Below are 115,343 nucleotides of genomic sequence, written 5' to 3'. Positions count from 1 at the left end.
CTTTGGTGTAATGATGGTAAAAAGCGGTATACAGCCGTATATGATACAAATGGGAGTAGTAGCAGATACTGCTGCTGTAAGATCCGATTACAAGACAAAAATAGAGAAAGAGAATGACGCTGTGAAGAAAGATAAATTAGGGAAAGAACTAGCCTTTAAATTAGACTCTTTGAACAAGTCGAATCTTAAAAATATGGATGAATTTCTTGCCGGATTCAATCAGGCCATGAATCAGAATAAAGACGAGAATGCTTTCGATATTGGGGTGGCTCTGGGCAGTCAGTTTGCTTCTATGTCTGAGAATATAACAAAGGAAATGCTCAGCGGTAACGATGAATTCAATAAACAGGCTTTTGTTGCTGCTTTTACCAGTAGTTTAAAAGACGAAAAGTTATTGATCGAAGACTCTGAAGAGATTGTACAAGCAGCTTCGGAAAAAGCGCGTGAAGCCGCAGAACTGAAAAAAAATGAAGGGTTAAAAGAAGAGTATTCTGAGCAAATAGCAGCAGGTGAAGCTTTTCTTACTGAAAATAAAACGAAAGATGGTGTTGTCACCCTTCCTAGCGGATTGCAATATAAGATAGTGAAAGCAGGAACAGGCGCCGTGCCAAAAGAGAGCGACCGGGTTAAAGTTGACTATGTAGGAACTTTGCTTGATGGAGAGCAATTCGATAGCAGTATCGAGCGTGGCGAACCCGCTGTATTTGGCGTGACACAAGTGATTAAGGGATGGACAGAGGCTTTGTTGCTTATGCCTGTCGGTTCGAAATGGATCATTTATGTGCCTTCGGATTTGGCATACGGAAGCCGTGATACAGGTGCGATCAAACCATATTCAACTTTGATATTCGAAATAGAATTACTAGGGATAGAAGAATAGTTGATAATGATATAAAAATGCAAAAGGATTGGTATTGCACCATACAAAGCAGGAATATATCTGCATAAAGAAATCAAAGCAATCAGAATGCTTAAGACAAAAAGAGGCTGAAAATGAATGAAGAACCGGATTTTTAGTCTATATAATAAAATATTCGTTAGAAATTTAAACAGTTACTTAGAGAACATTTACTAAATTTCATTTGTTATAGATAGTAGTTGCTAATTAAATTTTTATCTATATGTTATTATTGGGTATTTTTATTCTTATAACCATAGTTGTGTTATATATAGCTAGCGTAGTTAAAGTATACAAAACTAGCAAGTCAGGGAATAGAGTAAGTGGATTGTATCTTTTTCTGTTTTTTGTACCTATTATTGGACAAGTCATTATATTACTCTCAGATATAACGGAGAGAAAAACAAAATTCCAAGAAAGGGTTATGTCAAAGTTAGAGATGAAAATGTAAAATCGAGAAAGAGGGCATTTTATACGAGAGGCCGGAAGAAAAATCTTCCGGCCTCTCGTGCTAATATGGGCAAACTTGGTTCGTAAATATAATGCAGGAGGAGTTTAACCAACGATGCCGTAACCGGTAAAGGAGGCTGTGTCAAAAGATAGAACTCCCGTCTTTGCGAGTCGGAACCCAATTTTTTGGGCACAATGTGTATATGACAGAATGCTAAATCGCTACATTTTTGATATGTTGAATATATTTTCATTTCACTCATTATCAACAATATATAAAAATCTGTCATTGGTAGGAGGTGTTAGCCGACGAAGCAATCCAGTAATTTTAATGTAAGCAATAGTTTCAATATTATGAAAATAAACAGCAATGTAACCAGGGCAAACGCATCTAATTAAAAATTAGATGCGTTTGCCCTGCATAAATTCTTTGTTTTTATATAAAATCCGGTACATTTTTCTATAAGAGTTTATTTAATGCAAATCAGCAGTTAATTCCCATCGCTGGTACGGATATTCATCCGAGCCATCAGGGGTGAGTGGTGGCATTTTAACGCCGTAGCATTAAATGAAGCTAGAAGATCGTACAACGTAATAAAGTAACATTTCTATTCTTCGGTATTTTCCCCATAATGTTCGTAATAAGAACAATGCCGGAGGGATGGTACTATCAGTTTGAATGATTTTTCTAATATTCTTACGCCTGCACGGAAATCATCTATATTGAAATCTATAATTAGTCGTCCCTTAAAAAGTATGAATACTTTTTAAGGGACGACTAATTAGTTTTAATAAATAGATTAATAAAAAAATATGAGTGCTTCCTAGTGAGAATGTTTTTCAGAAGCAAAGATATATAAAAAAAAGTAAACGATATCGCAATTATGATGAACTCTTTGTGTCATTTATGTAACGATTTGGCTCTTTTTGTTTAAAATGTCCTCACCGGATACATATTGCCTTTGTAGCTTTTCAAAATAGCACGGGTAGAACCTATATTTAATTTTGAGTCCAGACGTACAGGCAATCGATTGTTATCGTTTGTGATATAGACCTTCATCGCCTCTTTTTTATCACTAAAGGCATCGTCCATAATGCTTAATGTGAGTTTGATGCAGCTGTATTTTTTATCGTCGTTGGCTTCAACGGTTTCTATTCCTCCATATTCAATAATCATGCTTACTTTTTTTCTACCCGAAATGAAATCAGCTTTGGATGTATCGCCCTTTTTCATTCCTGTATAGTTCAATGCACGTGCATAGAAAACGACACTCATCATATCGTATATGCATGTATTTGACTTGATTGTTTCTTCAAATCGGAACTCCCCGTTCTTTACCCTTCTTGTATTTAAAGAAATGCCTTGACTGCCATATGTGTATATCACTCTTTCTATTGTATGGCTTTTCCCTTCCCGTGCATTCTTGAGATATGCCAAGGGTACAATATCTTTGGTTGTATAACAGGTCAGCGTGTCGTTCAGGCTGAATAGTTTACGTGCAGCTCCCGAAGATTCCGCCAATAATGTCATTTTATATGCATCGGTATTATTAAATTTTTCAGCTACTGTTTTCAGTGACGAAGTGCCGGCTTTGGTATTTATCAATCCGTATTTATAGTAAAGGTCATATGTCAACACTTCTCCTGCCTGGAAGTAGGTATTGTTTATTTTACATTGAGCTCCGGCATTCAGGCTGAAGAGGACTGAAACTATAAACGCAATCCATGTATATTTTTTCATCATCAGTTCTGTTTAATAAACAACAAGTTAGTACTGAGGCTGACTTCCCACATTGCTGTTTAAGTTATTATTATTTATGTTGTTTTGATTACTACTCCTCTCTCTATCTTGGTTGTTTTTAGCCTCTCTTTCTTCAAGTTGCTTTCTTCGGGCTTCCTTATCCTTTGGCTTTTGTTTTGTTATATCCAACGGCTTCTGATTTGCTAAAGTCGATATATCCACTTTCCAGGGCGGGCTGTTTTCTTCGTGTTCGAAGTTGGCCTTTATTTCCAGCGCTTTTGGTAGATAACATACCATCTCAGGTTGCAGGTCTTTACTAAAGTCTCCGGTATCCCACACCCCGTTATTATTTGCATCTAATATAATCCGCGCATAATAAGTGCCCGGATTTACATCTCTGAAAACAGCGACATTATCTATGACCCGTGCTTTTCGAATAGGTTTATCCGATTTATCTAAAAGTTCTATAAAAGAATGGATACTATCTACTCCCTCTACCCAGATAGCTTGTTGTCCATACTCATCTTCATTTTTTACCTTGAACTTCTGATCCAGCTTATTATTCCAAAGCGCGTATATGCTGTGAACCGAGGCGGAATCTATTTTTATCCTGTATTCGGTACCGTATTTCCATTTATGTTTTATAGAAAACCTACGTGGATTGACTGAATCTGTCAGTAGTTCGAATGGAATATCCGTAGACAGGCTGTCTTTTATCTGTTGGAGAAGAATCTTGCTTTTCAGAGAGTCTTCGATTGGTTCTGCAAACTCCAATTCTATATTTTTATATGTGTCCCACGAAGAGGATAGATTTTGTTTAATTTCGAGGAATGTAATAGCGGGTTCTTCGCCCTCCTTCTTTTTTTTCTTTTCTTCTTTTTCTTCTTTTTCTTCTTTCTTTGTATCTTTTCGACGCATTCTGTCTACAAACTTGAGAGTGTCTGTGACAGGTATATCTTGGTTCAGAGAGTCTGTTTTCAGATATGTGACCTGCAAAGCGATGGTATCCATCGCATTTATATCCTTGTCTTTTATCCAATAAATGAGCGTGTCGTTTTTCGGATACTTTTCAAGGATAGTCCAGTCTTTATCTTTTTCAAAATTCAGAGGTTCTATTTTGGGCATTGGGGTTGGGGCACCAAAGAATACAAATAATTGGTTGCCTTTACGTTCATGACTTTGTAAGAATTTTCGTTGAAACGAGGATTTGAACGATCTTAACACAATATTATCGGGTAAAAAACGGGTATACTGTATTGTCTTGACCGTATCTATTATTCTGGGCGCATCGGCAGGTTCGTTTCCTTTCTTTATCTGAAAAACAGTATCGTTGCGGGTAGCGGCTTCTGACGTTGGTTCGATGATGGCATCCATGAAAGCGACAGGACGAGTCGGATCAATATACATATAGTCCCTGTTAGGATCGTCCAAAGCATATATTTTGTATCTGCCGGGCGCTACACCTCTGATGGTGAAAAATCCACCCTCATTCGTCCGGGAAATACGTTCGAACCGGATTTTTGTAAAGGCTGTATCGCTCATGTTTGAGTGTAAACCTACATATATACCTTTAATAGGTTCCAGATTGTGAGCTGCAAGTACTTTCCCCGATATAGCAAGCGAATCGACAACATCGCCTGTGGAAAACGAATAAGAGAAATTTTCCAATGGATTCCCTTCGTTGTTGTCAACTACTGCATCTGTAAAATCGATGGTGTAAGTCGTATTAGCCATCAATGTGTCTTTCAGTTTTACCGTTATTTTTCGATTGATAGCCTGTATGATGGGGAACGCTTTCTGCGGAGGAGTAATAATTACATTCTCTGAAGGATCTTTTATAGTTACGTTCTCATCAAATTCAATAACTATTTCTCCTTTGGTCACTTTTATGGAGTTTAACCCCGGAGAGCTTCTTACCACTTTAGGCGGATCCAGATCAACATCCCCGCCTGTGGGCGTTGCCATGTTGGCGCAGGCTGCAACCAATAATGCAACAGATACTGTGACTAAAGACAGGATAATATGTTTCCTTGCAAACTGTAGCATCTTCTTGTTTTAAGAATTTATCGCAAAAATACGATGTTTTATATATAAATTCATTGAGAAGTATATAAAATACTTTAATATACGGTTATCTTCTGATAGAATCCTTTAATACGATGAGGCTTTCATTGCCCATATTGAAGAGCAAGTCGATAATACTCATATTTTCTATAAAGCCGAATTTCTGATCAAAAACCTGATAATATGGACCGGGGCAAAAGTCCGGATCTGTTTTCCAATCTTTTTTAGGGTGGATGGCTTCGCGCATATCTACCTCCCCATCAGAGAAATTAGCTTTATAATTATCTGTAAAAATTATATCGGAAGCATCTATATTTAAAAGGTTGAGAACCAAAGAGTGTAACCCGGCATTGAAATCAAATAGAAAGTTTGTCTTTTTATGAAAAAACGGACGGAAATCATCTTCATAAAATTCAAAAAACGGACTTGAATTGTAGGCTGAAACAATCGCATTCCAGTGCATATGCTGCCAATTACCATGTTCCGCGATGCGGATATCCCTTGTCATCGTTTTTTCAGATGACGAATGTACTACGGGTATGGATAATGATATAGGCCCATTTGCCGAAACAATGGAGCAACGGTTCCGGTAGGTTTGCTTTACATAATTGTCATTTTGCTCGATGACTACCTTCCGGTCTGATATAAATTTAGTATAATATTGTACAGGAGCCAGATAGGCCGATGTAAGATATATTGCCATAGTCTTATTTGATTGTTGAAAAGCTTCGGCCTTTAGCAGGACTATACCAGATAAAATGAGCTTTGCCAATAATATTTTTAAATGGTATAAAACCTAATGAGCGTGAATCGGAAGAGTTCAATGTGTTATCGGACAACATCCAGTAGTAGTTGTCTGTAAATGTATAATGTTTCTGTTCCTCACCGGATATATACAGCTTATTGTCCATTATCTTAGCCTTCGAGCCCTTTTCCATCAATATAATCTGTTTGTATATTGCGATGGTTTCAGTATTCAGATTTATTATTTTGCCTTTGGCCGGAATCAGGAATTTATAATTACTTACAGTATCGATTAGCGTTGCTATCTGCATTGAGTCCGGCAAGCTTTTATTCAAGATGAACGCATCCAGCTTGTTTAGACATAAAAATACGGTATCTGCTTGCACTCTTGGTGAGGATATGGATATCTCCGGTTCTTTTATTATCTCAGTCAGGTTCTTTCTATCCGGTGTTTTAATGAAATATTCGCTTGTCACATCAGGAGAGCAGACGTAATCTCTTTCGTTTATCCTGAATATTCCATCTTTTACATGGATACTATCTCCGGGTAACGCGACACACCGGCTTAGCAATAATTCTCGCTTGTCGAGAGGTTTTAATGTGTCTAATGGATTATTGAATAAGACAATATCGTTGCGTTTTACGCTGCTTTCAAATATTCGTTTGTACGGCAATTCTATAACACCGGAATATTTATCGAAAGTGAAAGGAACCGTAAGTATTGTTATTGGCATACGGATACCATAAGCCGTTTTGTCGATCAGTATTCTTTCCCCGCTGACAAGGGCTGTTTCCATTTGCGCCGATGAAACGGTATAAGGCTCAATAAAAAAAGTGCGTATACAAAAGATAATGAGCAAAGTGATTAATATCACCTTGCCCAAAAAAAGATATATGTTTTTTTTCTTTGAAGACATGTTTCAATCCCCAAAATAATTAGGTTATTTTTTATTCCCCGAAGTGAAAAGCCGTCCCCAACGTATTTTTCCGCTAAACCATCCTTTGTCTTTATCCAAAGACAACCAGATAAATAGAGGCTTACCCACAATGTGATCTTCAGGAACGAAGCCCCATGCACGAGAGTCGGCAGAATTGTCGCGATTGTCGCCCATCATAAAGTAATAGTCGAACTTGAATGTATACGCATCGGCTTGCTGCCCATTGATGTATACTTTTCCGCCTTTATATTCAAAACTGTTATGTTCGTAGTTCTTTATACAACGGCTATAGGCAGCTACTTTATAGTCTACATTCGTATCGAATTTGATAGTTGAACCTTTGGCCGGAATCCATAGGGCTGGAAAGTCACCAGCATAAGATGGTTGATCGTAAGTGATAGGGTATTGCTCTCGTTGAATAGGGATCTTATTCTGGAATATAGCCCAATTTTTCAAATATTCATTTTGTTTTATAATTTTCAGCACAAATGACTTTTTCTTCAATATTTCTACTTTATCCTTGGTTAAAAATACGTATTCATATAAAATACTAGGATTGCCATTCGTTGGCGCTAATCCTATTGCGCTTAACTGAGCAGAGTCCATCTGGCTAATCTCTTGCGATCCTCTTGAAGCCATATCTTCCGAGCTAATTTTCAATTCGTCTATCCATACATTATCCGAAATGAAGGTTCCATTCGTTTGTACCACATAGGCCAACTGTTCATTTTCAGGATTTGCTATAGCTTTACCATCGATAAAGACAGTGTCGTTCCTCATCGAAACAGTTTCTCCCGGAAGGCCGACGCAACGTTTTACGTAATTCTCGCGCCTGTCTACCGGACGATAAACAATCTCTCCATAGATATCTTTCCTCGACCAAACATAGCTTCTTCCACCTTCCGACTGTGCTTCTTTACATAGTGCATAATAGTCCCGGTTTTGAATATTGGTAGCAACTGTATCTCCCGAAGGATAATTGAATACAACTATATCGTTACGAGTGATTACACCTGTTCCTTTGAAGCGTTTATATTCCAGTTGAGGATTTTCCAGATAAGATTTGATGTTCAATCCCGGAAATGTATGCTGCATCAGTGGTAAAGAGAACGGAGTCATAGGGGAACGCGCCCCATAGCTAACCTTGCTTACACAAAGGAAATCTCCTACCAGTAATGATTTTTCGAGAGAGGATGATGGTATCTGATAGTTTTGGAAAAAGAACGTATTGATAAACCATACTCCTATCAAAGCAAAGAGAATAGCGTCGACCCAATCCAGAATACTTCTCACTTTAGGATTTTTGGCTTCACGCCAAGCTCCCCAACGGATGAATTTTGTGATATAAATATCTATGAATACCGGGATAAGTATCAATACACCCCAATATCCTGTCCAGAGAACAAACCAGATGCAGAAAGCACAAATCAGGACGGCGTATATCCATTGTCTGATTCCCGGCTTCTTTTTTTCACTTTTGTTGTTATCTTGTTTTGCTGTATTTTTTTCCATATTGCGATTTAAAATTTAAGCAAGTCATTCATTCCCAAAAATCCTTTTTTACCTTTTGTAAATTCGGCGGCTATCACAGCTCCTAAGGCAAGGCCTTTCCGGTTTTTGGCATCATGTTTTATACTGATTATATCGGCCTCCGATTCATATACAATCTCGTGAATACCGGGAACTTCTCCTTCGCGTACAGAATGAATAACCAGATCGGTATTCTTTTCTTCTTTTTCCGGATTCCAGTGATTTTTCCTATCTATATTCTCAATAATGCCTTCTGCTAAAGTGATAGCTGTACCACTCGGTGCATCCAGTTTATGAATATGATGGATCTCTTCTATATTTACATTATAGTCCGGATAATCATTCATCATACGGGCAAGATATTTATTCAGGACAAAGAATATATTTACCCCCAGACTGTAATTGGATGCATAGAAGAAGGTTTGATTGTTTTCCTCACAGGCCTTTTTTACTTCATCCATATGCTCCAGCCACCCTGTTGTTCCGGCTACTACAGGAACGTTGGCCGCAAAGCATCGTCTGTAGTTGCTTAATGCACTGACAGGAATAGAAAACTCAATGGCGACATCCGCGCTTTTAAATGCGGGAGAATCAAACTCATCCGTGTTACTTACATCTATGATTGCTACAATATTATGGCCTCTTTCTTTGGCAATCTTTTCTATTTCATGCCCCATTTTACCGTATCCGATAAGTGCTATATTCATATCTGGCGTTCGTTTCTAAGTGATTAAAGCCTACAAATATATAAAAAAACTATTTTGAGAAGCCTTCTTTCCAGATTATAAGTTTAAAGAATAGCTATAAAATCACGAAAGTGAGTTTGTTTTAGAATTATTTTAGATTTGAATATCATTAAGAACCTGTTTAAAATTTACATCATTCATTTTTATCGGTTAATTAAACTTATATATTGCCAAACAACACATTTAATTTAGCTTAAAATGCTTTGAATTTCAATTATTTTTTCCTAATATTGAAGAGAATTGGTCATGGGGTTCATGGTCAATAGTTTTTTATTCAAATCTAATATAAAAACATATAGAAATATTACTAACCTTTTAAAAATCTTTACAGTATGAGTGAAAAGTCTGTTTATGTCTTTGGCGGTAACGCTACCGAGGGAAACGCAAAAATGAAGGAATTGTTAGGAGGAAAAGGCGCTAATCTGGCCGAAATGAGCTTGATGGGAATACCTGTACCTCCGGGTTTTACAATTACAACTGAAGTTTGTAACATGTTCTATAAAGAAGGAAAAGAAAATGTTATTAAACTTCTTACACAGGATGTGAAAAATGCAATACGGCATATCGAACAGACTGTAGACGGCCCTAAGTTCGGAGACAAAAATTACCCTCTTTTAGTTTCGGTCCGCTCGGGAGCAAGAGCCTCGATGCCCGGAATGATGGACACTATATTAAATCTGGGAATGAATGACGAAGCCGTAGAAGCTATGGCTCGCAAATCAAACGCCCCTCGCTTTGCTTGGGATTCTTACCGGCGTTTTATACAGATGTATGGAGACGTGGTTATGGGATTGAAACCTCAGGAAAAAGACGACGCGGACGTTTTTGAAGAAATAATAGAAGATCTGAAAGAAGAAAAGGGTATCCATCTGGACTCTGAATTTACTACTGAATGTTTACAAGAGTTAGTAAAAAGATTTAAAGCTATCATTAAAGATAAGACCGGAAAAGATTTCCCTACAGATCCGTGGGAACAACTTTGGAATGCCATCATGGCTGTATTTGAAAGCTGGATGAACGACCGGGCTATATTCTACCGCAAATTGAACAACATTCCTGCCGAATGGGGAACTGCTGTCAATGTACAGGCAATGGTATTCGGCAATATGAATGATAATTCGGGATCAGGTGTAGCCTTCACCCGTAACTCGGCAACAGGAGAAAACTGCTTCAATGGAGAATTTCTCATCAATGCACAGGGTGAGGATGTTGTAGCCGGAACACGCACTCCTCAACAGATCACACTAAAAGGATCTAAAGAGTGGGCTGAACAACAAGGTTTGACAGAGGAAGATAGAAAAGTAAAAGGACTTTCTTTGGAAGAAGTTATGCCGGAAACATACAAACAACTGAATGAAATCCAGAAAAAACTGGAATCACACTATAAAGATATGCAAGATCTTGAATTCACTATTCAAGACGGCAAATTATGGCTGTTACAAACCCGTAGTGGAAAACGCACAGGCGCTGCGGCCGTAAAAATTGCTATCGATTTGTTGAATGAAGGTGCGATACCGGAAGAAGAAGCTATACTACGGGTAGAACCTCAGAAAATAGATGAATTGCTACACCCTGTTTTTGAAACAAAAGCATTAAAACAGGCAACAGTTATAGCAAAAGGCCTGCCGGCTTCACCGGGTGCTGCCACAGGACAAATCGTATTCTTTGCCGATGACGCGGAATGGCAAACAAGCCACAGCAAAGGGAAAAAATTAATCCTTGTCCGTATTGAAACATCAGCCGAAGACCTGAAAGGAATGGCGGTAGCAGAAGGTATTCTTACAGCCCGGGGCGGTATGACATCGCATGCGGCGGTAGTTGCACGCGGTATGGGCAAATGCTGCGTATCGGGAGTATCCGACCTCCGTATCAATTACAAAATGCGGGCACTTGAAGTGAACGGAATGGCATATCGTGAAGGCGACTGGATTTCTATCAACGGCACCACCGGAGAAGTTTACGACGGAAAAGTTGCAACACAAGAGCCTGAAATGAGCGAAGACTTTGCAACCTTAATGAAACTTACAGACAAATACACCCGCCTGAAAGTAAGGGCAAACGCCGACACTCCACACGATGCGGAGGTGGCACGCAACTTTGGCGCTATAGGCATAGGCCTTTGCCGTACTGAGCATATGTTCTTTGAAGGAGATAAGATCATTGCCATGCGCGAAATGATCCTTGCAGATACGACAGAAGAACGCAAAGAAGCTTTGAAAAAATTGCTTCCTTTACAGCAGAAAGACTTTGAAGGTATATTTACCGCCATGCAAGGACTTCCTGTTACAGTTCGTTTCCTTGACCCGCCATTGCATGAGTTCCTGCCTCAGGACATCAAGGGTATCGAAGAAATGACCGAAGCAATGCATATTTCGGAAAGTAAGGTTAAACAAAAGATCAACTCCCTGCACGAAATGAACCCGATGCTCGGACACCGTGGTTGCCGTTTAGCCAATACATATCCCGAAATTTCAGAAATGCAGACCCGTGCCATCCTACAAGCTGCATTGGCACTGAAGAAGAAAGGTATCGAAGCACATCCTGAAATCATGGTTCCGCTGACTACCAGTTTGAGTGAAATGAAATATCAGGAAAACATCATTCGCGAAACGGCTGAACAAGTATTTGCCGAAATGGGCGATCGCATTAAATACGAAGTGGGCACCATGGTGGAAACACCTCGCGCAACTATTACTGCGGACAAGCTGGCCGAATCTGCTGAATTCTTCTCATTGGGAACAAACGACCTTACTCAGATGACATTTGGATTCTCCCGCGACGACGTTGGTAAATTCCTTCCTGTCTATCTGGAAAAAGGCATCCTAAAAGACGACCCATTCCAAACGATAGACCGCGAGGGTGTGGGCGAATTGGTGAAATCTGCCGTAACCAAAGGCCGTCAAACACGTCCGAATATGAAAGTCGGTATCTGCGGAGAGCATGGAGGTGAACCCGCTTCAATCGAGTTCTGCCATTGCGTAGGACTGAACTATGTAAGCTGTTCGCCTTACCGTGTGCCTATCGCACGCCTATCGGCAGCGCAAGCGGCAATCAGATTTAAATAATCCTAAATAAATAAACGGCTGTAATGAAGAAAACATTGCAGCCGTTTTTGTTATATAACATTCTGAATCTACTCTGATTCCTTCACCCAATCAAACTTCAGGTAAGGAATCACTGTTTGCGATATTTTTGTAATATACGGGTAAGTATATGAATTTTCGCGTATATCTTCTTTTATATAGACTTTATTTTGATCGAATTCCACGAGAAGATTCAACAAAATACTAAATATTACAATCCATTTAGCACAACAAAAGACAGCTCCTCCCAAGCGATTTAAAAAGCCAATCTGTAAAGCCTCCACAAATGATTCGATAAGTTTTCCCGCAAAAAACAATCCCACAAGGATAGCTACAAAAGCGATAATATAGGATAACGGTCCAATAATATGAGGCGAGGCATCGGTAAATTGAATAAGTCTGGGTGCGATCAACGCTGAAAGCTGTCCCGCAAAAATAGCTCCCAGCACTATACCGGCAAGGGATGCGATTTGCATCACAAGCCCCGAAAAAAAACCCTTACCCAGAGTTACGAGAACAAGTATTATAACAACCAAATCGAACCAATTCATAAGAAATAAACTATCTATAAACAACAAAAGTAAGAATTAAAATTAATTCCTACTCTTTGTCGTATACTTAAATCTGCTTATTCCAAACTATTATTTAGGATATTCGTCAGAAACACTAAGTTTTGCACGTCCTTTAGCCCTGCGGGATGCTAATACTCTGCGACCATTTGCAGTAGCCATTCTTGAGCGAAAACCATGTTTATTTTTCCTCTTTCTGTTGGATGGTTGAAAAGTTCTTTTCATCGCTATATATATTATCTGTTATTATTTCTCTCTACGGATTCGGGATGCAAAAATAGAATGTTTATTTTATATAAGCAAGGATATTAACGTTTTATTTTATCGAAAGTTATAAAACTGTACCCATACTTATGCTTTTCATCCGGTTGATGATCTTCTCTCGACACCAGTGTCCATTGAGTCTGATCTATGGAAGGAAAGAAGGTGTCTGCATCTTCAAATTTATGATGAATACGGGTTAAATAAAGACGGTCTGCCATATCAATCGCCTCATGATAAACACTTCCTCCTCCGATAATAAACAATTGCTCTTCGTTCTTACACAAATCTATAGCCTCACTTATTGACGAAATCATCTCGCAACGGTCAAATTGCAACTCTTTATTACGGGTGATAACAATATTGCGTCGATTAGGCAAAGCTCCTTTCGGTAGCGATTCGAAAGTCTTTCGTCCCATAATTACCGGATACCCTTGAGTAACAGACTTGAAATATTTCAGGTCATTCGGCAAATGGCAAAGGAGATTATTCCCCTTTCCTATCGCATTGTTTTCGTCAACAGCTACGATGATCGATTTTATAGTCATTTTTATTCTTTTATTTATTCTTAGGTTCAAGCCCTATCTTTTTTGCTTTGTCTAATAAGTATGCATAAGCAGCGTCATATTCGTTAGGTATTACTCCGTCCAATATAGCATCTTTGATAGAAGATTTCAACCGTCCTACTTCGGGACCGGGAGTCAGTCCGAATATTTCCATAATCTCCGCGCCGTCTATCGGTGGTTGGAAGTTTCGGACATGATCTTTTTCTTCTATCTCTTTCAGTTTTCCCCGTACAATCTCAAAGTTACGAAGATTTCTCCTTACTTTTTCGGGATTTTTAGAGGTTATATCGGCTTCACACAAGGTCATCAAATCCTCTATATCGTCCCCTGCTTCAAACAAAAGCCTGCGAACAGCCGAATCGGAAGTGCTGTCGTCTACCAGCGATTGTGGACGCATATGCAAAGTTACCATTTTTTGAACATACTTCATCTTCTCGTTGAGAGGCAGTTTCATCCGGCGGAAAATACCGGGAATCATCCGTTCTCCGATGAAATTATGATTATGAAATGTCCAGCCTTGTTTGCCATCCCATCTTTTGGTAGCAGGTTTCGCTATATCGTGCAGGATAGCCGACCAACGGAGCCAAAGATTATCTGTCTTTTTCGCAATATTATCGAGAACAACCAATGTATGATAAAAATTATCCTTATGCCCTACCCCTTCTTTTGTTTCCGCGCCTTTCAGGGCCACCAGTTCAGGAAAGATAATAGACAGTAGCCCTGTTTGATCGAGTTGTAAAAAACCGATCGATGGCTTCGGCGACAGGACTATTTTATTCAGCTCGTCAACAATCCGCTCTTTGGATATAATTTCTATCCTATCTTTATTGCGGGAAATGGCATCGAATGTTTCCGCTTCAATATCAAACCCTAGTTGAGATGAAAACCGGATAGCCCGCAACATACGCAAAGGATCGTCGCTGAACGTAATATCGGGATCGAGAGGTGTCCGGATAATCAGATTTTCCATATCTTCCAGTCCGCCAAAGGGATCAAGCAGTTCTCCAAAGCGGTCTTTATTCAGGCAAACAGCCAAAGCATTGATTGTAAAATCGCGGCGATTCTGATCATCTTCCAAAGTACCATCTTCGACTATCGGCTTGCGGGAATCCCGCTGATAAGATTCGCGCCGGGCGCCGACAAATTCCACCTCCGTATCTTTATATTTGATTTGGGCTGTTCCGAAGTTTTTAAATACAGAGAGACGGGCATTTCTTCCGAGCTTTTTAGCTACAGCTTGTGCAAGTTCTATACCTTTACCAACCGTGACAACATCAATATCTTTGGATGGACGATGTAAGAATATATCCCTTACATAGCCCCCGATGGCATAGCATTCGAGATGCATTTCATCCGACACCTGAGATATCGTCTCAAATATCTTTCCTGAAAACTTCCCTTTTAGTATATCTTGAAATTCAGCCCCTAAATTATTCAGCATTTCTTATTTTTGAAAGAATGTTATTCGAACTGCAAAGATAATAATATCCCTGCAAATTATAGGGAGCCTCAAAAATCACTTTTTGGTATCACCCTCAGGCATATGTTTATATCTGAAAAAGATGGCAAATAATACAGCTACAACTAAAGTCTGCGCGAACGGGGAGTATCGTCTCCTTTGACAATATTTAAGTCTCTAAGTAAGTATCTATTTTATAAACCTTATTTGCAAATTCAAGTTAAATAAGAGTTCTCCATTTTGTTTATAAATAGAACCAAACCCGTGTCTTGTACTACTTGCAGTTTCTAGTTTAGTGTTATTCAGCAAATAATCTTCAAATTCGTTTCTGTTGTAAATGTGATAGCATAAAATATCGCCATCCTCTTTTACAATCAAATATCCGCCTGTCGCATCTAACTCCCCAGTCCAAACCTTGGAGGGCATCATGCCTAGTGCAATATCTGTCAAAAAACGTTTTATTTTATATGAGTAGAAAGGGTGTTTAGTTGAAGTATCAAACTTTAACAGATTAAATTTTGTAGTTTGCTCTACCAAGTCTTTTACAGTAGTATGTTTTGTCGTGTAGTATAAAAGTAAAATATCACTTAATATAGAAGGTAAAGCACTATCAATCAAGGTCAAGTTATTTCCAAAGATAGCACTTTCAAGCTGTTGAAATTCTAAAATACCATTTTTACTTTTAATGGCATTTATTCTATCCATGATTTTACTTTTTGTTGAAATAGCATTAATAGCAAGAATATCGCTGTCCGAAAGGGTTGAGTTTGATATTTTATAGACAAAATTTGTTGTTCTACTTGCATTTAACAGAGTAGAAGCTCCACCCAGTTGAGATTTAATACTAAACCCCAATAAAGGATTAACACCAGTCCTCAAGTCATGAATAACTACTTGTATATCACTTTTCACAGATGAACTGGCTTTGAGAGAATGACAATCAAAAGAATCTATAAACTTCTCCGTTTCTTTATGGGAGAACGACGAACCTGTTGCAATCTTTAGGTGTGATAATAAATTTGATGCTTGTTTATGAAAATCAGAAATTGGAATTTTATACTCTGTTAATCCATTTTTTATCAGAACTAAAGTGCTGTCATAAGAAAACTCATATGTTCCATTTGATTCTGTACGTAAAACTTTAACGATGGGGAATACAAGTCCTTCTATTTTATTTAAGTCCTTATCTCCTGCATAAAGTTTTTCATCTGCAATAATTTTGAGAAGAGTATATACTTCACTCCATTCTCCTTTATTTCCTGTCAACATCTATCCCTAAGTTTAATAAGATTTCTCTGGCTGTAGCTTGAATTGCAGGAACAGCTACAGAATTACCAAATTGTTTGTATGCAGAAGCATCTGCTACCGGAATGAGAAAATTATCGGGAAACCCTTGTAATCTAGCCCACTCTCTAGGTGTCATCTTCCGGATTCCCTCCCGATTAACCTCCCCTTTTATCTTTGTAGTTGGAATAAAGTCGGTTATTCTATCATCAATAACCAAATTCCGTTCCCTACCCATTCCTCCTACAACAATAGCATTTGCAATTCCATCATCCGGAATAATTCCATAACCAAAACCATTACCTTTATCTTCATGTCTTGCCTTATGGGCTTTCAATGTTTGTAAATATTGAGTTGATAAATAAAATTTTGTAGGAACGACCTTTCCTTCTTTTATATCAGCAAAAGTTTTGGTATCATCTGTTGGGATTGGATATGAAAAGTCATTTATATTTAAGTCAGGATGAAATCCAACAATATAAATACGTTCTCTATTTTGAGGTACTCCAAAATTTTTCGCATTTACAATTTGTGGTTCAGGAACATAGTAACCTAAATCTTCACGCAAAACATTAAGTATTGTTTCCAAAGTCTTTCCTTTATCATGGTTGCGAAGTCCTTTCACATTTTCCAAGAAAAAGGCTTTAGGTTGCCTTGTTTTTATTATTTCAGCAACATCAAAGAAGAGTGTACCTCTCGTATCTTCAAATCCGCCTCTTTTTCCTGCTATTGAAAAAGCTTGGCAAGGAAAACCGGCACACAGTATATCGAATTTATCCGGAATATATGCTTTAATTTCAGCTTTAGTTATATCACCAAATGGTACTTCTCCAAAATTAGCTCTATATGTTCGTTGAGCATCTTTATCCCATTCACTGGTAAATACACATTTCCCTCCCAAATTTTGAAGAGCTAACCGAAAGCCTCCTATTCCAGCAAATAAATCTATAAATTTAAACTTAGGCTTTTCATCCGGTAAAAATGGCACATTAAAGGTATTGAATATACCATATTGTAATGCGTCTTCGGCAACCTTACTCGTGATAGTTTCCTTCGGATATTTTGCTGCCAATATATTTTTAGTTGTTTCAATAGCTTCTTTTTTATAGAACTTAGAGACACCATTAGTGCTATTATGGATATAGTGAGTTAATACCGCTTCCTCATTAGATTCAGGCTCTATTAAGCGGATTCTTACATTTTTTCCGTTTATTTCTTCCAGCGATATTCTTTCTGTAAAATTCATTTTTGAATAATTTATAGCTTCTTCTATTTCTAGAATACAAAATAACAAATTTTTATTGATGTCTCTACCCCAAAATCGAAGAACTTTCCATCCTTGTTCTGTTAATTCGAGATTGACTTCTTTATCTCGCTCTATATTACGTTCTATTTTTTTATACCAAAACTCTTGATTTGATTTATGATCATTTTTACGAATAGTCCAATCTTTTCCATGCCAAAATTCACTATCTACAAAGATTGCAATTTTATATTTTTTGAATGTCAAATCAGGTTTTCCGAATACAGATTTATCATTTTTACGATAACGATAACCACGAGCAAATAATGCTCTAGCTAAGGCAGTCTCAATTTTAGAGCCGGTAGCCTTTACAGCTTGCATATTCTTACGTCTTTGTTCTTTGGTTAACTTATCCATAACATCTGTTTTTAGAAAGGCAACATTATTGCCAATGAAAAGACGTTTTATTTTCTCATATCCTTATTAGAAGCATCTTCGATATATCCCCCTGCTTGCGCAGATTCACAATGACGAATAGTATGGGTTTTATCCGTCATTGCGAGAGCTTTGCTCGAAGCAATCCAAATGAAATGAATTTTGTGCGGTTGCCTCAAAAATCACTTTTTGGTATCACCCTCAGGCGTATGTTTATATCTGAAAAAGATGGCAAATAATACAGCTACAACTAAAGCGTATGCCGCAAAGCAAAGCCAGATTGAATGCCAGTCTTTAGCGCCACCGGCATCAGTAAAGAATTTACCGATAAGCATACCGCTAGTCCAGCTCCCTAATACAGCACCGAAACCGTTTGTCATCATCATAAACAATCCTTGAGCCGATGAACGTATTTTGGAATCGGTAGACCTGTCGACGAATAAAGAACCCGAAATATTGAAAAAATCGAACGCCATGCCGTAAACGATACATGAAAGAACGATCATCCACAGACCTCCGGCAGGATCACCGTAGGCAAACAATCCAAAGCGAAGAACCCATGCGAACATACTAATCAGCATCACCTTCTTTATTCCGAATTTTCTAAGGAAGAAAGGAATTGCCAAGATGAATAACGTTTCAGATACCTGCGATATAGACAAAATAATAGTAGAGTACCTTACCACAAAAGAGTCGGCATATTCAGGGATATTTTTAAAGTCGTCGAGGAAAGTATCTCCATAAGCATTCGTTAATTGCAAAGCTGCTCCTAAAAGCATACTAAACAAGAAAAATAATGCCATCTTGTAGTCTTTGAACAATTTGAAGGCATCTAACCCCAACATCTCTGTCAAAGATTTATTCTTACTGGCAGATTTCTGCGGAAGGCATTTTGGTAGAGAGAAAGCATACAAACCTAAAATCAACGCTGTAATTCCTGCTATATAAAACTGATTTTCCGATGCTTTATTCTCCGTAAGGTTTGTCAGCCACATAGCAGCGATAAACCCGACTGTACCCCACACCCGAATAGGAGGAAAATGCTTTACGGTATCTAATCCATTTTTATTTAAAACCGTATATGCAACCGAATTTGACAGGGCCAAAGTCGGCATATAGAAAATCATAGCGAGCAATATAACCCAAAAGAATGTATTAGGATCGTTTACCAACGGCAACGAAAGAAAAGTAGCTCCGCATAATATATGCAAAATTCCGTATAATCTTTCAGCATTGATCCAGCGATCGGCAATAATACCACACAGGGTCGGCATAAAAATGGATGCAATCCCCATAGTTGAAAAAATAATTCCAAAATCTTCACTTTGCCAGTGTTTTGTACTAAACCAATAATTGCCAATAGTGATCATCCATGCTCCCCATATAAAGAACTGAAGGAAGTTCATGAAAATTAAACGGATTTTTATGCTCATCATAGTATTCTGGTTATTTATATTACTTTATTGCTTTTTCTAATTCGACTTCAATTTTACCAAGATTGACACCGTATCGTCCGGTCTGATAAACCATTACATCTTTCCCAAAAAGATTTTTACGCATATCCGGCTCTTTCATAAATGTATGCGAATGTCCTCCGATGATTATATCCAGATATTCGGATTTTTCAGCTATTACCTGGTCTGTTCCGTATCCCGCGTGCGAAACACAAATAATAAGGTCACACTTTTCTTGTTTTTTTAATAGTTCAGCATATCGATTCACTGATTCTATTATCGGGCTAAAAGTCATTCCTGTATATTTATCCTTTTGAACCAAACCTTCGGGATCGACTCCAACACCTATAATGCCTATTTTTAAGCCAAATCTATTCAATATAACATATGGTTTTACCATATCTTTAAGAACAGTTCGCGAAAAATCGTAATTACAGCACAGAATAGGAAAATCGAGCCTTTCGAAGATCATTTTCATTGTATCCAATCCATAATCGAACTCATGGTTGCCAATAACCGTCACGTCATATTTCATCAGGTTCATGGCATCGACTTCCGCCCGCCCTTTAAACATATTAAAATAGGGTGTGCCCTGCACAAAGTCTCCGGCATCGATCAGCAAGACGTTCTCTTCTACACTACGGATACTGTCGATAATAGCTTTTCTATTAACCACTCCTCCCTGACCGGGATTGTATTTATCAGATGCCGGCAAAGGCTCCAAGTGACTGTGCGTATCATTCGTATGAAGGATAACAAGCTTCTTCTGAGCCGGGGCGCTAAGAGATAAACAAAGTATAACAAGCGCGTATATATATTTCTGTTTCATTTCCGTTCTAAATTATTCAATTACAATACGGCCGTCTATCTTGGACGATATCTTTTCGCCGTTCTTTGCCTTTGCTTTTATATAATCCATCATATAATCGCGCAATGTCAGGCCCGTATTCGTAACGGATTCGGCTTTTTTCAACGCTTTCATGCCATCATTCCCCTCCGCCAGATAATCTAAGGTAACGATAGTATAAATCTTGTTCCGGTCTAAAGGAAACCCGTTAACTTTCGCACTCTGTAGTTGCTTATCTTTTATTACAAGCTTTACGTTCCCGGATATGCCTGCGCCTCCTATACCGGCATAACCATCGAAGACCTCTTTCAGATTGGAGCCTTTGATGCGAACAACTACCAATTCATTCTCGAAAGAATATGTACTGAATACATCACCTACTGTTATATCCCCTTCCGGAACAGGCGACCGGTGTCCATGCACATTCATCATCGTCAGATCTACAGGCTGTCCGTCTGTATATTTAGTGTCGAGCCCCAGCATAACATCTGAGGTAAAATTCGTCAGTAAGCTTTCAGGTTTCCCGACAGCCATATATTGAGCAGAGCTCCCAATCACCTGATCCATAACATTCTGCATCCGATGCTTATAGTAAGCCACCGTATCGGCCATTTCTTTATCAGGACGATTAGTACCGGTAACAGGAATGTACTCTCCTTTCATCGAAGTCACAACATATTGCTGAGCATAGCAAGGGAGGAATAATATGATCAACAAAGAGACAAATAGTATCTTTTTCATAAATGAAATTTTAACCCTCAAATATAAAACAATTATAGCTAAGAGCCTGTTTAAATTTTACCAAAACATTTTATTATAGCTCTTTTTTCGTTCATTTTCAGTCTCTTTTTATCTGATTTTTCCCTTTCTTCAGCTTGAATAGCCCGCTATTCGCGCTTCAGAAAAGAAAAAATCATTCTGAAAATAGTTCTGAAAATCGGAACGAATAAAATTTAAACAGGTTCTAAAAAAAGCCACGAAGAAGGGATATATATCACAACCAAAAAACAAAAAAACTGCGGAAATAAATCCGCAGCTTTTATTATTTTATTTATCTCATATTATTGAGCAACCTCAGATCTGCCGTCGTTAGATTCACGGCTGACGAATTTCCAATCTTTGTCACCAACGCACTGGAATGTGTAAGACCAATAACCATTATTATTTGGTAAAACAATACCGGGCTCGCTGAAAATTGTCAGATTTCTGATTTCAGCAAATTGCTCTACACCACTAACCATCGGCTGCGCATCAGGATACTTCAATGTAAGGAATAGAATCAAACCATCTTTAGTTCGCTGATTCATAAAAGCAGTTTTATCTGCGTCCGTAGCATCAGCAGGATAAGTTTTATCCAATTTGCGGTCTCTATCCCTATATGTAATATTCCTATAATTTGCACTAAAACCATAATAGTATTCAGAATCTTTATATGTTGCATTTATCAAGTCCGGATTTTGGGCCGACACCAAATTATTTTGCACATAAGTAACCACCATCATATAGTCTTCTTTGGTCAATGTAAGTATATGTGTTGGATCAAAAACCCATTTACTCTTTTTAGCAGTACTGTCCCAGCCACGAACAAATTGTGAAGTCTGATCCGACAGTGTAGTATTCAACACCCAAGATCCACTTGTGAACGTATATTTCTCAGCATAGAATTCCCCTGCTTTTGTCCTATATACAAGCACTTTTTCCGTACCTTCTACTCCTATCGCGTTTCTTACCAGATATTGAGGGAGAAGATCTTTTGCCTGAGCAGCGGTCATGGTATTTGTAGTTATTTCTAATTCAGTATAATCAGCCGGCTGAAGTGTAATGATATTGGAACCAACCTTTTTCCATGCCCCTCCGGAATATGTATAAGATGCATATTGAGGCACTTTGTTAGGGACATCTATACCAACTGTCGCTTCGCAAACCTTAACTTTGTCAACCTGGAAGGTCGTAGTCTTAACAGGAGTAGTTGTATCATCTCCATCGTACTTAAATGCTATATATACTTTCTTACCCTTATAGGCACCTAGGTCACCCATGCCCGCAGTAGCCAATGTGCCATAACCTGATGCCGGAGCTTTAGGTAAAGTAAATTTATTCGTAATATCTGTCCATGTTGCAGTACCAATACCAGCTTCTGTGCCATCAAAGTTCGTAGATATTTTTATAGACAAACAATCGGCGTTATAATAACCGGCTGTTACAAAAAATGTAAGATATGGTGTTATTGCCGCTTCAAGGTCCACTTGCGGAGTTATCAACCAAGAGGTATTTTTCTCCAGAGGATTACCGTTAGATGTTATCTGCATATATTTATTATTCTCCGTGGCAAAATACTTCACCTGCCATTGTTTTACACCCGACACGTCTTTGTTAATCCAGCCCGGAATGCTGAATGCGTCAGTAGCATATGATTCAAAATCCTCAGAAAAATATACCGGTGTACCTTCCACTACAGATGTCACTGAGTTTTCTGTAGAGTAACTATACTCCAAAGTGACATAATCCCCTTCTTCAGAAGCAGTATAATTAGCAGCAAGAATTAAAGGCAATTTTGCATCAGGAGTTTTCTGCGGATTAAGAGAACTTGCATATAAGTCACTGCCCCATGCCAATTTATAATCACTTGCATTTAAAATATACCCAGCTCCAGACAATCCACTAACAACGGCATCGCGGGCAGCATCATATTTATAAGTAATCTTAGCAGACGACTTCAAATCAGCCGTAAAATATTTACTATTCAATAAATACGGAATCAGTTCAGCCGGAGTGAATTCGGGTGTAAACTTCTTTAATGTAAGCAACTGATTTGCTCGAAGAGTATCGGCCTTAGTCTTATTAGCTTTAAGTCCAGTTGCAATAGTCGTAAAATCTGCATCAACCACAGTATACTCATAAGCGGCGACATTTGTCGGTTTTCCTGAATCATCTAACCAATCCTCATCCACATTGAAGTCCTTACAAGAAAATGCAACAAAGACTACAAACAGTACATATATTATTTTTTTCATATTCTTTCTTATTTAATATTCAACGTTGATTTAGAAGTTTACTTTCAGACCTACGCTCCAAGTACGCCCAAAACCATAATATACCAAAGCATCTCCGGCTAAGCCCGTGCCGCCGTCTTTCGCATCCATAATATATACAGCATCTAATATATTATCAATATTAGCTCTAAATGTCGTATTCAGACCTGCAACTTGGAATTTATAGTTGAAATTCAAATCCCATGTACTATAATCAGGAATTTTCCATGGTTGTGGAAATTTATAATCTTTCCCAAGATCGGACATCTGATCAACGGAGAATGCAGCAAAATTGCGACCATAGAAATTGTAGTCCACTCCAATACGCATATCTCTGAACACCTGATAGTCGGCGCCAAAAGCAAGTGTAGTTTGGGCAGCATTACCCACATGAATTCCTTTCAGATAAACATTTGTTTGCGAAGAAGAAACCTGTCCATTATCACTTATTGCATAACCAGAAGCATTGCTGTCCCATTTCCAGTTACCAAACGAGGCCATACCCATTAATTCTAGATTTCTTAATGGCTTCGCTCTTAATTCAAATTCTACTCCTTGATGTAAAGCATCCACTCCCGATAAGTTAAGAACTTCTCTATCATCTGAATTTGTTTTGGAAATTACCAATGTCTTATCTATCCATTTTGTACGATAAACATTCACTTTTCCATTAAACATGTGATTAACGAATCCGTATCCGGCTTCCATAGAAAATATCTTCTCATTCTTCCCGTCCGGGTTCATGTCGTTACTCTTTTGGGCATTCAAGAAGACTCCTTTTGAATAAAACGGTGTACGCGAAAAGTAACCTATGTTGGTATATACATTATGATTATCAGTCAAGTTATAGTTTGCTCCTCCTTTGATACCAAAACCAGCTTTATTTTTAGTTGCAGATTTTTCATTATCGGCTGCAAACTTTTCGATCCGCCAATAGTTACTCATATTAAACGAACCGGCAATAAACGCATTTAATTTATTTTTTGAGTATTCCGCTTGCCCGAATACTCCTTCCTGCATTACAAATCCGTCATAGTTGCGGTAAACAATATCTCCAACAGTTAACTTTTCATCTACCCATTCAGGATTATCTTTATACTTTCCATCAGTAGCTCTTTGGGGATCAACAAGGAATTTACCTCCAAGTAAATCTACAATTTTGGTTTTGTGAATTCCGTTGTAATAACGAATATCGACACCACCTTGTAGTTCTATTTCATCCGTTATTTTATTAGAATACGTAGATAATAAACCTACCCAGAGGTGGTTATTAATTGCATTCTGGATTGCCAACTGCGAACCATTCGGATTCTCTGCATTTTCAGACATAATTTTACCAAAATCAAGTGTTCCGTATCCTGCTATTTTCCCATCATTCTTACGATAAGGGTAGTCTGTATTTTCTTCATTATTAACATACCCTGCTGTATTAGATCCATAAGCATAATTACGATTTTTTCCTACCCCCGAGTAACCTCCTCCTGAACCAAGAGAGAGGTAAAGAGCTGTGGATAAACTAGATTTAAGATTAATATCCCAAACATGGTTTAACGAAATCTGAGGTTTATGATATTCATTATAGTTAAATGTTTTGAACCGCCCTGAAGCATCGTATCCATAACCTGCATTATACTGATATCTTGAATCTTCCGGCAATTTTGCCCACTCAGATATAAGAAGCTGGTCTTTCCGCTGATTGTGCCACTGAGGAGCGCCAAATGCAGTTAATGACAATGTTTGATTTGATCCAAGTTGTTTTGATATATTCAAAAAGTATGAGTAAGCCTCATAATCTGTAGCTTGGATGTAACCATCGCTCCATGTTTTCGAACCTAACAACGTTACAGCCCAACCATTATCCATCAATCCGGTAGATATATTAAAGGATACTTTATTATATCCATTATTAGCCATTCCGTAATAAACAGAACCACCTTTTCGTGCATCGGTAGATTTAGTGATAATATTGATTGAACCTCCAACAGAAGGAGACGATACTTTTGATGCTCCGAGTCCGCGTTGCACCTGCATTACACGTGTAACATCACCTAGTCCTGCCCAGTTTGACCAATAAAGGCCACCCCACTCCATATCGTTCATAGGCACACCATTTACCATGACGGCAACATTGGGTGAATCAAAACCTCTAACTCTTAAATTTGAGTCTCCATATCCTCCACCCACTTTAGTAGCATATACACCAGGTGTAGATTTTAACATTTCAGGGAACTCCTTTGTTCCTACTTTTATACTTATCACTTCAGCATCGATGGAAGACATCGCCACCGGAGTTTTACGGTCTACGCCAATTGTTGAAGTGATAATCACGTCATTCAGGCCAAAAGATTCTGATTCCATCTCTATTGTTCCCATTTTAAGAGATGCTTCTAATGTCAGAGTTTTGAATCCAACATAAGTAAATTTAAGATTTCCTTTTGCGGAAGATAAGTTAAGTGAAAAGCTGCCATCGACATCGGTTGCTGTTCCTTTTTTCTCTGTTTCGGAATATACAGTCACACCAATTAATGGTTCTTTCGTATCTTTATCCAATACCAGACCTTTTACTGTTACTTGAGAGAAAGCAGTGATGGCACAGAATAAAATACCTACCAATAGAAAAGATAGTTTTTTTTCCATTTTTTTTTCAGATTAAAAATTAATTTTTTGCAGGAGAATATTGTGAGGCATTATGTTCGCATTCCCAGCCGTTATTAGAACAATTACAGCCAGCCTTATTGCAATAAAAGAATAAATAAGAATCATTTAAATAGTAACACTATAATGCGACAATTCTGTACAAATATAAGTTATAATAATTCAAAATATGTAAATAGAATTGTTATTTTTTACGTTTTAACATAATACTCCCCTATACTTTCAGGTAAAGGTAGCCGGACATTGTTTCTTTCCTGTTAAAACACTATTAATATCAGGCAAAATGACAAGTTTGGATAATTTAAGGGGCCGGTCGATCCAAAAACTGCTTGAGTTCATGATATAACCGTTGTATAGGCAATCCCATAATATTATAATAGGATCCTGAAATATATTCAACGGCAATATAACCGATCCATTCTTGTACCCCATAGGCTCCGGCCTTATCCAACGGCTTATATTTAGTCACATAGTATTCGATTTCATCTTCCTGCAATTTGGCAAACCGTACTTCGGACGTAACACCAAACACTTGCTGCTTTTCTTTAGTGGTGATACATACACCGGTAGCAACGGTATGAGTTTTACCTGATAAATCCCGCAACATTTGCTTTGCATCATCTTCATTTTCAGGCTTCCCATAAACTTTGCCTTCAAGCAAAACTATGGTGTCTGCTGTAATCAAGAGAGTATTATCCTCCGGATGATAAGCATCTGCCTTTTTCTTTGCTACATGGATCGCAATATCTTCGCCCTGAAGATAATCAGGAAACGATTCGTCTATGTCACATAAAACTTTTATTTCGTAGTCAAGGTCAAGTCCGGCTAACAACTCTTTGCGGCGAGGAGAGTTCGACGCCAACACTACTTTATATTTTGAAAGATCAAGCATTTGCAAATAAATTTTGACTTTCCAACTCTAATAATTTTTTCTTCACATCCAGCCCGTATGCATAACCGCCTAAGCCTTTTCCCTCGTTTACAACACGATGACAGGGAACAATGATAGCAATATTGTTCCTTCCGTTTGCCGAGCCTACAGCTCTACAGCCTTTAGGCGAACCTATAGCCTGAGCCTCCTGTTTATACGAAACTGTTTGTCCATACGGGATAGTAGACAAATAATCCCATGCCTTCTTCTGGAACTGGGTTCCTTCTTGTTTGAGTGGAAGATCGAAGTCTTTTCTTTCCCGGGCAAAATACTCGTTCAGTTGCCGAATTGCCATATCCAGGACTTTATTTGTTTCCGGCTTTTCGGCAGGTATAGAAGATACAATTCTGACTGACGAGATGCAGCCTTCATTCTCCTCTATTTCTATAATTCCTACGGGAGATTGTAAAAAAGCCTTCATTTTTCTTTTTAGGTTTAATTTCATTCTTTGTCCAACTCCAGTTTATCATCTGTCGCAGACGTTTCAAGAAACGCTTAGATGGCTTATCACTAAGGTAAGATTCTATATGCCGTTTTCTTTTTTCCTCTAATATCTCATCGGTATTTATCAATATACCGGTTTCTTCTACATTGCCAAAAGCATCGTTCACGGCTGTCCCGAAAACCTTCATCTGGGGGGACAAACTCATATACGCATTCACAAGAGGTGGAATATTCAACCCCAATTTGCGTACTGATGTATTTAATATACGATAATCAGACTTGAAGGTCTCCCCGTCAAACAGCCTGCTTAGCTTTCTCTTATCTGTTTCTATCTCCAGAGCTTGTTTGGGCCATACCAACGTATCAGGATCAGGGAAATATTTATTCAGGAAATACAGGATCATATCGCGTGCCTGAGTATTGTATGTATCGTACATGGTTACCTTCCCGAAAAAATATTTCATAGAAGGGTCGGCAACAGACAACGCACCCAAGCCATCCCACAAATTATCCAGGGCAAAAATCCCTTTGGAACCCACTCGTGTAGACTGATATTCAAGTGTTACGAAAGAACGGCCAAGTTCAAACGTATATGGCAGATATTCTTTTATAAACTTCTTGGAAAAATGGAATAAATGAGATGTCGCCAAAATTGGTTCCCCATTGTCGTCGAAACAAATGTCAGGACCACAAATAAACCGGTATCCGCCTATTATTTCTTCGGCATCGGGATTCCACACTATCAACTGTTTGTATGGATTATCCATAACATCGTACTCGTCGATATCAACCTCCTTACCGGTTCCTCCTCCATAATAACGAAAAGCAATCTCCCGCAAACGTCCTACTTCCCGCATCACATTCGGTGAATTATGATGAGTAACAATATAAATTTCATTATTGGCTTTATTAGTGCGCCTAAGAAATTTGTCCTTAGTCAGTTCTGCTTTTAACCGGCTTCTGCCGATCGGAGAGATAATTGTTTCCATCAACTGTTTCTTTTCGCCAAAGTATAAGATTTTTCTTTTACATATTCCGCCCATTGCGCCACACTTTTCGTATCATCAAAAAATGTATAGGGGATAGGGTCTCCAAATATAATAGAAAAACCTGAATTCTTATTTTTAAACATCTCGTCCGGTAAAAGTATTAATTCCACATTAAACTTTATACCTAACATCTTCCTTATATTTGCAAATCTATAAAAGAAATTCGAGTTTTTACCTTCAAAATGTACCGGAACGATATCCCGCTTCGATTCAATGGCCTTTATGATAAAGTTTTTATGCCAATCAAGGTCATATATTTTCCCTTTTTCTTTTCTGGAGCAAAGCCCAGCCGGAAAAGTAACAATCTGATTGTCCGAATCATAAGCGTTCCGCATATCCATTGTCGCCTGCTTAGATTGCCTTCCGTACTTATTGACAGGAAGGAATATAGGCTGGAGATTCCTTATAAAGTAAAGGACATCGTTTACTACATATTTGATTTTCTTATCAAACTTTTCTCCAATCACAGCAGACAAGCATATTCCATCAAGCCCGCCAAGAGGATGGTTCGATGCAAATATATATCGTCCCTCTTTCGGAATATTGTCCAGTCCTTCAACGTCAAGAAACAAATTGAAGTACCCGACTACAGATTGCATAAAATCTACACCTTCTCTATCTGCATAAATTCTCAGAATCTCGTTTAGTTCGTCAATATGAACTTTACGTTTCAGATAGTTTATAATAAAGCGGGGTATTTTATTATAAATTTTTGGAGCTTTCTCTCCTAAAATTTTATCTAAATCTAACTGTAGGGGTTCCTTATTCATTCCTGAATTCAAAATAAACCTTTATGCATACAAAAATAGTTTATTTTAAATTATCTATACTTACGATATTAAAAAAAAGCATAAATAAGTGGTAATATATACTATAACATATACCTTTTAATAAATATAAGCTATTATATTTGCATCTTCATCATATAATTTAATATAATAGGAAATTATGGAAAATAAGATAATTACTCTCCTCTTGTTTGTATCACTTCTCAGTACAAACGTTTCAGGCAATACTGCCGACGAGCCTAAAAAAGGTTCACCAATAGTGACATTAACATCATCAAATTATGATGCTGAAACGGCCAAAGGGCTTGTATTGGTCGACTTCTGGGCTCCATGGTGCGGCCCATGCCGTAAAATGGCCCCTACTTTGGAAGAAATAGCGACAGAATATAAAGGTTCGGTAAAGATAGGCAAACTCAATACTGATAATTACAGAAAATTTTCTGTGGAAAAGAAGATAGAAGCCTTGCCGACAATCGTTATTTACAAAGATGGAAAGGAAATCAAACGCCTCGTTGGATTACGCTCCAAAGCGGAACTGGTAAAAGTAATTGAAGAGATTAAATAAAAAAAACGGCATAATAAAGGAGGTGTCTCAAAAGCGAGATGCCTTCTTTTTTTGTCAGCAGTGTCGATTCCTCTTATATTTGAGATGATATGATGATTAGTTCTTTTGTTATTCATAATTACACAGGTAAGAATAATACAAAACAACTTTTTGACGTAATATCCAAATACATTTGAGGCTGTTCCATACTTTTGGGACAGCCTCTTCTTTTTAGTATTAAAAAAATCTACAACCGTTGCTGATTGTAGATTCTGTATTTTACATCATAGGGCCGCCAGGACCTCCTCCGCCCGGACCTCCAGGACCACGACCTCTCCATCCTCCCCTGCCGCCGCCTTCACCATCCATATCGGATTGTTTAGCTCCGCCCTTGAATATCTGGAATCGGTAAGAGAAGCTAACCATAAAATAACTAGGTAGCGTGTTATATGTAGACTGCGAATAAGATCCGGATAAAACGTTAGGTTGTGAAACTATTTTCTCCCTCTGTTTCAGTAAATCGTTGATAGTAAACTTGAGTGTACCATTTTTCGCTTTGAACAATTGCTGAGATATGGAAGCGTTCCATAACCATTCATTTATTTTGTATCCATTGGAATATCCCGAATTAGTAGTATATCTTATATCTGTACTGAATGTGAGACCGAAATGCAACTGAAGCGTTGTTTCAAAATACCCACCATAGTCAAAGGTGTTTAGATTCATGTCTTTAAGAGATTCTAAACTATTAACAGTATTGCTGTATCCGAAGTTACCCCTTAGTAAAAGGTCTATATTATTTGCTCTTTTTTCATTCCCGTAAGCACCAAACTCGGAACGGTAACGAAGACCCAGATTTTCGGAGATATTGAACGTAGAAGCTGTATTTTTATCTCCATTCGTATAACCATTATTTTGCTGATAGCTGCCACCTGTGCCTGAATTTATTGAGAATTTTCTGTTCGATAATGGTTTATTCATCATCATCCGCAGATTGGCATTCCAGTTGCCGTTAATATTATCATATGTATTCTCTTTAGCTCCGTTCTCTTTGATAATCGTTCTCGACACAATATCGTTGAGTGTAAAGTTGAGATTTCCAAATAGCCCGATCATACTGCCTTGTTCCGGATTGAAGTTCTGGAAACGCAAATTGAATCTGTTATTGAATGCCGGTTTTAGATTTGGGTTCCCCGTTGTTATATTTAGTGGGTCTGATTCGTCTCTTATGTCTGATAACTGGGTGGCCGACGGTTGGTTGGTAGAGCCATCGTAGTTGATTCTTAAATTTTTCTGGCGACTCCATCTATAGTTGAATTGGGCAATCGGTGCATAGTTGAACACATTGTTCGAAACTTCTGATGATTCATTAGGAGTGATGGTTGTACTTTTCGATTTGGATGGTTGTAGTGCAAATCCGATTGTATAATCATATTTTTCGCGCACAGCTTTGAAGTTTGCCCTTATTTCTTGGTTGGTAAAGTCATTCTCCAGTTTTTTTGTAGCAGAGGGGTCAATATCTGTATAATTCCCTAAACCATCATTCATATATGTATTTCTGTCCGATTCTGTATGGTTTTTTCTGAATGAATAGGTCAATTGTAGGAAATTATTGTTTCCTATAGGTTCTACATAGGATGCATAAGCTCTCCAGTTGTAACCGTCATTTTTCAGATTATAAATTTGGTCTTTTGCTCCTATCGAATCGCCACTGGCTACCTTGTATGTGGTTTGTGACCAATTAGCGCCGTCGCTTTCGAGATCATTATATCCTCCTGATAAGCTAAAGCTCAGGACGCGTCCTTTTTTCCCTAATTCACGGCTTACCTCTAACCTTCCGGATAGATTTTTACTGGTTCCGTCGGAGTATGTTTCCGAGTTACCCCAGTTTACAGTGTCTGCAGGATTGATCAGTGTTGTTAAGTAATCACTTTTCTGTATATTAGTGTTTTTGCCATATTGAAAATTAGGGCTAAAGATGATTTTTGTAGCGGTGTCGGGTGACCATTCGAAACGAAAGTCTCCATTAAAGTTGTTACTTTTATTTACGCCCATATTTTGCCTGTTTTCGTATTGGTCTTTCCTCAAGCCTGTTACTGTGTCAGTTCTATAAGTCTGGGTAAAGGTACTTTGTTGCACATCGTTACTGGTGTCTCCATAACGGATATTTCCGCCCCATTTCAGCTTGTCGGAAGGATTAAGAGCAAAGTTAAATCCTCCACTTGACGATCTGGATAATCCGTATCTTCCGCCAAAGTTCATTCCTCCTCCTCTCATTCCCCTGAAAGAGTTACCAGCATTATCGGTGAATCCTTCGTTGTTTGTATTGTTGGCTCCTCCAAGAAGGGTAAACTGACTTTCGTCCCGCATATAATTGACTATTCCACTTAGCCCGTATCGGTCTTCACTTCCTGCTCCGGCTGTACCACTACCATAAAGACCCTCTTTCATTCCTTTCTTTATTGTGAGGTTGATAACGGTTTCTTCTTCTCCATCATCAAACCCTGTCATTTGTGCCATGTCGGATTTCCGATCTAATACTTGAAGTTTTTCCACTATTTGTGCAGGAAGATTCTTTGAAGCTACTTTTGGGTCGCTACTGAAAAATTCTTTCCCGTCTACAAGTATTTTCTTTATCTCTTTTCCATTTACTGTTATTTTCCCATCCGTATCCACTTCTGCTCCTGGTAATTTCTTCACAAGGTCTTCAATTACGGCATTTTCCTGAACCTTGTACGAATCGGCATTGTATTCTACCGTGTCACCCATCACTTTCACTTCTATGGCCTGTGCTGTAACGACTGCTTCTTTCAGAGTAATTCCATCCTCTTTCAGATATATGTCCCCCAATGCGGTTTTATTTCGGGTGTTTACATTGTAGTACTGATCCAGATAACCCAGAAAAGACACTTGAGCAATATAATTGCCTTGTTTTACGCCAATACTGAATTTTCCGTCCGATGCTGTTACACCGCCTGTTACATATGTACTGTCTTTTGCATTTAAGATACGTATGCTGGCTAATTCTATGCTTTCTTTTGTGGCATCGTCAAATACAGTTCCTGTTATATTTGCGGTTTGCGATTGTGCGTTCAATTGGAATAGTGTGCACAAAAATAGGAGTAGTGGAATATTCCTTTTCATTATTTCTTTTTACTAAAGATGAATTTATTTTTAGAACTGAGACTTGGACTTTGAAAGAAATAAAAGGTTTAATCCCTTTTTATATTTTTATTCTTTTTGTTTTCATTTTTTTTCAAAAGATAAAAATCATTTCAAAAAAACTATCTTTGTGTTTGAAAATTATTCATTAATAAAAACAAACAGAAGCTTGCTTCACTTCATTATATGGCAAAGAAAACGGTTCAGAAAAAGAAAAATCAGGGTAAGTTTTCATCCTTTCTGGAAACAATAAGGAAAGAACGTTCCAAGTTCCTCATAGGCGTATGCCTTGCTTTTATAGGTGCTTATGTTTTGTTGGCAGGAATTTCTTTCTTTGTTACCGGAGCAGCCGATCAAAGCAAGGTTGTAAATAAATATTTCTTGGATTTGATATCTCACAAACAGGAAATTAGCAACTGGACAGGTGTTGCCGGGGCTTTTGCTGCCGAAAGGCTTATAAACCAGTGGTTCGGTATATTTGCCTTGCTTATTCCTGCCTATTTTATATTAATGGGGCTAAAGCTTATGCGAGTGTTAAATATATCGGCAATACGTTCTTTCTTGTTATTTACTTTTGCTCTCATCTGGGGTTCGATTACAAGTGCATTTGTCCTCTCCCGGTTATTTACTGATAGCCATATTATATGGGGAGGAGCCCACGGCCAATATATAGAACAGCTTTTAGAGGCTACTTTAGGTATGCCGGGCATGATCATGGTTATATTACTTTTGTTAATAATATTCCTGATTATTACCAAAAAGGCATCTATGGAGTTCTTCCGGGGTTTGTTCAAGAATCCGTTAAAATTAAATTCCGGAGTTTCGCAAGAACCCGGATACGAAGAAGAAATTGTAGAGGAAGAGCCTGAAAAAGAAAAGAAAAATTGGTTTGCTTTTCTGAAAAGAAAGAAAAAAGAAGAACCGGAGATAGAAGAACCGCAAGATATTTTGCCCCCAATTACTGAAAATCACTCCCCAAAAAGAACTCAATCGGTTAAGGTGGATGAAGATTTTGAAATTGTAGTTCCGAAAGATGAGGAGTTTGTTTCTCCTGTGAAAAAAATGCCGGCTGCGGTTGAAACGGAAGATGAAGCGCAAGATGCTGTTCAAGATATATTGCCGGAGGATGAAGAAATGGAAGAATATGATCCTACGAAAGATTTATCAAATTTTCATTTCCCATCCACAGATTTGCTGAAGGTGTATGATACTACAGGTAAAGGCGTGAATATGGATGAGCAGAATGCTAATAAAAGTAAGATCATCACTACCTTGCAGAACTATGGTATTGAGATAACTTCTATTAAGGCAACTGTCGGCCCTACTATCACCTTGTATGAAATAGTACCCCAAGCAGGAGTGCGTATTTCTAAAATCAGAAATCTGGAAGATGATATTGCCCTTAGTTTGTCGGCTCTCGGGATTCGTATTATTGCACCGATGCCGGGTAAGGGAACTATCGGTATAGAAGTGCCGAACAAAGATGCGCAAATTGTATCTATGCAATCGGTAATAGCTTCCCGTAAGTTTCAGGAGTGTACTTTCGATCTCCCTGTGGCTTTGGGTAAAACCATCACGAATGAGATATTTATATTCGACCTGTGTAAAATGCCTCACTTGCTTGTCGCAGGAGCCACAGGGCAGGGTAAGTCGGTTGGTTTGAATGCTATCATTACATCCTTGCTTTACAAGAAACATCCTGCGGAAATGAAGATGATACTTGTAGACCCTAAGATGGTTGAGTTTAATATTTATTCCCGTATCGAGAAACATTATCTGGCAAAGTTACCCGATGCTGAGAAAGCAATTATTACAGATGTGACGAAGGTGACTCAGACCCTAAACTCATTGACGAAAGAGATGGATGACCGTTACGAATTGTTGATGAACGCGGGGGTACGTAATATAAAAGAATATAACGAGAAATTCCGTAAACGCCGTTTGAATCCGTTAAAGGGACATCGTTTCCTTCCTTATCTTGTTATTATCATCGATGAGTTCGGAGACCTGATAATGACCGCCGGAAAAGAAATAGAAATGCCTATTGCCCGTATTGCCCAAAAAGCACGCGCCGTAGGTATGCATATGGTGATTGCGACACAGCGTCCAACCACAAATATTATTACAGGTACAATCAAAGCGAACTTCCCTGCGCGTATGGCGTTCCGTGTGACATCGCAGATAGACTCGCGTACTATTCTCGATATGTCCGGAGCCAATCAGTTGATAGGGCGCGGAGATATGTTGTTTTCACAAGGGAGTGATCTGGTGCGTATACAATGCGCATTTGTGGATACCCCTGAGGTTGAAGGGATCTCAAGATATATTGGTGAGCAACAAGGGTACTCGCAGGCATTTGAATTGCCTGAATATGTGGGTGAGGCTAGCGAAGATAAAATGGGGAACGTTGATCTTAACGACCGTGATCCTTTGTTCGACGAAGCTGCACGGCTTATAGTAGTACATCAACAGGGTTCGACATCCCTTATTCAGCGGAAGTTCTCTATCGGGTATAATCGAGCGGGTCGCCTGATGGACCAATTGGAGGCTGCCGGAATTGTAGGGCCGACTCAAGGCAGTAAGCCGCGTGATGTGCTTGTTCAGGATGAATATAGTCTGGAGCAAAGGTTGAATTCTTTTCAATAGCCGATTTGGACAAAATCATAAAAAATATGCGATCGTATAAATACTTAAAAATTAATCACTACCTTTGCGCCGCTTTATTGACTGGCTCTCTTATTTCTTCTTATCGTTTCGTTTTGGGGTGGGAGTGGGTCAATTGAAAGACTTATTTATCACATAAAATTTTTAATGAAAACATTTGAAGAATTAGGTGTCGCGGCGAATATTCGCAAAGCGATCGAAGAAATGGGATACGAGAATCCCATGCCGGTTCAGGAGGAAGTGATTCCATACCTACTTGGCGAAACCACAGACGTTATTGCTTTAGCGCAAACAGGAACAGGAAAAACAGCCGCTTTTGGCCTACCTGTGTTGCAAAAAATCAATGTGAAAGAAAGTGTGCCTCAGGCACTGATCCTATGTCCTACTCGTGAACTGTGCTTGCAAATTGCAAGTGACTTAGCAGACTATTCCAAGTATATAGATAATTTGAGAGTACTACCTGTTTATGGCGGTTCCAGTATCGACAGTCAGATAAAATCTTTGAAGAGAGGGGTGCATATTATCGTTGCCACTCCGGGTCGTTTGATAGACTTGATCAACCGTAAGACTGTCGATCTTAAAGATGTAAAACATCTAATCCTCGACGAAGCCGACGAGATGTTGAATATGGGCTTTACAGAAAGTATTGATGAAATATTGTCTAAAGTGCCAAGTAGTCGTCAGATGCTTCTTTTCTCTGCAACAATGCCGAAGGAAATATCGAAGATTACCAAAAAATACATGGACAGTCCGAAAGAGATCACCATTGGGCGTAAGAATGAAAGTACAAATACAGTAAAGCATGTATATTATATGGTGCATGCCAAGGATAAATATCTTGCGCTTAAGCGCGTTGCAGACTACTATCCTAGTATATATGGAATTATATTTTGCCGCACACGCCGCGAAACTCAGGAAATAGCAGACAAGCTGATACAGGACGGATATAATGCCGATTCATTGCACGGTGACCTGTCTCAGGCGCAACGCGACTATGTAATGCAGAAATTCCGTATTCGCAATTTGCAGCTTTTGGTAGCTACAGATGTGGCAGCTCGCGGGCTTGATGTAGATAGCCTTACGCATGTTATCAACTATGGCTTGCCTGACGATATAGAGTCGTATACACACCGTAGCGGGCGTACAGGTCGTGCCGGAAAAACAGGAACGTCGATCTCTATTGTCCATGTTAAGGAAAAAGGAAAAATCAGAGAGATAGAGAAAATAATAAACAAGAAGTTTGAACAAGGTACTATTCCTTCGGGAGAAGCTATCTGCGAAAAACAATTGTTTAATCTGGTAGACCGTATAGAGAAAGTTAAGGTGGATGAAGAAGAAATATCTAACCTTTTACCTTCGGTATTCAGAAAACTGGATTGGCTCGAAAAAGAAGATATAATCAAACGTGTTGTCGCTCTTGAGTTTAATCGTTTGATAGAATACTACCGGGACGCGGATGAAATAGAATCTCCGACAGAACGTTCGTCCCGTGATCGTGACGACAATTCATTCTCTCGCCGTAGAGATAGAGACCAACGTCCAAATGGACGTGGGGCAGAGAGAGGGTATTCCCGTTTGTTTATCAATATCGGGCGTACCGATAATGTAAATCCTGCTACACTCATGGGATTGGTTAATGACTTTGTACCTGAAAAGGTAAATATCGGACGTATCGATATTATGCAAAATTTCTCATTTTTTGAGGTTCCGGAAAAAGATGCCCAAAAGGTGATTAAATCTATGAGCCGCCAGGAGCAGAATGGTCGTCGCATATCCGTCGAAGTAGCACAAGGTGGAAGTTCCGATAGAGGCTCTGACCGGGGTGGAGACCGGGGTGGACGTGGCAATTTTGGAGCGTCACGGTCCGATAGGGGGCAACAACGGAGAAATTCAGATTCAAGGCCGAAATCTTCTTCTAAGCCGTCGGATAAAGATAAAGGACATCGTAAAGGACGAAAACCTAAGTTTTCGTAAATAATATAAATATTAATACCCTGGCAAATTTTGTCAGGGTATTTTTTTATCTTTAATTTATACAAAGGACTATTTTAAGTAATCAATAAAAATTAGTCATGTACCTATACTTTCAACCTCTCGTCATTGCGAACCATGTTTCAGGCTACCAATGACAAACAAGCAAGGCACGGTTTGCAAAACCGCGCCGGCGGGGGTATTGTTACTGGTTATCAATGATAATATAATTTTTTTTTGTTTTCTATAAAATTAGGTTCAACAGTTATTTTCCTATCGGTTTTATTATTTTTCTTGCCTCATCTACATCAATCATAAAATAGCCGTCAAAGTAATCTTCATTATCTATTTTTGACAAGTTGGAATTAAATCTATTTACATTAGCGTCAGTAGCATCCAGGAAATTAGCATCTGTACCAATCATAGTTGTTTCAAGCAAACGGATATTTTTTTTGTTTTTATCAGTATAATATCCCAAGTAGACATGTCCCGGCTCAAAAACCATAAGGCTATGTATTCCTATTTTTCTTAATACGCTGCATAGAAAAGCTGTTCCATCGGCACAATTAGCTTGTGAATTATTTAATACCTCACTGCTGAAACGGATGTGCTGACTTAACACATTGGAATTTGAATTACTTGTGGTTGTAATATCGCTGTATCTTACTCCTTTAATTTTCAGAGTATTAAAAATAGCCGCTACTTGTAATATAACCATCTCCTCTCCAGCTTGATAACCCAAAAAAGAAGTCAAATAATAAAATTGCGATTGTAATACATCACTCAAAAATTTATCAATAACCGGGCTATCCTCATTTATATATGCTGCCATTAAAAAATACAAGGGCACGTTTTCTTTTTCGAGATGAGCCGCAAGAACACATTCGTTAATGGAACGGTATTCCAGATTCAAATCTTTGTGTCCGATTTCTTTGCCGGATTCATCGTAACAAATAAAGGTTATATCAACATACCCCGGTTGTATCAGGTTTTTTAATTTGTCGTATTTCCATTTTATTATTGGAATTACATTTCGTTCTTCCAGTACTCCGGTTTCATGTATTTCAGTTTCATAATTCAATTCACTTTCTTCAATAACTATTTTCATATCCTTTTCCAACGAAGAACTAAGGGTAATTTTGAAAAAAGGAAGAGTTTCATTCTGTTGTTTTTCTATTTCTTTTAGTCCAAAAATCAGAGAAGGATATATCACATTTTTCAAATCGGAATCATAAGTTACCTCAAATTTAACCTCGTTCGTATTTTCGATATAAAGTCCAAAAATGACAAGCCCAATAAATCCTATCACTATGCCTAAAATAACAAGTCCGATCGTTTTACCTGTCTTTTTCTTTTTATCAGGAAGAACAGGTTGTGATAAGGGCTTGTTTACTCTCTTTATCGTAGGAATAGCTTGTGGTTTGGAACTCGGAGCATTAGGAACAGGTGGTGGCATCACTCCAAAAAGACTTTTTAACTCCGACGCATCTCCCGCCGGTTGCCAATCACTCATTCCTTCCGACCAGACAAGCGTGTCTTTTTGAATACCCTTTTCTTTCAATTCATCCAATGAGAACGGTCCTTGTTGTTGACCGTTAATAATGACATAAAAAAATTTCATAAAATAGTGCGTTAAAATTATTATGATCCAAGATTGGAAATAATACTAATTATTAATATTATAACACCTATAGCTATAAGACCATTAAGTATAAAACTACCCCAAAAAACACATACAATAACTATAACGGCGATAAGTATAACAATCGCTATTACAGCTAAAAGTGTTTGATTTCCAAAATTCGTTTTTTGTTCATTATTACTTGGTGTTCTTTGACTAAGCGGCGGCGGTGTCACTCCAAAAAGACTTTTTAATTCTATCACATCTCCCGCTTGTTGCCAATCACTCATTCCTTCCGACCAGACAAGCGTGTCTTTTTGAATACCCTTTTCTTTCAATTCATCCAATGAGAACGGTCCTTGTTGCTGACCATTAACTATGATATAAAAATTCATAATATATTGTATTAAAGTTATTAATATATTAGTAATCTGTATTGTCCTATCCTTCCCATACGCACACAAAAAAAGCGTGGACAAACTCCGAATATTTGCTTATTGAGGTCTTCGACTACCTTGCTGCCAAATAAACGAGTAAAGCCCACGCCGTAGCGTGAGCGTCATCGCTTTACTCTTGGCAGACACTTCGTTCCTGTGATTATTAATTCAACTGCTGATTCGTAATAAAAACAAAAAGCACCGGCAAAATCTGCCGATGCTTTTATATATTTCATGTCTGTTCTCACCAGGCAAATAATGGATAATCTTTCATTATTGCGTTTACTTTCTCACGGACAGACCTGATCGTTTGTTCATTCTCCGGAGAAGAAAGAACTGTGTCTATCATTTCCACAATCTCACTCATCAATGGCTCCTTAGCGCCACGCGTAGTGATCGCAGGCGTACCGAAGCGAAGTCCTGATGTAAGGAACGGACTGCGGCTATCGAAAGGAACCATATTTTTGTTTGTGGTGATATCTGCTTCCACAAGAACTCTTTCTGCCAGTTTACCTGTCAGTTCTGGGAACTTAGGACGAAGGTCTATCAGCATGGAGTGATTGTCTGTTCCACCCGATACAACTTTATAACCTTTATCGATGAATGCCTGAGCCATTACAGCAGCATTTTTCTTAACCTGTGCCTGATAAACCTTGTATGACGGATCAAGAGCTTCAGCAAAAGAAACAGCTTTGGCTGCTATTACATGCTCAAGCGGCCCGCCTTGTATTCCCGGAAATACCGCAGAATCCAATAATGCCGACATCATGCGCACTTCTCCTTTCGGAGTTTTCTTTCCCCAAGGATTTTCAAAGTCTTTTCCTAACAGGATAGCGCCTCCGCGAGGTCCGCGCAGCGTTTTATGAGTAGTAGTAGTTACGATATGCGCATGAGGCAAAGGATTATTCAACAATCCGGCAGCTACCAATCCGGCAGGATGTGCCATATCTACCATAAAGATCGCTCCTATTTCGTCAGCAATCTTACGGATACGTGCATAATCCCAATCACGAGAATAAGCAGATGCTCCTGCTATAATTACTTTCGGTTTTTCCTGACGGGCTACTTGTTCCAATTGTTCGTAATCTACTTGTTCGGTATCCTGACGTACATTATATTCAAGCGCATGGAACATTAGTCCTGAAAAATTAACGGGCGAACCGTGTGACAAGTGTCCGCCATGCGACAAGTTCAAACCTAAGAATTTATCTCCGGCTTGCATACATGCCAGAAATACGGCCGCATTAGCTTGTGCTCCCGAGTGAGGTTGAACATTAGCCCACTCTGCACCGAATATTTCTTTCAGGCGGTCGATAGCTAATTGTTCGCTTAAATCTACAATTTCGCACCCTCCATAATATCTTTTCCCGGGATAGCCTTCAGCATATTTGTTGGTTAAATAAGAACCCATAGCTTCCATTACCTGTTCGCTGACAAAGTTCTCAGACGCGATTAACTCAATACCTTTCAACTGTCGCTGATGCTCTCTTTCGATAATATCAAAAATGGCAGTGTCTCTTTTCATAAGTAGATTATTTTATTAATGAGATAAAAATATTATACGCAAAGGTAACGATTATAATAATCGGACGATAAGCTTTACATCAAATTTATTCTTATAGCTTTGTAAGAAAATATTTGTTATGATTATCTTTAGCACATGAAATTATTCGAAAACAACAGGAACGTGTTCAAATATCTGTTTATAGCAATAGCTGTAATCATCGCCTTGGCATCTCTTGTTGTTTCAAATTATTTAGTGAAAAGCCTATCGAAAGAAGAACGGAATAAAATAGAAATATGGGCGGAGGCAACTAAGGAAATGGCCACCGACACTGTCAACCTCAACGTGAACCTCTTACTGAAAATATTGACCAGCAACAAGACTATACCTGTAATTCACTATGATAAGAAAAGTGATTTATATACTTCGGCCAATATAGAATTACCCGAATCGGACAAGCAGGAATTTCTAAAACAAAGGGCAGAAGATTTTAAGAAAAAGCATGACCCGATTATTATCGAGATTGAAGACTTCGATCAGTACGTATACTACTACGACTCTTACACATTAAAACAGCTACAATTATATCCGTATATCCAACTTGGCGTACTTTTCATTTTCATGATCACTGCGTTTTTTGCTTTGTTTTCAACCATGAAAATGGAGCAGGACAGGCTCTGGGTAGGCTTATCTAAAGAAACGGCGCATCAACTCGGAACTCCTATATCTTCCTTATTGGCATGGATAGAATACTTAAAGCTGAAAGAGACTGATCCATCGACACTGCTTGATATGGAGAAGGATGTAAATCGCCTGCAAATAATAACGGACCGTTTTTCCAAAATCGGTTCAACACCTACATTGGAAAAGAAAAATATAGCCGATGTTATTCAACAGTCCATTGCATATCTCGAAAAAAGAATATCAAAGAAGGTGGACTTCGAACTACAGGTATCCGGTACGCCGCTATTTACCGAGATTAGCGAACCACTTGTAAGTTGGGTTATAGAAAACCTTACTAAAAACGCAGTGGATGCAATGGGGGGACAAGGTAAAATCACTTATACAATATCCGACAAAGGGAACTTCCTGAGTATCGACATTCGGGACACCGGAAAAGGAATCCCCAAATCGAAATTCAAAACCATTTTCAATCCCGGATACACAACCAAAAGCAGAGGTTGGGGACTTGGCCTGTCTCTTGGCAAACGGATTATTGAATCGTACCATAAAGGAAAAATATATGTAAAATCTTCCGAAATGGGTGTCGGGACAACTTTTTGTATCGAATTAAAAAAGTCTAATGAAATGAAGAATTAAAAATCGGACAGTTCCTATTACCTACTACTCATAACTCCTTTGACTACTGATTCGAATTTTTTTCCTATTTTTGTAACAATTCGTTTACATTTTAACAATTAAATAATCTGATGACTAAATTTTCCAGAGCTTTTTGGGTCGCCAATTTTGTAGAACTGTTGGAGCGACTGGCGTATTATGCCGTTTTTATTTCACTAACCCTCTACCTCTCCAGCATCTGGGGATTCTCCGACATCGAAGCAGGTATTATTGCCGGTACATTCTCCGCTTTACTCTACTTCCTGCCCACTTTCCTGGGAGCATATTCCGACAAGATAGGCTTCAGAAAAGCCATCATGGCGGCATTTGCACTTCTTACGGTTGGTTACTTCGGACTAGGATTAGTTCCTACCCTGCTCGAAAGCGCGGGGCTGGTAAAATATGGAGCCGCCAATGCGGTAATGGATGAAAGCAGTATATTCCAATCTTTCTTCAAATCGATCGGTGTAGGCGAGTTCGACAGAAGCACTGCGTTCTCAGGATTGAGAGAAAGCGCCCAACAATGGACTATCGTTCCAATACTACTTTTTATCGTCGTAGGGGGAGCATTCATTAAATCCGTTATATCAGGTACAGTAGCAAAGGAAACCACGGCCGACACACGTGCCAGAGGTTTTGCTATTTTTTATATGATGGTAAACATCGGTGCATTCACAGGAAAAACCGTTGTTGACCCGCTTCGCAAAAGTATCGGCGACCAAGGACTGGTATATCTGAATTATTTTTCAGCAACAATGACTCTGATTGCATTGATTGTCGTTTTTTTTATGTACAAATCTACCCAAACCGCCGGACAGGGAAAAAGCTTCTCCGACATCCGGCATGCCCTCGTCAAAGTTTGTAAAAACGGGCGTCTGGTAGCACTGATACTTATCACCAGTGGATTCTGGATCGTACAGCAACAGATGTACGCCTCCATGCCGAAATATGTTATCAGAATGGTTGGGCCTGAAGCTCAACCGGGATGGATAGCCAACGTCAATCCACTTGTTGTATTCCTGCTTGTGAATCTGATAACCACCATAATGAAGAAACGCTCAGCGCTATCGTCCATTATGGTGGGTATGTTCATTATACCATTTTCGGCGCTAATCATGTCGACGGGCAACATGATGGGTAATGAGTATATTTCCATATTTGGGTTATTCACATTGCACCCTGTAACCCTGACTCTGATAATAGGGATTGCCTTTCAGGCATTGGCCGAATGTTTTATCTCACCTCGATTTTTGGAATATTTCTCTCTGCAATCTCCTAAAGGAGAAGAAGGTTTATATCTTGGGTTCAGTCACTTGCACTCATTTGTATCTTCGCTGGTAGGATTTATTGTAGCCGGGGTGTTATTGGATGCTTTCTGTCCCGACCCTAAATCGGAACGGTTTGCCAATTCCACAAACTTCGCCGCCGATTATGCCGCCGCAACAGCAAATGCTCATTACTTGTGGTACGTATTCTTTGCCATAGGGCTGGTCTCTGCTATTTCGCTGGTAATATACGCCAGGGTGATAAAAAAGAATGATGCGAAAAAGACATTATCGGCCGAGCTATAATATTTAGAGCCTGTTTAAATTTTACCAAAACATTTTATTATAGCTCTTTTTTCGTTCATTTTCAGTCTCTTTTTATCTGATTTTTCCCTTTCTTCAGCTTGAATAGCCCGCTATTCGCGCTTCAGAAAAGAAAAAATCATTCTAAAAATAGTTCTGAAAATCGGAACGAATAAAATTTAAACAGGTTCTTATACCATAGAATAGATGGAGCGCCATAGAGTTTTTAATGTTTTGTAGTTGAAAAAATGATATTTTGAATCTGGTCTTTAAAAAGTAGAAACTTTTTTAACAGTTCAGCTATAATTTATATCTTTATGCTCAACAAAACAAAAGCACTATGGATGTAAAAATAGAAGAAAGCTGGAAAGAACAGTTGAAAGACGAATTTGAGAAAGATTATTTCGTAAAACTTACCGGTTTTGTACGAAACGAATACCATACGAAACAAATATTCCCTCCGGCCAAATTTATATTCAATGCGTTCGATCACACGCCCTTTGATAAAGTAAAGGTCGTAATCCTCGGACAAGATCCTTATCACAACGACGGACAAGCACACGGCCTATCGTTCTCCGTACCGGACGGTATCCAAACACCTCCTTCTCTTGTAAACATATTCAAGGAAATAAACCAGGATCTTGGCGCACCCATTCCCCGATCGGGAAACCTTACCCGATGGGCAAATCAGGGAGTAATGCTACTTAACGCCACGCTTACCGTGCAAGCGCATACGGCAGGCTCGCATCAAAGGAAAGGCTGGGAAGAATTTACCGATGCTGCTATCCATAAATTAGCCGAAGAACGCGAAAACATCGTCTTCATACTATGGGGTTCGTATGCCCAGAAAAAAGCCGCTTTCATCGATGGAAACAGGCATTTAGTGTTAAGGTCCGTACATCCGTCTCCGCTATCGGCTCATAATGGATTCTTCGGGAACAATCATTTCAGTACAGCAAATAAATATCTTGCATCGAAAGGTATTGCGCCGATAGAGTGGTAGAGTAAATTTGAAAATGTGCCAATTTGAAAATTTGAAAATGTGCTAATTTGAAGATGGCCGATTTTGCTCCAGTCTGACTGGTTTATTTTCAAATTAGCACATTTTCAAATTTTCAAATTATTTAATTCACTTCGTCACTTCATCTATCAGGTAGAAAATCGATTTGAAGTTAATATCACTGTATTCGCTCATACCGATTTCACATGTGCGGCTGGTTGAATAACCGTCCTTACAGCTTGAAGGTATCTGTTCGTTCAGATGTCGTTGCCCGTGTTTGTTCAACTCAGGATATGTAAAGCCTCTGTCTCCGGCAAAGCCACAACAATTACTTTGTACAAAAGCGACTTCTTTAGAACACATTTTAGCCAATTCCAAAAGTTTTGTTTCCATGCCTATTTTCTTCACAGAACATACAGGAAAAACAGTGACTACCTCACGAGGTTGTTTCACCTGTAGTTTAGGCATTACAAAGTCGAGCATAAACTCTATCGGGTCGTATATCTTCAGATTTTTATTCTCATATGCTTCGTGGAATGTATAGAAGCACGGACTCATATCGAACAGCACAGGGTATTTACCTCCTTCCGATGCTTTAAATAAAGCTTCTTCCAGTTCTTTCGACTTACGCGCACCTTCTTCTTTCAATCCTTTACTACTGAAAGCCATACCACAACACAGATCATTAATACCTTCGGGATAGATGATAGTGAAACCCGCACGCTGTAACAGTTCTTTCGTTTTTTCCGTTAGTTCCACATCGTCCTTCTCATAGCCCTTCGACTTACCCATCGACCGGTTAATACAGGAAGGAAAATAGACCACCTTATCAGGCTGCCCTCCGTTTACGATCGTATCTTTTATCTTGCGGGCTCCTTTCGGCATGTCTTTGTTCCATTTCGGAATCGTTTTAAACGATAATGTCCGCATAGCCGAAGCAATGCCACCCATCAAACTATCGCCCAATATGGAATGGAAGAAGTGAACGAAATTCAATCCGCCGCGCGCCATAGATGTAGTCTCCGCCATATGGCTTCCGATATATCCCGCTACTTTTTTAGCTGTATCCGAAGCTTCCTGATGACGTATTTCTTTTATAAACTTGCCTGTATCTATCTTAACAGGACAGACAAGCCCGCACAAACCGTCTGTCGCGCAAGTTTCATCGGAATAATATTTAGCGTCGCGGAGCATTTGTTTCAACCTCGCCGGATCTTCGCCGGCCACTTTCAATCGCGAAATTTCACGGGCAATAACAATTCGTTGGCGAGGAGATAGCGTTAGTCCTTCGGCCACACAGTTAGGTTCACAAAAACCACATTCCATACACTTATCCACAATCTCATCTACGGCAGGAAGCGGTTTCAGGTTTTCGAGATGTATTTTCGGATTTTCATTGATAATCACCCCCGGATTGATCAATTTATCCGGATCGAATATATCTTTTATCCGCAGCATGATCTTATATGCAGCTTCACCCCATTCTTTTTCTACAAACGGAGCCATATTACGACCTGTTCCGTGTTCCGCCTTAAGTGAACCGTCGAATTTATTGACCACAATATCAGCCAACTCATCCATCATATTGGCATAACGCTGCACTTCGCTTGGTGTACTGAAATCCTGCGAGAAGTTGAGATGCAGGTTGCCTTCCAATGCATGCCCAAAAAGGACAGCATCATGATACTCATATTTTTTGAACAGTGTTTTCAGGGCGATACAAGCCTCTGCCAAGCGCGGGACAGGGAATGCCACATCTTCTATAATGCATGTCGTACCTGTCTTACGCAACCCTCCAACAGAAGATAATAAGCCTTTTCGTGCTTTCCAATTAAAGTTATATTCTTTCGGGTCGGAAGTAAAGCGGTAAGGCCGGATAGTCGGTATAGACTCCACCGCTATGCGAATAGCGGCTTCTTTAGCGTCCATATCCGTTTTTTCATTTGCCTGTATCTCAACCAACAACACACAAGCTGTCTCCGGCATAGCGCGAAAATAGTCCGGTGCATCAGGATCGTCTTCCACCGAGCGAATACTATCCCTGTCCAGCAATTCCACAGCCGACACGGGACTTTCCCGAAGAAATGGCACAGCTTCGCAAGCAAGCTCAATGGTCTCGAAGATCATCAAAGCACAAGCTTTATATTTTTCGTCGGTAACGGTATGGTATGTCAGATCGGAAATAAAAGCCAAAGTACCTTCCGAACCAATCATCAGATGCTTGATTATATCAAACGGATCTTCGTAATCGACCAAAGCGTTGATACTATATCCTGTCGTATTCTTTATTTTGAATTTATGTCTGATACGTTCTTCCAAAACGTTATCAGCTTTTATCTCATCCCTTAGTTCTTCGATCCCCGCGATAATTTCGGGATGTTTTTCTATAAAATCCTTCTTACTCTGTTCATCCGATGTATCCAAAACAGTTCCATCGTAAAGTACAATACGTATATCAGCTATTGTTTTGTACGAATTCTGAGCCGTTCCGCAGCACATCCCACTAGCATTATTCGCAGCTATTCCGCCTATCATCGCCGCATTTATTGATGCCGGATCAGGACCTATTTTACGTCCGAAAGGTTGCAGGTAGATATTCGCGCGTGCGCCGGTAATCCCCGGTTGCAGCTTTATTTTCATCGCGTCATCGTCCAGGATAGTATACTTACGCCATTCGTGCGTCGCTACCATCAATACCGAATCACTGATTGCCTGCCCCGAAAGGCTTGTACCCGCTGCACGGTAAGTTACAGGAATATTTAACCTCGCGGTTTGTTTTATCACCTCTATCGCTTCTTCTTCGGTGTGCACCTGCACCACTATTTTAGGAATCAACCTGTAAAAACTGGCATCGGTACCATAAGCGAGAAGCTGTAAAGGATTTGTAATAATACGTTTAGACGGTATTCTCTCGGAAAGAATATCTTTTAATTGCCGGTAATTAGCGGTTAGCATAACAGTTTTTTTAGTTTTCGGGGATATAAATATTTATCATGCAAATATGCCGCAAGTTATAAAACATATTTGAAAATACCGTTCGAGCGAAGGCTCAGATATCTTGTTGTTAGTAAAATATTATTTATTTTTGTTTCTGAAATATAAGCAACTGTTTAAATTTTTAATTATGATCAAGCACATTGTAATGTGGAAACTCAAAGATGAAGCCCACGGAAATGGCAAAGTAACGAATGCCCGGTTAATAAAAGAAAAACTGGAGGCTCTCTACGGACAGATAGAGGGACTGCATAAAATAGAAGTTGGGATAGACTTTCCCGGCGGTACTAACTTCGACGTTGTTCTCTATTCTGAAATATTATCGGAAGAGGCTTTAGATTTTTATCAAAATCACCCTTTACATCAGGCTTTACTTCCTTTCATCAGAGAAGCAGTAATTGACCGTAAGGCTGTTGATTATAAAATAGAATGACACAGGAAGACATTATACGTGATATCCGCGTCCGTTGCCGACAAGCAATGAATGGAATCGTATCTACCAGCATGCGCAAATGGGGGTTAGACTACAAAGTAAACTTTGGACTGACTATTCAGCAAATCAAAGATGTTTCGAAACGGTATTCACCGGATGCTTCTCTCGCGGAAACCCTTTGGATTGAAAATACGCGGGAGCTGAAAATCATGGGCACTTTGTTGTACCCCGTCGATAAGTATCAGGAAGAAACAGCAGACAAATGGGTACAGGAAATAACGAATCAGGAAATAAGAGAACAGATATGCTTCAACTTGCTTCAAGAGTTGCCTTATGCTGAAAATTTATCGATGAAATGGTCAAAAAATCAAACATCATCAATCCGTACCACCGGCTACTGGCTTCTGTCCCGATTGATGTTATTGAAGAAAAGCAAAGATATCCTTCCCGAATCGCTTCCTTATGTTTGGGAGGATGTTTTATCCGAAGATGCATCTCTTCGAAATGCGGCATTATTAATTCTGAAACATATCGGGCGGTTATCAGAGGATACCGCTGAGACTATTATGCAAAAAATATCGGAATTTCAAAAAAGTGAAGACATTTTGAAACAGGAGATATATAACAGTCTCGATTTCGAATTCGGCTACTTCTTTGACAACTAAGTTACCTCTTTAATAATAAAATTCTATTATGGCTATACTATATCAAGCAGAGGGAGTAAAACTTCCCCCGATGAAAAGGCGGAAAATTACAAATTGGATAAAAACGGTAGCAGATTCCTACCGGAAGAAAACAGGAGATATCGCTTTTATATTTTGTTCGGATGAAAAGATTCTGGAAGTAAATAATCAATATCTGCAACACGACTATTATACGGATATCATCACATTCGACTACAGCGAAGGAGATGTTATATCGGGAGACATATTTATCAGCACAGATACAGTAAAAAGCAATGCCGGCCAGTTCGGCACCGGCTATAATACAGAGCTGAACAGGATAATTATCCACGGTATATTGCATCTTTGTGGTATTAACGACAAAGCTCCCGGCGAACGGGAGCATATGACCGAATGTGAGAATACAGCGCTTGAATTACTGGAAAAATAATCGAGGGCGAACCTCCTCCGGCTCACCCTCGACTTTCTTTGCAAATAGCAGTTGCAAAATTTCCCAAATATTGTAAATAAGTTAAGGCTAAGAAGCCTATTCGACTAGGAAATTAGAATTTGTTTAATCTATATAGATTGTACCTTGAGCAATAGCTTCTCCACTCGCGTTTGTAAATATTATATTATAATATCCACCAGACCATCTTGATGTATTGATCAGCATTTCGCCTGAAGTATCAGGGATATACTGTCTCATATATACAGGTAGGTCTGTTGTCGCATTCAGCACTTTTATATTTACCTTTTCATCCAGAATAATATTTACTTTCAGATAAGAACTGCTCTGATACAACGAGATCGGTTTTACCACAGGTGCAATCGGTCTCAGACTCATTGTGCTCGCTGCACTTTTCGCTAGAGTAGGTTTGTTCGGATTACCTTCCGAAAGGATCATTAACTCGACTTCGGTTATCTCATCCCCGTAAATCTTATCTATCCTCAATGTGTAATAAGTCTCAACAGATGAATACATAACATTTACATTTATAAAAAATGAAACAAATAACAATAGTAATAAGTGATTTTTTCTCATAATAGCAATAGATTAAAATGTCTTCCTCAAACAAAACTACGACACAAAAGGAATAAAAACAATGTACCTCAGCTACCATATAGATATTTGTTTTAAGCGACAGGACTATATTGCTATTTATCAATATATTACATTTACAGAATACTCTTTTCATATAGATTTTTTTTTGAAGAGAAAAAAGATTATATATCTTTGTTATCGTATTTTTTTCATTAAATTGACTAATTTATATCTCATTCGACAACCCCATGCCCCAATTTAAAATTGTCTGTGTATTTTTATTTACAGTCTTTTTGGTTTCCTGTAATTTTCACGGTGGTGCAGATAAAGTCCTGACCAATGTTGAGGCTCTGGTAGATCAGTATCCCGATAGCGCTTTGAGACTATTAGATACCGAAATTTTAGAAAAGAACCTGGATAGAGATGCTTATTACAAATATATCCTACTATATACACAAGCACGAGACCGGAAAAATATGGATATTAAAAATGATACTCTTATTTTTCAGGTTAGAGATTATTATCTGAATAAAAAAGACTTGCTGAAAATAGCTAAGTCTTATTATTATTCCGGTCGTGTATTGGAGTCTCAAAATAAGAAAGAAGATGCCTTATCTATGTATCTGGATGCTGAACTTTATGCTTTACAAACAGAAAACGATAGACTTAAAGGAGACATAGAGTATTCGATCGGAGCTATAAATCACAAGAAATACTTGAAAGATGAAGCTATATCACGATTTAAATTATCAGCTCAATATTACCATAAATCAGCCAATTACAAAAATGAATTTCAAGCTCACAATGGAATAGGCACAGCATTCCTTTTCAAAAAAGAATTGGACAGCAGCTTCTTCTATCTTGATAAGAGTTTACTGTTAGCTCAAAGTATCAAAGATTCGGCAGGTCAAGGGTTCGCATTGCAGAATATTGGAATCGCATACAGAATGACTAAGGACTACCAATCAGCCAGAGCAAAATTCAAGCAGGCTATTCCACTTTTCAAAAAGAATGAAGACAAAGCACGTATTTATCTCAATATAGCTTATTCGTTTAACGATGAGCGAAATCGGGATTCGACACTGTATAATATCAATAATTCTTTGGAATTGATAAAAGGTGATGAAACAAGTTCTTTACGCTCAATGATCATTCAACTACAATCGAGAATAGAAGAAAATGACAAGAATTACGAAAAAGCACTGGCTTTTCAGAAAGAATATGCCGATTATTTGCAGAAAATATTTAAAGAAGCAAATAACCAAGCTGTTTTAGACATTCAGAAGAAATATGATTTTGAGGTAATTCAAAATGAAAATAACCGCTTGCTGATCGAAAAACAATCTGCATCCCTGATCAGACTAGGCTTAATAGTCTTAGTGCTCGGTATGAGTATTTTCATCTATTGGAAAAATGTAAAGAATAAAGAAGCTCTTACCGATGCCGAATTGAAAATATCGCAACTGAACGATATGGCCGAATCCTTCAATAAAAAGGAAAACTCCTTTAAGAAAGTATTGCTGGAACACTTTGATATTTTGAAAAAAGTAGCATTACTTGAAGGGCATATGAGGGACGACGAGAAAAAACAGGGACAAAAATTACTCAAAAAAGTAAACGAAATAATATATAAACAAGAATCTCTCGATTGGAATATGCTAAATGATACCATGAATCAGCTATATAACGGTTTCCCTGAAAAACTACAAGAAAAATTTCCTCAATTGGAAGATGCCGAAGTTAGAATATGTTGTTTAGTTTATGCAGGACTCAACAATAATGAAATAAGTATATTGATGGAATGGACTATCAATACAATCCAAATGAAAAAATCTATTATCAGAAAGAAAATCGGAGTAGAAGGTTATGGAAACCTATCTGACTTTCTGATAAAATTAGAAACTGTTTAAATTTTATAGCAAAGCTTTTTTATAAAAAATTCCTGCCAAACAGTTAACTTTATCGTAACTTTGTAGAACTATACTTCAAAAAGGGAGTAACTTAAACTAATATTTACTAAATGAATAAGATTGTAGACAAAGAGTACTTCTCCGAAAATGTTGTCAAATTCGAAGTAGAAGCTCCCCTTATTGCAAAAAGCCGTAAAGCCGGACATTTTGTAATAGTACGTGTTGGTGAAAAGGGAGAACGTATTCCACTTACCATTGCGGCATCTGACACAACCAAAGGAACTATAACAATCGTCATACAGGCCGTAGGCGATTCATCTAAAAAAATCTGCGCGCTTAATGTTGGCGATTATATTACAGATGTTGTAGGCCCGTTAGGACAAGCCACCCATATAGAAAAATATGGCACGGTAGTTTGTGCCGGCGGAGGTGTCGGAATAGCCCCTATGTTACCAATCATCGAGGCCATGAAAAAAGCCGGCAACAAGGTTATCTCTGTGTTGGCCGCACGTACAAAAGATCTTGTTATATTGGAGAAACAAGTAGCTGAATACTCGGATGAAGTACTGGTCATGACCGATGATGGATCCTTTGGACATAAAGGACTAATAACAAACGGCATAGAAATGATTATCAACAGAGAAAAAGTAGATCTTTGCGTAACGATAGGACCTGCCATTATGATGAAATTCGTTTCTTTGCTCACCAAGAAATATGAGATCCCTACAATGGCTTCCCTCAATACAATAATGGTAGACGGAACGGGTATGTGCGGGGCATGCCGTGTAACAGTGGGAGGTAAAACCAAGTTTGTATGCGTTGATGGCCCCGAGTTTAATGCCCACGAGGTAGACTTCGATGAAATGTTAATGAGACTTAGAGCATACAACTAATTTTTTGAAAAACTATCAGCAGAAAATTATGACAGAACAAGAATATATACAAGCCCGCCGCAATGAGCCATGGAGGGAAGAACTCCGGAAAACGGTAAAAGCAAAAGAACGGGGAGAAAGAGCACGGGTACACATGCCTGAACTAGATCCCGATTATAGAAGCCGTTCACTAAAGGACGAAGTCAATCTGGGATTATCGGCGGAACAGGCTGTTTATGAAGCCGGACGTTGTCTCGATTGTGCAAATCCTACCTGCATGGAAGGATGCCCGGTAGGAATACATATACCTTCTTTCATCAAGAATATCGAACGTGGGAATTTTTTGGAAGCCGCTAAAGTACTCAAAGAAACAAGCGCGTTGCCTGCTGTTTGCGGTCGCGTTTGTCCACAGGAGAAGCAGTGCGAATCGAAGTGTATCTATATACAGAAAATGAAAAAGGAACCTGTAGCAATAGGTTATCTCGAGCGTTTTGCAGCAGACTATGAGCGAGAAAGCGGAAAGATGTCTTTACCGGAACTTGCTCCCGCTAATAATATAAAAATCGCTGTTATCGGATCAGGGCCTGCCGGATTATCTTTTGCCGGAGATATGGCCAAAAAAGGATACGACGTAACTGTTTTCGAAGCGCTGCATGAAATAGGCGGCGTTTTAAAGTATGGTATTCCCGAGTTCCGCTTACCAAATGAGATTGTAGATGTTGAAATCAATGTCCTCCGCAAAATGGGAGTTAAATTTATCAATAACTGCATTGTAGGTAAAACAATCTCTCACGAAGACCTGCACGAAGATGGCTTTAAAGGCATTTTTGCAGCAAGTGGAGCCGGCCTGCCCAATTTTATGAATATTCCGGGTGAAAATCTGATCGGAGTAATGTCATCTAACGAATTTCTTACTCGTGTCAACCTGATGGATGCTTCAAATCCGGAAAGCGACACCCCTGTGCAGATGGGTAAAAAAGTTGCTATCATAGGAGCCGGAAATACAGCTATGGATGCCGTGCGTACAGCAAAAAGGCTTGGAGCAGAACGGGCTATGGTGGTTTACCGCCGTTCCGAAGAAGAAATGCCGGCAAGAATAGAAGAAGTAAAACATGCTAAAGAAGAAGGTATAGAGTTTTATACACTTCACAACCCTATCAGATATGAGGGAGATGAAAACGGCAGGGTACAACGCATGCAGTTACAAAAAATGGAATTGGGTGAACCCGATGCTTCCGGACGCCGCAAGCCAGTCCCTATCGAGGGTGCAACCGAATGGTTTGATGTAGATGAAGTGATCGTCAGTGTAGGCGTATCTCCTAATCCTCTAATCCCATCTACTTTCAAAGGGCTCGAAATAACCAAATGGGGTACCATCGTCGTAGATCAGGAAACAATGCGCTCAGCATTACCGGACGTCTATGCCGGAGGCGATATTGTCAGAGGTGGCGCAACGGTTATTCTGGCGATGGGTGACGGCCGTAAAGCTGCTGCTGCTATGGATAAAGCCTTAAAAGGAAAATAACACTTATCTTATACCAATAAAAGAGAAGAGGTTGAGAAATCCACAACCTCTTCTCTTTTTCTATTCTCAAGTTATTTTATCACGATATCCTTATCGATTTTCCTGCGCGTAAAACAGTTTTCTGCGTAATGTTATTCAATTTACAAAGCTTGCTTACCGTTGTTTTATGCTTTGCAGCAATAGCTCCCAAAGTATCACCTTTCTGTATACGATGATAAGCTACTTTTCCTGATGCATACTTGTTTTGAACATTAGCTGTTGATCTGGTAACTGTGGCTGATGAGGCGACATTTCTTATATCGACACCTTTTGAACTACTATTATAGCTGCTGGCAGTAACCATGTATGAATCTCTGTGACAAACCTTATTTTCAAAATCCACAATAAATGTTGGATTTATCGGATTTCCCAGAAAACGTATTTCGAAATGTAAGTGAGAACCTGTCGAACGTCCTGTATTACCACCGAGGGCGATAGGGTCCCCCGATCTTACTACCTGATCTTCTTCGACCAGGAACTTCGATAAATGACCGTATACAGTTTCCAATCCGTTAGGATGGCGCAAAGCCACATAATAACCGTATCCGCGCCTTTCGTACTGTTTCAATCTTACCTTTCCGTCAAATGCCGCATAAATAGTATCGCCTACCTGCACTTTAAGGTCTATGCCGTAATGCATACGGGTACTACGACGCAGACGGCGCACTCCATAATTGGAAGTAACATGTCCCATAGTAGGCATTGTGAAATTAGCCAGGTTTACTTTGAATGTATCCGGAATATTCTCTATAGAACGATATGCGTTCACATAACGATTATTCCATATACCTCCATAAAGTTCTTCTGCCGGTATTTCATCTTCACTGAGTATGCGTTCTTCCTGGATTTCTTTTATAATAGAAAGGTCTCTTTTTATTTTGATACCATCGGCATAGAGATTATTTTGAATTTGTTTACTGTGCCTTTGCTTATAGTTTACTCCTACACGATCATTATTGGTTGCTTTGCCGCCATTCTTTTGAGCAAAACCGCTCATAGGAATTAAAAACATTGCTGCCAGCGGCACTATTCTTAATTGCTTGATGCTTTTTATCAAAATATTGTTACTTCCTTGCATAATACACATTAGATCTCGTCACCTGCATAAAGGTTCGACAACGTAGATAGTTTATAATCAAAAATCTCACCGTCTTTAAAAAAACGTTTTAACTCCACTTTCGCAGATTCGGACGAATCGGATGCATGCACTATGTTTTCTTGCGAACTCACAGAAAAATCACCCCTTATCGTTCCGGCTTCCGCCTCACGCCCATTCGTCACACCTATAAGAGAACGCACTACTTTTGCCGCGTCTATCCCTTCCCAACATTGTACAATGACAGGACATGCTTTCATTGAATCTTTAACACGTTGAAAAAACGGTTTATTTTTCAGATGGGCATAATGCTCATTTAGTATAGCATCGTCCAACTGTATCATCTTTGTTCCGGCTAACCGTAATCCTTTTTTTTCAAAACGGGAAATAACCTCTCCGACCAATGATCTTTGAACACATGATGGCTTAAGGATAATAAGGGTTTTCTCCATAATTTCGGCTTGATATAAATAGGATTTATTCTTTATAAATCCCAAATATAGAATATATTTTAGAGCCTCACAACCCTTAGTCTTTCAAAAGAGTACATTTTAACAGCATTTAGCCTATGTTTTAAAACATATTTTATTCCTAATTGCCCAAAAAAAGAAGTTTTCGATCGCAATTTGCAGAAAAGCGATTATTGAGGGGCAGAACAAAAAAGACAGATTATAACAGCCTAAAAATTAGTTCATTATCAAAATGGTGGCTGGAGGATTACCGGTGGATTGACCGGAGGTTTTGTGTTAAAAGCGTTTATTTACCGGAGATTCACCGGAGGACTCCATCCTCCGGTCGGACACCGGTCGGTTGGATATCATGATAACAAAATATGCCTCTATTGATGATAACAGGCTGTTATCATCAATACATACACTTTTTAACAAGGACAATGACAACAAAAGTGTCTTTTTTGTTTTGCCGTTTTTAACAGGCTTTAAGGATTTATCCCTGTCATTTCTTGAGGCAGTTTTCCCTGTAGTTTCAGTAATTCGATCATTCCGTATTCTATATCTCCGGGCGTGCCAACCAGGTCGTCAGGATACGCGTCAAACCCGGATGCTTGCGTATGGCAACTGATAGCCGTGTTCGTCATATGCTTGCCTTTATATTGTGGCTATGCTTGTTTTACTCTGCAAATATGCTGACAGTATCGAATACAAAACAGCAAAAAGATGATTTATATTTATAAGAGGAGGAGAGCCATCAAAGGTGCCTGTTTCGTTCTGCCGAACAATAAAGTGAGGTTTCGCCCTATTATCTAAATTTATACGATTTGTTTTTTATTTGTACGATTTTAAACGCCGATTATACATAAAGCGTATTGCTCATTTTGAATGTACAATAAGCACCTAAAGGAATATCGAAATACTCATTTGAGGACAAGAGTATTACCTTGGTCTGACAAAAGCCTTCATTAATATAAAACCAGCCTTAGTGACCTTATCAGTACATATATTTCCATAAGTCACTATATATCAGATAGCTACAATAAAACTGACACCCTATTGCGTAACCCTATGCTGCTTGTAAATGAAGAGGGTGTGCCAGTAGTTAATAAAATGGCACACCCTCTTTTTATTTATCCGGTAATTTGTCAGTTAGCCTTTACCAGTTTGATATTATCTAGGAACCAACGGTTGGCTGTACTTAACTGCCAATTACTCTGCCGGATCGTGATGCGCGTGTCCTTGCTGATCGTAACGCCGTTGAGCCGCACTTCGGCTGCGATCCATTCGAGCTTGTGACCATTCTCCCATCCTGCTACGGGTACGTCGAATGTCGTTTCATTGCTTCCGTTTTTAACGATGACGATCAGGTTGACGGGATCGATCACACCCGAACCCTGGCGCATCGGGCACCAAACGAACGACAACACGGCGGTGGCACCGGATGGCACATCCTCTTCAAGTTTCGGAAGAATGATACCTGCCTGATAGCCGGTTTTACCGAACTTGAGGTAATTCTGCTGGAGATAGATACACTCGCTCGCGTTTGTGCTCGAAGGGGTGACACGCAGGAATTCATAACCCTTCGCGATAAGAGCGTCAAGGGCTGAAGTACCGCTAATTTTCGGAGTGGGCAGTTGTGGAGCGGTGGCATCGAGGTTGTTCATCTCGACAGTTTGCCCGGCTGCACCTGCTTCAGCCCAAGGTTGCAACCATTCAAAATCATCAGCGAAATATATGATTTCATAAAGTCCCATGTCTTCTACTTTAGTCGCTATCAATCTGACAACAGGTGCAGCTACACCGGCAAAATAACCCGTAACCTTTACTTTATGCCCATTCAGCGAGGCAATCCCCAAACTTTCAGGCGCATCTATCACTGAAACAGAATAATTCGCACCCTCTACCGTTATATTATTACCGTTCAATATGCCGCTGACCATAACAAAAGTTCTCGAAGCGGAAGTGTAGGTATTCACCTTATCGGTAATATCTGTCGCGGTAGGATAGAGCGTCGTCCCACCCGTAGAATTAACATTCACTTCGTCACACTCCACGTAAGGGAGCGAATAAGTATCGGAGAGTTTTGTTCCTTTTACCGAAACCTTATCGCCAACACTTACAGCGGAGGAACTCTGCATAAGGATATTAACAATTCCATCGCTAACAATGAAACCTTTTGTAGTGACAGTCGTTACTGTAATTTGCGGCACTGATACTACCTCTTCGTTTGCCAATACCGCTAATTCCGCAAGCGTATATTCCTTGCAGTCGCGATATTTATCTCCTTCCTGAAAAATTATCACTTCCGCCCTACTTGCCAGTGTACTACCCTTGAATACAACAGCAGCCTTGCGAGGATTGTCAGCAGTACCACCGCGCATATTTTCAGTTACAGAAATTGTAACATCCATAGTTCCGGTACCCAAAGCGGGAGTGACTATTACCCATTCGGGAACATCCGCCACCCAGTCAGCGTCGGCATAGACTGTGATGATTTTTTCCAACCTTCCGGTCGCTTCGAAATTCAGTGTACCGGCACTCGCCAATACAGCTTTGGAGAGTGTGCTCTCTTCATCGCGGCACCCCTCTAAGAGATTCATAGACGCCAACAGGAGAAAGACCATTATATAATAACATATACGTTTCATAATCTTGCGTTTTTTTTCAATTACTATTTTTCAGTTAAAAAGAGAGACCATCATTCCAACCCGGATTCTGCGTGAGATTGTGATTAAGCGAACGTTCGTTGATAGGAATTGGGTAAAGATAATCACGCACCTCGTTGAAAGGTGTACGTTCGATATTTTTATGATAGTAGATATAGCCCTTATCACCTCCGGAAAGAATTATTTCTTTTCCTATTTCATATGCTACTCCGGAAGAAACGGTTGGTTTGGGTGCTCCATTGGCATAGAGGGTAACATCAACCTTTCCGTCTCCACTCAGGTCGTATGCTCCGGGACCGGGAAAATACATACCATAAATAGACTGGCCGATGCAATAACCGGCTTTCCAACGTACCAAGTCATTGAAGCGGAATCCTTCTTGGTTCAGTTCAATGGCCCGCTCACGACGGATTTCAAGGATGACACCCTTGTTCGTACCTGCGACATTCGGATAACCTGTCTCAGCTTCAGACAGGTATCTGTCCGGAGAGGCATTGGCAATACCCATATTAAGGTCAGGCATTCCCGCGCGTCGACGAATCAGGTTAATCGTTTTGTCCAGATCGGCTTGTGTCAAGGTACCAAGTTCAGCCTTTGCTTCGGCATAATTCAAGAGCACCTCCGCATAGCGGTAAACCGGAAGGTCGCATGTAGAGCGATCGTTACGATCGACATTCCCGCCGGAGGCCTTTGGATCTTGCACAAATTTGATGGGCTGATAACCGGTGACACTTGTCGAAAGATCGGGTGGCAGCACTATTGTGGTACCGATACGCGTATAGCCCGGTGTGCGGATGCTTTGAGACAGACGGGGATCGCGATTTTTCATTTCGTCAATGAACGACATTTCCTGCCAACCGGACTGATTGGTGAATGCCGTACCGTCTTTCATCAGATAAGTGTTCACCATCTTGCGGGTCAGTCCCGGGCGTCCCTGTGTAGGCACCAGCGTATGAGCTGTAGCGTTGTGGTAAATGCTGAGCCCGTAGTCGAATTTGATAGCGAGAATATACTCATCCGTGTTCGCGTTCTCTTCGGCAAAAAGCGTCAAGTAATCGCTTTCAGGATGATTTGTGCTATATAGTTTGTAAGGATAATCGGAATCCTCCATTATCAGTTGCGCAGCCGCTGCCGACTGCTCCAAATAATACTTGTAGTCGTGCCCTTCAAGACTGAGTTGGTGATATTTCCGGTAGGTACCTTCATATAAACAGAACTGAGCTTTCAGTGCCATAGCTGCATGTTTATTGACACGATAAGGACTGCTTGTCTCCTTTTTTTTATTAGGGAGATTGGCGATAGCATAGTCTATATCTTCTATCATGTGAGTCATAACCAGTTCCCGTGAATCACGCGCCTTGTAGAGTAGTTCTCCGTCCGCTGAACCCAATTCAACTTCATACCAAGGCACATCGCCGAAACGTTTTACCTTCTCGAAATAGAAAAAAGCACGGAAAAAGCGAGTCAAAGCCTTGTATTTAATGACGGCATCCTCGTCTTTACACAGATCGGCGTAAGCCAACAGCGTGTTCATACGTCGCAAATCGGTCCATGTCCAACCACTACCTGAAGCGGGGACGGTACGTTTGGTACCTCCCACCATTTCATCCGGCAGGTTCTGGCCGACATATAGATCACTTTGTCTGTCGTAGGGTGATTTATTTAGCATATTATTGTAGAAAGGATTGCTGAATAACTGAAGATCTGTCTCAGTCTGGAAATAGTCCGATTGGGAAATCTCACTCAACGGCTGCAAGTCCAGCATGTCATCGCAGGCCGTGAAACCCATGAGTAATGTCATGGATGCTATAATGATTCGTTTCATCTTAATCATAATTTTAAGAATTAAAAGGTAATATCAACACCAAACATCAGCGTCTTCTGCCAAGGATAGAAAGCATTGCTGGCTACTTCATCGGAACCAAATGTTTTCACGAAAGCTCCTTCGGGATCAATGTATTTAGTACGTTTCTTAAAAGGCGACCAATAGTTAAGATTCTCACCCGAAAAATAGAGACGAACCAAATCGACGCCAACTTTCTTTGTCAAAGTCATAGGAATAGTATAACCTACTGTCAGATTCTTAAGGCGCAGGTAACGTATGTTCTGTAGATAGCGATCATTGACTTTGCTAAGAGGACCTGACGTAGATGAATATGCCATCGGTCGAGTGAAGTAAGCGTTTGGATTATCTTCAGCCCATACATTTTTCAAGAAATCTTTTGGCAGATAAGTCTGGTAAGGATACGAGTAAGGACCCCAGAATTGCATGGTTTGCCCAGATGGATACCAATAATGGTTGCCTGTCCCTTGTAAAAATATCGAGGCATCGAAACCATACCAACGGAGACTTGCGTTGATACCGTAAGAGAGGCTTGGAAGCGAGTTTCCCAAGATCTTGCGGTCGCCCGGGTCATTGACATTATTGCTACCGATACCCAGTTTGTGGTCTCCATCAAGATCTAAGAACTTAAGGTCACCTGCCTGCCAGCCGCCGGTGATACGACCATTAATATAGCCTAAATCCACCTCTTTGGCATAAGCCTGCGCCTCTTCCGTACTTTGAAACAGTCCGTCGGTAACAAATCCCCATATTTCGCCCAAACGCATACCTTCGTAATAACTCTTGGCAAAGGTCTTGTCCGCATTGTCATACTTGGTAATATAACTGCTGTAGTCACTGACATTGAAACCAATGCTGTACTCCAGAGGTTTATTACCTATGGAAAACCTGTCTCTCCATAGGATAGACAACTCATAACCTTTCGTGCGCAAGTCGGCGGTATTCATTTTCGGTACACTGGCTCCGTACACAGCCGGCAGTTCAATACCATCGGTCAGCATGTCCTTTGTATCGCGCACATAACCATCAAAAGTAACGTTCAACCGATTGTTCAACATGCCAAGGTCAACACCAAGATCCCATTGTTCCGCTGTTTCCCAAGTCAAGTCGGAAGCAATCGGAGCACCTAATGACGAGTATTTACCCATGGTGCTACCTTCGTTGAACGAATAGCCGGCGAAATCATTAATCGTAACCCTTCGAATAAAGGTATAATAATCAGAAACATTCTGGTTACCCAAGCTACCGAAAGAAGCTCTCAACTTCAAGTTATCAATGATGTTTCGAGTCTTCTTGAAAAAAGGTTCTTCAGAAATACGCCAACCTACGGAAGCGGAAGGGAACCATCCCCACCGACTACTAGCGGCAAAACGCGAAGTTCCATCGTAACGTCCGCTGATCTCCGCGAGATAGCGACCTTTGTAATCGTAGTTAACACGACCGAAGATACCAGCTAAGACATATTCATTCTGCCCACCACCTACTTCTGTGATTGTTTGACCCTCCGAATTTTGACCAACGAGGTTCAAGTCATCCAGCGTTGTGGAAGAGAGGTATTCTCCGGCTGCTGAAAGATTCTTTATATACAACCTTTCGTAGTTGAAACCTACTACGCCCGATACATGGTGTGTGTTCTTGAACGTTTGGTCATAGTTGGCATAAGTATTCGCCGAATAGTAATTGCGTGTATTGGCTGATTCGTCTAAGCGGTTGGCGCCGGCACCGGTTGCATACACTCCGAGTTCAGTGTCAGGATATTCCCGATAATACATGTTGTTGGAACGGCTTGTATTACGTGTTTGATACAGACGATAAGTGAAATCGGCCGTAAGGCTCAACGATTTGATCGGAGTGATGACCAGCCGGGTAGTGTTGGAAAAATCGTTCGCCCGATCTATGTTGCGGTGCGAACCTTCACCTACAATGATGTGGCGACCATTGGCTACTTTATAATTCAGATAGGGTGTACTGTAGAGCCATGATCCATCCGGGTTCTTCATCGGGAAATTGGCCAATGCGTGCCTGGCGCTGTAAGCAATGGTATTCTCGACACTACCATCACCTTGGAAAGTGTATTGCGAACCGTAGAATGACGTGTTGTTTGTCATCGTCGCCCATTTGTTGATACGAAAGTCAATCTTTGAACGAAGATTATATTTTTTGTAGATATCCGGATTCGTCTTCAAAATACCTTTCTGATAATCATATGCTCCGGAGACGAGGTATTTGATGTCTTTCGCTCCTCCGCTGATAGAGATGTTGTGTTGTTGCACCGGATGAGTATCTGAAAACATCATGTGCCACCAGTCATAGTTACCGTAGTAAACCCACTGATTCCGTCCGTTTCTCACGTCTTCAACCACCCACGGACGATCAGGATGCTCGGTTTTATCGTTCACCCGAGCCAATAACTGCTGCATATCACGGTCTGTATAGTTGACATACAACGTTCCCGAATCAGCCTTCCAGAACTTGTTGACGGTATATACAGACCAATATCCGGTAGTCTCATAATCAGTGGAAGTTGTTGGACTCTCCCATCCGACGCGGCCGCTATAGCGAACAGTCGCTTTATTGTCTTGCGCCGATCCGGACTTCGTTGTAACAAGTATAACTCCAAAAGCCGCGCGAGCACCGTAAACAGCAGCAGCCGAAGCATCTTTGATGACAGAGATGGATTCTACATCGTTCGCGTTGACACGATTCAGGTCACCAACCGCGCCGTCGATCAGCACAAGTGGCGAAGCCCCGTTAATAGATGTCACACCACGTACATTAATATCGGGCGAACTACCGGGTACACCTGAAGATGTGGTGATGTTAAGTCCCGCGACAGATCCTTGCAGCATATTGGTTAACGAATGGGATGCTCGATTTTCAAGCGATTTGCCACTCACCGTTGTAACGGCTCCAGTCAAGTTAACCTTTTTCTGTGTTCCATAACCGATAACTACCGTTTCATCAAGTAAAACAGCATCTTCTTGCATATAAACCTTAATCTCTTTTTGATTTGGGGAAATCTTGACTTTTTGGGACAAAAAACCCACATAAGAGATATTCAAAATGACAGCCTCTGATGGAGCTTGAAGTTTGAAAGAACCATCCTCCGCGGTAATAGTAGCTCGAGTCGTACCATTGACCTGAATGGTAACTCCCACGAGAGGATCTTGTTTCTCATCAAGTACTTGACCTGATACTACTCTGTCCTGGGCAGAAAGAACCGAAACACTCTCCACCACTATTAATAGTAGCCATAAAACAAATGATTTGAGTACTTTCATAAATTTACAGTATTAAAATTAAAGTAATTTTTATTTGGATTTATAGACATCTGTAGAGAAAGCTTTAGGACGTTGCATATTTTCTGTCCATGTGTGTCCGAATTCATCCTTGACAGTAATAACCAAGTCCGTATTGGCATTGTCTGCTTTCATCTTGAAGAAATGGTTGGCCTTTTCGGTAATAAAACTAGGAGTAGCAGAGAGAGTCGCCGAATTGAAACGCATCACGGAAAGAGCGGCAATATGCAGCGGGTCGTATGCCCAGACTTTTATAGGAGTCAGATTTTTTCCGGACTCGTCAGTCACCGTCAATGTCCAGCGCGGGTTCCAGTTCCAGATATTTATCAGTACCTCATTATTGTTGTTTGCCGGATATGCATTGACATACTGCATATATTTATTTTTAACGGTGCTGGAGATATTGGAAGGCATCAACGGAACATCGGCCAACGAGAAGCTCACATTGTTCAGGTCGTAACTGCGAAACTGGTAATCCTGCGTCCATCCCGTACTCTTGTAGAGATATTGAATATTTGTACCGGAAATATCCCAAATAGCATATCCGCCCGGGGCGCCGTCAGGACTAATATGAACACCCTGAGTTAAGTAGTTTGACCACCACCATGAGGCACAAATAGCTCCCGAGTTGTGTTCAAAGAATTCCTTCCCGCCTACAATAGTGGCTTCAGGCGTTACATTGAAGATCTCATGCGTATGTGCTGTCACAAAATGCACCTTATAGTCCTTCACAATATTAAAAAGCTGATTGGTACTAATCACATCATGATCAATCTTGAAATCATCACCGGATTCTATAGGATAGAATACTTGCGCGTGCATCACGATGATCAGCGGTGTGGATTTGCTAATATAAGAGAGGTCTTTTGTTAGCCAAGTCAATTGTTCAGCAAAAAGATTTTTTGAATAATTACGCGAATCTGTTCCATCATAATTGTTGCAATCGATGTCATCCAAGACAACATAATGTACCTTCCCTATATTAAAGGAATAATAGGTCGGTCCAATGAAACTCATATATTTGCTCTCCGCGCTAAAATCGTTCGTTGTCTTATAATCATAATCATGATTACCGATAGTATGGAATATCTGTAAATTCTTAATAAGACCGTTAATGGTATTCAGGTAATTAGGAAGCTCAAAATACTTATTTGAATACCAATACAAATCCCACGTCATATCTCCCAGCGTAATCGCATACATTTTCTCACTTGGATGAGCATTACGGTAATTGTTCAAGTCGGTTGTGAAATCCTTAAATTGATTAATATCATTCGTACGATCGGCAAGGTGCATATCTCCAAGCATGAAGACTTTATAAGTATCTTGTCCGGTAACCTTCTTGAGAGTAAAGTCTACTCGTTCCGCCGTGTTAGCATTGCCATTTAATGTCTGAGAGAACAAAGGAAGCACTCCTGAAGAAGGGACTTCGTAATTGCTCGGAACAGAGATAAAGACATAATTTCTTTTTTTCGCGGACTTGAGTTGATAGATACCTTTTTCATTTGTAGTGGTCACTTCTACACCATCCGAAACCACGACATCTTTCACGCCACCCTCTTCCGATTTAACGATGCCATATATCGTAGTGCCTTCATCCGGCGTAAACAAAAAATCAACAACATTAATATATATACGTCCAATAGACTTCTTCTGTACATTCCTTTTAATGTAAACATTGTAATTACCTGTTTCACATTCATCGGAAATCCTTACAGTAAAGTTTGTGGATGTAACAGCGGTGATAGGACAAATGTAAGATATACCACCCGACTCCAGAATGAATGAGTCGGATGTTTTTAGTCCAACGTTCTCTTGTCCTATAAAGACATATTCATCACCTTTGATAATATCAATTGAGGACGGAAGGTTAATCCGTACATCAAAATCATCCGTAGGTTCTCCTATACCGTTCCCACTCTTGCAACCACACAACGATAAAATGGAGACTAGTACCAACCACAATAAATATATTTCAATATTTCTAAAACTACTATTTTTCATGTCACTCAATTCAATAATTTAAAAGTATATTTTCTTATAGGGATAGGCGTTTAGAGCGCACTATTAAAAATAAAGCCACTCATTGAACCTGCGACATGTTTAGTCCCCTCAATGACTGCTGTCGCGCTAACTAATGGTTCTGATGTTTCCGGGTCGGCTATTATCCCGGATACTGATCTGTTTTGTTGGGCATAAACTGAAATTATGCTCCCCATGATAATGAAGAGTAATAGTACCAGTTTTATCCCTCTTTTGGATTGATTCCAGCTGAAAATAAAAACATTCATAGTATTCCGTTTAGATTAAATGAATTAAATTCTTGTTTTAAGTGCATCGCTTTTCTTTTTTAATGAGCACAAAATAAGAAAAGTTTTATTCTATGGTAATTTAGATTTAATTAAGAATTGGTTAAATAATGTGTTTTTTTATCTTTGAAGCCTTGCTTTTTCCTTATTCCATGTAGCCGCGGTAAACAGAATAGATAAAACGCAAGCTCCAACAAGAATGATGAACATATAGTCCCACGATAAATGTTCTACTACAAACCCTAAGCCTATATTCGCGAATAACGATGTTCCGAGAAAATATCCGAAGAATCCTGTTAGTCCGGCAGCTGTACCGGCAGCTTTTTTAGGAACAAGGTCTAGAGCCTGTACTCCTATCAACATTACAGGGCCATAGATGAGAAATCCAATTGCAATAAGCGCGATATTATCAACTATAATGTTTCCTGCCGGATTCTTCCAGTATACTATTACTGCAATCATAGTTAATAGCATATAGATAATAATGGCTGGAGCACGTCTTCCTCTAAATATCTTATCAGAAATCCATCCGCAGAGAAGAGTACCCGGTATGCCTGCGTATTCATATGCAAAATAGGCCCATCCTGATTCTTTGACAGAAAACCCTTTGGCGTCTTCCAGATATGCCGGAGCCCAGTCTAATACGCCATATCGTACCAGGTATATAAATGCATTAGCAAAGGCAATAAGCCAGAGTAATTTGTTGTTTAATACATATTTAAGAAATATCTCTTTGGTAGTTAGTTCTTCTTCCTGATTTTTAGAGTAATCGGCTGGGTAATCATCCTTATAAGCTTCTATGTTTGGTAAACCGCATGATTGAGGGGTGTCTCTGATGAGTAAATAGGCTATGAATGCAACTATAATAGCTACAAAGGCAGGGAAATATAATTTGCTATGCCAGTCTCCGAATATAGCAACCCCTAAAATAGCCAGAGGACCTATTATCCCTCCGCCAACATTATGAGCTACATTCCAAATAGACATCTTAGTCCCTCTTTCTTTGATTGAAAACCAATGTACCATTACACGTCCGCAAGGAGCCCATCCCATACCCTGAAACCATCCGTTCATGAAAAATAGAATAAACATAACTACTACGGATGAAGTTAGAACAGGTATCAGCCCTAAAAAAACAAGAGTTAGAGCTGAAAGAAGAAGCCCTAAAGGAAGAAATATTCTGGCGTTGCTCCTGTCGGAAACACTTCCCATAATAAACTTACTGATACCATAGGCAATCGAAACCGCCGAAAGGACGATACCTAAAGCAGCCTTAGAGGAACCTTCTTCTATAAGGTCGGGCATTATTAACGAGAAGTTTTTTCTTACTAAATAATATCCGGCATAACCAATAAATATACCCAAAAAGACTTGTAAGCGTAATTTTTTATACTCTTTGTCTATTTTTTCGTCGGATAATAGATCTTTGTGTGCTGGTGGTTTTAAAAAATTGAACATGATATTAATCGTAAATTGGTATTGTTTTAAGCTTATTAGTACATATGATAAAAAAGTCCACGAATATCTTATCGAAATTAAATCGAAAGCCATTCACAAAGAAACGAATTTTTTCGAAATAAAATAATAATAGGTGTTATTTTTAATAAATGATTTCTTTTTTATATTATAATTCCTTGAATAAGTTTGGGTAGTCCGAGATGATTCCGTCGACACCCATGTCCTTCAATTGTTTTATCTCGCTAATTGTATTTACTGTCCATGGCAAAACTTTTACATTTATTGAATGGCAATACTGAATCATTTCTTCGGTGACCATTGTGTATTCCGGGCTGTAAGTGTGAGGGATGAAGCCTAGCGTCTCAAATTGTTGTTTCGCGCTTTCCTTATCCTTCTTGCTGACAAGTAAAGAAGTCTTTATATCCGGATATTTATTGTGTATAATCTGTAGGGCTCTCATGTCGAAAGATTGTACAACTGTTCTGTTTCGGATACCATTGTCTGTAATTGTTTTTATGGCGAGGTTTACAAATTCTTCCACAGGCGGATGGTTGATGTTGTCTCCTGTTTGAGATGATTTTATCTCTATGTTGTAAAGCATTGATTTTCCTTTTCCACGAGCGTGCTCTTCCGAAGCTTTTATCAGGTCTGAAAGTAAAGGTTTAGATGCCGCGATACTTTTCTTTTGAGGGAAATCGGGGTTGTTTTTTATACCGACATCATATTTTTGTATGCTGTCGTATGTCATGGTGTATAAGAGCCGTTCCTTTGCTTCCGAGGTTGTTAAGAATTTGCCTTCAGGAGTGGTTGTTATTTTGTCGTTGAAGTATGGATCATGTGATACGATTACTTTTTTATCTTTAGATATTTGAAGATCGAGCTCTAATGTCACTACATCCCTGTCTATAGCGTCTATCATGGCAGGTATTGTGTTTTCAGGCATAAGACCTCTTCCTCCTCTGTGAGCCTCTGTATCAAAGATCGGTTGGGACTTGGTGTCGTTTGCTATATTCTCCCTTGTTTTACAGCCTAAAAGAAGTGTAGAACAAGCTACAACCAGAAATATCTTCTTCATGTTATTTGTTTTAATGTTTAATCTGATATGATTCAAAACGTCCTTTCTGTATAATTGTCTGTAAAAATAATAAAATTTCAAATCAAAACATAAATATTTCGAATTAAATAAATTGTGTTTCAAATATGTTAAGAACACTCATTAGTATGGTTGCTTATTTTGCTTTTCGGTTAAATGTTTGTTCTTTTGTATAAAAATATCTAATGTTATGAATTTGAAGCTGTCCGTATTGAATATACTTTTTATACTGCCTGTGTTGCTTTGTGCTCAAACATCTCAAGAAACATGGGTTCGGGATAATTATGTAAAAAGTGAATATATGATTCCGATGAGAGATGGAGTTCATTTATACACTGCTGTGTATGCTCCTGTGGATAGAGGAGAGAAGCATCCGTTTCTTCTAACCCGCACTCCTTATTCATGTAAGCCTTATGGAGTTTCATTTTTTAAGGAGGCTTTGTGGGATAGTTATCTATATGAATATTTGAAAGAGGAGTACATCTATGTTGTCCAAGATGTGAGAGGTAAATGGAGGAGTGAAGGAGAATTTGAGAATGTTCGGCCTTTTATTACTCAAAAACAAAATAATAGAGATATAGATGAGGCTAGTGACGCGTACGATACTGTCGAATGGCTTGTGAAAAACATATCTAATAATAATGGACGTGTAGGTGTTTTTGGTGTATCTTACCCCGGATTTTATTCTACAATGGCGGCGGCTTCCATGCATCCAGCCATAGCGGCTGTAAGTCCGCAGGCTCCCGTTTATGATTGGTTTATGGGAGATGACTTTCACCACAACGGAGCGTTTATGATGATGGATGCTTTCCGTTTTTTTGACGGATTCGGTCATAAGCGACCTTATCCGACAGAACAAGGCCCCCGTAAGCGGAGCTTTTATAAGACAGATAGTTATTCTTTCTTCCTAAAAACGGGAACCCTGAAAAATCTTTCCAGGTATTTTGGGGATAGTATTCCCTTTTGGAACGATATGATGGATCATCCGGACTACGATGGATGGTGGCAGAGTAGGAGTGCCAAAAAGGCGTGTGTTGGTCTTAAAGTGCCTATGCTGATAGTGGGCGGTCTATTTGATGCGGAAGACGGTTATGGAACATGGCATACATATAGAACTATTAAGCAAGAATCAAAAGATGCACATTGTCGGTTGGTTATTGGCCCTTGGTCGCATGGAGCATGGACTGGAGTGAATGTGTCATCTTTGGGAGATATTTGTTTTGGATCTAATACGGCAGAATATTACCAGCATGATGTAGAGATGCCTTTCTTTAATTACTATCTGAAAGGTAAAGGAAATCTTGATAGTATAAAGGATGCTGTTGTATTTTTCTCAGGTGAAAATAAATGGAAAGAATTTGATTGCTGGCCACCGGTAGGTATGAAAACAACAGATGTTTATTTATCGTTAGGGGGGCGGCTTTCTTTTGAGCAACCTTATGAGAGAAACTCTTTCTCAGAATATGTCTCCGACCCGTCCGCACCTGTGCCTTTTCTGAATGAAATAGGGCGTAGTCGCCCCAAAGAGTATATGGTCGCAGATCAACGTTTTGCTTCTCAAAGGCCGGATGTTGTTGTTTTCGAAACAGATATTCTATCGAAAGACCTTGTGCTGGCAGGACCTGTCGTTGTTGATCTGAAAGCTTCTATATCTACTACTGACGCCGACTTCATAGTGAAGATTATAGATGTGTTCCCCGATGACTTTAAATATGATAATGATATATGCAGTCAGTTGGATAAGAAAACTGTGATGGGTGGGTATCAGATGATGGTAAGAGGAGATGTTATGAGAGGGCGCTACCGTAATAACTTCTTAACTCCTGAAGCCTTTACCCCCTTTGTTCCTTCAAATGTGAAATTCGAATTGGCTGATATAGCCCATACCTTTCAGAAAGGACATAAACTCATGATTCAGATACAAAGTACATGGTTTCCTCTTGTAGACAGAAATCCGCAGCAATTTGTAAATATATATAATTATTCGAAAGAAGATTTTGTCAAGTCTGTTGTAAGGATATATCATCAGGCAGATCTGGCTTCCAAAATAGTACTGCCTATTTTAGATTAAGCAGGAAGGCTCTTTGTGAGTAGTCTCAACGTTGAGGTATAAATATTCTGTTACTGCCTTTAAATAAGGTAGTAAAAAAAATCTGTACTCTATTGGTAACTATATTTTCTTAACGATTTGAGTTATATCTACTAAGCTAAAAGCCTCTCTTAATATTCTTAATACTTCGGAATAAGTAGGAGAAAGTTCTTTCATTGCTTCTTGTTGTATATCAAATCTATATTCTCTTATGTTGGAATTCTGAGAATTGTCTAAGTTATAAGTCTTTGTCATAACATGCTTTTTTATAAAGTTAATTATAATGTTTTCTAAAATAAGCAAAACAGAATGAAAAGTAAAACAGAAACTTTAAACTCCATTGTCTGCTTGCTTTTTCTGCTCTTATAGTAAATATACTAATTTTAAAGTCTTTTAGCAAACATTCTTGCTTGTAAATATCTTTTTTTATTTCGAATTCTTTCTTTTTCTTCCTTTTGTTTCTATGTATTTGTGATACAGCATTTTAGTGTGATTTGTGCGTGTAAGCTATATCTAAAGATTCTTCTTTGGGTTATTACATCTGATTGTAATTCGAATATTTATGTTTTGAACAGTTACTCATGCGCGAAAGCATATTCGAAATATCTGTATGATTTTACAATCATTCGATAGCTTGAGCAATGATAGACAAAGGATGCTCACTCTTCTTTGTTGTAGACATTTCTATCTGCCATTTGCAAGTTTCGCAATCGGTGACAACATAGTCAAAGTTATCAGCTTCTATTTGTTTGAATAAAGAGTCTCCTATATCCTGAGATGTTTTGTAATTCTCTTTTTTGAACCCGTAAGTTCCTGCAATACCACAACATTGCGAATTGAGAATGGTCAATTCTATATTAGGTATCAACCTGAGCAGTTCGATTGAATAATAAGACCAGCCAAGTTTCTCCATATGGCATGGAGTATGATAAGCGACTTTTATTTTTTTGTTTTTTAGCTTTGGCTTTACATCTGAAGTACTGAATAGACGATATAAATAGCGTGTTGCCAGCTCTACATTGTCTCTTACATCCGCATTGCTTATGTTTAACAGGTGCGGATATTCGTCACGGATGGTGAAAGTGCAGGTAGAGGATGTGGCCACTACCGGAATGTTGTTGTCTATAACCGATTCTCTTATCGAGGCGATGTTTGTCTCTGCCTGCTTCTTGGCCTGTTTTATCAATCCGTTGGATATAAGGGCTACGCCACAGCATTTTTCTTTACGCAACAATTGTACACCTATATTGAGCGAGTTAAATACTTTTACGAGATCTTTTCCCAGTTGAGGGTTGTTGTAATTCACATAACAACCATGAAAATAGCTGACCTGTTTTTCGTATTTTTTTTGGGTTTCAGTTTGCTTTTTGTACCATTTTTCGAATGTGCCCGAAGAATATTTAGGGAAGCTTCGATGATGGTCTATATCCAATGTAATGTCCAAAGCCATTTTTACTGGTTTCAGTCCCAGTGCCAGATTCATGATTGGGGCAAATGGAGTGGACAAGGTACCTACAAGATCTGTATTGGCTAATATAAAATCTCTTACTTTAGATCGTTTTTTGTTGTATTTTATACGAGCCGATTGTATAATATCTCCAATTTTCACATTGGAAGGACAAGCAACCTCACACCTCTTGCAATTGATGCAGTATTTTAAAGCTTCATCGTAAAAGTTCTCTTTTTTCAATCTGAGCCTTTCTCCGTCGGGGCCGGCTTGTTTCGGACCCGGATAGTCCGGATTAACTGCGGCTACGGGGCAATAGACTGTACATATTGTACATTTTATACATTGCTCGAAATTATTTTCGCTTATATTATGTTGTCGCAAATTCATATTTTTAGCTGATTTATCATGCGAATCAAAGGTTGATTTCTATAAAATAAGATTTTAACTAAAACCTGACAAAACTATACACTTTTTATATGTTTTTTTCATCTGTCATCTTCCCCCTCTTCTATCTGTTTATTGCTGATTTATAGCCAGATAGCGAATCTTTTTCCGGTATGTAGTTATAGTAGCTACTGATTCGCGTTCTTTAAAATAGTGTCAGCAATATGTAATGCACTCAGTATCGAGACACCAGCGCCACAACCTTCTTTAATTCCGTTGAAGCCTTCCAAAATGGCTCCTGCCACATATAGATTATCTATCGGCTTGCTATTTTTCAGACCATTAAAGTTGTTATTTGTTTTCACTCCGAAATACTGATAACCTTGCGTTTCGAACATGTTGGCACTGTACCATTCTTGCCTGTTATCTGCAAATGATGTGTCCAGTCCGAATATAGGTTCGTATATAGAATCTTGAGTTGCTATAAGGCCTTGACTAAAATAGCTGCCTGTGGCCAGTACAACATTCTTTCCGGTAAAGGGGATATCACCGTGATTGTACGAGTAAACTCTTTCCACCAGATTGTTATCTATTTCTGCTCTTTTTACACTGTCGCCAAGCATATATACTCCTCCCGATTTGATGAAGAAATTGTGCAAGTGTTGTTGCGTATGTATTCCGACGATGGATGGAGGCAGAGTCGGTATCAGGACGAATGGCTTATCCACTTCTTTCTTTATAACTTCTATAATATCATCGTTGAGTCCTAAACATGCCGGAAAAACAATCGCGTCACAATCCGCGCTCTCTTTTTTCAATACTTGGGTTAACTCTAATAAGTTATTTTTCTGATCGAGTACCCTTGCGATATTTGTTGAGCGCATCTCGCTGGGATTTCTTCGCAAAAGATCGAGATCGGGTAGGTTGAATAAATGAATATTGCTTTCTGTTCCCAGTTTGAGGAATTCGTCTGCTATAAATCGTGGATAAAAATCTAAAAATCCTATAGGGTTGAATATCGCGACCCTTTTCCAAGGTAGCTTATCTTTGCTTTGGCTTGTCGCGAAGTCGGCGGAGCTCAACCATGTTGATTTAAGGTTACCCATTGGAGTAACTCTATAATGATTTTCTTTAGCAGAACCTTGGACAGGTACTCTTATTTCTTGTAAGTACTTTTGTGCGAAAAACGCTAATTCAGAGAATCTTTCTTCTCCAAGCTTCGCATACGGATGGTTCGGGTAGCTTTCTGTAAGTTTTTTTATTGCAGAAATCGGACTTGTAACTTCTGTGCCATCAGGCAGGAAATTTAACAGATCGTAAGATCCTGATGAAAAGTGAAGTGCACTTTGTCCTAAAGATATTATCACACAACGTTGTCCTTGCCGCGATAGACGAATACCACAAATCAGTCCGGCCAATCCGCCTCCTATGATGATAGTGTCAAATTTCATTCGTCTTCGTTTTTTTGTAAACTTAATCCGCAAATGCTCTCATATACCCAACTTGTGTATTCGCTTTCGCGCAATGTGTCTCCCCATGCCACAGGATGTACTCCTTTCCATCGTTCGTTAAGAAAAGACGCGATATCAGCTTTTGCTCTTTTTGTGCAAAAAGGCTCGGTGTCTCCCATTACTCCCGCGGCTCTGCACGCGCAGAGTTCACCTTGACAGGTTCCCATACCTATACGAGTCCTGCGTCGTAAGTCGACAAGGCTTTTTACGTTAAGTTCTTTCAAAGCATATTTTACTTCTCCTACCGAAACTTCTTCACATTCGCATACTAAGCTATTGTCGAAGAGTGTGTTCGAAGAAAGTTTTTCTGCCATATCCCCATGTCTGTAGCTTGCTGATTCTCGTTGGGCATGTGGCAGCGATATTATTTTTTTATTTATATCTTCTATATTTTCTCTCGATCCCGGTAGATTTTCGGTGGCTGTAGTACACGGTTGATTTACGCTTAGTTTCTCGCAAACAAGATTTGTAGCCCATTCCGCCATTAACCTGTACGTCATTAGTTTGCCTCCGGTTATAGTGATATATCCGTCCAGCCCATCTCTCTTTTTATGATCGAGTAGTACGATACCTCTACTCACATTTCGTCCGGTAGGGTCATTGTCGGCGGCTACTAAAGGCCTTACACCCGCATAGGCACGTAGTATACGTGTTTTATTTAATATTGGCGCGAGTTTCTCCCCTTCCTGTATTAGCAAATCTACTTCTTCGGGGGTTATAATCATATTGTCTATCTGATCGTAAGGTATATTGCTCGATGTTGTGCCAATTAGCGAAATGGTATCACCCGGAACCAAAATATCCGCGTCTGCCGGTTTTCTGCATCGGTTAAGTACCATTCCGTTCACTCTGTGTCCAAATATAAGAAGGGCTCCTTTTGCCGGAAGCATTTTTATTTTTATTCCTGCCAATTCCGAGATATGTTGTCCCCATATTCCTCCTGCATTGACAATAACTGAACCATATATTTCTTTTGTTTCTTTTGTTTTGTGGTTCAAAACTTTTACTCCGATAATTCTGTCTTGTTCTATTATCATGTTTATCACCTCGTGATAAGTTAAGACAGTTGCTCCATGTGCTTTGGCGTCTATCATATTAGACGCGGTCAGGCGGAATGGATCCACTGATCCGTCCGGAACTCTGACAGCCCCAAGTATAGCCGGATTGGCAGAAGGTTCGAGCAATAATGCTTCTTTAGGATCTATAATATTTGCCTGAATCCCTGCTTTTAAACAGGCTTCTACAAATTTGGTCTGATAATTTATATCGTCTTCGGGCAATGTTAAGAATAACCCGTCTGTTTCTTCTATACAATGGCTGGCTATTCTTTTCAGAATCATATTTTCTTTAATACACTCTTCGGCAGATTCCATATCTGTAACCGCATAACGAGCGCCACTATGCAATAGCCCATGATTGCGTCCGGTGGCTCCGGTGACTATATCATAACGTTCTATTAATAGTGAGCGTAATCCTCTTCGGGAGCAATCGCGGGCAACGCCGACTCCTGTAGCTCCCCCGCCGATGATAATTACGTCAAATGGATCTGAATGGTTTGCTAATCCCATACTACTTATTTTAACAAATGTATTATGATACAAAATAACGAATATTTCGAAATATATCAAAATTAAATCGAAATAAAAATAAAATAAAAATGAAACTTTTGTGTTATTTTTATTTTGTTTGGTTAAAAATAAGGATGTATAAGAGTGCCGCTAACACACTTCCGCATATAGGGGCTATGACAGGAAGCCATGCATACCCCCAGTTACTGTCTCTTTTGCCTTTGATGGGTAATATGGCGTGTGCTATTCTTGGTCCCAAGTCTCGGGCGGGGTTTATAGCGTATCCTGTTGTTCCTCCTAGCGACATACCGATGGCGACGATAAGTAAAGCTACGGGCAAAGGGCCTGCTATTTCGGCTCCGGCAGCCATCAATACGCCAAAAACTAAAACGAATGTTCCTATTATTTCACTTGCTAAATTAGGAATGAGAGATTTTATGGCAGGAGCAGTACAAAATACTCCTAGTTTCGCGTTCGGATTTTCTTCTTCATCGAAGTGAGGTTTGTACATAAGATAAACTAAACACGCTCCAACTATAGCCCCAAGCATTTGTGCTATAATATAGCCCAATATACTTCCTTTAAATTTTCCGGCTACGGCTAAGCCTATAGTCAGGGCAGGATTGAGGTGTCCACCTGAATAGGGTGAGGATATGTAGGCAGCCACAAAAACAGCCAGTCCCCATCCGAATGTTATGACTACCCATCCCGAATTGTTTCCTAGTGTTTTTTTTAGAGACACATTGGCGCATACGCCGGCTCCAAAGAGTATAAGAATAGCTGTTCCAATGAATTCGAATAAAATATCTTGTCCCATAATATTAGTGTTGGTTAATTTGCGAATCCTTTATTTTGCCCATGATCGTGAGCGATAAACGGCATCTGCCCACTTTCTTTTTGCCAGTTGCATATCTACTGCCTTGTCTGGGGTAAATTGTGTTTCTATGTGCCATTGCTGCTTTATTTCATCTATATCAGCCCAGTATCCGACAGCCAGACCAGCCAGATATGCGGCGCCTAGCGCTGTGGTTTCTGTTGTTTGGGGACGTATCACAGATTGTCCTAATACATTGGACTGAAATTGCATCAATAGATTATTGTTAGCCGCGCCTCCGTCTACCCTCAGCTCTTTTAGTCCTACACCGGCATCGAGGATCATAGCATTGACAACGTCCATAGTTTGGTAGGCTATACCTTCCAGAGCAGCCCGGGCTATATGCGCGGACGTTGTGCCTCTGGATATACCGACAATAGTTCCGCGCGCATACTGATCCCAATATGGAGCTCCTAATCCTGTGAGCGCCGGAATGAAATACACATCGCCACTGTCTGCCACCTGCGTTGCCAGTTGTTCTATTTCGGAAGAAGAGTTTATGATTTTCAACCCGTCTCTGAGCCACTGTACTATAGCTCCCCCTACGAAGATACTGCCTTCCAGAGCATAGGTTGTTTTTCCATCCAATCTCCAGCCTATGGTTGTTATCAGATTGTTTTTAGAAAACACGGGTTGCTCTCCTGTATTCATTAGAATGAAACAACCGGTTCCATAGGTGTTTTTTACCATACCCGGTTCTACACACATTTGTCCGAAAAGAGCCGCCTGCTGGTCGCCTGCAATTCCCGCAATCGGAACTTTCGATGCGAATATTGTTGTTTTGGTGTGTCCATATATTTCGCTTGAATCACATACTTTTGGTAACATGTTTCGAGGAATGTCGAATAGCTTCAGCAAATCTTCGTCCCACTCAAGTGTACTTATGTTGAATAGCATTGTCCGCGAAGCATTTGATACATCCGTAGCATGTACCTCTCCCCTTGTAAGTTGCCAAATAATCCAAGAGTCTACTGTCCCGAATGCTAACTCACCTTTCTCTGCTTTGACTCTGGCTCCCTCTACGTTGTCCAGTATCCATTTTATCTTGGTTGCACTAAAATATGCATCAATGATGAGTCCGGTTCTTTCTTTTATGCAGGGAAGCAATCCTTCGTTTTTTAGCTTGTCGCAATAGTCGGAAGTTCGTCTGTCTTGCCATACGATAGCATTATAAATGGGCTCTCCCGTGTTTCTATCCCAAACGATGGTTGTTTCTCGTTGGTTAGTTATACCGATGGCAGCTATATTTTTCCCATTGATGTTTATTTTTGTGATGGCCTCCGCGGCTACTGCTGCTTGAGAAGACCATATTTCGTGAGGATCGTGCTCTACCCACCCGCTTTTAGGAAATATCTGAGTAAACTCCTTTTGGGCAACAGAACATATCTCTCCTTTTTTGTTAAAAACAATGGCTCTGGAGCTTGTAGTTCCTGCATCAAATGATAAAATATACTGTTCCATGGTCGTGATAGATTTTGGTTGTTTTGTTATTGAGGTTTGTAAGGTACGAGCAAATAGTTCTGAGCAAGAGTAACAAATTCTTCTGTTTGTTTCTTTTCCCATTTTTCGCTTTTTCCCATTTCTTTAGCCATTATTGCTGCTACTTTTTGTGCCATGTCGATTGCTGCTCTTGCATCAAGGAATAGGGCTCTGAGTCTTCTTGCCAATACATCCTCTACGGTTAGAGCCATTTCTGCACGTACAGCCCATACTACTTCCGAGGCCGTGTAGTCGCATCTTTCATGTAGTTTCTCAGCTAATTCCGGCTGATCTTGTTCCAGTTTCTTGATTTTTTCGAAATCACTTCCGTATACGTAATTAAAATTGGATCTGTCGACATTTTCTTTGTAGCCATGTATGCGCAATAACCTGGTTTTGCATTCCCTTTTTGGAAGATTTCCTATTTCAATGGCCTTGTTTATTACATCTTCCGCCATATCTCTGTATGTAGTCCATTTTCCTCCGGTGATGGTGATAAGCCCGCTTTCCGATATAACTACTTTATGGCTACGGGATATTTCTTTTGTCTTTTGTCCGTCTGCGCCTTTTTTAGGTGCGGCTAAAGGCCTTAAGCCTGCAAAAACAGATAGGACGTCTTCTCTTTTTGGTTGTTTGGCAAGATACTGTCCTGCGGTTTTTAGTATAAATTCAATCTCTTCTTCCAAGGCCTGTGGTTCAAGCACGAACTCTTTTAAGGGAGTATCCGTGGTTCCTAATACTACTTTTCCGTGCCATGGAACGCCAAACATTACTCGTCCATCGCTTGTCTTAGGTATCATTATAGCTGTATCTCCCCTCAGAAAAGAATTGTCGACGACAAGATGAACTCCCTGGCTTGGGCGGACGATATTGTCTTTTTCGGCAGAATCCATCTTCATGAGGTCGTCCACAAATATACCGGTAGCGTTAATAACGGCTTTTGCTTTCAGAGTATAGTTTTCTTTTCCTATCTCGTCGAAAACAGTTACACCGGATATGTCGCCTTTATCGTTTTTTGTAAGGTTGGTTACCTTGACATAGTTGGCGAGAGTGGCTCCTTGTTCTGCTGCTGTTTGCAAAAGATTTATAGCCATACGGGAGTCGTCGAACTGACCATCATGATACACGACTCCGCCTCTTAAATTGTTTCCTTCTACTTGAGGGATTTCTTTCATTACAGACTTTTTGCTCATAGGTAGAGATCTGCCCAAGCCGCGTTTTCCCGCGAGGATGTCATATATGGTTAGTCCTATTGTGTAGAATGATTTTTCCCACCATTTGTAATTGCCTATTATGAAGCGTTGGTCTTTTACTAAATGTGGCGCATTTTTTCTCATCAAGCCTCTTTCACGAAGAGCCTCTATAACCAGTCCGACATCTCCTTGCGCCAAATAACGCACCCCGCCATGAACAAGCTTTGTACTGCGACTGGAAGTGGCTTTCGTGAAGTCCGCTTGTTCTAAAAGCACAACTTTGAAACCGCGGGAAGCGGCGTCGACTGCCGCGCCAAGTCCTGTAGCTCCCCCTCCTACTATTACTATATCCCATACGATAGAAGGGTCTGCTATTTGTTTTATATGATTATCTCTTTTCATCTTATTTTGATATATATACAAAGATAATTAGTGATATGAAATGAAAAAACAAAATCGAAACTTATTTGATATTATTAACAATTTTATTGTTGTTCTATGAATGATATTTTATTAAATATGAAACTAAACGAAATAAAATTGTTTTGTTTATCCTTTTTTGCTTGTTTTTATATTTAAAGATAGAAATATAGAGGTGATATATGTAAGTCGCTTAGTGTTTACATGTTTTGGCACTAAGTTGTGACAGAAGAAGTTTTTAGATAGTCAAATGTTTTATTAATACTTTTTCAGTTGTTTCGAAGAGTAATTATTTTGTATCATTTCTAGTGGTTGATTAAAAAAAATGTATCTTTATCATCGAAAGATAGAAATGTTGTTAAATAGAAATTAATATATAAAACAAGAGTGTCTGTATAATTCATTATAATTGCCGATCAATTATAAATAAATTAATTATAGTATGGGAAATATCGCAAAACGGCATAAATTAATATTAGAACAGTTAAAGAAAGACGGGTATGTAAAAGTACAGGAACTTAGCGAGCTGATGCAGGTTTCGGAAGTTACAATTCGTAAAGATTTAAAATATCTGGAAAGTAAAAAGCTATTGTATCGCAATCATGGAAGTGCAAGTAGCCTGAGTTCGATAATTTCTGATAAGCATATAGATATAAAAGAAAAAATGCATATGGAAGAGAAGGCTCAGATAGCGAAAGCTGCAAATGGGCTTTTGGAAGCAAATGATAAGATTATTATAGCGTCGGGTACTACTCTCCTTGCATTTGCTAACGAAATAAATGTAAATGAAAATATCACAGTTATTACATCCTCGGTTAAGGTGTCCTTGGCTCTATGTTATAATCCTAGTATAGAGGTGATTCAATTGGGTGGTATTATGCGCAAGAACTCTGTGTCTGTGATAGGGTTTTATGCACAGAATATATTGGAAAGCCTTTCTTGCAATAAGTTGTTTTTGGGGGTAGACGGAATTGATCTTGATTATGGATTAACTACGAGCGATATGAGCGAGGCTCGTATCAATCAACAAATGATTGACGCTTCCCAAAAGATAATAATTATGACAGATTCGTCTAAGTTCGGAAAAAGGGGGTTCTGTAAGATTTGTGATTTTGATAAAGTTCATCATATTATTACCGACAGAAATGCTCCGTCTCATATTATAGATGCTATTCGCGAGCGTAATATAGAAGTTACTCTTGTATAAGAAATATAGTGACTAGTCCTAAATAAACCTGTAACGCATATTTAGGACTAGTCATTTTTAGAAAAAACGAAGATGGTAAAGTCGTATTTAGTGCAATTGATGAAAAAAATTTGACGAACAGATTTACTCAAATATACAATTGTTTGATGGACATAAAGACCAACTGCCGAAATATGATGCCATTTTTATAGACGAAACACAAGATTACAAAGAAAATTGGATTCGCATTATAAAAGATAATTTCGCAAACGAGACTTCTGAAATTATTAAGGGGTAAAACAAAAAAAGACAGATTTATATAAGTTGTAAATGAATCCATTATCAAAATGGAAACTGGAGGATTAGCGGTGGATTTGGTGGTGGATTTATGTTAAAACCGTCTATTTACCGGAGGATGGAGGCCTCTGGTCGGTTATAAGGTTACCGGGGGTTATGATAACAAAAAGTGCATTTATTAATGATAACGGGGTGTTATTATCGATAATTAATCGGCAATTCAATATATACACTTTTAACAAATAAAGTGTTGTATATCAATTAAAATTTAGTAACAAATCAAGCAGCCTTTAAATAGTGGGTTTTTCTTTTTGTTTTCCATTATTTGTATGTTAAGATATTTACAATTTACTGATTTTACTACTGTGATTTCGCTCTATTTTGCCTAATACAAGGTAAAGATGCAGTATCTCGTCTATTGAAATGTCGAAAGGTTCATATATCAACCGCCCTTTCATGGGGCCTTGATCCCATAACTCACTATTGGTAGAGCATGCTGTCCAGAATGCTTTATCGCTCGCGTTATACAACCTTTTGATGACACGGTATTCATCAAACAAAAGAACAAGACAGTATACGAGCTGGTGGCCGAGGAGTTCGACACTACAGTACTGTATGTGGGGCAGATAACCCGCGGCGAGCGAATACCGCAACGCGGCAAGGGGCTGCAAGTGAAGAACCGCCTGATAGAACTGGTGGAAAGTAATTAACCTGTCTATTGTTTAACCAATCAGCCAACCAATTATGAGCACAACAACAACAATCTGGCGCACTAAGGAACTGAATATCCTGCGCAAACATTACCCGGACATGGGTATACTGACAGCGAAGCTGAATAAATCAGCCTATAAGATCAATCAGAAAGCGAAAGAACTGGGCCTAATGGCAAAACAGTCAGCAGTCAGCAGTCAGCAGTCAGCAGTCAGCAGTGAACAACTCGTACCTCGTATCTCGTCTACTCGTAACTTTTTAACTAAAATGTAACAAACTCCACATTCATTTTTTAGCTGTTAGCCGTTACCCGTTAGCCGTTAGCCTCTTGCTCGCGCGGCTACCCTCTTTGTCATCCTGACCGCAGGGAAGGATCCCGATCCCCGGGAGACAGGAGATGCTTCCTGTCGTCAGCATGACAAACCGGAATTTAACTAAAAAGTAACAAACCTCTACAGTTATCAGTCATCAGTGAACAACTCGTACCTCGTATCTCGTCTACTCGTAACTTTTTAACTAAAATGTAACAAACTCCACATTCATTTTTTAGCTGTTAGCCATTAGCCGTTAGCCCCTTGCTCGCGCGGCTACCCTCTTTGTCATCCTGACCGCAGGGAAGGATCCCGATCCCCGGGAGACAGGAGATGCTTCCTGTCGTCAGCATGACAAACCGGAATTTAACTAAAAAGTAACAAACTTCTACAGTCATCAGTCAACAGTTATCAGTAAGCAAGGCCTTTTCGTCATTGCGAACGGAGTGAAGCAATCCAGAGTATTGATTATTAATGGATTGCTTCGGGTGAACCCTCGCAATGACGTGCGACAGTCAACAGTCAACAACTCGTACCTCGTATCTCGTCTACTCGTAACTTTTTAACTAAAAAGTAACAAACTTCTACACTCAATTAGCCATTAGCTGTTAGCCTTTGCCGCTTCGCGCCATTGTTGACTGTTCACTGTTCACTGTTGACTGTTGACTGTTATTGTCGCTTCGCGCCATTTGCTAATCTGCTAATTTTCTCATTTTCAAATTACCAAATTGTCTATTATAGATAAAACCAGCGCCGGACAATGTTTAATTCTTCATTTTTTTGCTGCCCTGATTCTTACTTCTTACTGTTCTTATATTCACTCGGAGTGATACCAAATACATTCTTGAAACACTGGGTAAAATATTTCGTATCGGATATACCGATCATATAGGATACTTCTTTGATTGTATATTGCTGTGTTTCTATAAGTTTAGCTGCATGTTTGATCTTTATATCCCGGATAAACTCAATAGGAGCAAAACCTGTAAGGCTCTTTAGTTTCTTAAAAAATACCGTACGGCTCATGGCGACAGATGCAGCAAGATCATCGACAACAAACTCACTGTTATCAATATTTGCTTCTATTTCCTCTTTTACTTTCTTTATAAACAGCTCGTCCTGAGACGTTATTTTCAATTCAAGTTCATTCCTTGTTTCAGCAAATTCAGACGTGGACTGTTTATCCAAAGAGAAGCTTTCATATAAGCGTTTTCGCTGAAGGATGATATTCTCTATCCTTGCCCGCAAATACCTGACGCTGAATGGTTTTGTAATATAATCATCCGCTCCGTAATCGAGCCCGTCCAATTTACTTTCCAAATCCGTCTTTGCTGTAAGCAAGATGAAAGGAATATGGCTGGTTTCAGAAGCCATCCTTATTTTTTGAAGAAGTTCTATACCATCTACTTCAGGCATCATTATATCGCTAAGAATAAAATCGGGTATATTCCTTATCGCTTTTTCATAACCTTCTTTTCCGTCCGAGGCATCCAACACATTATAGAAAGGCTTTAACACAGTGATTATAAAACGTTTCAAGTCAGAATCATCTTCTACAACAAGTATGGTTTCACGTTGTTCTTCTTCAATCTCCTTTTTAGGATCGATCTCTGCTACTTTTTCGACTAACGGCGTTTGCTGAACTTCATCCTGCTCCTTAGGTGTATCGGCATAAACGAATATTACATTCTCATCATCTTTGAAATGCTCTATACCCATTGGGAATAGTATAGTAAAGCTGGAACCTTTATTTTCTTCACTTTCCACAGATATTTTAGCATGATGTTTGTCTGCCACTTCCTTCACGATAGACAAGCCGATACCTGTACTCGGTTTACTCTTGTCTTTATTAAAAGATGCAAAGCGGGTAAACAGTTTACTCAATACATCCTTACTCATTCCTTTTCCTTCATCATCCACCTGAATAGCAACCGTATTATCTTTCTTATTGCTGACCACCGTTACTTCAATAGTCTTGTCTACGGATGTATATTTAAAAGCATTGGATAAGAGATTGAACACAAGCTTCTCTACACTATCGCGATCTATCCATATCTTGTCTGTCCCCGATTTATTGACAAACTTGAGGTTAATACTTTGATATTCCGCTGTTTTAGAAAAATTATTACATATCTCCGACACATACTCCCCTATCATGGTTTCCTGTATGTTCAGCTTCTGTTTCTGTATTTTCCTAAAGTCCAATATTTGATTAACCATCCTTTGCATCCGGCTTGCGTTTTTCAATACAAGCTGTAATTGCGATTTTATTTCATTGGGTGTTTTACTGTCTTCGACTATATTTTCTACCGGCGAAACAATCATCGTAAGCGGAGTACGTATTTCGTGGGATATATCGGTAAAGAAGCGGGTTTTCATCTCGGTTTGCTCATGCTCGAGTTTCACTTTGTCTCTCAATCGGTAGAAAGTAAATAATGTGCGAAGTATGACGTACAAGATACCGGCAATGAGTATAAAATAAAGCAAATAAGCCCATCCTGTTTGCCAGAAAGAAGGTGTTATCTCGATGGTCAATGTATGCTCATTATCCATCCATATACCGTCACTATTGGTAGATTTTACCCTGAATATATATTTTCCGGGTTTCAGGTTGGTATAGTTGGCAATCCGCTGTTTGTTTGTTACAATCCAGTCTTGATCAAATCCTTCCAGTTTGTAAGAATAAGAGATCCGTTTAGGCTCTACATAATCTAAGGCAACAAATTCTATCGTTATAAAATTCTGTTTGTGTTTAAGTTTTATAAAGTCTATATCATCTATATATCCTTTCAATGGAGAATCCCCTCCAATCTCTAAAAGTTTGTTCGCAACCTGAAATTTTGTAAGCGCGACATAAGGTTTGAATGTATTTCTCAGTATATTCTCCGGATCGATAGATAGCACACCACTGGAATAACCGAAGTAGACAATCCCTTTTTTCGTCGCCCATCTGGCGCCCTCCGAAAGATTAAGCCCTTTTATCAACCGGTTTACCTCGCTGTATGTTTCAAAGGATTCTTTTTCAGGATCGAATTTTGTGATATTCCCTTCCGAAGCTATCCATAATTTCCCCTTGCTATCTTCTACGATGGTGAGTATAACATCCAATGGCAGCCCGTCTTTTATAGTATACGAAGTGAACTGTGTGGGAAAACCGTTTTTATCTACAGCCTCGATTTTATTCAATCCTCCGCCAAAAGTCGCGATATATGTCTCTCCTTTCTTAGTTGTACATATATCATATACATCATTTTCACTCAGGCTTTTCTTATTTTCAGGAGTACGGGTGTAAAATTTATAATCTATATCGGTGACAGAAGTGAACCGGGAAGAAAATATGATGAGTCCCAATGTTGTACCCACGCATATATTCCCGTATTTATCCGCGTTTATTGTCCTGATCTGGGAACCGAATTTAGCAGGATAATTCTTTAAGTTATTACGGCTATTTAAAAAGCGGTCTTCCTTTTCGTCAAAAAGGTTTAGTCCTCCACCATATGTTCCTATCCAGATTCTTTTTTGGCTATCCTCAAATATCGCGTATACACTATTATCACTCAAGCTATACAAACTGTCGGGAGAATAGCTATAAGACTTTAAACCGTATGTATCTCCCTTCGGAGTAAGTTTATATACGCCTTCACCTTTTGTTCCTATCCAAATGTTATGCGCGCTATCTTCAGTAATACAATAGGTGATACCTTTCAGTGGGGTTTCATATCCTATTCGCCCGTTGTTGCACAAATATCCTTTTTGGGCCATAGACCGGTCATAGACAAATACTTTGCCTCCTTTTGTCGATATCCATAAATTTTGCCGGCTATCTTCGAATATGCCTCGTATATCATTATTTATAGTCGAGTGAATGTCCGGGTCGACAATTATCGATTTAAATTCATCATTGTTGAATATAACTTTTTCCAGTCCGTGCGAACGGGTACTTATCCATAAATTCCCCTGCCTGTCCGAAAAAGCAGTATGCATCATATTCGAAAACCGCCAATCGGGAGACGAAGGTTCGTTATAAAACGGAATAAGCATATCATTTACGGCATCATACCAAGCAAATCCTCCCCCTCTGAGATGTACCCACAAACGATTTACCTTATCTTCGAAAATAAAAAAATTAGACGGAAAAACATTAGAAACAGCACTTTCTGTCTTTAGTTCAAAATGCTTAAAGATTCCTGATTCCGGATTAAATTTAGAGACTCCGACATAATCCATCTCGAACCAGATATTTTTAGCTTTGTCGATATAACAGGACAGAATCCTATCGACCTTCATATCCGGAAAGCTCGATGTGTTATATTTTGTTATTTTTTTCGTAGTCTGATTATAAATAAAAAATCCATCATTCTGCGTGGCTATCAGTATCTCATTATCATCTATATTCTTCACATTTCTGATTTCAGATTCAGATTCAGTCTGTAACAATTCAAATTGTTTGTTCCTCTTATTATATACCCATATTCGCCCATTATCTGATCCAAACCATATTTTATCTCCAACCTCCATCGCGGAATAAAAATTTTGGGAAATTTCCACGCTCGATTTTTCGGAAAAATGACTACTTATATTTTTTCTGTCAGGAGAAAGATTGTATAATCCGTTATTTGTAAGTATCCAGGAATTAAGATCTTTGTCCTCATATACCGTATATACCAGATTACCATCAATCCTGTCGTTTTCCACATTGAATATATCGATATTAAACGTAGAATCCACGACACAAACACATCCCATATTTCGCGAAAGAAGCCAAACTTTTCCCGACGGTACAGGGAGAATTTTTGATGCCGTAAATGTAAAATTCTCATATCCTTTCAACGACCTTATCCCCATAAATTTTTCCATACGCGGATCAAACCGGTGAGGCTCATTATCATATGGCAAAGTCCATATATAGCCGTATTTATCTTCACACATGAAATCTATACGGTTACTCCTCATATGATATTTGTCTCCCTGTTGAATTTTATAAGTATAAAAATCGTACCCGTCGAAACGGGCTAATCCGTTCCATGTAGAGAACCACATGAAACCCTTCTTATCCTGAAGGATGCTCATGACAGTATTTTGAGGCAATCCATCTTCGGGTCCGTAATGTTCAAAGAAGCACTTTAACTGCGCTGAGGCAGGAAGTATCCAAAAAGAAAGTATAGCGGCGAATATAGCTATTTTGAATTTCATGATAACGACATTTGGTGCAAATATAATCAGTTTTGCAGAAAATACCCCAATTTCAACGTTAAGTCAATTTATCCCCCTGTAAAAAATATTTTAACACCCTTTGTTTTATAAAATCATCTCTATATTGCGTCCAAAATCGAGAAAACAGTATATTATTTTATAAGGAAAAAATACAGATCATAAATACAGAAAATTTTAAATTATAAATCTAATAACCATGCAAAAGACAATCAAAAGATTTTTGTCTCTTATTTGTATCTCATTATTCTTGTTATGCGGGCAAAATGCCTTCGCTCAGCAAAAAGAAATAAAAGGTACAGTGACTGACTTACAAGGTGAGCCTCTGATTGGTGTTACTATCGCGGTAAAAGGCACAACAAAAGCTACCATGACCGATATTGACGGCAAGTACTCGCTTTCGGTAGGGAGCGATGCGAAAACATTAGTGGCAACTTTCGTCGGGATGAAACCGAACGAAAAACCCATAGCCGGAAATACAATAGATTTCGTATTGGAAGACGCAAGTTCCGAACTCGATGAAGTAGTCGTTATTGGTTACGGAACAGTGAAAAGAAAAGACCTGACAGGCGCTGTTTCTTCCGTTAAGGGGGATGCCATTCAGGCTGTTCCTGTTTCTAATGTCGCAGAAGCGATAACAGGCAAACTGGCCGGTGTGCAGATAACGACTACGGAAGGTTCTCCCGACGCTGAAATGGTAATCCGTGTACGCGGGGGTGGTTCCATAACACAAAGCAACGCTCCTCTGTATATTGTAGACGGTTTTCCGGTAGAATCTATCAGCGATGTTCCGGCTACGGATATAGAGAATATAGATGTATTGAAGGATGCTTCTTCTACTGCCATCTATGGTTCCCGCGGCGCCAATGGTGTAATCCTGATCACTACTAAATCGGGTAAAGAAGGAAAGATCAACGTGAGTTACGATGCATACTACAGCTGGAAGAAAGTAGCCAAGACAATGGATGTCCTCGATCCGAAAGACTATGCAACATGGCAATATGAGTTGGCTAGGCTGCGTAATGATGAAAAAAAATATACTGATATGTTTGGAGCTTATCAGGACATAGACCTATATGACAATATCCCTTATAATGACTGGCAGGATATTACTTTCGGCCGCACAGGGCATACTTTCAATCACAGCCTTAGCATACGCGGAGGGAGCGACAAATTGAGCTTCTCATTCAACTATACACACGTAAACGATAAGGCGATCATGGTGGGTTCCGGTTTCAAGCGCGATAATTTTAGCTTGAAGCTGAACACTAAGCCGGCAAAGAATGTATCAGTGGACTTTTCGGCACGCTATGCCGGTACGAATGTACGCGGTAGTGGTACCAATGATACTAAAAGTACGTTGGATACCGATAAACGTTTGGGTTATGGCGTGATATACACGCCGATACCGTTGTCTAACCTGACTGTGGAGTCCGGCGATGGAAACGATGAATTGGGGAACCTGTACCCACCGCTTGTAGCCACTGCCGATAATGACCGGAAACAGGAGCGCAAAACACTGAATATGGCAGGAAGTTTCGATTGGGAAATCTTTGACAACTTCCATACAAAGACTGAACTCGGTCTGGATAATTATACAAACTCCGATAGCAAGTTCTTCGGTCTGATTACCTATTACGCCCGTAACGACGGCTCGGGAAATCCGGCTATCCGTCTGATCAATACAGACCGTCATACATTCCGGAGCACCAATACCGTCAACTACAATTTCGAAAAGCTGCTGGGAAAAGATCATAGCCTGACTGTTCTGGCAGGACACGAATACATTGTAACGAAATCGAAAGTGCTGACAAACGAATGGCAGGGATTCCCTCGTTCATTCGACTCGGAACAAGCTTGGAGCCTGCCTTCTCAGGGAAAACCGGCTAACAAAACAAATAATTTCTTTAATCCGGACGACAAATTACTGTCTTATTTCGGACGGACGAATTATAACTACCTGGATAAATATTTGCTTAGCGCTACATTCCGCGCCGATGCTTCTTCTAAATTCGCCGATGGCAACAGATGGGGATATTTCCCTTCGGTAGCTGCCGCATGGCGTGTTTCTTCCGAATCTTTCATGGAAAAATCAGCAAACTGGCTGTCAGACCTGAAACTGCGTTTGAGCTATGGTACAGCCGGTAATAACGCTATTCCTTCGGGAGTAATGATACAGACATTTTCCGTTGCCGGTTCGGCATGGATAAACGGGTTTTCGAACTATTGGGCGCCGTCGAAAGACGACGATGGCACTGTGGTAATGGCTAATCCCGACCTGAAATGGGAAACAACTGTTACCCGTAATCTCGGACTGGACTTTACCTTATGGAACGGAAAATTGAACGGAACACTCGATGCTTACATCAATACAACCAAAGATTTGTTGATTATGTTCCCTACAGCCGGATCAGGTTATGCAGGCCAGTACCGCAACATGGGCGAGACCCGTAATTCAGGTTTTGAAGCGACTATAAACTGGAATGCCGTTAATAAGAAAGACTATGGCTTGACATTAAGCGCCAATATCGGATTTAATAAAAATAAAATCATGTCGCTTGGTATAATGAATGATTTTGACTGGATTTCAAGATGGGCGTCTTCCGAAATCAACGAAGATTTTCGTGTAGCCGTTGGCGGATCGCTAGGTGAAATGATTGGATACCGTGCTGACGGTAGATACGAAGTAAGCGATTTTGAAAGCTATGATCCGGTGAAAGGATGGGTATTGAAACCGGGAGTCGTTAATTCATCTTCCGCTGTGGGAAAGATCCGCCCGGGTTCCATGAAATTGAAAGGAACTGTTGGGGAAGACGGAACCACGACCTTGATAAAAGAAGTGATTGGAGATGCCAATCCGCTACATACCGGTGGTTTCACTATCAACGGCCGCCTGTATGGTTTCGACCTTTCCGCTGCTTTCAACTGGAATTACGGAAATAATGTGTACAACGTAAATAAGATTGAATATACGCAGACCGGTAAATTTGATTATCGTAATATGATTTCAACAATGGCAAGCGGTAATCGTTGGACAAACCTTCGTGCCGACGGAACAATCTCCGATGACGCGGCGGAACTGGCGGAAATGAATAAAAACACAACCATGTGGTCTCCGTTGACACAAAACAGAATATTCAGCGATTGGGCTGTAGAAGATGCTTCATTCCTACGCCTGAATACATTGACATTGGGTTATACATTGCCTAAGTCGCTGGTAAGCAAGGCCCGTATCCAGAGCCTGCGTTTCTATGTTACCGGGTATAATCTGCTCTGTATAACAGGCTATTCCGGATTCGACCCTGAGGTTTCAACTATGCGTAAAACAAATCTGAGTCCGGGTGTAGACTATTCGGCCTATCCGAAGAGCCGCCAGTTTGTTGTAGGCTTTAATTTGAATTTCTAAAATAAAAAACGAAACAGAAATGAAAAAAAATATATATAAATCTATTTTGGCTTTGTTGTTTGCAAGCGCATTTTCGTCCTGCGACCTGGATGCCCCGACACAGTCCGCTACCGACGAATCCGTATTATACTCAAATTATGCTCTTGCCGAACCTGCTATCATTGGTATCTGCAACTCATTTGCTGAAGTAAACTCATACAGGGGGCGCTTCCTGCCATATTACGGAATTAATTCGGATGTGGAATGGATTAACAATATGCCTATAAACGGAGCGGGTTTAGCCGATAATGGTAAATACGAACTTGCCGGATATGCCGCGCGCCCTGAAAATACACAGATGAACACTCCGGATAATGCATGGGCTTCTTTCTATGGAGGTATAGAACGCGCCAATCTGTGCATCCGCGGATTACGCGCTTATGGGAATGTGGCAAACGATCCCGGCATGGCACAATTGCTGGGAGAGGCTCTTACATTGCGGGCGGTGCTTTATCTGGATTTGGTGAAAGGTTGGGGAGATATTCCTGCACGCTTCGAGCCGATTAATTCTGAAACGCTATATCTTCCAAGAGCAGACAGAGATGTGATTTACAAACAATTACTTGCCGATCTGAAAGAAGCTGAATCACTAGTGGCATGGCCAAATGAAACAGCAGTAACAAAAACTACCGAACGAGTAAGTACTGCCTTTGTAAAAGGTCTCCGCGCCCGTGTGGCGCTCTATGCCGGAGGGTACAGCCAACGCAAGGATGGTGTACGTTTAAGTACCGACCCGGAACTAAGCCCGGATAAAATGTATACTATAGCCAAAGAAGAATGTTTGGATGTTATAAATCGTGAGGCAAATAAGCTGGGTGCATTTAAGGATAACTTTTTGAACTTGTGTAAAGACAATGTGACTGCCGGAGCAGAATCGTTGTGGGAAATCCCATTCAATAATGAGCCTGCCCGTGGACGTGTTGTCTTCACTCTTGGTGTGCTTCATAATAGTGTGGATCAATACACCGCACAGAATAAAGGTGGTGTGAACGGACCACTGCCTACTCTGTTCTATGACTATGACCGGGAAGATGTACGCCGTGATATTACCTGTGTGCCTTATGATTGGTCCAGCTCAAATCCGAGTATACAACAACTTCGTTCTCTGAAATCATGGTGTTTCGGCAAATTACGCTACGAGTGGATGGCTCGCCGCGTAACTTCAACGAATGATGATGGCGTGAACTGGCAATATATGCGTCTTGCCGATGTTTACCTGATGGCTGCCGAAGCAATCAACTATCTGGAAGGGCCATCAAATGCAGCTCAATATATGAAGCCAATCGTAGACCGTGCTCTCCCTGCTGCTAAAGCCACAGCTTATATGACAGCTGCTACGGCTAGCAAGGATGCGTTCCAGAAAGCTATTGTAGATCAACGCGCATTTGAATTTGCAGGAGAAAGCCTGCGCAAGGCCGACCTGATCCGCTGGAATCTGCTGGGCGCTAAACTGGCTGAAGCTAAGACAAAAATGACAGCGCTAGCTAACCGCACAGGTGTTTATGCCGATCTTCCTAAATATCTGTATTGGAAAAACGACGGCGAGAACCTGGTTATCTACGGATTAAATCATGGTGACACCGACACTGCCGGTGAAGCGTTGGCTTACGGAAACAGGACGCAATGGTTTGGAACCGATGACAAAGGAGTGGATAAACTGTCTCCTCAGTTGATAGACGGCCTGTATCAGAAAAATCCTGATCAAAACCAATTCTGGCCTATTTGGCAGACTTTTATAGCTTCCAGCAACGGAATGCTGACAAATGATTAATTTACCACTATTAAAGAGCAGATTATGAATAAGCTAAAGAATATCTTTTATATATTGGGACTATCGTTGATGATAATCCTGCCGGGATGCTCGGAACCGGATGACGAAATCACAAGCATCGATTACGATCGTTTGTTTACGCCATCAGATCTTAAATTGCAGATAGCTAACAGGACAAATGTTCTGCTTACATGGAGTTCTGTAAAGAATGCCGAAAGCTATACAATAGAAGTATTTGCAAATGGAGATCTTAACTTTGAAGGAACTCCTGTCATGACTTTAGATGGTATTACTGCAAATGGCACTGTTACCAATCCTTATACAATAACCGGATTGGACGGTGAAACAAGTTATTCTATCCGTATCAAAGCTGTCGGTGCGTCTATCTCGGATTCAAAATGGGCAAGTGGCACGGTGAAGACAAATGCTGAACAAATATTCCAGCCAATTGATCCTGAAGAATTAAAGGCAACAGAAGTAACTCTTCGCTGGTCCGCAGGACAAGTTGGCACAGAGATTATTTTAACTCCGGGGGATATTAAGCATACTGTAACTGCTACTGAAATTGCGGCAGGTGCTGCAACTATCACCGGATTGACGGGTGATACAAAATATACTGCCGTAATGAAAAATGGTACTAAGACCCGTGGAACAATAGAATTTACAACGTTATTGGATTTAGGTGGTGCAACTGCCATAGAAGAAGGGGATAACCTTGCTGCAATACTGGATGCGGCTAATGAAGGAGATCAATTTGTTATTATATCGGGGACTTTTAGCCTGGGTACTTATCAGATTACTAAGTCAGTCAAAATAAGTGGATATAAACCAAGTGACAAACCAATTATCTACGGACAACTTACTTGCGGCTCTTCCGTTAATTCTCTGGAGTTAAAATCGCTTACTTTCCGTGGGGATGAAGATCCTACAATAGCCAAATTATCCCAATTCTTCAATATACTTTCAGGTTGTGACCTCAAAACATTATCTATAGATGATTGTGATATAAGCAACTATAAAGATCAATTGATATATAACAACACAGCAGGTAAAATTGGTAGTTTTACTATTACAAACAGTCTGATCCATAATATAGAAGGCAGTGGTGGAGATGGTATAGATTTACGTGGAGGTACACTAGGGTCAATGACAGTGCAGAACACTACATTTTATAACGGATTCCGTACATTCTTGCGGATGCAGGCAACAGCAGGTGCAATTTCGTTTACCAACTGTACATTCTACAAAATATCAAACTACGACAACACTAATAATCATGGGCTATTCAGAATTAATGCAGGTAGTACGTTCCAGGTTAAAAACTGTCTTTTTGTAGAAACAGGAAATGCGACAACTACATTTACTACTGCCGGTAACTTCTGTAGAAATGCGGCGAATATGACTGCTACTGCAACTTATTCAACTAATGTTTACTATAATTGCTATCAACTGTGGGTGGGTTTATATACTAATCCTACTCAATGTTCTGCAACAGAGCTTAACCCTCAATTCGCAGATGCAGCCAATGGTGACTTCACTGTTGGAAATGTAATGGTAACAGCGGGTGACCCTAGATGGATAAAATAATCAAATACTAATTGAAAGAAAAGAGTAAAGGCTTTTCAACCTTTACTCTTTTTCAAAAAAAACAGACATGAGAATATTGACAAGAATATTATTCCCTCTTATTTGTATATTTTTTACAATAAATGAAGCAAAGGCAGATGATCGTTATACCTATTTGTATAAGGATATACCGTTTCAGATGCCGCAAATAAACCGACCTGTATTTCCTGACAACAAAGTATCCATAAGCGATTTTGGAGGCACGCCGGATGGAGTTACATTAAACACCGAAGCTTTTGCCAAAGCCATGGATGCCCTTTCCCTGAAAGGAGGAGGTACGCTCAATGTCCCTTCAGGGGTGTGGTATACAGGCCCGATAGTATTCAAGTCGAATATCAATCTTCACCTCGAAAAAGGAGCCTTGATTTTGTTTTCAGCAGATTTTAATTTATATCCGCTCGTAAATACTATCTTCGAAGGTCTCGATACACGCCGTTGCCAGTCCCCGATTTCAGCTCGGAATCTCGAAAACATAGCAATAACAGGCGAAGGCTCGATAAACGGCTCGGGTGAAGCATGGCGTCCTCTGAAGAAAGCCAAGGTCACGGAAATACACTGGAAAAAAGTTATTAGTTCCGGGGGAGTTGTTAAAGACAACAACTATTGGTTTCCATCCGAAGGCTCCCTGAAAGGTCTTGAACGTAGCGACATGAACGTCCCTACAGGAACTTTATCTGAGGAAGAATGGATGGAAATTAAAGACTTTCTACGACCTGTAATGGTTAGCTTTATCGAATGTAAAAATGTACTTCTTGAAGGCGTTTTATTTGAAAACTCTCCGGCATGGAATATTCACCCTTTAATGTGTGAGAATGTAATTATTGATAACGTCTATGTACGCAATCCCGGCTATGCGCAAAATGGAGACGGGGTAGACCTCGAATCTTGTGTAAATTCGATTATAGTGAATAGTATTTTCGATGTTGGAGACGATGCTATTTGTATAAAATCGGGAAAAGATGAAAACGGACGGCGTCGCGACCGTCCTACAGAGAATGTATTGATCGATAACTGTAAAGTATTTCAGGGACACGGAGGTTTTGTTGTCGGCAGCGAAATGTCGGGTAGTGTACGGAATATCTCTGTATCGAATTGCCAATTTCTGGGAACAGATGTAGGCCTTCGCTTCAAAAGCCGCCGGGGACGCGGAGGAGTGGTAGAAAACATCTATATCAGAGACATCAATATGTTTGATATTACGACAGAATCATTCCTTTTCGACCTATATTATGAAGGTAAGTCCGCCTCGGAATCGTTAGAAGACGGAGATGAAATGCCTATTGACGAAACAGTCCCTGATGTAGACGAAACGACGCCTTCTTTCAGAAGCATTCACGTTAAGAATCTGACCTCACGTAATGCGCGTCGTGCCATGTTCTTCAATGGGTTACCCGAAATGAAGATTTCCAACATCAATGTAGAGAATGTAACAATATCGGCGACGTTAGGCGCGGAACTGGTTGAATCGAAAGATATCCATTTCAAAAATGTAAATATAATACCAAAACAAGGCCCGGCATTGATATTGAAAAATGTGAGTGACTTTGAATTGGTTGAATTTAAATACCCCGCTACTCTGAAAGAAGTGGTAAATATAAGCGGCGAAAATAAAAACATAAAATTACCCGCAAGTTTGAATAAGGATTTAGTAAGCAAGGTTAAATAAAGAAGGTTAGGTTTATGAAGGTAAAAATCCTTTTGGTATTCTTGTCCTTAGCATCTGTCTTCACGGCAGAAGCTAAGGCAAAATACTATATCCGTTACGGACGGATGTGCTGTGGCTGGACTGGGAGGGGAAAAGAATTATCGTGACGGAAGCTACGAATACTATATAAATGAACCTGTAAGAGATAACGACCCTAAAACAGTAGGGCCATTTATTATGCTAAGCATTATGCTTGATAAATAAATTAGAAATCAGATGAATAAACTGGCATTGTTTTTAGTTGGGTTACTGGGTTCTCTGTATATGGGAGCTCAAACTCCCGCCTTTCCCGGAGCCGAGGGTGGAGGCATGTATACTACCGGAGGCCGCGGAGGCAAAGTATATTACGTAAATACGCTTGAGGACACCCTGGCAGGCAATAAGAAAACACAGGAAGGTTCTCTTCGCTGGTGCTTAAAGAGACCGGGACCGAAAACAATATTATTCAAGGTTGCAGGAATCATCCATTTAAGATCAAAGTTAACAATCTCAGACAGTACAACTATCGCCGGACAAAGTGCTCCCGGTGATGGAATCTGTATAGCAGATTATCCTGTACGGGTTGAAGGAGATAACGTTATTGTTCGTTATATGCGCTTCCGTCTGGGAGACCTGATGGGAGTACAGGATGATTCATTCTATGGAATGCGCAATAAGAATCTTATAATAGACCATTGTTCCATGAGCTGGGGCACAGATGAGTGTTCTTCTTTCTATGACAATGAAAATTTTACTATGCAGTGGTGTATTATATCAGAAAGCCTCCGGGCTTCTGTACACGAGAAAGGTAGTCATGGCTACGGAGCTATCTGGGGAGGTAAAAAAGCATCTTATCACCATAACTTATTAGCACACCACGACAGCCGCAATCCACGTATGTGTGGAAGCAGGTATAGCAACCAGGCGGAACTCGAGCTGGTCGATTTCAGGAATAATGTGATATACAATTGGGGAAGTAACAGCGGATACGCAGGAGAAGGAGGCAGGTACAATTTTGTCAACAACTATTACAAGCCGGCTCCTACTTCCTCCAATCGTAGCCGCGTTTTTGCGCCGAATGCAGATGAAGGAGTAAACAAGCAGGCAAAAGGGGTCTGGGGAACCTTCCATCTTAATGGCAACTTCGTTTTCGGCAACCAAAAGGTAACTAAGAATAATTATCTTGGACTTCAACCGAATCCCGAAACAAAAGATATTCAGGAACTGGTTTCATATATGCCTTTTGAAGTACCGTTTGTGGCGACCGACGATGCTGAAACAGCTTACAAAAAAGTATTGGCGCATGCCGGAGCCTCTTATAAAAGAGATAAGACCGATGCCCGTGTAATTAATGAAGTAAAAAAAGGTTTAGCTCCCAAGAGGGCGTCACATAATGCCGGAACTAAGCCCGGACTAATAGATACTCAAAATGATGTCGGTGGATGGGATGTATATACATACGATCCAACTCTTGTCATTGTGGACCCGGATATAGACGGCATACCCGACAAATGGATGGAAAAGCACTATCCGGGCAAGTTGGCGAACGATCTGAATGAAGAAGGCTATACTTATCTTGAAGTATATTTAAACAGTCTGATTGAAAAAAAGTAAAAGGATGAAAAAAATAATGCTGATCTGTCTTACACTTTTCTCCCTTAATATGCTAGCACAAGAGAAGACAGAATATATTGTAGACCGTAACGGAGCAGGAGACTTTCGCAATATACAAGAGGCAATCAACTCCGTGCGTACAGCCGATCCGAGAGGACAGATCACAATACGTATCAAGAACGGGATTTATAAGGAAAAACTTGTTATACCCCCACATGTCACCAATATAAAAATGATAGGGGAAGACAGGGATAAGACAGTAATCAATTACGACGATCATGCCAATATCAATAAGATGGGTACTTTCAAGACTTATACATTCTTATTGAGCGGAAATGATATCATACTGGAGAACCTGACAATAGAGAACTCTTCCGAAGAATTAGGACAAGCGGTAGCATTGCATATCGAGGGCGACCGTGTCATACTTCGTAATTGCCGTTTATCAGGGCATCAGGACACTTTATACGCAGGGCGTGACGGAGCAAGGCAGTATATCGAGAACTGCTATATCGAAGGTACTACCGATTTCATTTTCGGGCCTGCGACTACATGGTTCGAAGGTTGTACAATCCACTGCAAAAAAGACTCATATATCACAGCGGCAAATACTCCACAGAATATTAAATACGGATATATTTTCAACCATTGTACAATTACTGTCGCCGAAAATGTTCCGGCTGTTTATCTGGGACGTCCGTGGCGTGCTTATGCCATGACTCTTTTTATGAACAGTACATTACCACCAAAGATCAGACCGGAAGGATGGGAAAACTGGCGCAATCCGGAAAACGAAAAGACTGCCCGCTATATGGAGTATAACAACAAGGGCGCGGGAGCTGATACCTCAAAACGGGTGAAGTGGTCTAAAGTCTTATCTTCAGCAGAAGCTAAAGAATATACATTGGAAAATGTACTAAGTGGCTGTGATAACTGGAATCCCTTATCGAAATGAAAAACAATAAAAGAAGAAAAATAGTGAAACCTATGAAAAAGATAATCTTATTTTCAGTTTTTATTATATGTTGCTTATCTGTCTTCTCTCAAAAACGAATTTTCATGATAGGAGATTCTACAATGGCAGATAAGCTTTTGTTTAAGACAGTAAAAGATAGTATTTCAGGAGATTCTGTTTCCGAACCCTTTCCTGAAAAAGGCTGGGGACAGTTATTGCCAATTTTCTTCGATCACAATATCATAGTTGATAATTACGCAAAAAACGGACGGAGTTCAAAATCATTTATTAATGAAGGTTTGTGGAAACAAGTTATCGATAATATACAAAAGGGAGACTATCTGATTATACAGTTCGGTCACAATGATGCTTCCATAGAGAAAAAGGATCGATACACCACTCCTGAAGAATATGTTGCAAACTTCACAATGTTTGTAGAAAAAGCGAAAGCGAAAGGAGCGACTCCGATTATCTGCACGTCAGTTGTCAGAAGGCGATTCGACCAGAATGGGCTATTTATGGATTCACATGGGGAATATCTCGATCTGGCCCGAAATGTCGCCAAAAAACAAGGAGTTCCCATGATCGATATGTATGAAAAGAGCAAAAAATTGGTTACAACACTCGGAGAAGAAGAATCCGCGTCTCTTTTTCTACATCTGAGACCCGGCGAAAACAAGAATTTTCCAAAAGGAAATACCGATAATACCCACTTCAATATAAAAGGAGCCAATGCTATGGCAGAACTATTTGTTGAAGGATTGAGGGAGCAAAAGATAGAAGGATTGGTTAACAAGTTGAGATAGAATGCATATATTCCTCAAATTGGTTTTAGGACTATTGTCCTGTGTTGCAGTACAGAATCTTGGTACTCAAATTAACTATGTCTCAAAAGTATGGGTTTCTGACTTAGGAAATGGCACAAACCATGGGGCTTGATTATGCACTTTTATCTTTTGAAAACAAAGAAGAAGGTTTTACCCTCTCGCAAAATGAATGTTTGAATGCTGAAAAGGGTACTAAAGAAGAAATAAATGAATCTGTATTACTAAAAGACAATACCGTCTACCTGAGAGTGCAAGTGAAGCCTGACAACATATGCATATTCAGTTACAGTACGGATAACAAGAAATATAAAAACATTGGCAGAGCCTTCAAAGCAAAGGAAGGGAAATGGATAGGTGCCAAGATAGGCACATTCTGTACACGCCCCGCTCATATGAATGACGGAGGTCGTACAGATATAGGCAGGTTCGAAGTTAGTGGAATGTAAAATAGTGTTTTTAGGTTAGATTGGGAGTGGGAGCCAGTACTCGGGTTCCTGCTCTTAATTTTTTTTTGTTAATACGAAGTGTTAGAATAATCTATTTCCATATTCAGAGAATTTGTGTTACTTTTATCAAAATCTTAAACACAATTATGGAATCATGAATAAAAAAATTCTCTGTATTTTCATTTTTGTCATTTTTTTCTTTTTAGGAGTTAAAGCTCAACAAACAGTAAATTTGTCCGACCGCGAAGAATGGTTTACAGATCTGGGCTTCGGAATGTTTATTCATTGGAGTTTTGATTCTCAAGTTGGAGCAATCATCAGCCATTCAATGGCAGGAGCTTCTGAAGATTATCTTGACCGCTTTACAAAACAATTACCACAAACATTTAATCCGAAGAAGTTCGATCCCGATGAGTGGGCAATCTTAGCAAAACTGGCAGGAATGAAATACGTTGTTTTCACGACCAAACATCATTCCGGTTTTTGCATGTGGGATACCAAGACGACAAAATTCAACGTAATGAATACACCTTTTGGTCGAGATGTGGTAAAAGAGGTATTCGAAGCCTTCCGCAAACAAGGTATTGCAATCGGGGTGTATTTCTCTCCTGAAGATTTCTACTACTTATACGAAAATAATATCCCGATAGGGCGTTTACAGCACCCTCTTCACTACCCTAAAAATAATGCCGGATTGATGAGCCTTGATAAAGCACAACTAAAAGAGTTACTCACTCAATACGGCAAGATTGATATTATTTTCTTCGATGGTCCTGCCGAAGAACTTAAAGAATACGCATGGCAATTACAACCGGAAATAGTAGTTACACGAGGGCAGATGCAGACTCCCGAGCAAACCTTACCCAACAAACCTATACCAAGCCCTTGGGAAGCTTGTTTCACAATGGGGACAGACTGGCAATACAAACCGACAAATGATCCGCACAAAAGTGGCACACAAGTCATAAATATGCTGATAGAGACAAGAGCTAAAGGAGGAAACCTATTAATGAATGTAGGGCCTAAACCGAATGGTGAAATACAGATAGAACAAGAAGCGTTGTTGCGTGAACTCGCTTTGTGGAATTTGGTAAATGCAGAAGGTATACATCCGACAAGGGCATGGGATATAATCCGCGAAAATGACATCTGGTTTACGCAGTCAAAAGATAAGAAAACTATATATGCTTTTGTCCAGGGAGGGAAAAATTGGCCTTACGCAACCCGAAAAGAGTTTACGATAAAATCAATAGAAGCAAATGAGAAGACTCAAGTAAGTATTTTAGGTTATGCTAGCGAACTGATAGAATACAGAGAAGGTGCAGATGCTAAAATTTATCATTACGCTTCGCCCCTTGGCTTAACAATAAGTGCTGTTAACGGACTCAGATTGTATACAAATAACCAATGGCCGAACCCGATTGTGTTGAAAATTGAAAATGCAAAATTCAAGTCTCCTAAAGAAACAAAAGAAAGTAAGAGTAATATTGACGGGGCTAAATAAATACTCTTTAAGTGATTTATAACAAAGTAGAAACTAACGATTAAGCCATTTTGCTACCTTTTTCTTTTCCATCATTGAATATACTTTCAGAAAAAAAGGAAAACGCAGATTCAAATACCCAATGCGACAATTTAGTTCAAAGATGCATAAACTATTAATCTGTCCAAAGCAATGTATATTGGATTCCCCTATCCACATTGAATTTATCATACTCTATAACATATCTTTCCAGATCAAGGTTCGGTATAATATAAGCTGTTTTGGGAACAGGCACTATTTCGTCCGGCAAATAAAAGTAGCTATTGCAATATTTCTTCATTTGCTCTATTGGCATACTGATATCGAGTACTTCTTTAGTCCTGTCAAAATCGTAGGGACTGACCGGAGAATAAAACAAAGGCACAACATGGGCAATTTCGAAAAAATAATAAACTTTATCGAAATTCTTCTGTCCAACAAACTTAATATGACTATCTATTCCTTTGAGAAAACCCGTATATTCCACATTTTCCCCATTAAAGAAACAAATATATTTTACAGTAAAAATAACAGTCAATAATCCAATAAGAGATATTGCCGCAATCTTTGCACGTTTGACCTTTTCGATGCAAAACATAAGTCCACGAGCAACAAAATAAATAACCGGGAACCACAATATATTCCAATGGTTAGCATTTGGCCCCACTATCAGCACAATAGGCAGAGATGCTATAAGCCATATAGTGAATATATTATCGAGAACATTGAAACTTTTAGTTTTTATCAACCTAATGTAGGCCAAGAAAAAAAATGGGATACCTAAGATATTATAAAATTGTCCAATATATCGAAATCCATTCCACACAAGTTTATCATCACCCAATATAATCAGACGAAAAGCCTCCCAAACAAAGAGAAATACATCACCACTACCCAGCAGCGTAGTTGCAGTATGTCTGCTTTCTTTCAGCTGCGTAATAGTAATTACCCCCAATTGATACTGCTCGCCACCCACTACTAAATTTATAGCAAAAAGAAGAAGAGGTAAAACTAATATCGTCATAAATACAAGACAAATACCTATTTGATAAGGCTTTATTCTTTTCTTCTTATACAAATAAAATCCAAGGAATAGGATGAAAAATGGGAGCATAAACCAGCTTACCCCGTAGGCATAAGCAGCCAAGACTAAAAAAATACAGCTAATGGCATAATACAAGGTTTGCTTTCTCTCCGAAAAGGACTGATACCCTAATATGATGAATGAAACTCCCAACAGAATAAAATCGGGCGACAGATTACAATCCAAAGCCCAGCGGCTTTTCATTATATGCCATGGATTGAGGAAGAAGATCAAAACAACAATAAAAACTAACAGGTAATTTTTACTGTATTTTCTGAAAGTGTAATAGAAAGTAATAATAGAGATGCAGCTAATAAGAGCCATTGGCAGCCTATATACTCCGGAGGATAAACCAAATAGTTTAATAAATGGCACACCCAAATAAGCATATAGTGCACTCTGTCCACTACCCCACGAACGCAAATAAACCGGATAAGACGAAAGATGCTTATCGACACCATAATTGGTTATGCACCAAGAATCGTAACCACTAATTGCTTCGTCTGAAGAAATACCTGCCGGAAAAGAAAATAGAGATATAGTCCGGAGAATAATTCCCAGAAAAATTATAATCTGCGACCAATAAATATATCCCCTATCAGAGGGAGTAAGGGTATTGGCATATTTGATTTCTTTCCTGTTAAATAATAGAACAAGAATCCAGAAAAAAATTAATATTACGTAGGATGTATTAAAAGCCATAGGCTATCTTATTTTGTCAAAACCCTCTCCATAAACACCGCGAACAGTGCTCTGAGAAATAAATGCCCTTTCGTCGATACTTTTTATTAAACGGAATATTCCTACTGCTTCGGATCGTTTTGCTAAAACAATAAGAACTTTTGTCGGCCTTTTCGTATACCAACCCATACCATCCAAAACAGTACATCCCCGATGCAATTCTTCATTTATGGCAGTGGCAATGGTATCGTATTTCTCCGAAAACACAAGTATCTGTACAGACTGACGAAAACCGTTTATAACCATATCGATACAGTAGGTCATTACACCCATTACCAGCAAAGCATAAACTATTATCTGATAATCCTGAAGTACAAAATACGAACAACAGATAATGACAAAATCACACAAAAGCATCCCTCGCCCGAAAGCGATGTTCTTATATTTATTGATTATGGCAACAACAATATCTGTTCCCCCCGTACTACCATTAGAGCTAAAAACCAGTCCGATGCCCACTCCGCACATCATGGCGCCGATAACGCCCGAAAGCAAAGGTTCGTTTTTCACTATCGGCTCTTTAATGAACATCTGGCAAATAGTAAGCAAAAAGGTGAGCACAATAACGCCGTATATAGTCTTAATCATGAACTTCAAACCCAGTAGCTTCAATGCCACAAAAAGCAATGCGCAGTTTGTCAGGAAATAAGTATACTGCAATGGTATACCGGAAGCGTACTCTACAAGCAGGGCAATACCGGTTAACCCACCTGTTACAATGCCTACCGGTTTTATGAACCCGATCAACCCAACAGCATATACGGCCAGACCGACAAATATCAACGCATAATCTTTCCAATAAAATTCTTTTAAATAGCGCTTAGACATCTCTATATTTTTTAGAGTATATTTTAAAGGACAACATTAATCATCTTTTTAGGAACAAAAATAACTTTCTTAGGTATTTTTCCGTCAAGCCATTTTTGAGCTAACTCGTGGCCCAACACAACTTTTTCCACTTCTGCCTGTATCGCTTCTGCCGGAAATTCCAGTTCAAAGCGTACTTTACCATTAAAGGCTACTCCATATTTGAATGAATCTTCTGCCAAATATTCTTCATTGAATACAGGCCACTTGGCATCGCAAACTGAAGTTGTATTTCCGAGTGCACGCCATAACTCTTCTGAAACGAAAGGAGCAAAAGGAGCCAATAAAATAAGCAATTCATTCAAAATGGCTTTTTTACTACATTTAGCAGATGTAAGCTCATTTACGCATATCATAAATGCGGAAACGGATGTATTGAATGAAAAAGTCTCTATATCTCCCGACACTTTTTTTATCAGTTTATGCAGAGATTTCAATTCTTCTTTTGTCGGTTGTTCGTCCGTTACAGCAAACTCTTCTCCTTTGTAGAAAAGATTCCAGACTTTGCGTAGGAAGCGATGAACACCGTCTACTCCGTTGGTATCCCAAGGCTTGGATAATTCTAAAGGGCCTAAGAACATTTCGTACATACGCAACGTGTCCGCACCATATTTATCGACCATTACATCAGGATTTACAACATTATGGTACGATTTTGACATTTTCTCCACAGCCCAGCCACAGATGTATTTACCATCTTCGAGTACAAATTCGGCGTTTGCAAATTCAGGACGCCATGCTTTGAAAGCATCCAAATCGAGAATATCATTGCTCACAATATTTACATCCACATGCAATTCTGTTGTTTCATATTGATCTTTCAGATTCAAAGACACAAATTTATTTGTTCCGTTGATACGATAAACAAAATTACTCCTGCCTTGTATCATTCCCTGATTGATCAGCTTTTTGAATGGCTCGTTCTCACAAGAAACACCTGTATCGAACAAAAACTTGTTCCAGAAACGGCTGTATATCAAGTGTCCGGTAGCATGTTCCGTACCACCGATGTACAAGTCCACATTACGCCAATATTCATCTTTGCCAGTTGAAACTAACCCTTCATTATTATGCGGATCCATATAGCGCAAGTAATAAGCGGAAGAACCGGCAAAGCCCGGCATAGTATTCAATTCCAACGGGAATATTGTTTTACGGTCAATTAAAGTGACATCTACAACTTTCTCATTCACTGTATCCCAAGCCCATTTGGTTGCACGGCCTAATGGTGGTTCGCCTGTTTCGGTAGGCAGGTATTTATCTACTTCCGGTAATTCGAGCGGCAAACAATGTTCCGGAATCATATATGGAATACGGTCATCAGGATAAAGATTTATATCAGAACCTTTACCATACATTTTCTCTACATGTTCCTGATATGTTTCTTTATAGTATACCGGAAACGGCTCGCCCCAATAACGCTGACGGGAGAAAATCGCGTCACGCAAACGGTAATTCACCTTTACGCGCCCTAGTTCATTTTCTCTTATATATCCTTTTGCTTTTTCAATAGCATCCTTTACTTCTAATCCGTTTAGGAAGCCGGAGTTCATCATGATCCCTTCTTTTGCGTCGAAGCTTTCTTCCGATACATCACAGCCTTCGATCAATGGAATAATTTTCAAATCATGGGCCTTCGCGAAAGCATAATCACGGCCGTCGTGTCCCGGAACAGCCATTATAGCGCCTGTTCCATATCCGGCAAGGACATAGTCAGATACCCAGATAGGAATTTCTTTTCCATTGAAAGGATTGATGCCATAAGCACCGGTAAAGACTCCTGTCATTTTTTTATCAGATATGCGATCTCTTTCTGTTCTACGTTTTGTTGCCTCGATATATGATTTCACTTCAGCAAGATTCTCTGGCTTTGTTATTTGTAAAGTATAAAAACTTTCCGGGGCTAAAACCATAAATGTTACTCCAAATATCGTATCTGGCCGCGTTGTGAAAATATCGAAATCCATAGCTGAGTCTTTTACTTTAAACCTTATTTCCGCACCTTCGCTACGACCGATCCAATTACGCTGTGTTTCCTTTATTGAGTCGCTCCAGTCGACTTTATCAAGACCATCTAATAAACGTTGAGCATAAGCTGAAATCCTAAGACTCCATTGACTCATTAATTTCTGTACAACAGGAAACCCTCCTCGTTCCGACAGTCCATTAATAACCTCATCGTTAGCCAATACTGTTCCCAAATCAGCACACCAATTAACTTTAGTCAAAGTCCTATATGCTATTCTATAATTTAATAAGTGAAGCTGCTTTTCTTCCTCTGAATATCTACACCATTCTTCGGCCGTAAATTTATTATCTTCAATGGAACATGCGACATTTAAGCCCTCTGTACCCACTTGTTCAAAGGCTTCGATAAGCTCTGATATTGGACGTGCCTGTTGCGCATCGTAACAATAATAGCTGTTGAACATTTGAACAAATGCCCACTGAGTCCAATGATAATATCCGGGATCGCAAGTCTGTATCTCACGACTCCAATCGAAAGAGAAGCCTATCTTATCCAGCTGTTCACGATAACGTTTAATATTCTGAGCCGTGGTAATGGCCGGATGCTGCCCGGTTTGTATCGCATACTGCTCGGCAGGAAGCCCGTAAGCATCATAGCCCATCGGATGCAACACATTAAAGCCATTCAGCCGTTTGTAGCGTGAGTAAATGTCGGATGCGATGTATCCGAGAGGATGCCCCACATGCAACCCCGCTCCCGATGGGTATGGGAACATGTCGAGCACATAATATTTTGGTTTGCTTTTATCTTCTGTTACCTTGTAAGTTTTGTTGTCAATCCAATATTGATGCCAACGTTTCTCAATTTCTTTAAAGTTGTATTCCATAACTCAAAATATGCTAGATTTCAAGGTCTCGGACCTGTTTATTATTCTTTCAAGTATCTTTATTAGACGACATTAATATCATCTTTTATTTGTATCGGCGCAAAGATAATGATTTTCTTTCGAGTGGAGATTACTCTGTGTCGCATAGTTTTCAATCTATTTAATCAATTAGATAACATAAACCTAAGCCTAAGCCACAACGGGCCAGCCTCTATTTTCTTTTTATCCGGTCTTGCAGGACAAAAACACTTAATTGGGCAGACGATATAATTTCTTTTTATATAAATACCCGGCAGAAATTACATGACCCAAAGCATCCTTAGCAAGCTCCTTGTCTAAAGGCATCGGAATAAGAGTCGTATCATTTTTTATTTCAAATTGAAGAGGCTCTTTACTTGGTTGCAAAATGACAATACGATCTTCTACCCTAAACGCGTTAATATCGTGAAATTGCATAATAGAACGTCCCTCTACCGCTTTGGGCAAAGACCGTAAATTTCGTCCCGGCATAGGAGTTTCCACCTTCATTCCGATCATACTCAACAGAGTAGGAGGGATATCTATCTGGCTGCAAAGCTTGTCGTAAGTACTGCCTTCCGTAACACCTGCGCCTACAATCAGGGCCGGTATATGGAATTTATTTACAGGCACAAGATTTTTCCCATAAGTACGGGTATTATGATCTGCAATCACTATAAAAACAGTATTCTTGTAATATGCTTCTTTCTTCGCCAATTCAAAAAACTTACCAATAGAAAAATCTGCATATTTTATTGCATTATGCAAACTGTTTTTGGGCTGTTCGTACAGTTCGATGCGGCCATCGGGAAACTCAAACGGATCGTGATTCGAACTGGAAAACATCATAGAAAAGAAAGGTTTGTCGCCCATGGATTTATAATATTCATTCGCTTTAGTCGCCAGGTCTTCGTCTGAATATCCCCACGTCCCTTTAAAAGCATATTTATTGTTATCATTATCAAAAACCGGTTCGTCAATAATATTATCAAAGCCGTTTCCATTAAAGAAAGATGCCATATTATCAAAATTGCCCATACCTCCATAAATGAAACTGGTATTATATCCTGCCCTTTTCAACAGGGAAGCTAAAGTGAAAAACCCGGACTGAGAGTCACTCAATTTAACAACACTCTCTGACGGAGATGGGATAAAACCTGTAACGACAGCTTCGATACCTCTTACACTACGCGTTCCCGTACAATACAAGTGGGTAAACAACAGACCCTCTTTCGAAAGCTTATCCAATTCAGGAGTCAAAGGCATCCCTCCCAAGCAACCGATAAACTCGGCGCCCAAGCTTTCCTGAAGCAATATCACCAGATTGTATGGACGTTGAATAAGTGTATCGGGCTCTTGTTCGTGCAACAATGGTATATCCGGATTTGTAAATAAACTGTCGGGAACACACATGTATTTTTTCACCCGGTCTATAGCCTCCGATTCATCCATCTTACCATACATTTTCTCTATATTGGCTTCATTCTTAATTCCATATGCGGCATAAACAACGGTGTAGAGAGAATTCAACCCCATCACATTCGTCAGCTGGTCGTTCGAAAATATAGCGCTACTAGGGTTCAACGGCCTTTTAGCAGTAAGACTGCCTCTTGCTCCCCAAAACAATAAAAAGCCAAGTATAGGAAAAAGAATTAAACGAAATGTATATTTAGACAGATTCTCCGGAATCAGGAAGAGTTTCCTGCCTTTTTTAATCCCAAAATAAAGAGCGGCGACAAAAATAATCAACACAGATATAACAGCCACTACGTGCCCTTTCAATAACATCTTAGCTACTTCGTTCGGATATATCAAATAATCCAGGAATAGTTTATTAGGCCTGGTATCATATTGTTTCACAAACTCAGGGGTAACAGCCTCCATAAATAAAATAAGAGAGAGGAAAAAGATAAAATAAATAAACAGGAACTTATTGAAATATTGCAAAAGCTTATCGGGAATCAGAGACAATATAGCCAAAGGAATAAAAGACAGATAAGAAATCAATATCATATCCATTTTCAGTCCTATCGGGAAAATCATCCAATAACTTTCTGTCTGGACAATACGCTCATTGAATATAAAAAATAATATTACCCTACTCAAAGTTGTAATTAGTAAGGCTATTAGTATAAATAAAAACAGAGGTCTTATATGTATTAACTTTTTCATATGATTCTTATCTTAAAATATCTTATAGTATATAATGTCAGTCTACAGTTAGCAGTAGTAAGTAGTAAGTAGTAAGTAGTAAGTGAACAGTCAACAACTTGTATCTCGTATCTCGTCTACTCGTAACTTTTTAACTAAAAAGTAACAAACTCCACAACTATTTTTTAGCCGTTAGCCCTTGCTCGCGCGGCTACCCTCTTTGTCATCCTGACCGCAGGGAAGGATCCCGATACCCGGGAGACAGTAGATGCTTCCTATCGTCAGCATGACAAACCGGAATTTAACTAAAATGTAACAAACTTCTACAGTTAGCAGTAGTCAGTAGTCAGCCAACAAGGCCTTTTCGTCATTGCGAACGGAGTGAAGCAATCCAGAGTATTGACTATTAATGGATTGCTTCGGGCGAACCCTCGCAATGACGTGCGACAGTTAACAGTCAACAACTCGTACCTCGTATCTCGTCTACTCGTAACTTTTTAACTAAAAAGTAACAAACTCCACAACTATTTTTTAGCCGTTAGCCGATAGCTGTTAGCCGTTAGCCCTTGCTCGCGCGGCTACCCTCTTTGTCCTCCTGACCGCAGGGAAGGATCCCGATCCCCGGGAGACAGTAGATGCTTCCTATCGTCAGCATGACAAACCGGAATTTAACTAAAATGTAACAAACTTCTACAGTCAGCAGTCAACAACTTGTACCTCGTATCTTGTCTACTCGTAACTTTTTAACTAAAAAGTAACAAACTCCACACTCAATTAGCCATTAGCTTATAGCCTTTACCGCTTTGCGCCATTGTTGACTGCTGACTGTTATTGTCGCTTCGCGCCATTTTCAAATTTTCAAATTCGCTAATTTTCAAATTATCTATTATAGATAAAACCAGTGCCATTCTTCTTCATTTTTAATTTTTAATTCCCCTTTCCTTAGTCATCGATTTACCCATTCCAACGACTCCATGATGTGAACAATATCTTCGCGAATAAACGAAACAACTTGCGCGACAGAATCGGCCTTGACCATTTGGTCAAAATACAATGATCCCCGCAGAAAATTGGAGGTGTTATCCGTTACATAAAATTGAACAGGGGAAGCAACTGATCCTTGTATATCATATATAATACCGAAGGTATGATGTAACGAATCCGAGAACTGAGTTTGTGATATACCCTGAGCCATCGACACATGACTGTACGCCAACCGGTAGCTATCATCCAATATTTCATTCAGACTCCGGGTCGACAAAGGTATATAAGTAAAATGCAGGGTCGCGTTATACTGCTTGTAATGCAAACTAAACCAAAGCTCAGGGTCAGACTCGGAGGTTAAAGGTTCTATATAGGTATCGCCCGGATAAAGGAACGAAAACTTTGTACCGCTGAATTTAATAACCTCCACCTGCGGACGGACTACACGCTGATAACCTTTTGGCTTCGGTGTATATTCATTACACGACAATAATGTCGAAACAATAAACAAACAAAGCATTCTAGGTTTCATATTCAAAAATGAAAAAACAGATCAATACAAACAGAATGCCTATTTGGATTTAATCTGTCATAAATTATCAATTCATTTCCTAAAACGGAAGATCGTCATCATCGCTCATCGGTACTATTGGCGCAGATGGGGTGGATGGTGTTTGGTAACTACTGCTGTCATATGCGGTATTATTGTAATTTTCGCCTCCGTCTTCTCTCCTGCGGCTACCAAGCAGTTCCAAATTATCCACATATATCTCGTTTACATAACGCTTTACTCCATTTGCATCGTCATATGTACGCGAACGGATCTTTCCTTCCACATACACCTGAATACCTTTTTTTACAAATTGATCAGCAACTTTAGCCAGTCCTCTCCAGCAAACGATATTATGCCACTCTGTACGATCCGGAATCTGGGTTCCGTTGGCAGCGGTATAACCTCTTTCTGTTGTAGCCAAAGTAAAATTAGCAACTACACTCCCATTATCAAAATATTTCACATCGGGATCTTTTCCTACATTCCCAACTAAGATCACTTTATTCACTGACATATCGTTTCATTTTTATTATTCACAAATATATGATTTTTTTTATCAGATATATCAATTTTCTTTTTGTTCTCCTACGGAAACTATTTTTTTGAAGGAGTAAAGAATTAGGAATTACTCAATCAGGCCATCGGGCAAATAGTGCGACTCCGATAATAGCAGGGTATGAAAAAGAGGCTGTCCCAAAAGTATTTTCTTATATCTATTTACATACGCTACGCTCCTGTGACCGTTGGTTGTCATGTTGAATTGCAAATCGGCGGAGCCAACAGGAGTGAAACATCTCCTTTCCTGAGGAATGAGATCCTTCGTTGCACTCAGGATGACAAAGAGGATAACACTTTGATAGTGTAATTTTACTTTTGGGACAGCCTCTCTTTGTTTTTATTATTTAAATCAGGTATTACTGTCCTTTTTCATATTCAAAGTAGCACGGAGAAGAAGTCCAACTTCCGATATAAACATCTTCTTTCACTGTCTCATTGGACTGCAACTGGTTATAACGGAATTTTACATCAACCTTTACAAAGTCTCCGCTAACTGAAGGATCATAGTTTTCAGAATTTTGTTTATACCATCTCTTGATCTCCGAAAGATCACTTACCGAGCGCCAGGATGCATTGACTGAACTGCCGTCAGCTCCCGAAATATAGTCGAACCGGACATCTATGATTATTTGATTTTTTCCTACATCCTGGCGAACACCATCTATCATTTCATATTGCCTATTAACATCGTAGAAGCAATGAGCACGGGGAGTATCTTTCTCCTTAAGTTTTGCTATATAAATAAAGCTACAATTATTCCCAAGATAATCACTATATACAGCTATTTCCGGTTGAAACGCCGAAGGATTAAACGTATTTTCAACTGTCGGCGAACTTACTCTGCCATAAGTGGTAGTCAACGCAATCGGTTGAGCAATATCCTCGGCAAGAAGAATATTACCGGAAACGGCCTCCCAGTTAGTCCTGTAACCTAGTATATAACATCTTCCCGGAGTCAATGTCTTTATCAGGGGGGATGTAAAATAATTCCCATCCATAGCCGCACATTGCACTCCATCTTTTGTTGTTATATAAGCAAAAGTTTGATTCTCAAATGAACTGTTACCATCCCCCAAGCAAGAAGAAAACAACATAACAGTAGCGAATACGCCTAAAATTAATTTAAATAATGACTTTTTCATATCTCAAATTCATTGTATTTTTTAAAATTGTGTTAGAAATCAAATTTAATACCCAGGTTCAAATCTAATTGAACCTTTCTATCAGAGAATATTGTCGGATACTTATTATGGACATCGAAATAATAAGCACCGCCAATGGTTCCGTAAAGATACAACTTTCTATATATTGGATAAGCAATTCCTAATTTTAAATGAGTGGAAAACTGAGGTTTGGATTGTTCTATACCCTCTCGTATAAAGTACGGTTCACCATAATAGAGCTGAAATGCTAACTTCCTATCCTCCAGATCCATCTTGGAGAATCCCATACTGCTCTCGTATTTTCCACTAATATCTTTTTGTATCATTCCCCCCGCAGACAAATAAAGATCTGCCTTGCCTAATTTATAGAACGTATAATTCAATGAAACAGGTATGCCAAGGTAATGGAATGTTTGAGTTTCATATATATCGAATATACTTGGCGACGTTATCTTAGAAGATAAATAGGTATAAACGATGCCTGTTTCGAGAGACAAGTTTGAGGTTAAACCTTTACTTACTTTCAATCCGAAAGACACCGGTTGCCTATGCACCATCTTAAATTCTTTATTCTCCTTATTCAGAGCATCCATAAATGCCTTGCTTCTTGCAGCCCGGGAGAATAAAAGACCGCCTCCGTTCTGATTTATATTTTCCGGCAACAATCCGGCAGAGGCTGAAACACTTAAAGAAAGGCCTTTTGCCTTAGATCGTTTCGGCAATTCTGCTATTGTAGGCTGAGGTGTATCCAATAGGATTTCCTCCTTCTTGGCCGGCTTTTCCGGCTCTTTTTCCTGTACCGGCTCTTCCGGAGTTTCTTCTTTTACCGGAGGTACTGAATCTATTTTTTTACTTAAATACTTTTTCACAGGAAGGATAACCGGACTTACTTCCACAACCACCGTATCTGCTTCTTCTGTTTTTGGTTCTTCAGTAACAGTGATTTTATTTTCTTCCGGTTTTATTGTATCCTCACCCTTAGGTATCAATATAACTCCTGTTACTATAGCAGCAGCTACTCCTATAGTAATCAATACTGTTTTCAACAGGGACGTTTTAGCCGCCGTTGTTGCAGAAGACCCTGCTGAGGATGAAGAGGCTGAAGATGATGGATCAGCAGTAGGAATTGGTTGTTGAGACAAAAGCAGATCCAACCCACCCCAAACAGAAGCAGGCACATCCGACTCAAAGTCTTTCAACTTCGAGGAGAACAGATCCTTTATTTTGTCATTTTCTTTTGCCATTCCTTATGACCTTTCCTTTATATACTGTTTCACTTTTTCTTGCAGCATCTGTCTGGCTCTCACATATTGTGAACGTGAGGTTCCCTCGTTAATGTCCAACATTTCCGCAATTTCTTTGTGCGAATAATCTTCTATCGCATATAAGTTGAAAACGGTAGAGTACCCTCGTGGTAATTCTTGTACCATTCTCAACAATTCTATTTCAGAAACTTTATACATCTGGCTATCCTCTGTTGACTCATCGACAACATCCGGAATATTCTGTATATCATCAGAAGATTGAAATATTGATTTTTTCTTTCTCAAGTTTTCTAAAGACAAGTTTATAAATATACGCTTCAACCATCCCTCAAAAGAACCTTTCTCCTGAAAAGATCCAATATGAGCGAAGACTTTCATGAATCCATCCTGCAGCAAATCCTGAGCATCGGCCTGATCGGAACTATAACGCAAGCAAATACCATACATCTTACGAGCATACCTCTCGTATAGTATCCTTTGAGCTTCCCGCTTTTGTTCTTTACACCCTGCTATAATTTGCAGTTCATTCATATTGGTTAAGCCTCATTTAAAAGATGCACTGTTTGTAGAAATGTTGCATGCATCCGCCGTAAAATTCATCTATCTTTTACTTATTTTCGAATAAGCAAAAATGAACTTGTTGTCTTGTTTATCTTAAACTCATTCTGGCTTTTGAGTAAAAAGCACCATTTTAACATGTAGTTTATTGCCTATATCTATCATATCCACTACATCTTGAAGAGTGAGGGATTTATCAGCTTGCAGCAGAACATTAACTTCCACATTTTCGTTCTTTTTCTTTTCGTCTGCCAACACATTAGCTAATACAGGCTCTACTTCATCTTTTTGTACTTCCCTATCGTTTACGTAATATCTTAAGTCTCTTGTTATAATCAGATTAATATTCTTTTTAGTTACAACTTGCTCCGAGGTAGCTGCATTGGGCAACAACACCCTTATAGCGGCAGGTGTCACCATTGTTGATATGATGAGAAAAAACAGTAAAAGGAAAAACATAATATCATTAAGAGAAGCTGTATACACTTCTGCTGTTCTGGCTTTTCTACGTTCTATTTTCATAATTTCCCTTTTTTACGAACAAATATTTATGCCTGAGCACCTTTCTTCTTGTAAGCTCTTATTGCTTTAAGAACTTCGTTCGATTCTTTATCGATATTTACAACAACTTTATCAATGCGCCCGTTGAGTAAATAATAGCCGGAGTATGCAACAACTCCGACGAGCAGCCCGGCTCCCGAACAGATCATCTTTTGGTACAAACCTGTAGAAATAGTATCAATGGCTAAATCATTCGTCCGGGCTATGTCATAAAATATCTTTATAACGCCAAATATTGTACCTAAGAACCCAAGCATAGGAGCTATCGAGGCTGTTATCCCTAACCAGCTCATTTGGCTTTCGAGCACACTAATTTGCTGTCGGGCTTCAACCTCCATTGCTTCCTGAATTTCATTATCTTCCTGCTCAAACTCTTTCAAGCCGGCTGCTATTACCTTCGCAGAGGCATAAGGACGTTCAACGCAAAATTTCAGAGCTTTATCTATTTTACCCTCATGGATAAGTTCCACTACACGTGATAGCCAGACAGAATCTTTTTTCCCCAGACGATTTATTACTAACCATTTATTTATAATTACATAAATAGCTAATAATGACAGTAAAAATATAGGTAGAAGTATCCAGCCACCCTTAAGCACAAGATTTAAATAACTTTCATCCGGCGTAGCCGTTGTTGCTTGCACCGCCTGATCCGCCATTTCAACTACCGGGGTAGCGGCCTGAAGAAGAACTAG

General features: G+C 39.5%; 84 protein-coding genes (2 of these 84 cut by a window edge). 28 read left to right on the top strand and 56 right to left on the bottom strand.

Annotation, left to right across the window (positions count from 1 at the left end; all coding sequences use genetic code 11):
- A protein-coding gene (locus ACYPZI_RS04540; RefSeq protein ID WP_459599053.1) for an FKBP-type peptidyl-prolyl cis-trans isomerase crosses the window boundary here: on the top strand, positions 1-880 show its 3' portion. It extends 143 nt beyond the left edge of the window; only the last 880 of its 1,023 coding nucleotides appear in the window; its start codon lies beyond the left edge, outside the window; the stop codon is at positions 878-880.
- 1,399 nt (positions 881-2,279) lie between these two features.
- On the opposite strand, the gene ACYPZI_RS04535 is transcribed toward ACYPZI_RS04540, so the two are convergent.
- From ACYPZI_RS04535 to dapB, 6 genes are all read right to left on the bottom strand, one after another.
- Positions 2,280-3,092 carry a DUF3108 domain-containing protein gene (locus ACYPZI_RS04535; protein WP_459599051.1) on the bottom strand — a complete coding sequence of 271 codons (813 nt, stop codon included), beginning with the start codon at positions 3,090-3,092 and terminating at the stop codon, positions 2,280-2,282.
- A gap of 24 nt (positions 3,093-3,116) precedes the next feature.
- Entirely contained in the window at positions 3,117-5,135 is a 2,019-nt protein-coding gene (locus ACYPZI_RS04530; protein ID WP_459599049.1) for an Ig-like domain-containing protein, read from the bottom strand.
- Positions 5,136-5,220: 85 nt separating this feature from the next.
- Positions 5,221-5,856 (bottom strand): WbqC family protein, encoded by a 636-nt coding sequence (locus ACYPZI_RS04525; RefSeq protein ID WP_459599047.1) that lies wholly within the window; start codon positions 5,854-5,856, stop codon positions 5,221-5,223.
- 4 nt (positions 5,857-5,860) lie between these two features.
- A complete protein-coding gene (lepB, locus tag ACYPZI_RS04520; protein WP_459599045.1) occupies positions 5,861-6,814 on the bottom strand; it encodes a signal peptidase I in 954 nt (317 codons plus the stop codon).
- Positions 6,815-6,838: 24 nt separating this feature from the next.
- Entirely contained in the window at positions 6,839-8,347 is a 1,509-nt protein-coding gene (gene lepB, locus ACYPZI_RS04515; RefSeq protein ID WP_459599043.1) for a signal peptidase I, read from the bottom strand.
- Between the two features lie 8 nt (positions 8,348-8,355).
- Positions 8,356-9,072, bottom strand: coding sequence for a 4-hydroxy-tetrahydrodipicolinate reductase (gene dapB, locus ACYPZI_RS04510; protein WP_459599041.1), 717 nt, complete (start codon positions 9,070-9,072; stop codon positions 8,356-8,358).
- A 371-nt stretch (positions 9,073-9,443) separates the two neighbouring features.
- Between dapB and ppdK the strand changes: the two genes are divergently transcribed.
- Positions 9,444-12,176 (top strand): pyruvate, phosphate dikinase, encoded by a 2,733-nt coding sequence (ppdK, locus tag ACYPZI_RS04505; protein ID WP_459599039.1) that lies wholly within the window; start codon positions 9,444-9,446, stop codon positions 12,174-12,176.
- Positions 12,177-12,244: 68 nt separating this feature from the next.
- On the opposite strand, the gene ACYPZI_RS04500 is transcribed toward ppdK, so the two are convergent.
- The 15 genes from ACYPZI_RS04500 to ACYPZI_RS04430 form a co-directional block, all read right to left on the bottom strand.
- The gene (locus ACYPZI_RS04500; protein ID WP_459599037.1) at positions 12,245-12,745 is read right to left on the bottom strand and encodes a CvpA family protein; all 501 of its coding nucleotides are present in this window, start codon (positions 12,743-12,745) and stop codon (positions 12,245-12,247) included.
- A 90-nt stretch (positions 12,746-12,835) separates the two neighbouring features.
- On the bottom strand, positions 12,836-12,988 hold the full coding sequence (rpmH, locus tag ACYPZI_RS04495) for a 50S ribosomal protein L34 (RefSeq protein ID WP_459599035.1): 153 nt from the start codon (positions 12,986-12,988) through the stop codon (positions 12,836-12,838).
- A gap of 83 nt (positions 12,989-13,071) precedes the next feature.
- Positions 13,072-13,572: a dihydrofolate reductase gene (locus tag ACYPZI_RS04490; RefSeq protein ID WP_459599033.1), complete on the bottom strand. Its 501-nt coding sequence runs from the start codon at positions 13,570-13,572 to the stop codon at positions 13,072-13,074.
- 10 nt (positions 13,573-13,582) lie between these two features.
- Positions 13,583-15,031, bottom strand: coding sequence for a CCA tRNA nucleotidyltransferase (locus ACYPZI_RS04485; protein ID WP_459599031.1), 1,449 nt, complete (start codon positions 15,029-15,031; stop codon positions 13,583-13,585).
- 207 nt (positions 15,032-15,238) lie between these two features.
- A complete protein-coding gene (locus ACYPZI_RS04480; protein WP_459599029.1) occupies positions 15,239-16,318 on the bottom strand; it encodes an HpaII family restriction endonuclease in 1,080 nt (359 codons plus the stop codon).
- Positions 16,302-17,993 carry a DNA mismatch endonuclease Vsr gene (vsr, locus tag ACYPZI_RS04475; protein WP_459599027.1) on the bottom strand — a complete coding sequence of 564 codons (1,692 nt, stop codon included), beginning with the start codon at positions 17,991-17,993 and terminating at the stop codon, positions 16,302-16,304. Before vsr ends, ACYPZI_RS04480 begins: the two co-directional genes overlap by 17 nt.
- A gap of 200 nt (positions 17,994-18,193) precedes the next feature.
- Positions 18,194-19,444 (bottom strand): nucleoside permease, encoded by a 1,251-nt coding sequence (locus tag ACYPZI_RS04470; protein WP_459599075.1) that lies wholly within the window; start codon positions 19,442-19,444, stop codon positions 18,194-18,196.
- A gap of 22 nt (positions 19,445-19,466) precedes the next feature.
- Positions 19,467-20,294 carry a bifunctional metallophosphatase/5'-nucleotidase gene (locus ACYPZI_RS04465; protein WP_459599025.1) on the bottom strand — a complete coding sequence of 276 codons (828 nt, stop codon included), beginning with the start codon at positions 20,292-20,294 and terminating at the stop codon, positions 19,467-19,469.
- Between the two features lie 12 nt (positions 20,295-20,306).
- Positions 20,307-21,053, bottom strand: coding sequence for a 5'-nucleotidase C-terminal domain-containing protein (locus tag ACYPZI_RS04460; RefSeq protein ID WP_459599023.1), 747 nt, complete (start codon positions 21,051-21,053; stop codon positions 20,307-20,309).
- Between the two features lie 320 nt (positions 21,054-21,373).
- Entirely contained in the window at positions 21,374-23,326 is a 1,953-nt protein-coding gene (locus tag ACYPZI_RS04455; protein ID WP_459599021.1) for a choice-of-anchor J domain-containing protein, read from the bottom strand.
- Positions 23,327-23,356: 30 nt separating this feature from the next.
- On the bottom strand, positions 23,357-25,981 hold the full coding sequence (locus ACYPZI_RS04450) for a TonB-dependent receptor (RefSeq protein ID WP_459599019.1): 2,625 nt from the start codon (positions 25,979-25,981) through the stop codon (positions 23,357-23,359).
- A gap of 319 nt (positions 25,982-26,300) precedes the next feature.
- Positions 26,301-26,891, bottom strand: a complete 591-nt coding sequence (locus tag ACYPZI_RS04445) for a Maf-like protein (protein WP_459599017.1) — start codon at positions 26,889-26,891, stop codon at positions 26,301-26,303.
- Positions 26,884-27,351 carry a methylated-DNA--[protein]-cysteine S-methyltransferase gene (locus ACYPZI_RS04440; protein WP_459599015.1) on the bottom strand — a complete coding sequence of 156 codons (468 nt, stop codon included), beginning with the start codon at positions 27,349-27,351 and terminating at the stop codon, positions 26,884-26,886. The genes ACYPZI_RS04445 and ACYPZI_RS04440 overlap by 8 nt, the downstream gene beginning before the upstream one ends.
- The gene (locus ACYPZI_RS04435) at positions 27,299-28,363 is read right to left on the bottom strand and encodes a GNAT family N-acetyltransferase (RefSeq protein WP_459599013.1); all 1,065 of its coding nucleotides are present in this window, start codon (positions 28,361-28,363) and stop codon (positions 27,299-27,301) included. Before ACYPZI_RS04435 ends, ACYPZI_RS04440 begins: the two co-directional genes overlap by 53 nt.
- Complete coding sequence (locus tag ACYPZI_RS04430) at positions 28,363-29,193, bottom strand: 1-acyl-sn-glycerol-3-phosphate acyltransferase (protein WP_459599011.1); 831 nt, start codon at positions 29,191-29,193, stop codon at positions 28,363-28,365. The genes ACYPZI_RS04435 and ACYPZI_RS04430 overlap by 1 nt, the downstream gene beginning before the upstream one ends.
- A 178-nt stretch (positions 29,194-29,371) precedes the next feature.
- Between ACYPZI_RS04430 and trxA the strand changes: the two genes are divergently transcribed.
- A complete protein-coding gene (gene trxA / locus ACYPZI_RS04425) occupies positions 29,372-29,776 on the top strand; it encodes a thioredoxin (RefSeq protein ID WP_459599009.1) in 405 nt (134 codons plus the stop codon).
- Between the two features lie 258 nt (positions 29,777-30,034).
- On the opposite strand, the gene ACYPZI_RS04420 is transcribed toward trxA, so the two are convergent.
- Positions 30,035-32,899: an outer membrane beta-barrel protein gene (locus tag ACYPZI_RS04420; protein ID WP_459599007.1), complete on the bottom strand. Its 2,865-nt coding sequence runs from the start codon at positions 32,897-32,899 to the stop codon at positions 30,035-30,037.
- A gap of 204 nt (positions 32,900-33,103) precedes the next feature.
- Here ACYPZI_RS04420 and ACYPZI_RS04415 point away from each other — a divergent pair, with 204 nt between their 5' ends.
- Both ACYPZI_RS04415 and ACYPZI_RS04410 read left to right on the top strand, forming a co-directional pair.
- Entirely contained in the window at positions 33,104-35,563 is a 2,460-nt protein-coding gene (locus tag ACYPZI_RS04415; RefSeq protein WP_459599005.1) for an FtsK/SpoIIIE family DNA translocase, read from the top strand.
- A gap of 165 nt (positions 35,564-35,728) precedes the next feature.
- A complete protein-coding gene (locus ACYPZI_RS04410) occupies positions 35,729-37,555 on the top strand; it encodes a DEAD/DEAH box helicase (RefSeq protein ID WP_459599003.1) in 1,827 nt (608 codons plus the stop codon).
- 262 nt (positions 37,556-37,817) lie between these two features.
- Here the strand turns inward: ACYPZI_RS04410 and ACYPZI_RS04405 are convergent, their stop codons facing one another.
- From ACYPZI_RS04405 to glyA, 3 genes are all read right to left on the bottom strand, one after another.
- Positions 37,818-39,173 carry a DUF4339 domain-containing protein gene (locus tag ACYPZI_RS04405; RefSeq protein ID WP_459599001.1) on the bottom strand — a complete coding sequence of 452 codons (1,356 nt, stop codon included), beginning with the start codon at positions 39,171-39,173 and terminating at the stop codon, positions 37,818-37,820.
- Positions 39,174-39,193: 20 nt separating this feature from the next.
- Positions 39,194-39,568, bottom strand: a complete 375-nt coding sequence (locus ACYPZI_RS04400) for a DUF4339 domain-containing protein (RefSeq protein ID WP_459598999.1) — start codon at positions 39,566-39,568, stop codon at positions 39,194-39,196.
- A gap of 286 nt (positions 39,569-39,854) precedes the next feature.
- On the bottom strand, positions 39,855-41,135 hold the full coding sequence (gene glyA / locus ACYPZI_RS04395; RefSeq protein ID WP_459598997.1) for a serine hydroxymethyltransferase: 1,281 nt from the start codon (positions 41,133-41,135) through the stop codon (positions 39,855-39,857).
- 135 nt (positions 41,136-41,270) lie between these two features.
- On the opposite strand from glyA, the gene ACYPZI_RS04390 reads away from it, so the two are divergent.
- The 3 genes from ACYPZI_RS04390 to ung all read left to right on the top strand — a co-directional run bounded on the left by ACYPZI_RS04390 (position 41,271) and on the right by ung (position 45,023).
- Entirely contained in the window at positions 41,271-42,434 is a 1,164-nt protein-coding gene (locus tag ACYPZI_RS04390) for a sensor histidine kinase (RefSeq protein WP_459598995.1), read from the top strand.
- Positions 42,435-42,544: 110 nt separating this feature from the next.
- Entirely contained in the window at positions 42,545-44,023 is a 1,479-nt protein-coding gene (locus tag ACYPZI_RS04385; protein WP_459598993.1) for a POT-type proton-dependent oligopeptide transporter, read from the top strand.
- 337 nt (positions 44,024-44,360) lie between these two features.
- On the top strand, positions 44,361-45,023 hold the full coding sequence (gene ung, locus ACYPZI_RS04380; RefSeq protein ID WP_459598991.1) for a uracil-DNA glycosylase: 663 nt from the start codon (positions 44,361-44,363) through the stop codon (positions 45,021-45,023).
- Positions 45,024-45,149: 126 nt separating this feature from the next.
- Here the strand turns inward: ung and ACYPZI_RS04375 are convergent, their stop codons facing one another.
- Positions 45,150-47,975 carry an FAD-binding and (Fe-S)-binding domain-containing protein gene (locus ACYPZI_RS04375; protein WP_459598989.1) on the bottom strand — a complete coding sequence of 942 codons (2,826 nt, stop codon included), beginning with the start codon at positions 47,973-47,975 and terminating at the stop codon, positions 45,150-45,152.
- Positions 47,976-48,144: 169 nt separating this feature from the next.
- Here ACYPZI_RS04375 and ACYPZI_RS04370 point away from each other — a divergent pair, with 169 nt between their 5' ends.
- The 3 genes from ACYPZI_RS04370 to ybeY are packed head-to-tail and all read left to right on the top strand — an operon-like array spanning position 48,145 to position 49,560.
- Positions 48,145-48,447, top strand: coding sequence for a Dabb family protein (locus ACYPZI_RS04370; RefSeq protein ID WP_459598987.1), 303 nt, complete (start codon positions 48,145-48,147; stop codon positions 48,445-48,447).
- The gene (locus tag ACYPZI_RS04365; RefSeq protein WP_459598985.1) at positions 48,444-49,112 is read left to right on the top strand and encodes a DNA alkylation repair protein; all 669 of its coding nucleotides are present in this window, start codon (positions 48,444-48,446) and stop codon (positions 49,110-49,112) included. The genes ACYPZI_RS04370 and ACYPZI_RS04365 overlap by 4 nt, the downstream gene beginning before the upstream one ends.
- A gap of 28 nt (positions 49,113-49,140) precedes the next feature.
- Positions 49,141-49,560 carry an rRNA maturation RNase YbeY gene (gene ybeY / locus ACYPZI_RS04360; protein WP_459598983.1) on the top strand — a complete coding sequence of 140 codons (420 nt, stop codon included), beginning with the start codon at positions 49,141-49,143 and terminating at the stop codon, positions 49,558-49,560.
- A gap of 123 nt (positions 49,561-49,683) precedes the next feature.
- Here the strand turns inward: ybeY and ACYPZI_RS04355 are convergent, their stop codons facing one another.
- On the bottom strand, positions 49,684-50,094 hold the full coding sequence (locus ACYPZI_RS04355) for a hypothetical protein (protein WP_459598981.1): 411 nt from the start codon (positions 50,092-50,094) through the stop codon (positions 49,684-49,686).
- A 308-nt stretch (positions 50,095-50,402) separates the two neighbouring features.
- Between ACYPZI_RS04355 and ACYPZI_RS04350 the strand changes: the two genes are divergently transcribed.
- The 3 genes from ACYPZI_RS04350 to gltA all read left to right on the top strand — a co-directional run bounded on the left by ACYPZI_RS04350 (position 50,403) and on the right by gltA (position 54,461).
- Positions 50,403-52,064 carry a tetratricopeptide repeat protein gene (locus ACYPZI_RS04350; RefSeq protein WP_459598979.1) on the top strand — a complete coding sequence of 554 codons (1,662 nt, stop codon included), beginning with the start codon at positions 50,403-50,405 and terminating at the stop codon, positions 52,062-52,064.
- 110 nt (positions 52,065-52,174) lie between these two features.
- Complete coding sequence (locus ACYPZI_RS04345; RefSeq protein WP_459598977.1) at positions 52,175-52,957, top strand: sulfide/dihydroorotate dehydrogenase-like FAD/NAD-binding protein; 783 nt, start codon at positions 52,175-52,177, stop codon at positions 52,955-52,957.
- 28 nt (positions 52,958-52,985) lie between these two features.
- Entirely contained in the window at positions 52,986-54,461 is a 1,476-nt protein-coding gene (gene gltA, locus ACYPZI_RS04340) for an NADPH-dependent glutamate synthase (RefSeq protein ID WP_459598975.1), read from the top strand.
- A 79-nt stretch (positions 54,462-54,540) separates the two neighbouring features.
- On the opposite strand, the gene ACYPZI_RS04335 is transcribed toward gltA, so the two are convergent.
- From ACYPZI_RS04335 to ACYPZI_RS04295, 9 genes are all read right to left on the bottom strand, one after another.
- Positions 54,541-55,578 (bottom strand): peptidoglycan DD-metalloendopeptidase family protein, encoded by a 1,038-nt coding sequence (locus tag ACYPZI_RS04335; RefSeq protein WP_459598973.1) that lies wholly within the window; start codon positions 55,576-55,578, stop codon positions 54,541-54,543.
- An 8-nt stretch (positions 55,579-55,586) separates the two neighbouring features.
- Positions 55,587-56,048 (bottom strand): nucleoside-diphosphate kinase, encoded by a 462-nt coding sequence (gene ndk / locus ACYPZI_RS04330; RefSeq protein WP_459598971.1) that lies wholly within the window; start codon positions 56,046-56,048, stop codon positions 55,587-55,589.
- A 485-nt stretch (positions 56,049-56,533) separates the two neighbouring features.
- Entirely contained in the window at positions 56,534-56,692 is a 159-nt protein-coding gene (locus ACYPZI_RS04325; RefSeq protein WP_459598969.1) for a hypothetical protein, read from the bottom strand.
- A 501-nt stretch (positions 56,693-57,193) separates the two neighbouring features.
- Entirely contained in the window at positions 57,194-58,696 is a 1,503-nt protein-coding gene (locus tag ACYPZI_RS04320) for a BACON domain-containing protein (RefSeq protein ID WP_459598967.1), read from the bottom strand.
- Positions 58,697-58,730: 34 nt separating this feature from the next.
- Complete coding sequence (locus tag ACYPZI_RS04315; RefSeq protein ID WP_459598965.1) at positions 58,731-60,539, bottom strand: RagB/SusD family nutrient uptake outer membrane protein; 1,809 nt, start codon at positions 60,537-60,539, stop codon at positions 58,731-58,733.
- A gap of 20 nt (positions 60,540-60,559) precedes the next feature.
- A complete protein-coding gene (locus ACYPZI_RS04310) occupies positions 60,560-63,838 on the bottom strand; it encodes a SusC/RagA family TonB-linked outer membrane protein (protein ID WP_459598963.1) in 3,279 nt (1,092 codons plus the stop codon).
- Between the two features lie 30 nt (positions 63,839-63,868).
- A complete protein-coding gene (locus tag ACYPZI_RS04305; protein ID WP_459598961.1) occupies positions 63,869-65,860 on the bottom strand; it encodes a calcineurin-like phosphoesterase C-terminal domain-containing protein in 1,992 nt (663 codons plus the stop codon).
- 425 nt (positions 65,861-66,285) lie between these two features.
- Positions 66,286-67,623 carry a glycerol-3-phosphate transporter gene (gene glpT / locus ACYPZI_RS04300; RefSeq protein ID WP_459598959.1) on the bottom strand — a complete coding sequence of 446 codons (1,338 nt, stop codon included), beginning with the start codon at positions 67,621-67,623 and terminating at the stop codon, positions 66,286-66,288.
- A 166-nt stretch (positions 67,624-67,789) separates the two neighbouring features.
- A complete protein-coding gene (locus tag ACYPZI_RS04295) occupies positions 67,790-68,698 on the bottom strand; it encodes a glycerophosphodiester phosphodiesterase family protein (RefSeq protein ID WP_459598957.1) in 909 nt (302 codons plus the stop codon).
- A gap of 208 nt (positions 68,699-68,906) precedes the next feature.
- Between ACYPZI_RS04295 and ACYPZI_RS04290 the strand changes: the two genes are divergently transcribed.
- The gene (locus tag ACYPZI_RS04290) at positions 68,907-70,787 is read left to right on the top strand and encodes a CocE/NonD family hydrolase (RefSeq protein WP_459598955.1); all 1,881 of its coding nucleotides are present in this window, start codon (positions 68,907-68,909) and stop codon (positions 70,785-70,787) included.
- A gap of 99 nt (positions 70,788-70,886) precedes the next feature.
- On the opposite strand, the gene ACYPZI_RS04285 is transcribed toward ACYPZI_RS04290, so the two are convergent.
- From ACYPZI_RS04285 to ACYPZI_RS04255, 7 genes are all read right to left on the bottom strand, one after another.
- The gene (locus ACYPZI_RS04285; RefSeq protein ID WP_459598953.1) at positions 70,887-71,060 is read right to left on the bottom strand and encodes a hypothetical protein; all 174 of its coding nucleotides are present in this window, start codon (positions 71,058-71,060) and stop codon (positions 70,887-70,889) included.
- Positions 71,061-71,427: 367 nt separating this feature from the next.
- Complete coding sequence (glpC, locus tag ACYPZI_RS04280) at positions 71,428-72,642, bottom strand: anaerobic glycerol-3-phosphate dehydrogenase subunit GlpC (RefSeq protein WP_459598951.1); 1,215 nt, start codon at positions 72,640-72,642, stop codon at positions 71,428-71,430.
- Positions 72,643-72,827: 185 nt separating this feature from the next.
- On the bottom strand, positions 72,828-74,090 hold the full coding sequence (glpB, locus tag ACYPZI_RS04275; protein ID WP_459598949.1) for a glycerol-3-phosphate dehydrogenase subunit GlpB: 1,263 nt from the start codon (positions 74,088-74,090) through the stop codon (positions 72,828-72,830).
- Positions 74,087-75,718: an anaerobic glycerol-3-phosphate dehydrogenase subunit A gene (gene glpA, locus ACYPZI_RS04270; protein WP_459598947.1), complete on the bottom strand. Its 1,632-nt coding sequence runs from the start codon at positions 75,716-75,718 to the stop codon at positions 74,087-74,089. Before glpA ends, glpB begins: the two co-directional genes overlap by 4 nt.
- 109 nt (positions 75,719-75,827) lie before the next feature.
- On the bottom strand, positions 75,828-76,535 hold the full coding sequence (locus ACYPZI_RS04265) for an MIP/aquaporin family protein (protein ID WP_459598945.1): 708 nt from the start codon (positions 76,533-76,535) through the stop codon (positions 75,828-75,830).
- 30 nt (positions 76,536-76,565) lie between these two features.
- Positions 76,566-78,053, bottom strand: coding sequence for a glycerol kinase GlpK (gene glpK, locus ACYPZI_RS04260; RefSeq protein WP_459598943.1), 1,488 nt, complete (start codon positions 78,051-78,053; stop codon positions 76,566-76,568).
- 26 nt (positions 78,054-78,079) lie between these two features.
- On the bottom strand, positions 78,080-79,666 hold the full coding sequence (locus tag ACYPZI_RS04255; protein WP_459598941.1) for a glycerol-3-phosphate dehydrogenase/oxidase: 1,587 nt from the start codon (positions 79,664-79,666) through the stop codon (positions 78,080-78,082).
- A 460-nt stretch (positions 79,667-80,126) separates the two neighbouring features.
- Between ACYPZI_RS04255 and ACYPZI_RS04250 the strand changes: the two genes are divergently transcribed.
- Together ACYPZI_RS04250 and ACYPZI_RS04245 are read left to right on the top strand one after the other, a co-directional pair.
- Positions 80,127-80,891: a DeoR/GlpR family DNA-binding transcription regulator gene (locus tag ACYPZI_RS04250; protein WP_459598939.1), complete on the top strand. Its 765-nt coding sequence runs from the start codon at positions 80,127-80,129 to the stop codon at positions 80,889-80,891.
- Positions 80,892-81,911: 1,020 nt separating this feature from the next.
- Positions 81,912-82,151, top strand: coding sequence for a hypothetical protein (locus ACYPZI_RS04245; protein WP_459598937.1), 240 nt, complete (start codon positions 81,912-81,914; stop codon positions 82,149-82,151).
- Positions 82,152-82,984: 833 nt separating this feature from the next.
- Here ACYPZI_RS04245 and ACYPZI_RS04240 read toward each other — a convergent pair.
- Positions 82,985-87,382, bottom strand: a complete 4,398-nt coding sequence (locus ACYPZI_RS04240; RefSeq protein ID WP_459598935.1) for a hybrid sensor histidine kinase/response regulator transcription factor — start codon at positions 87,380-87,382, stop codon at positions 82,985-82,987.
- 217 nt (positions 87,383-87,599) lie between these two features.
- Here ACYPZI_RS04240 and ACYPZI_RS04235 point away from each other — a divergent pair, with 217 nt between their 5' ends.
- The 10 genes from ACYPZI_RS04235 to ACYPZI_RS04190 all read left to right on the top strand — a co-directional run bounded on the left by ACYPZI_RS04235 (position 87,600) and on the right by ACYPZI_RS04190 (position 101,272).
- Complete coding sequence (locus ACYPZI_RS04235) at positions 87,600-90,806, top strand: SusC/RagA family TonB-linked outer membrane protein (protein ID WP_459598933.1); 3,207 nt, start codon at positions 87,600-87,602, stop codon at positions 90,804-90,806.
- Positions 90,807-90,825: 19 nt separating this feature from the next.
- Complete coding sequence (locus ACYPZI_RS04230) at positions 90,826-92,616, top strand: RagB/SusD family nutrient uptake outer membrane protein (RefSeq protein WP_459598931.1); 1,791 nt, start codon at positions 90,826-90,828, stop codon at positions 92,614-92,616.
- Positions 92,617-92,640: 24 nt separating this feature from the next.
- Entirely contained in the window at positions 92,641-94,203 is a 1,563-nt protein-coding gene (locus ACYPZI_RS04225) for a DUF5123 domain-containing protein (RefSeq protein WP_459598929.1), read from the top strand.
- Between the two features lie 67 nt (positions 94,204-94,270).
- Entirely contained in the window at positions 94,271-95,908 is a 1,638-nt protein-coding gene (locus ACYPZI_RS04220) for a glycoside hydrolase family 28 protein (RefSeq protein WP_459598927.1), read from the top strand.
- A gap of 14 nt (positions 95,909-95,922) precedes the next feature.
- On the top strand, positions 95,923-96,054 hold the full coding sequence (locus tag ACYPZI_RS04215) for a hypothetical protein (protein ID WP_459598925.1): 132 nt from the start codon (positions 95,923-95,925) through the stop codon (positions 96,052-96,054).
- A gap of 109 nt (positions 96,055-96,163) precedes the next feature.
- A complete protein-coding gene (locus ACYPZI_RS04210; RefSeq protein ID WP_459598924.1) occupies positions 96,164-97,540 on the top strand; it encodes a pectate lyase family protein in 1,377 nt (458 codons plus the stop codon).
- Positions 97,541-97,544: 4 nt separating this feature from the next.
- The gene (locus ACYPZI_RS04205; RefSeq protein ID WP_459598922.1) at positions 97,545-98,495 is read left to right on the top strand and encodes a pectinesterase family protein; all 951 of its coding nucleotides are present in this window, start codon (positions 97,545-97,547) and stop codon (positions 98,493-98,495) included.
- Positions 98,496-98,599: 104 nt separating this feature from the next.
- Positions 98,600-99,301, top strand: a complete 702-nt coding sequence (locus ACYPZI_RS04200) for a rhamnogalacturonan acetylesterase (RefSeq protein ID WP_459598920.1) — start codon at positions 98,600-98,602, stop codon at positions 99,299-99,301.
- 110 nt (positions 99,302-99,411) lie between these two features.
- Entirely contained in the window at positions 99,412-99,768 is a 357-nt protein-coding gene (locus ACYPZI_RS04195) for a beta-xylosidase family glycoside hydrolase (protein ID WP_459598918.1), read from the top strand.
- Between the two features lie 154 nt (positions 99,769-99,922).
- Positions 99,923-101,272: an alpha-L-fucosidase gene (locus tag ACYPZI_RS04190; RefSeq protein ID WP_459598916.1), complete on the top strand. Its 1,350-nt coding sequence runs from the start codon at positions 99,923-99,925 to the stop codon at positions 101,270-101,272.
- A gap of 154 nt (positions 101,273-101,426) precedes the next feature.
- On the opposite strand, the gene ACYPZI_RS04185 is transcribed toward ACYPZI_RS04190, so the two are convergent.
- The 7 genes from ACYPZI_RS04185 to ssb all read right to left on the bottom strand — a co-directional run bounded on the left by ACYPZI_RS04185 (position 101,427) and on the right by ssb (position 111,057).
- Positions 101,427-103,076, bottom strand: a complete 1,650-nt coding sequence (locus ACYPZI_RS04185; RefSeq protein ID WP_459598914.1) for an ArnT family glycosyltransferase — start codon at positions 103,074-103,076, stop codon at positions 101,427-101,429.
- 3 nt (positions 103,077-103,079) lie between these two features.
- Positions 103,080-103,943 carry a YitT family protein gene (locus ACYPZI_RS04180; RefSeq protein ID WP_459598912.1) on the bottom strand — a complete coding sequence of 288 codons (864 nt, stop codon included), beginning with the start codon at positions 103,941-103,943 and terminating at the stop codon, positions 103,080-103,082.
- Between the two features lie 23 nt (positions 103,944-103,966).
- The gene (gene leuS, locus ACYPZI_RS04175) at positions 103,967-106,837 is read right to left on the bottom strand and encodes a leucine--tRNA ligase (RefSeq protein ID WP_459598910.1); all 2,871 of its coding nucleotides are present in this window, start codon (positions 106,835-106,837) and stop codon (positions 103,967-103,969) included.
- A 249-nt stretch (positions 106,838-107,086) separates the two neighbouring features.
- Entirely contained in the window at positions 107,087-108,898 is a 1,812-nt protein-coding gene (locus tag ACYPZI_RS04170; RefSeq protein WP_459598908.1) for an LTA synthase family protein, read from the bottom strand.
- An 878-nt stretch (positions 108,899-109,776) separates the two neighbouring features.
- Positions 109,777-109,914 (bottom strand): hypothetical protein, encoded by a 138-nt coding sequence (locus ACYPZI_RS04165; RefSeq protein WP_459598906.1) that lies wholly within the window; start codon positions 109,912-109,914, stop codon positions 109,777-109,779.
- Between the two features lie 38 nt (positions 109,915-109,952).
- Positions 109,953-110,522: a gliding motility lipoprotein GldD gene (gldD, locus tag ACYPZI_RS04160; protein ID WP_459598904.1), complete on the bottom strand. Its 570-nt coding sequence runs from the start codon at positions 110,520-110,522 to the stop codon at positions 109,953-109,955.
- Between the two features lie 79 nt (positions 110,523-110,601).
- Entirely contained in the window at positions 110,602-111,057 is a 456-nt protein-coding gene (gene ssb, locus ACYPZI_RS04155; protein ID WP_459598902.1) for a single-stranded DNA-binding protein, read from the bottom strand.
- Positions 111,058-111,219: 162 nt separating this feature from the next.
- Here ssb and ACYPZI_RS04150 point away from each other — a divergent pair, with 162 nt between their 5' ends.
- Positions 111,220-111,408 (top strand): hypothetical protein, encoded by a 189-nt coding sequence (locus ACYPZI_RS04150; protein WP_459598900.1) that lies wholly within the window; start codon positions 111,220-111,222, stop codon positions 111,406-111,408.
- Between the two features lie 49 nt (positions 111,409-111,457).
- Here the strand turns inward: ACYPZI_RS04150 and ACYPZI_RS04145 are convergent, their stop codons facing one another.
- The 5 genes from ACYPZI_RS04145 to ACYPZI_RS04125 all read right to left on the bottom strand — a co-directional run.
- Positions 111,458-112,243, bottom strand: coding sequence for a hypothetical protein (locus ACYPZI_RS04145; protein ID WP_459598898.1), 786 nt, complete (start codon positions 112,241-112,243; stop codon positions 111,458-111,460).
- A gap of 32 nt (positions 112,244-112,275) precedes the next feature.
- Entirely contained in the window at positions 112,276-113,508 is a 1,233-nt protein-coding gene (locus ACYPZI_RS04140) for a porin family protein (RefSeq protein ID WP_459598896.1), read from the bottom strand.
- A gap of 3 nt (positions 113,509-113,511) precedes the next feature.
- Complete coding sequence (locus ACYPZI_RS04135) at positions 113,512-114,060, bottom strand: RNA polymerase sigma factor (RefSeq protein ID WP_459598894.1); 549 nt, start codon at positions 114,058-114,060, stop codon at positions 113,512-113,514.
- A gap of 129 nt (positions 114,061-114,189) precedes the next feature.
- The gene (locus ACYPZI_RS04130) at positions 114,190-114,609 is read right to left on the bottom strand and encodes an ExbD/TolR family protein (RefSeq protein ID WP_459598892.1); all 420 of its coding nucleotides are present in this window, start codon (positions 114,607-114,609) and stop codon (positions 114,190-114,192) included.
- Positions 114,610-114,635: 26 nt separating this feature from the next.
- Positions 114,636-115,343, bottom strand: partial view of a MotA/TolQ/ExbB proton channel family protein gene (locus tag ACYPZI_RS04125; protein WP_459598890.1) — the 3' portion only. It continues 9 nt past the right edge of the window; the window shows 708 of its 717 coding nt (coding positions 10-717); the start codon falls outside the window, past its right edge; the stop codon is at positions 114,636-114,638.

It is taken from the genome of Dysgonomonas reticulitermitis (assembly GCF_054601275.1).
Note: the sequence above shows the minus strand (reverse complement) of the source record. Positions and strands in the feature narration are given on the sequence as shown.

What these genes read in the sequence shown, in the direction of transcription:
- ACYPZI_RS04535 (WP_459599051.1), bottom strand. Translation starts at nt 3,092, where the DNA reads ATGATGAAAAAATATACATGGATTGCGTTTATAGTTTCAGTCCTCTTC.
- ACYPZI_RS04530 (WP_459599049.1), bottom strand. Translation starts at nt 5,135, where the DNA reads ATGCTACAGTTTGCAAGGAAACATATTATCCTGTCTTTAGTCACAGTA.
- ACYPZI_RS04525 (WP_459599047.1), bottom strand. Translation starts at nt 5,856, where the DNA reads ATGGCAATATATCTTACATCGGCCTATCTGGCTCCTGTACAATATTAT.
- lepB (WP_459599045.1), bottom strand. Translation starts at nt 6,814, where the DNA reads ATGTCTTCAAAGAAAAAAAACATATATCTTTTTTTGGGCAAGGTGATA.
- lepB (WP_459599043.1), bottom strand. Translation starts at nt 8,347, where the DNA reads ATGGAAAAAAATACAGCAAAACAAGATAACAACAAAAGTGAAAAAAAG.
- dapB (WP_459599041.1), bottom strand. Translation starts at nt 9,072, where the DNA reads ATGAATATAGCACTTATCGGATACGGTAAAATGGGGCATGAAATAGAA.
- ppdK (WP_459599039.1), top strand. Translation starts at nt 9,444, where the DNA reads ATGAGTGAAAAGTCTGTTTATGTCTTTGGCGGTAACGCTACCGAGGGA.
- ACYPZI_RS04500 (WP_459599037.1), bottom strand. Translation starts at nt 12,745, where the DNA reads ATGAATTGGTTCGATTTGGTTGTTATAATACTTGTTCTCGTAACTCTG.
- rpmH (WP_459599035.1), bottom strand. Translation starts at nt 12,988, where the DNA reads ATGAAAAGAACTTTTCAACCATCCAACAGAAAGAGGAAAAATAAACAT.
- ACYPZI_RS04490 (WP_459599033.1), bottom strand. Translation starts at nt 13,572, where the DNA reads ATGACTATAAAATCGATCATCGTAGCTGTTGACGAAAACAATGCGATA.
- ACYPZI_RS04485 (WP_459599031.1), bottom strand. Translation starts at nt 15,031, where the DNA reads ATGCTGAATAATTTAGGGGCTGAATTTCAAGATATACTAAAAGGGAAG.
- ACYPZI_RS04480 (WP_459599029.1), bottom strand. Translation starts at nt 16,318, where the DNA reads ATGTTGACAGGAAATAAAGGAGAATGGAGTGAAGTATATACTCTTCTC.
- vsr (WP_459599027.1), bottom strand. Translation starts at nt 17,993, where the DNA reads ATGGATAAGTTAACCAAAGAACAAAGACGTAAGAATATGCAAGCTGTA.
- ACYPZI_RS04470 (WP_459599075.1), bottom strand. Translation starts at nt 19,444, where the DNA reads ATGAGCATAAAAATCCGTTTAATTTTCATGAACTTCCTTCAGTTCTTT.
- ACYPZI_RS04465 (WP_459599025.1), bottom strand. Translation starts at nt 20,294, where the DNA reads ATGAAACAGAAATATATATACGCGCTTGTTATACTTTGTTTATCTCTT.
- ACYPZI_RS04460 (WP_459599023.1), bottom strand. Translation starts at nt 21,053, where the DNA reads ATGAAAAAGATACTATTTGTCTCTTTGTTGATCATATTATTCCTCCCT.
- ACYPZI_RS04455 (WP_459599021.1), bottom strand. Translation starts at nt 23,326, where the DNA reads ATGAAAAAAATAATATATGTACTGTTTGTAGTCTTTGTTGCATTTTCT.
- ACYPZI_RS04450 (WP_459599019.1), bottom strand. Translation starts at nt 25,981, where the DNA reads ATGGAAAAAAAACTATCTTTTCTATTGGTAGGTATTTTATTCTGTGCC.
- ACYPZI_RS04445 (WP_459599017.1), bottom strand. Translation starts at nt 26,891, where the DNA reads ATGCTTGATCTTTCAAAATATAAAGTAGTGTTGGCGTCGAACTCTCCT.
- ACYPZI_RS04440 (WP_459599015.1), bottom strand. Translation starts at nt 27,351, where the DNA reads ATGAAGGCTTTTTTACAATCTCCCGTAGGAATTATAGAAATAGAGGAG.
- ACYPZI_RS04435 (WP_459599013.1), bottom strand. Translation starts at nt 28,363, where the DNA reads ATGGAAACAATTATCTCTCCGATCGGCAGAAGCCGGTTAAAAGCAGAA.
- ACYPZI_RS04430 (WP_459599011.1), bottom strand. Translation starts at nt 29,193, where the DNA reads ATGAATAAGGAACCCCTACAGTTAGATTTAGATAAAATTTTAGGAGAG.
- trxA (WP_459599009.1), top strand. Translation starts at nt 29,372, where the DNA reads ATGGAAAATAAGATAATTACTCTCCTCTTGTTTGTATCACTTCTCAGT.
- ACYPZI_RS04420 (WP_459599007.1), bottom strand. Translation starts at nt 32,899, where the DNA reads ATGAAAAGGAATATTCCACTACTCCTATTTTTGTGCACACTATTCCAA.
- ACYPZI_RS04415 (WP_459599005.1), top strand. Translation starts at nt 33,104, where the DNA reads ATGGCAAAGAAAACGGTTCAGAAAAAGAAAAATCAGGGTAAGTTTTCA.
- ACYPZI_RS04410 (WP_459599003.1), top strand. Translation starts at nt 35,729, where the DNA reads ATGAAAACATTTGAAGAATTAGGTGTCGCGGCGAATATTCGCAAAGCG.
- ACYPZI_RS04405 (WP_459599001.1), bottom strand. Translation starts at nt 39,173, where the DNA reads ATGAAATTTTTTTATGTCATTATTAACGGTCAACAACAAGGACCGTTC.
- ACYPZI_RS04400 (WP_459598999.1), bottom strand. Translation starts at nt 39,568, where the DNA reads ATGAATTTTTATATCATAGTTAATGGTCAGCAACAAGGACCGTTCTCA.
- glyA (WP_459598997.1), bottom strand. Translation starts at nt 41,135, where the DNA reads ATGAAAAGAGACACTGCCATTTTTGATATTATCGAAAGAGAGCATCAG.
- ACYPZI_RS04390 (WP_459598995.1), top strand. Translation starts at nt 41,271, where the DNA reads ATGAAATTATTCGAAAACAACAGGAACGTGTTCAAATATCTGTTTATA.
- ACYPZI_RS04385 (WP_459598993.1), top strand. Translation starts at nt 42,545, where the DNA reads ATGACTAAATTTTCCAGAGCTTTTTGGGTCGCCAATTTTGTAGAACTG.
- ung (WP_459598991.1), top strand. Translation starts at nt 44,361, where the DNA reads ATGGATGTAAAAATAGAAGAAAGCTGGAAAGAACAGTTGAAAGACGAA.
- ACYPZI_RS04375 (WP_459598989.1), bottom strand. Translation starts at nt 47,975, where the DNA reads ATGCTAACCGCTAATTACCGGCAATTAAAAGATATTCTTTCCGAGAGA.
- ACYPZI_RS04370 (WP_459598987.1), top strand. Translation starts at nt 48,145, where the DNA reads ATGATCAAGCACATTGTAATGTGGAAACTCAAAGATGAAGCCCACGGA.
- ACYPZI_RS04365 (WP_459598985.1), top strand. Translation starts at nt 48,444, where the DNA reads ATGACACAGGAAGACATTATACGTGATATCCGCGTCCGTTGCCGACAA.
- ybeY (WP_459598983.1), top strand. Translation starts at nt 49,141, where the DNA reads ATGGCTATACTATATCAAGCAGAGGGAGTAAAACTTCCCCCGATGAAA.
- ACYPZI_RS04355 (WP_459598981.1), bottom strand. Translation starts at nt 50,094, where the DNA reads ATGTATTCATCTGTTGAGACTTATTACACATTGAGGATAGATAAGATT.
- ACYPZI_RS04350 (WP_459598979.1), top strand. Translation starts at nt 50,403, where the DNA reads ATGCCCCAATTTAAAATTGTCTGTGTATTTTTATTTACAGTCTTTTTG.
- ACYPZI_RS04345 (WP_459598977.1), top strand. Translation starts at nt 52,175, where the DNA reads ATGAATAAGATTGTAGACAAAGAGTACTTCTCCGAAAATGTTGTCAAA.
- gltA (WP_459598975.1), top strand. Translation starts at nt 52,986, where the DNA reads ATGACAGAACAAGAATATATACAAGCCCGCCGCAATGAGCCATGGAGG.
- ACYPZI_RS04335 (WP_459598973.1), bottom strand. Translation starts at nt 55,578, where the DNA reads ATGCAAGGAAGTAACAATATTTTGATAAAAAGCATCAAGCAATTAAGA.
- ndk (WP_459598971.1), bottom strand. Translation starts at nt 56,048, where the DNA reads ATGGAGAAAACCCTTATTATCCTTAAGCCATCATGTGTTCAAAGATCA.
- ACYPZI_RS04325 (WP_459598969.1), bottom strand. Translation starts at nt 56,692, where the DNA reads ATGACGAACACGGCTATCAGTTGCCATACGCAAGCATCCGGGTTTGAC.
- ACYPZI_RS04320 (WP_459598967.1), bottom strand. Translation starts at nt 58,696, where the DNA reads ATGAAACGTATATGTTATTATATAATGGTCTTTCTCCTGTTGGCGTCT.
- ACYPZI_RS04315 (WP_459598965.1), bottom strand. Translation starts at nt 60,539, where the DNA reads ATGAAACGAATCATTATAGCATCCATGACATTACTCATGGGTTTCACG.
- ACYPZI_RS04310 (WP_459598963.1), bottom strand. Translation starts at nt 63,838, where the DNA reads ATGAAAGTACTCAAATCATTTGTTTTATGGCTACTATTAATAGTGGTG.
- ACYPZI_RS04305 (WP_459598961.1), bottom strand. Translation starts at nt 65,860, where the DNA reads ATGAAAAATAGTAGTTTTAGAAATATTGAAATATATTTATTGTGGTTG.
- glpT (WP_459598959.1), bottom strand. Translation starts at nt 67,623, where the DNA reads ATGTTCAATTTTTTAAAACCACCAGCACACAAAGATCTATTATCCGAC.
- ACYPZI_RS04295 (WP_459598957.1), bottom strand. Translation starts at nt 68,698, where the DNA reads ATGAAGAAGATATTTCTGGTTGTAGCTTGTTCTACACTTCTTTTAGGC.
- ACYPZI_RS04290 (WP_459598955.1), top strand. Translation starts at nt 68,907, where the DNA reads ATGAATTTGAAGCTGTCCGTATTGAATATACTTTTTATACTGCCTGTG.
- ACYPZI_RS04285 (WP_459598953.1), bottom strand. Translation starts at nt 71,060, where the DNA reads ATGACAAAGACTTATAACTTAGACAATTCTCAGAATTCCAACATAAGA.
- glpC (WP_459598951.1), bottom strand. Translation starts at nt 72,642, where the DNA reads ATGAATTTGCGACAACATAATATAAGCGAAAATAATTTCGAGCAATGT.
- glpB (WP_459598949.1), bottom strand. Translation starts at nt 74,090, where the DNA reads ATGAAATTTGACACTATCATCATAGGAGGCGGATTGGCCGGACTGATT.
- glpA (WP_459598947.1), bottom strand. Translation starts at nt 75,718, where the DNA reads ATGGGATTAGCAAACCATTCAGATCCATTTGACGTAATTATCATCGGC.
- ACYPZI_RS04265 (WP_459598945.1), bottom strand. Translation starts at nt 76,535, where the DNA reads ATGGGACAAGATATTTTATTCGAATTCATTGGAACAGCTATTCTTATA.
- glpK (WP_459598943.1), bottom strand. Translation starts at nt 78,053, where the DNA reads ATGGAACAGTATATTTTATCATTTGATGCAGGAACTACAAGCTCCAGA.
- ACYPZI_RS04255 (WP_459598941.1), bottom strand. Translation starts at nt 79,666, where the DNA reads ATGAAAAGAGATAATCATATAAAACAAATAGCAGACCCTTCTATCGTA.
- ACYPZI_RS04250 (WP_459598939.1), top strand. Translation starts at nt 80,127, where the DNA reads ATGGGAAATATCGCAAAACGGCATAAATTAATATTAGAACAGTTAAAG.
- ACYPZI_RS04245 (WP_459598937.1), top strand. Translation starts at nt 81,912, where the DNA reads ATGAGCACAACAACAACAATCTGGCGCACTAAGGAACTGAATATCCTG.
- ACYPZI_RS04240 (WP_459598935.1), bottom strand. Translation starts at nt 87,382, where the DNA reads ATGAAATTCAAAATAGCTATATTCGCCGCTATACTTTCTTTTTGGATA.
- ACYPZI_RS04235 (WP_459598933.1), top strand. Translation starts at nt 87,600, where the DNA reads ATGCAAAAGACAATCAAAAGATTTTTGTCTCTTATTTGTATCTCATTA.
- ACYPZI_RS04230 (WP_459598931.1), top strand. Translation starts at nt 90,826, where the DNA reads ATGAAAAAAAATATATATAAATCTATTTTGGCTTTGTTGTTTGCAAGC.
- ACYPZI_RS04225 (WP_459598929.1), top strand. Translation starts at nt 92,641, where the DNA reads ATGAATAAGCTAAAGAATATCTTTTATATATTGGGACTATCGTTGATG.
- ACYPZI_RS04220 (WP_459598927.1), top strand. Translation starts at nt 94,271, where the DNA reads ATGAGAATATTGACAAGAATATTATTCCCTCTTATTTGTATATTTTTT.
- ACYPZI_RS04215 (WP_459598925.1), top strand. Translation starts at nt 95,923, where the DNA reads ATGAAGGTAAAAATCCTTTTGGTATTCTTGTCCTTAGCATCTGTCTTC.
- ACYPZI_RS04210 (WP_459598924.1), top strand. Translation starts at nt 96,164, where the DNA reads ATGAATAAACTGGCATTGTTTTTAGTTGGGTTACTGGGTTCTCTGTAT.
- ACYPZI_RS04205 (WP_459598922.1), top strand. Translation starts at nt 97,545, where the DNA reads ATGAAAAAAATAATGCTGATCTGTCTTACACTTTTCTCCCTTAATATG.
- ACYPZI_RS04200 (WP_459598920.1), top strand. Translation starts at nt 98,600, where the DNA reads ATGATAGGAGATTCTACAATGGCAGATAAGCTTTTGTTTAAGACAGTA.
- ACYPZI_RS04195 (WP_459598918.1), top strand. Translation starts at nt 99,412, where the DNA reads ATGGCACAAACCATGGGGCTTGATTATGCACTTTTATCTTTTGAAAAC.
- ACYPZI_RS04190 (WP_459598916.1), top strand. Translation starts at nt 99,923, where the DNA reads ATGAATAAAAAAATTCTCTGTATTTTCATTTTTGTCATTTTTTTCTTT.
- ACYPZI_RS04185 (WP_459598914.1), bottom strand. Translation starts at nt 103,076, where the DNA reads ATGGCTTTTAATACATCCTACGTAATATTAATTTTTTTCTGGATTCTT.
- ACYPZI_RS04180 (WP_459598912.1), bottom strand. Translation starts at nt 103,943, where the DNA reads ATGTCTAAGCGCTATTTAAAAGAATTTTATTGGAAAGATTATGCGTTG.
- leuS (WP_459598910.1), bottom strand. Translation starts at nt 106,837, where the DNA reads ATGGAATACAACTTTAAAGAAATTGAGAAACGTTGGCATCAATATTGG.
- ACYPZI_RS04170 (WP_459598908.1), bottom strand. Translation starts at nt 108,898, where the DNA reads ATGATTTTCCCGATAGGACTGAAAATGGATATGATATTGATTTCTTAT.
- ACYPZI_RS04165 (WP_459598906.1), bottom strand. Translation starts at nt 109,914, where the DNA reads ATGGCACTGGTTTTATCTATAATAGATAATTTGAAAATTAGCGAATTT.
- gldD (WP_459598904.1), bottom strand. Translation starts at nt 110,522, where the DNA reads ATGAAACCTAGAATGCTTTGTTTGTTTATTGTTTCGACATTATTGTCG.
- ssb (WP_459598902.1), bottom strand. Translation starts at nt 111,057, where the DNA reads ATGTCAGTGAATAAAGTGATCTTAGTTGGGAATGTAGGAAAAGATCCC.
- ACYPZI_RS04150 (WP_459598900.1), top strand. Translation starts at nt 111,220, where the DNA reads ATGAAAAAGAGGCTGTCCCAAAAGTATTTTCTTATATCTATTTACATA.
- ACYPZI_RS04145 (WP_459598898.1), bottom strand. Translation starts at nt 112,243, where the DNA reads ATGAAAAAGTCATTATTTAAATTAATTTTAGGCGTATTCGCTACTGTT.
- ACYPZI_RS04140 (WP_459598896.1), bottom strand. Translation starts at nt 113,508, where the DNA reads ATGGCAAAAGAAAATGACAAAATAAAGGATCTGTTCTCCTCGAAGTTG.
- ACYPZI_RS04135 (WP_459598894.1), bottom strand. Translation starts at nt 114,060, where the DNA reads ATGAATGAACTGCAAATTATAGCAGGGTGTAAAGAACAAAAGCGGGAA.
- ACYPZI_RS04130 (WP_459598892.1), bottom strand. Translation starts at nt 114,609, where the DNA reads ATGAAAATAGAACGTAGAAAAGCCAGAACAGCAGAAGTGTATACAGCT.